Genomic DNA, 111913 nt, shown 5'->3' on the forward strand with positions numbered 1-111913 from the left:
CAGGCCGCATGATCCGCAGCCCACTGGCTGACGGCCCCTTTCATCAGCCCGGCCGGAAACAGCAGAATGATGCTGCAGCAGAGCAACAACCAGACCATCAGCCAATTGAGGCGGTTCAGTTGATAGAAATGTTGGATCCACCGTTTCATTGTTCATCCTTCCCAAACTGTTGTGGATAGTGAACTACCTACAGCAATCGGTGTGCCAACAGCGCAATAGCGGTGGGGGGGAGGGACTGGCGAGGTTACATTCCCTTACAACTTATTGAATGAGTTGTCATTAATTTGCCTTGTGAGGCGGTGGTCGAGTTGCTAAAACGTCTCCTCAGTCATTGGGGAGTAGCAACCCGCCCGCATTCCGGGCCGGGCCCATGTCAACACTCTTGGATCCTCGCATCCATGGCATGGGCGGCGATAGGCACTATCGCTCTGCAAGACCTTTGGCCTCGATATGCACGCCAGCCGGGCGAGCCATGTCGGGTCCATCGGTTATTCTGCTCGCCTGGCGGTATCTATTATGTTGATTACCCTGCTGTTATTTCTCGTCTCTGCGGTCACCATCTACCTTGCCTGCGAATACTTCGTCAACGGCATCGAGTGGACCGGCCACCACTTCAAACTCTCCCAAAGCGCCACCGGTTCGCTGCTGGCGGCACTGGGTACGGCGCTACCCGAGTGTATCGTGACCCTGACCGCTCTGCTGATGGGCAACACAACCGCCCAGCTGGAGATCGGCATTGGCGCCGCCCTTGGCGGGCCGCTGGTGTTGGCGACCATCGGCTATGCGGCAGTCGGCCTCACCCTGCTGCTTTGCATGGGGCGTACCGAACGGGCCATCGATGGCGAGGTGCAGCGCGAGATTGGCCGGGATCAGCGCTGGTTTATGGGCATCTTTCTGGTGGCGACCGCGCTGGGGCTGGTCGCCTTCACCGGCAAGAGCTGGCTGGCCCCGCTCTTCCTGCTGGTCTACCTCGTCTATGTAAGGCGCGAGCTGAAGCAGAGCGACAGCCACGAGGTCGAATTACCGGAGCCCCTCAAGCTGGCTCCAAATGCCGGGATCCCGCCTCTTGGCAAGGTGCTGTTGCAGACGCTGGCTGCGTTAGTGGTGGTGGCGCTGGCGGCACAGCTGTTTGTTCATCAGCTGGAGAGCATGGGCGAACTGTTTGGCCTCTCGCCAGTGCTGGCTGCCCTGCTGTTGAGTCCGGTGGCGACCGAGATGCCGGAGCTGATGAACGTGCTGATCTGGGTGCGGCAGGGCAAGAACCGGCTGGCGCTGGCCAATATCTCCGGGGCCATGATGATCCAGGGCACTATCCCCAAGGCGTTCTGCTTGCTCTTTACCCCCTGGTTGCTGGATGGCGCCATGATGGCCTCCTCGCTGGTGACGCTGTTGGCGGTCGGGTTGCTCTGGTGGGGGTTCAGAAAGGGAACCATGACCGCCGAGCGGCTGGGGCTGGTCGGTCTGCTCTATCTCGGTTTTTGCGGCTGGCTGCTGGTGAGCTGAAGAGGGAAGCGCGGATATGAAAAAGCCCCCTTGGCAGGGGGCTTTGTTGTATCGGTTGGGGCGGTGCTTACAGCGCGGCGATCTCGGCCTGCTGGGCTTCCAGCTTGGTCAGCTGGAGACGGTAATCTTCCAGCTTCTCGCGCTCTTTGGCGATGACCGCTTCCGGCGCCTTGGCGACGAACGCTTCGTTGCCGAGTTTGCCTTCGATACGGCCGCACTCGCCCACCAGACGGGCAACCTCTTTGGCCAGACGGGCCAGTTCGGCATCCTTGTCGATGAGACCGGCCATCGGGATCATCAGTTCGGTAGCGCCGATCAGCTTCTTCACTGACAGCGGGGCGGTTTCACCGTTCGCCAGTACACGGATGGATTCCAGACGGGCCAGCGACTTGAGGAAGGCCTCGTTGTCAGCGGCGCGCTGGGCATCCTTGGCATCGCACTGGAGCAGCACGTTCAGGGGCACGCTCGGTGCCACGTTCATCTCGGCGCGGATGTTGCGGATGCTGACGATGAACTCCTTCACCCACTCCTGATCCGCCATCGCGGCTTCGTCCACCTTGGCGGCGTCGAACTCCGGGAAGGCCTGAATCATGATGGTGTCGGCGTGCACTCCAGCCAGCGGCGCGACCGATTTCCAGATGGTCTCGGTGATGAACGGGATGATCGGGTGTGCCAGACGCAGCAGGGTCTCGAGGACGCTGACGAGGGTGTGGCGGGCAGCGCGCTGCTCGGCCTCGGAACCCTTGGTCAGCACCGGCTTGGTCAGCTCCAGATACCAGTCACAGAACTGGTTCCAGATAAATTCGTACAGCACGCCAGCCGCGATGTCGAAGCGATAGGTATCGAGGGCGGTACGGAAGTCACGGATGGCCACTTGCAGCTGGGACTGGATCCAGCGATCCGCCAGACTGAACTGCATCTCGCCGCCGTTGAAGCCGCAATCCTGATCTTCGGTGTTCATCAGCACATAGCGGGAGGCGTTCCACAGCTTGTTGCAGAAGTTGTTGTAGCCGTCCAGGCGCTTCATGTCCCAGTTGATATCACGACCGGTAGAGGCCAGCGCGGCCAGCGTGAAGCGCAGGGCATCGGTACCGTGGGCATCGATCCCTTCCGGGAACTGCTTGGCGGTACGCTTGGCGATCTTCTCGGCCATCTGCGGCTGCATCATGTTGCCGGTGCGCTTCTCCAGCAGATCTTCCAGCGAGATACCGTCGATCATGTCGAGGGGGTCCAGCACGTTGCCCTTGGACTTGGACATCTTCTGGCCCTCTTCGTCACGGATAAGGCCGGTGATGTAGACGGTCTTGAACGGGACTTGCGGCTGGCCGTTTTCGTCCTTGATGAAGTGCATGGTCATCATGATCATCCGGGCAATCCAGAAGAAGATGATGTCGAAGCCGCTCATCAGCACGTCGGTCGGGTGGAAGGTCTTGAGTGCCTCGGTGTTGTTCGGCCAGCCCAGAGTGGAGAAGGTCCACAGAGCGGAGCTGAACCAGGTGTCGAGCACGTCTTCGTCCTGACGCAGTACGGTTACGGCCGGGATGCTGTGCTTGGCGCGCACTTCGTCTTCGCTGCGGCCAACGTAGACGTTGCCGGCATCGTCATACCATGCCGGGATGCGGTGACCCCACCACAGCTGACGGGAGACGCACCAGTCCTGAATGTCGCGCATCCAGGAGAAGTACATGTTTTCGTACTGTTTGGGCACGAACTGGATGCGGCCATCTTCCACCGCCTCGATGGCGGTCTTGGCCATCGGTGCCACGCGCACGTACCACTGGTCGGTCAGCATCGGCTCGATGGGCACGCCACCGCGATCGCCGTAAGGCTGTTGCAGCACGTGATCCTTGATCTCGTCCAGCAGACCCAGCTCTTCAAGCTTGGCCAGAATCGCTTTACGGGCGGCGAAGCGCTCCAGACCGGCGAACTCGGCCGGCAGGGCGGCGTCGTAGGCAGTGCTCGGGTTGCCGTTGGTGTCGACCACTTCGGCCTCGGCACGCACGTGGGCGTCCAGAGTGAAGATGTTGATCATCGGCAGGCTGTGGCGCTTGCCCACTTCGTTATCGTTGAAGTCGTGGGCCGGGGTGATCTTCACGCAACCGGTGCCCTTCTCCATGTCGGCGTGTTCGTCGGCGACGATGGGGATCAGGCGGTTCACCAGCGGCAGCAGGATGTGCTGGCCGATCAGCGCCTTGTAACGCGGGTCTTCCGGGTTCACGGCCACGGCGGTATCGCCCAGCATGGTCTCCGGACGGGTGGTGGCGACGATCAGGTAATCCTTGCCTTCGGCGGTCTTGGCGCCGTTGGCCAGCGGATAGCGCAGGTGCCACATGTGACCCTTGATCTCGCGGTTCTCCACTTCCAGATCGGAGATGGCGGTGTTGAGTTTCGGATCCCAGTTCACCAGACGCTTGCCGCGGTACATCAGGCCATCTTCGTAGAGACGAACAAACACTTCCTGCACGGCGGCGGAGAGACCCTCATCCATGGTGAAGCGCTCGCGCTCCCAATCTACGGAGTCGCCCAGACGGCGCATCTGGCGGGTGATGGTGCCACCGGACTCTTCCTTCCACTGCCAAATCTTGTCGATGAAGGCATCACGGCCGTAATCGTGGCGAGTTTTGCCCTCTTCTGCGGCGATCTTGCGCTCAACCACCATCTGGGTGGCGATACCGGCGTGGTCGGTACCAGCCTGCCACAGGGTGTTCTTGCCCTGCATGCGGTTGTAGCGGATCAGGGTATCCATCAGGGTTTGCTGGAAGGCGTGACCCATGTGCAGGCTGCCGGTGACGTTCGGCGGCGGGATCATGATGCAGAAGGAGTCTTTGCTGGTGTCGCCGTGGGGCTTGAAGTAACCCTGGGCTTCCCAGTGCTGATAGAGCGCCTGTTCGATGGCGTTGTGATTAAAAGTCTTTTCCATGGTCTCGCCGTAATCTGGATGGATGGAGTCTGGTGTTGATTCTTTATGGATCAATTGGTTGCAGTCAGGGCTGCGCCGGATCCGGTGCGGCAAGGACGGGCTGATCCCTCATTTCGAGGGTATGGCCTGCCTGGCGATAGTGCTTGTAGCGCTCGCGGGCTTGCTGCTTTTGTGTTTCGTCAGTGGGGACAAAATCTACCACTTGAGCGAAGTGTCCTGCAAACAAAGGTGTCGCAGTGGCCAGATTGATGAGGCGGGCGTAGCGCCGTTTCGGTGGCTGATAGCCGATCTCCACTGGGGCCATGCCGCTTTCGCCTTGCAGCTGGTGCGGTACGAAGCGCTCCGGTGGCAGTTGCCACAACAGCTCGTCCAGACGCAGGGCCTGGGCCTCATCGTTGCAGAACAGGTAGATATGGCCCGCCCCCCACGACTCGGCCGCAAGAGTGCAGGCCAGTCGCTCGACCGCAGAAGCCTGCGCGTCATCCTGTTTGCTCATCAGGTAAAAGGTCACTTGGCTCATCAGGTTGATCCCGTTTTGCGGTGACGGACTGTTGACCGCCTCATGAGGCTGACGGGGCGTTTCCCGTCCGCAGCTCACTGATTCAAGAATGAAACAAGGAAGAGGCGGGCCTCTTCCTTGTTGTTCAGGGTAACGCCAACCCTTCCGATGCAGCCATCGGCAGGGGCCGGAGAGTTACTCTTTCTCTTCGATATCCACGCCAGCCCGGTTCAGCAGGAACTGGGTCAGCAGGGGCACCGGACGACCGGTGGAGCCTTTATCCTTGCCACTCTTCCAGGCAGTCCCGGCGATATCCAGGTGGGCCCAGTTGTACTTCTTGGTGAAGCGTGACAAGAAGGCGGCCGCGGTGATGGTACCGGCCGGACGACCACCGATGTTGGCCATGTCGGCGAACGGGCTGTCGATCTGCTCCTGATACTCGTCAAACAGCGGCAGACGCCAGGCGCGATCACCCGCCTGCTCGGAGGCGTTGAGCAGCTCGTGGGCCAGCGGGTTGTGGTTGGCCAGCAGACCCGAGGTGTGGTGGCCCAGCGCGATGACGCAGGCACCGGTCAGGGTCGCCACGTCGATCACGGTTTCCGGATCGAAGCGGTCCACATAGGTCAGTGCATCACATAGCACCAGGCGACCTTCCGCATCGGTGTTGAGCACTTCGATGGTCTGGCCGGACATGGAGGTGAGGATGTCACCCGGACGATAGGCGTTGCCGCCCGGCATGTTCTCGCAGCCTGCCAGCACGCCGATGACGTTGATCGGCAGTTGCAGCTGGGCCAGCGCATGCATGGTACCGAGCACGGAGGCGGCGCCACCCATGTCGTACTTCATCTCGTCCATGCCGTCGGCCGGTTTGATGGAGATGCCGCCGGAGTCAAAGGTCAGACCCTTGCCGACGAGCACGATGGGCTTGGCATCCGGATGACCCTTGTATTCGATGATGGCCATCATGGCTTCGTTGTCGGAGCCGCGGGCCACCGCCAGATAGGAGTTCATGCCGAGCTCGGCCATCTCCTGCTCGCCCACCACCTTGGTGGTGATGTTGTCGTAGGCATCGGCCAGACGACGGGCCTGGGAGGCCAGATAGGCCGGGTTGCAGACGTTGGGCGGCATGTTCGCCACGTCGCGGCAGACCCGCACACCCTTGGCCACGGCCAGACCGTGAGCGATGGCTTTTTCACCAATGGTCAGTTCCCGACGCGTCGGCACGTTGAATACCAGCTTGCGCAGCGGGCGACGTGGCTCGGCCTTGTTGGTCTTGAACTGATCGAAGCTGTAGAGGCCCGCCTTGGTGGTTTCTACCGCCTGGCGCACCTTCCAATAGGTATCCCGACCCTTGACGTGCAGCTCGGTGAGGAAGCAGACCGCTTCCATGGAGCCGGTTTCGTTCAGGGTGGTGATGGTCTTGTTGATGATCTGCTTGTACTGGCGTTCGTCGAGTTCCCGCTCCTTGCCGCATCCGACCAACAGTACGCGCTCGCTGAGCACGCCCGGTACTTGATGCAGCAGCAGCATCTGGCCTGGTTTCCCTTCCAGGTCGCCACGGCGCAGCAGCGAACTGATATAGCCATCGCTGATCTTGTCCAGTTGTTCGGCAACCGGAGAGAGGCGACGAGGCTCAAATACGCCGACTACGACGCAGGCGCTCCGTTGCTTCTCTGGACTGCCACTCTTTACACTGAACTCCATGGAATCTCCTACATCCTAAAGACAAAAGGCACCTTTTATTGAATAATGCGGTGCTTGTTGGGGTATCAGAGGCGGAGCGAACAGCCACAGGCTCCGCAGTTCAAACTGGTAAAAATCCAATATACGGCCCTATTTTTCAGGCATTCGACTAAAAACACAAGTTTACTTGGGAATGACTGTGATCGTTTTCCGATATTTGTTCAGGGAAACCCTGAAAACCCAGCTGGCAGTGTTATTCGTATTGCTGCTTATCTTTGTCAGCCAACAATTTATCAAGATCATCGGTGACGCCGCCGATGGCGAGGTGCCGACACGTCTGGTCTCCACCCTGCTGCTGCTCAACTTGCCCAATATGGCGCTGTTGATGCTGCCTATCAGTCTCTTTTTAGCCATTTTGTTTGCCCATGGTCGCCTCTACGCCGAAAGCGAGATGACGGTGATGCATGCGGTCGGCTTCAGCCACCGTTTTGTGATGCGCAGCGCCATGTTGCTTGCCTTGCTGACGGCGGTGGTTGCGGCGTTCAACACTGGCTGGATCGCCCCGCAGGCCAAGGAGCGCGAGTATCAGGTGATCGACGAGTTCAAGTCGGATCCGGGTATCTCCTTCCTGCAGGCTGGCCGCTTTATGGAGCTCGACAAGGGGCGTCTGGTTGCCTATATCCAGGATTTGAACGACAACGGCTCAAAACTGCAAAAGATCTTCGTGCTGCAGCGGGCGGAGGGGAACAATCCTCCCTCGGTGGTGGTGGCGACCGAAGGGGTGGTGACGGTCGATGAGAACGGCCTGCAGTGGCTGACCCTGATGGATGGCTCCCGCTACGAGGGGAACTTCTCCGGCAAGCAGTTCCAGATCTCCGATTTTCGCGAATATGGTCTGGTTATCCGCCAACAAGAGATGGAGCGTTCCAACCGCAAGGCGGCGGCCAAGCCGACCATGGAACTGTTCGGTACCCAGGACAACGCCATGATGGCGGAATTGCAGTGGCGTATCTCGCTGCCCCTCTCCATTCCGGTGCTCACCCTGCTGGTGGTACCGCTGGCGCGGGTCAACCCCCGTCAGGGGCGCTACGCCAAGCTGCTGCCGGCCATCATGCTCTATCTCTCCTACTTCCTGCTGCTCAGCGCCGCCCGTTCGGCCATCGACAGCGGTCGGCTGACCTACTGGCCGGGGATGTTCCTGGTGCCGCTCGGTTACCTGCTGTTTATCGGCCTGCCCCTCAATCTGCAGGGCACCAGCTGGTGGAACGGGGTGAAAGGGCGCTATTTCAACAGAAAATCAGCATGATGCTGCAACATAGGAACTTCTGCTGATGTTTGGCATTCTCGATAGATATATCGGTAGGGTCATCTTTATGTCGATCCTGCTGTGTGAAATCACGCTGGTTGGTCTGGCGGCGCTCATCAAATATGTGGAGCAGCTCAAGTCGGTCGGTGACGGCAACTACGACATGATCAACGCCCTCTACTATGTGCTGCTCTCCATGCCCAAGGAGGCGGTGCTCTTCTTCCCGCTGGCCGCGCTGCTGGGTGGCCTGATTGGTCTGGGTCAGCTGGCGACCAGCTCCGAGCTGGTGGTGATGCAGGCGGCGGGTCGCTCCAAGATCAGTATCGTGATGGCGGCGCTCAAGACGGCGATCCCGCTGATGATCATGGTGGGGTTGATGGGGGAATATGTGGCCCCCATCGCCAAGCGGATGGCAGATGACATCAAGGCGGGCGCGCTGTCCGAAGGTCGTCTGACGGTTTCCGCCTACGGGGTGTGGGCTCGCGATGGCAACAACTTCGTCAATATCAACGGGGTGCGTAACGATGGCGCCCTCACCGGCATCACCCTCTATCGCTTCACCCCCGAGCGCAAGCTGATCGACGTGGTGCAGGCGCAGGAGGGGGTGTTCGAGCGCCACCACTGGCTGCTCAAGCAGACCCAGGTTACCCGCTTCGACGATCCCGCGCAGATCCGCAGCGAGCAGCATGACAAGATGGAGTGGAGCTCAGAGTTGACGCCCAAGCAGCTGGGGGTGGTAAGTATCGACCCCGAGAACCTCTCGGTCTCCGGTCTGCTCGACTACATCGGCTATCTCGATGCCAACAAGCAGGATGCCGGTCGCTACAAGCTGGAGATGTGGCGCAAACTGCTGTCACCGCTCTCGGTGGTGGCGATGATCCTGCTGGCCTCCTCCTTCATCTTCGGCCCGTTGCGTTCGGTGAGCATGGGGGCACGGATGCTGATGGGGATCATGACCGGCTTCGCCGTCTATGTGAGCGATCGGGTGTTTGGCCCCATCAGTCTGGTCTATGCGGTACCGCCCATTCTGGCGGCTATCGCACCCAGCCTGCTGTTTGGCGGCATCTCCTTCTACATCCTCAGCCGCAAGCAGTAATCCGCATGAGGTTATGAGGAAATGCAAAGAGGGCACCTGTTGGTGCCCTCTTTCGTTGCTGCATTGACCTGGTATTACTTGTTCAGCAATTCCAGATTCTCCTGTGTGCTCAGCACGATCACTTCGCACTCGGCCCAGATATCCTGAAACGCCCGCGGACGCTGGCGGTTGAACAGGCACATCAGGTTGCCCAGACCAAAGGCGGCGGTGGCGAGACGGATCAGCGCCTGGGTAACGCGGATGTGGCTGCCATCCTCGTTCTGAATGCGCAGCCGCCAGGCGCGCATGCCGACGGTCTGGCCAGCGCGGGTCCAGAACCAGGTGTAGAAACCACAGATGACGAAGGCGAGCCACAGGGTGTAGATCAGGCTCAGGTGGTGGCGGGTCAGCAACCAGACGGTATCTTCACCCGCCGGTACGCTTGCCATGCCGGTGATCAGCAACAGCTTGGCGACACCCATGCCGATAAAGCCGGCGATGATCAGCAGCGAAGTCACCACCAGCGCATCATAGATGAGGGCGCCGAGGCGACGCAGCAGACCCGCTGACGGGTATGGCTGAGTGGCGGGAGAGGGGGATTTTTGTTGGACTTTTTTAGGCTTGGCCATCGTTTTTATTCCATTAAGATGATGGCGGCATTCTATGTAACTGGCCCCGCATCGGCAAGGCGTTGAATAAATGAACAAACGGGAGTGTTCAATCGAAAAACACCTTGCATGGCATCGCGCCATTCGTATAATCCCTCGCAGTTGCCCGGGTGGCGAAATCGGTAGACGCAGCGGATTCAAAATCCGCCGGTGAATAACCGTGTCGGTTCGAGTCCGACCCCGGGCACCATCAAATTCATGACAAAAGGCCATCAGCAATTATGGCCTTTTGCTTTTTGGCGTTCCTGCGCATTGGTGCGTTGCTGCTGAGCAGGCAGTACTTCCCGTTACCTCTTGGTATCCCTTCTCTTTTTCCGCTCTCCGTTATTTCCTTTTCTTGATGTGGCCGCTGACGGCATCACCGCCAGCGGCCTGTTTCTATTGCGGTTTTTTCCAAACCTTGCTGCATCAGAACATGGTTGCCGCACTATCCCAGCAGGGCAAACAGCAGGGTACCGAGGGTGCCTGCGAGCGTCAGCGCGATGATGGCTCTGGGTGTGCCGTGCAGCTTGGTCCACATAAACAGGCTGGTGAGGGCGAGCAGCAGCAGGGCCAGGGCGGCGATATCGCCAAACAGCTGCCAGCCGAGGCCGGTGCCCATGCCGCGGTGCAGCCGGTTGAGGCTGGCGGCAAAGTTGGCCAGTTGCAGGTCGGTACGTACCAGCAGGGTACCCTCAACATAGCTGGCAGCCACGCTCTGGCTGAGGGTGACGCCGCGCATTTCCCACTTGGCGGGCAGGATGAGCAGGCCGTTCGGGGTGGGCAGGGTCTGGGCCGGGGTGATCATGGTTCGCCCGTCGGCAAAGGTATCGGGATAGCGCTGTTGCAGCAGGCTTTTCAGCTGCTCCGGGCTGGCGAGTGGCGCCTCCAGCACTATCTTTTCACTCGATTTGTCGGTGTGGGGGCCGGGGATGGGCAACACGGCACGGTGTTGCAGCCAGAGACCGGTGATGCCGTACATCAGCATCAGGGCGAGGGTAAAAAAACCGGCCCAGGCATGGAGGCGGCGTACCCATTTGTTGTTGTGAAGGGGAACTCTTCTGCGTTTCATCGTGGTTGCTTCATAAAAAACTGGCCAGCAAGGGCTGGCCAGTCGGGGTGGTTGTCACAGAGATCAGAAACGGTAGGTTCCGGTCAGACTCAGCTGACGGGGTGTGCCCGGCATGATCTGGTTGGCACTGGTGGCGCTGACGAAGTACTCGTGGTCGGTCAGGTTCTCGGCGCTCAGCTCGGCTTCCCACTGCTGCCAGCGATAACCGGCGCGCGCATCGAAGCGGGCGTAACCGGGCAGTGTGGTGGTGTTGGCGTTGTCGGCGAAGCGATCGCCCACCGCCGTCACGCCGGTTTCACCGAACCAGCCCTGCTCACCACTCTTGTAGCCGAGATAGAACTGGCCATTCTGGCGGGAGACGTTCATCGGGCGCTTGCCCTGCAGATCCGCATCCGCCTTGACCTGCTCCGCATCCTGAATGGCGAAGCCGCCACGCAGGTAGATCTCGTCGGTCAGCTCGGCGCGGGCGCTCAGCTCGATCCCCTCGGTACGCTGCAAGCCGGTGAGGATCACCTTGGTGGGGTCCAGCGGATCCTTGGTGCGCTTGTTGTACATCTCCAGTCGATAGAGGGAGAGAGTGGTCGCCAGCTTGCCGTTCAGCCAGTCACTCTTCACCCCACCTTCGTAGAGGCGGGTGTTCTGGGGTTCCAGCCCGTTGTTTTTGTCGCCCGGGGTGATGCCGATCAGCTCGCCGCCCACCGGAGTGAAGGTCTTGCTGTAGGAGGTGTAGAAGGCGTGATCCTCAAGGGGATTCCACACCAGACCAAGGCGCGGGCTCAGGCTGTTGACCGAGACGCTCTCCTCCTTGTTGAGGTCGTAGCGGCGACTGGTGACGGTGAAGTCGTCACGGCGCAGCCCGCCCACCAGATGCCAGTCACCCAGGCTGAGCTGATCCTGCAGATAGAGGCCATTGCCGCGCACCTTGTGTTTGGCGTCGCTGGAGAGCTTCATGGCGCCATTGTAGGTAGGCAGTGAGCCCGGGTCGTAGAGGTTGCCGGACGGGATGGCGGTGGCGTTCTGGTAGAGCTTGGGTGTGCGCTCCTGCCAGTTCTGCTCGAAGCCGGCCAGCAGGCGATGTTCCACCGGGCCGGTCTGGAACAGACCTTCGGCCTCGGTGTTGCTGATCAGGTTCTTCGCTTTCAGATCCTGCTGCCAGCGGGAGCGGGTCACCTGATCCCCTTTGACGCTGGTGACATAGGTGTTGTCAAACTGGCTGTCGAGGGTGGAGTACCCGAGCTGCTGGCGCAACTGCCACTGATCGTTGATATCCCAGGAGAGGCGGGAGCGGGTGGATTGCGCCACGTCATCGATGAAGTCGCGGCTGGTATCGCTGTAAACATACTCTCGCGGCACATCGGCCGGACGGCCATTGACCCCGGGAATGCCGCGATCCGGGGTGCGGTCATGTTCGTTGCGTTCGTACTGCACCAACCAGTTGAGGTTGTCGCTGATCTCCCAGTTGGCGGAAGGGGCCAGCAGGGTGCGCTTGCTCTTCACGCCGTTGCGGAAGCTATCTTTGTCCTCTTGCGCCATGCTGAGGCGCAGTTGCACCTGCTCACTCGCCTCGCCATTGAGGTCGGCGGCCAGCCGCTGGCTGTCAAAGCTGCCGACCCGGGCGGTGACGCTGGACTCCTGCCCTTTTTGCGGCTTTTTGCTGACCCGGTTGACGATGCCCCCCGTGCTACCGCGGCCGTAGAGCACGGCAGCCGGGCCCTTGAGCACTTCCACCCGCTCGATGTTGCCGAGATCCCGGGTGTACTGCATGTCGTCGCGGAACCCATCGAGATAGAAGTCGTTGCTGGCGCTGAAGCCGCGGATATTGACCCCGTCGAAGCGGGTATCACCGCTGGCATTGACCCCGGGAATGCCGCTCAGGGCTTCACTCAGCGTCGGTTGGCCGAAGGCGGTCAGCTCGCTGACCTTGACGCTGTCGATGGTCTGGGGCACCAGCTTGGCTGGCGTATTGGTACGGGTTGCGGTGGCAACTTCCTGATGCTGGGAGCGTTTGCCAACCACTGTCATGGTTTCATCGGTGGCCTGGGCAGTGAAGCCGGTGCCCAGCAGTGCCAGCGAGACCAGCGTTCTGCGAAAGTGAGGGTGCTGCATATTCAATATTGACTCTTTGGATGTCGACCTGACGGCTCGAACATATTGATTTAATTATAATTAGCCTGACCCGCTTAAGCGGGATGTCAATGATATTGATTTTCATTTGTCTGGCAAGGTGAAAATAGAGGGGGGTTGTGGTGGCAGGTTTTACGGTTGGGGAAGCGCGGCTCAAAAGTAGAACCATTGCAGCAAACTGCGGTAATGAAGCGAGAGCAAAAAGGGTGTAGCGGAAGAGAAAGGGGCTAAACGTGAAGAGGCATCCGGCCCGATAGGACGGGCCGGATATCGGACTCAGTGGGTGCGCAACAGCCGGCGGGTGAGGGGTTGGGCCGCCAGCAGGCGATAGGCAAGCAGAGACGATCCCAGCAGCAGCGGCACCTTGGCGATCTCCCACAGGATGGATGCGCCTTGCGGGCCGAATACGAAGAGCCAGACCACCAGCATCATGTGCAGGCAGTAGATCCCGAGCACTTTGGGGGCCTGACGTTCAAGCCAGCTGCCCTTGCCCCACTCGGGGTTGGCCAGCAGCAGTCCAAACAGGCCGAGAGCCCAGGGAAGGGAGCCGAGCAGGAAGTCGTGGCGGGTGAGCGGCACTGCGGCAAAGTGCTGCAGCGCCCAGGCTTCACAGCCATAGAGCGTCACGCCCGCCAGCAGCAGTTGCCAGCCGGTGCGGGCATCGGGCTGCCACTGACGCTGGCGCAACAGGGCCCCGAGCGCCACAAACAGCAGGGAGAAGAAGGGGCCGTTACGGGTGAGCAGTGGCCACTCGGCGCCCAGCAGCGGCTTGGCATAGGAGCCCCCCAGCAGCGCCAGCAGGTAGAGGCCAAGACCCAGCCAGAGGGCGAGCGCTGGTCTGCCAAGCCGGTAGCAGAGTGCCAGCAGGGTCACCGCCATGATCAGGGCAGGCAGGAACCAGAGGTGGATCATGCCGCCCACCAGCCAGCCATTGAGGGGGTCGCCGAGCTGGAATTGCCACTGCCCGCGCAGGGAGGCCAGATAGCCTTGCTGCACGGCATCAAGCGGATTGAACGGCACCAGCAGGTAGACCAGACTCCACACCAGCCAGAGCAGCAGCAAGGGGCGGCAGTAGCGCCAGGTAACGGTCAGCGGCGCCTCGCGACTCAGTCTCGGCTGCAGAAAGTAACCGGCACAGAGGAAAAACAGCGGCACGGCAAAGCGGCATAACTGGTTGATGGTGCCGCTCAGCCAGAGCCAGGATCCGCTTCCCCACAGGGTGGGATTGAAGGGGTTGGCGAAGGGAGATACGTGAATGGTCATCACGGCCAGAATGGCCAGTACCCGCCCGCACTCGATACTGGAAATACGCATGGTGGCTCGTCGTTACAGGGGTTGTGATGGCACGCTAAAATTCTTACTGCTAGGTTACAACCAATTGATTCTATTAGTGTGAATCACACTGTTGAGTAGTTACGTTTTGTAACGGGATGGCGGAAGGTGTTACCTGTAGCGGGAACTAGATCCCATTTTTTGGGCGCGCTCATGCAGATAAAAAAAGCGAGGCAGGTGCCTCGCTTGGTTGGCGATCTCGAGCTTACTGGTGAGTCAGCATGCTGCTCTGGTTGGCTGCAAGGGTGGTTCTGCCCGAGCTCTCCAGCCAGGTTTTGATCCGCTTGGCATCGGCGACCCGATCGTTGGTGGTCTCGGCATTGAGTAGCACCATGATCACCGGCTCACGATTGACCTTGGTACCCAGCACCAGACAGCGGCCCGCTTCGCGGATATAGCCGGTCTTGGAGAGGGTGAACTCCCATTGCCCTTCGCGGATCAACCGGTTGGAGTTGAGGTAGTGCAGCTGACGCTTGTTGGTACGCACATAGCTCTGCTCGTCGGTGGAATATTGGCGGATCAGCGGATAGGAGGCCGCTGCGGCGGCGAGTTTGGCGAGATCCTGTGCGGTGGAGACATTGCGCGGGTTGAGCCCTGTGCTGTCGGCGTAGCGGGTATTCCACATCCCCAGCATGCGGGCCTTGGCATTCATCGCCTCGACGAAGGCGCGCTGACCGCCGGGATAGTGGCGGGCCAGCGCCGAGGCGGCGCGGTTTTCAGAGGACATGAGGGCGATATGGAGCATTTCGGCGCGACTGAGCCTGGAGCCGATGGCCAGTCGTGAACCGGTTCCCTTGATGCGGTCGATGTCGGCATTGGTCACGGTGAGCATTTCGTTGAGGCGCAGGTTGGCATCCAGCACCACCAGCGCCGTCATCAGCTTGGTGAGGGAAGCGATGGGCATTACCCGGTTGCCGTTGCGCTCGGAGATCACCTCGCCGGTTCTGTGGTTGGCCACCACGAAAGCGGCCGAGCTGAGGTTGGGCACATCCCGTCGCTCGAGAAAGCCGCTGCTGCTCTTGCTGCTGGCGGAAAAGGGGTTGGCATGGGCACTGTCCATAGTGGCCGGCAGCATTACTGCGCCAAGCAACAGGGGAAGGAGGGAACGCATCATCATGATCAGCTCTACCGGACGAAATACAGGGATATCTCGCTAAGTTATATGTCGTGAACTGGCGCTTCACAATCATTCTCACCTTGATATTGATAATTTACGGCGTTGAGCGCGCTCTGACGGCGAGGAGAGCGTAAAATGGGTCTCCATGGAGTCTTTTTTTTACATTGAAACTATGGACTGGCCGTGATGGCGAGCGGAAGCCGGCGCTAAAAAAAATCGGGACCAGAACGGTCCCGATTGGCATGGAGCATTGCCTGCCGTTTAGTGGGCATCTTCCTGCTTGATCTTGAAGCGCATGGCGATCACCACGAACAGCAGCGGGCCAATGATGGTCCAGACGCCGGTGGAGATATCGCCGGAGATAAAGGGGGCCACCACGGTAAAGACGTTGCCGAAGGCGACCAGGATCAGGCTGATGATGGTGGCCAGCAGTACCGAGCCCGCGCTCTTGAAGAAGATCAGGTCCTTGCCCAGCGCCGGGTTGTTGCGATAGCGATACCAGGCGTAGATGAGGAACATGTAGGGCAGGGTCATGCCGACGTTGGTCATGGTGATGATCAGCTCATAGAGGGCGGCGGCCCCTTCCGGGTTGATCAGGGTAAAGATGGACTTGGCGGCAATGAACAGACAGACCACCCAGGCTTGCACCTTGAGGGCTTCAATCCGCACGCCATTCTCGTTCTCGCGCTGGAAACGCTCCAGCCAGAAGTAACTCGGGGTGCCGGTGATGAACTGGCGCAGTGGCGCGTATGAGAGGGCGATAAAGGCACCCAGATAGCTCAGGAACATGCCAAGGCCAGCAAAGCGCATGAATACCTGTCCCAGCCACTCGCCACCGAGATGGCGCCCCAGCTCCAGCATGATGATGAAGAGGGCGGAGAGAGAGGTGATCCCCTCGGCCGGGAAGTCGCTCCAGCGCATGATGGAGCCGACCGCCAGAAAGCCGATGATGTAGCAGAGTACGATGAAGGCGCCGGAGAGGAAGATGCCGCGCTTGAGGTCACGCTCCGGATCTTCCAGCTCGTCAGCCACCCCGGCCATCGCCTCGACCCCGCCGTAGGCGAAGATGGCGAACACCATAAAGCCGAGGAAGGGGATGATGTCGTTGAAAGCGACATTGGGAGACGCCGTCAGCGATGCCTGGGTGAAGGGCTCCTGCAGAGTCATGCCGCTCACCGCGAAGGTGAAGACGCCACCGACCAGCAGCAACACGTTGAGTGCCACCACGGAGAGACCGCCGATGGCCGCCACTTTGGCGAAGCGGGCGCTACCCAGGGTGATGAGCTTGGTGACGGTGGCAACCAGCGCGATGGCGACCACTCCCAGAATAAAGGGGCCGAAGTCGATACCGGTGCCCAGGGTGACCGGGATGACGGTGATGTCGCGGCCAAACAGCATGAAGGAGAGGGGCACCCACATAGAGAGCGCCTTGCCAAACATCCAGATGACGTAGGAAGCGAACCACATGGTCAGACCGATAAAGGCGAATCGGGTCGAGACCGAGTGGCGCATCCAGGTAAAGATGCCGCCCGCCTCTTTGCGAAAGCCGGTGCCGAATTCGATCATCATCAAAATGAACGGGATGAAGAAAAACAGACCGCCAATGACGAACATCGGAATGGCGGCATATCCCATTCGGTAAAAACCGATCCCGATATTAGTGACGCCAAATACCGATGTTAATATCATCAATATAAAGGCGCCCAACTTCAGCTTTTTTGCTGACATATTAAAAACTCCCTGATGGTGCTGGATTTAAAATAATCAAAAATTAAACAGACGAAACCGGACCCATTAATAACGCGGTAGCGCCATGCCATCCTGCTGTGGCGGGCGCGATCGGGTCATCTCTGACCGGGCTGGCTTACCCGTCAGGCGGTCAATGAATGTATGGGCGGAGCGGCATGGTCTGTGCCATGCGCGGTATTGGTCAGCGTTGCCGAAAATTAACTGTGAACGATTTTATCATTAATGCTGCTGGGCAGGTAAGTTTCCCGAATGAAGCTGTGGTTGAAATAAACAGACCTGCCAGTTAATTGATACGTTGCGGATGTAAACATTTACGCCCGGGCCGACACTTATTTCCATTATTCGTATTCGGCATATTTGGCGGAGTGAATTACGCCATCCTGCCTGATAAATACGCACCAATGGCGACAGCGCTTATCCTCCCAGCCGGGTCAGCAGCACGCCGCCAGTGATAATGGCCGCCGCCGTCAGCCGCATGCGCCCGAGCGGCTCTTTCAGTAGCCAGACCGAGAGCAGCATGGCAAACATCACACTGCTTTCGCGCAGAGCCGCGACCACGCCAATGGGGGCTTGGGTCATGGCCCAGATAACAATCCCGTAGGCGAGCAGTGACATAGCACCTCCGGTAGCGCCAACCAGTGCATATTGACGGATCTGGCGCCATGCCTTGCGTTTCTGGTGGACGATCAGCACCAGCAGCATCGCCAGCCCGGTACAGGCAAAGAGCCAGAGGGTGTAGCGTACCGGTTCACCCCCTGCGCGGGCGCCGGCTCCATCCGAGAGGGTATAGGTCGCCGTGAACATGGCCGTGATCAGTGCTGCCCGAACTGCCTTGCTGTCAAGGCGCTGCTGCCCGCCTCGCCAGGCCATCAGCAAGACCCCCATGATCAGCACGCAGGCGCCGATGATGCCGCCGTAACCGGGGTAGTCCCCCAGCAGCAGGGCACTTAACGCCATGGCGAGCAGCGGGGCACTGCCACGGGCCAGCGGATAGATCTGGCCAAAATCGCCCTGATTGTAGGCATGACTGAGAAACAGGCAGTAACCGATATGGAGCAGGACTGAGAGGCCGAGCCAGGGCAGCTCGGCAGCAGAGGGAAGCCCCATGGGCAGCAGCGCCACGGCGGCGATAAGCCCTGAGAAGATCGCCACCAGTGACACGCCCACCAGCCGCTCTTCGCCAATTTTGACCAGCGCATTCCAGCTGGCGTGAAGCAGGGCGGCCAGCAGAACGGCAAAAAAGACGGTGGTGCTCATGGGAAGGGGCTCTCGGGCGATGGGGGTCAACAGCATACCCGCCCGGAGCCTGATTGGCCGAGATCTTTATCAAGGCTTCGGCTTTTCGGGGCTCGCCTCCTGCGTGGTGGCGTTACCCAGTTGCCCCAACACCAGTTTGGGATGGGGATCGGTCTGCAACGGAATATCTTGCAGCCCGGTTCCCTGCTGGTGGTGATGGATGATCCCGGCGGCCATCTTGCCCAGCGCCTCGTAGCTGCTGATGGTGCCAACGCTGCAGCCGTGTTCGACGAACAGCTCTGCACTGCAGATGGTAGGGATGGCGGCCTCGTTCAATGCATTCAGCAAACGGGGGGCGATGGAGAGCAGATAGCTGTCTGCGGCCAGAAAGACGATGTCGTTTTTGGCATCCTGTTGCAGCCGCTTCAGTTCGTTGTCCAGCCGCCGTGGGTCAGGGGCCATTCGCCAGGTGACCATCTGCCACTGGTAGCGTTTCGCTTCATTGAGCAGCATATCTGCCACCAGCAGGGTGTTCTGCTCACGGGGGTTGAAGGGTAGCAGCAGCCGTTTTCCGGTGGCCAGATGCTCGCTGGCGTTGGCCAGTTGCAGTGCCATCGGCACCATGTTGCTCACCCCGGCCACCATGCTGTTCTGGGCTTTGTCTTCCGAGAGGATGTCTGCCCCGATCGGGTCGGATACCACATTGAAAATCAGTGGCTTGCGGTTGGCCACCAGACTCTTGGTCATAGTGGTGGCGGTGGTGCCAAAAGTGTAGATGTAGTCGTATTCGGCCAGTTTCGGCAGCATCTGCTGGCGCAGCATGGTTGCCAGCGCCGTACGATCCTGATCGGCGTTATAGGTGGTGATGGTGGCCTGATAGCCAAGGCGGGTCAGCTCTGCCCGAAAGCCCGCTTCGGCTGCGGTTTCACCGCGCCACAGCACCATGGCGATAGAGAGGGCGTGAGCGGGAAGAGCCAGCAGCAACAGCAGGACGAAAGGCAGCCTGACCATGATCATCTCTCCGGCGATACATCTACTGTTGAGCCTAGGCCACTTTCTCCGGTCGTGAGCGACGCTCAGCAAAAAGCGCGATGGCAAGCCATCGCGCTTTGGGGATCCGCAAAACCTCGATTAGAAGTCGTAGCGGGCAGCCAGCTGGAAGTCATCCTTGACGTTGAGCTTGCCGCTCTCCTTGCTGTCCAGATTGTTGATACGGTACTCGCCAATCACCCGCAGGTTCTTGTTGAATTTGTACTGGGCACCCAGGGTGTAGTAATCCACGTTGTCTTTCTTGATGCCAGCCTTGTCCTGTTCCTGCTTGTTCCACAGGGCCATCAGACCGAAGCCGTTCTCGAAGTTGTAGCCCAGCGCGGCTTCCCAACCGGTGTGATCAGTGCCGGTCGCCAGGAAGTCGCTGCCATCGGCATAGCTCAGGGCGGCGTAGGCGGCCTTGTTGTCGAACTTGGCGGAGATCAGCCACAGCTTGGCATCTTCTTCACCGCTCTTGTCGCGGATACCGACGTTGTACGCGGTACCCAGAGACAGGTTGAACGGGAAGGTATAGGCCACGGCAGCACCGTAGGCGGCGTCGCTATCCTTGCTGGTGGTCTCTTCGGTGTCACCACCGTCGAACTTGTAGCTGGTGTCGAGCTGGAAGCCATTGAACAGGCCGGAGTATTTCAGCACGGAACCGGCGCGGTTGGTGGCGAAGGTGTCGGTCTTGGCGCCCAGCGCGTCGTTGCCGTAGCCGTCGGAGAGGGAGACATCAGTCCAGTCGGCCAGGAAACCCGGGGCCCCCTTCTGGCGACCGAAGGTCACGGTGCCCCAGTCAGCGCCGACACCGGCGAACGCCAGACGGGTGCGCAGGTTGTCGGAGTTCTCGCTGATGGTCTTCTCGCTGTCATTGATATACATCTGTACTTCGTACTGAGCCAGAGCCTTCAGACCGCTCTGGATCTGGGTCTCGGCCTTGGCGCCGAAACGGACAAACTGGTTGGCACCCTGTTTGTCGCTGTATTCGCTTTTCGGTTTGCCGCTGGCATCCAGTTCCTTCTTGTCACCAAAGAAGTGGCCAGCGTAGATACGGCCATAGAGATCCAGCATGGAGGTGTCATTTTTGTACACTTCAACGGCTTGAGCCTGGAAGGCTGCGGTGAGAGCCAGTGCCACTACAGTCAGCTTTTTCATCTTAATCCCTTGTGGTGTTGCAAGCTTTTGTTTTGAAAACGGGGTCATGCTAGGCAGCGGGGATGACAGCGGGGTGACAGTTGGATGAAGAGTCGATGGCAATTGGGTTGCAATTGGATGAATTGGCTACATTCTTGCTCGCAGCGGCTACTTTTGTGCGCAAAGGTTTGCCCTTGTGGTAGAATGCCGCCCGTTTTCGAGCTCCATAGGTTGGATATGCGATGAGACGTGAACTGGCAATCGAGTTTTCCCGAGTGACGGAAGCGGCTGCACTGGCTGGCTACAAGTGGCTCGGACGTGGTGACAAGAATATCGCTGATGGGGCGGCCGTAGCGGCCATGCGCCACATTCTCAACCAGATCGAGATCGATGGTGAGATTGTGATCGGCGAAGGTGAAATTGATGAAGCGCCGATGCTCTATATCGGTGAGAAGGTCGGTACCGGGCATGGCGACGCGGTGGATATCGCGGTCGATCCCATCGAGGGTACCCGCATGACTGCCATGGGTCAGGCCAACGCGCTGGCCGTGCTGGCGGTGGGCGACAAGGGTTCTTTCCTGAAAGCGCCTGACATGTACATGGAAAAGCTGATCGTCGGCCCCAAGGCCAAAGGCGCCATCGACCTGGATCAGGCTCTCGAGCTGAACCTGAAGTCCGTGGCCAAGGCGCTGGGCAAGCCGCTCTCCCGTCTGACCGTCATTACCCTGGCCAAGCCGCGTCATGACAAGGCAATCAAGGAGATGCAGGGTCTGGGCGTGCGGGTGTTCGCCATTCCTGATGGTGACGTTGCCGCCTCCATCCTCACCTGTCTGCCGGACAGCGAAGTCGACATGCTGTATGGCATCGGCGGCGCACCGGAAGGGGTGATCTCCGCGGCGGTGATCCGCGCGCTGGATGGTGACATGCAAGCCCGTTTGGTGCCGCGTCATCGCGTCAAGGGCGACAGCCCGGAAGTGCGTGCGCTGGGCGAGCAGGAAATTGCCCGCTGCGAAGCGCTGGGCATCGATGTCAACAAGGTGCTCAAGCTGGAAGACATGGCGAAGAATGACAACGTCATCTTCTCCGCCACCGGCATCACCAAGGGTGATCTGCTGGATGGCATCACCAGCGATGGCGTGATGGCGACCACCGAGACTCTGTTGATCCGTGGTAAATCCCGTACCATTCGCCGTATCAAGTCGATCCATTACCTGGAACGCAAAGACAGCGTGGTACGCGACATCATCCTGTGATGATGGCTCGCTGAACTTCCCGTGTTGTCTGAAGCCCGATCGCCCGTGCGGTCGGGCTTTTTGTTGTGCGCCAGCTACGTTTGTGCCGCCGCTTCGGCTATGGTGGCTCAGACCGTCCCAAAGGAGTGGAGTCTATGGAGTGTCGTAGCGGCTGTGCTGCCTGTTGCATCGCCCCCAGCATCAGCAGTGCCATTCCCGGTATGCCAGATGGCAAACCGGCTGGCGTCCCCTGTATCCAGCTCGATAGCGCCCTTGGCTGCAAGATCTTCGGTCAACCGGAGCGGCCAGCGGTGTGCGGCGGTTTTCGCCCCATGATGGATGTGTGTGGCAGCCACCGTGCCGAGGCCATCTGGCTGATCGGCGAGCTGGAGCGGCTCACCACCTGACGAGGGCAGGGCGAAGAGATAAAAAAAGAGGCCGCATCATGCGGCCTCTCGCGTTTCTATTTGCCGGGGATCAGATCCCCGCCAGTTCCAGTGCCTGACGATAGTACTCGTTGGCCTTGTTGGTGAGGCGGCGCTTGTCCATCAGCTGGCCGAGGGCGTGGTAGGCGGCGGCGCTCGGCGCCCGCTCCACCTCCTGCTCCAGCAGCTTCTGGGCATCGTCCAGTTGACCTGCCAGCAGATAGAGCTGGGCCAGTGCGGTGTCCACCTCCGGTTGCCCCTGCTGTTTTTGCAGCAGTGTCAGCAGCGGCTGGTAGCTGTCGAGTTTCAGCTTGGGCAGGCGAGCCAGCAGCTGTGGCATCGGCTGTTTGCGCAGCGCCTCCTGCCACAGGGTGGCAGCCTCGCCGTCGGCGCCCAGCTGGCGCAGCAGATCGCCGTAGCAGGCCAGTAGTTCTGGCTCCAGGCGCAGTTTGCGCGGCAGATCCTGCCACACCGCCTTGAGGGTCTCGAGGCTGCCGGCAGCCTGTTGCAGGCGACCAGACCAAGCCTGTTGCAGCAGATCTTCTTCCTGTTTCGGGGTCAGCTTGCCCACCTTGTGCAGGCTGGGAATAAGGTCGCACAGGGCGCTCCAGTCCTGACGGGCCAGATGTACCTGACGCAGCTGATCCAGCACCATGGGGTGGCGCGGGTTGAGGGCGTAGACCGACTCCAGCATCGCCAGCGCGGTATCGTACTGGCCCTGCTCGATCTGCAACTGGGTCTGGGTCAGGGTGAGCGCCAGCTCGGCTTTGGGGTTCTCCTCCTGCGCTTTTTGCAGGTATTGATCCCGGCGGGCGTCGTCACCACGGGCCTGTGCCGCCTTGGCGGCACTCAGGTAGTTGAGCAGCGGGGTGTCGCTGTTGCTGGCCCCCTTGATCATCAGTTTTTCAGCCTGACTGTAGTACCCTTCGGCCATTGCCAGGGTGGCGGCGACGGTCTGTTGATTGGCCTTGCGGCGGCGGCGCGAGCCGTACCAGCCGAGGGTCTTGCGGCGCAGGCCGAATACCCGACCCAGCAGCCACTCGACGATCAGCAGGGCGCCGTAGAACAGCACTGCCAGGATCACCGCGCTGGTGACGGAAGATTCGATGGTGTAATTGCCAAGGGCAATCAGCACATAGCCCTTGTTGCCGGAGGCTTGCGGGCCAAAGATCAGCCCTGCGACCATCACGGCAACCAGAATGATTATACGGATCATGGTGCCCTCCTCAGCTGCTGGCCAGAATGCGTTGCAGGCGTTCGGTCAGCACCTGCTCCAGCATGGCCTGGGTCTTGAACTGGGCCGGATAGTCGATCTGGATCTGCTCACCCTTGAGCTTGTCGATCTCGCCCTGCATGTAGCGGGTGGCGCTGTTGTCTGTGTCGAAATACTGGGTCAGCCAGCGCTGGGCCTTGTCCAGGCTGTCTTCGTAGAGCGCCTGCTGCTCGCGATAGACGGAGAGCTGTGCCTGCAACAGCTTGGTCTTGAGGTTTTCACGCAGGAAGATCTCCTGCTGTGGCGAGAGCAGCGCTTCGACTGCGCCATCGCGGCGACGGATGGTGACGAAGTTCTCGGTGAACTTGACCCAGTTCTTCTTCAGGTTGCTCTCCCACTCGTCGGGATTGGTGCTGACCGCTTGATCCGGCTCGGCCTTGGCTTCCGGCATGCTGACGGTGGAGAGGGGCAGCAGCTCGATCTGGTCGGACAGTGCAGCCAGCTTGAGGGTCAGCCCCTCGCGGTCGATGCGCGGCATCCCCTTGAGCTTGGCGATATCTTCGGCCAGCGCCTTGCGGATCGGCATCAGGCTGGGGTCGTTGAGGGCGGCGATGCGCTCGTCAGCGTTGCCGAGCAGGGTGATGGCGGAGACGAGGTCATGCTCCAGCCACAGTTTGCGGCCTGCCATTCGTACCAGATATTCGGATTCGGCCAGCATCCAGTCGTTGGGGCGCTTGTCATTCAGGTCCAGTACTCGGTTCTGCAGACCCTGCATCTCCCCCTGCAGCCGTTGCTGGGTTTGATCCAGCGCGGCCAGCTGCTCGGCATCCTTGCTGCTGGTCTGGTCGATCTTGCTCAGGGCGCTCGCCAGCTGCTGCTTGAGCTGGGCCAGTTCAGCCTGCTGGGCCACGGCATTCTTGTGACCGTGCAGATAGAGACCGCCGGTCAGGCCAAGGGCCAGCAGGATGGCAACCCCTCCCAGTACGGCACCGGAGCGGCTCTTGCTGCCATTGACCGCAGCGGTCGGCTGGGGTTTGACCTGGGATTCTTGTTGTTCTGTCATTCCATCTTCCTCAGTTCCAGTGCGGCCGTCAGGGCCTGGTTGGATGCACCTTGGGCAATCGTGATATGGATAAAGCCCGCGGAGTGGGCCATCTCGGCCACGCGCGGGCTGGGGACCACCAGCAGGCGGTCAAAAAGCCAGGGCTGCTGGCTGGTGGGAACCAGCTCCAGCAGGCGTTGCAACAGTTCACCACTGGTAATGAGCAGGCTGTCCAGCCCAGCGGCCTGCCAGTGGTGGGTTAATGTGTCCCCGTCCAGCTCGGGGTAGTGGCGCTCATAGGCCGCACAATAGTGCACCAGAGCACCGCGTGAGGCCAGTGTGCTGGCGATGAGATCCCGCCCGCCATTGCCGCGCAGGATCAGTACCCGTTTGTCTGCTACCTGCTGCAGGGTGGGCAGGGCCAGCAGTCCTTCGCTACGCGGGTCATCCGGGCAACTTGCCGTGATGCCGATGGCTGCAAACGCATCTGCGCTGGCCTGACCCACCGCAAAGTACTCAATATGTGGCCAGGTCTGACCAGTTTGCAACAGAAAATCGTGTGCAAAATGAACGGCATGGATGCTGACGGCGATAACCACGTCGGCACTGCGCAACAGGTCGGGCAGGAGAGGGAGTTCGCTGCCCGCCACGGTTTCCAGCAGCGGGCAGCAGAGTGGTGCATGACCTTGCTGGCGCAGCAACTGCACCAGCTCGGCGGCCTGGGCGGCCGGACGCACCACCAGCGGGATCATGTGCGGTAGACCTCGGCCAGGATCTCGTCGGCACCGGCGGCCAGCAGGCGCTGGGCCAGCTGTTCGCCGAGGGCCTCACCATCGGCCAGCGGACCGCGGATCTCGTCACGGATCACCTGGCTGCCATCCGGGCTGCCCACCAGACCGCGCAGCCAGATCTGCTCGCCTTCGACCAGTGCGTAGGCACCGATAGGAACCTGACATCCCCCTTGCAGGGCGCGATTCATGGCGCGCTCGGTCAGCACCCGGGCGCGGGTCTCGGCGTGCTCCAGTGGCGCCAGCAGGGCGTGCAGCTCGTGATCGTCGAGGCGGCATTCGATGCCGACCGCACCTTGGCCGTTGGCAGGCAGACTCTGCTCCGGCTCGATAAAGGCGGTGATGCGGTGCGCCATCTCCAGTCGTTTCAGACCGGCGGCGGCGAGGATGATGGCGTCGTACTCACCCGCATCCAGCTTGGCAAGGCGAGTGTTGACGTTGCCACGCAGGTCGCGGATCACCAGATCCGGGCGGGCTGCGCGCAGCTGGCACTGGCGGCGCAGGCTGGAGGTGCCGACCACGGCCCCTTGCGGCAGTTCGGCAATGGCCTTGAAACGATTGGAGACGAAGGCATCGCGGGGATCTTCCCGCTCGCAGATGGTGTGCAGGCCGAGCCCCTCGGGGAACTCCACCGGCACATCTTTCATGGAGTGAACGGCGATATCGGCCCGCCCTTCCAGCATGGCGGTCTCCAGCTCCTTGACGAACAATCCCTTGCCGCCCACTTTGGCCAGCGGGGTATCGAGGATCTTGTCACCCTGAGTGCTCATGGGCACCAGTTCGACCTGCAACTGCGGGTGCAGGGCTTCGAGCCGGTCTTTGACAAAGTTGGCCTGCCACAGGGCCAGCGGGCTCTTGCGAGTGGCAATTTTCAGGGTTCGGGCTGCCATATCAATCAGTTGTTTCATTTTTAGAAGGAAATCGATATTACCACCCTTTGCCCGGGCTTTCATGGCGGAGCCGGCAAAAGCGGGGCCAAGCTCAAAAATGCATGCTGAAAATGATTTTCATTAAGCAAGGAGTGTTGATTAATTCATTGAATTTATTGTGATTTAATGATTTCCCCTGATACTTGATGTGGTCATACCAGAAATAATCTGACGTTTAGCTGAAGGCTTGTTTACCACCGCTGTTTGCATTGTTAACATGATCACACTTTTTTGACGTATCCCCCTTTTGGTGCGTCATTTTCACTTAGGTGATAGGCAGGGCATTGCAGGAACACATCGATACGCTGGTTGCGCGTTATGACGACATTACCCGTCTCAAGACGCAACGGGCGTTAGGCCTCATGAGTCGCTATGGGCAGCAGGTATTCCAACTGCTGCCTGTCATGCTGCACTTCAATCATCCCCTGCTGCCCGGTTATGTCTCCGGTGATGTCCCTCATGGTATCTGGAGCTTCAGCGCCACCGCCGAGCAGCAAGCCTTTATCGATGACCTCTGCCGCAACGCCAACTGTCAGAGCGGCCTTGCCACCCATGATCGGGCCATTCAGGGGCTCTACTCCATGGGCAGCACCTCCTCCATCGGTCAATGCTGTCACTCCGATCTCGATATCTGGGTCTGCCACGTGGCCGGTTTGTCGCAGGAGCGGCTCGATCTGCTGGAGCTGAAATGCCAGCAACTCTCCAAGTGGGCCGAACAGCGCGGGGTCGATCTCAACTTCTTCCTGATCCCGGAAGACAAGTTCCGCCAGACCAACGATGCCCAGATGCAGGGGGAGAGCTGCGGCAGTGCCCAGCACCTGCTGCTGCTCGACGAGTTCTACCGCAGTGCCATGCGTATAGCGGGCAAACGCTTGATCTGGTATCTGGTGCCCACCGAATGTGATGATCACTACGATGCGTATGTGAACGAGCTGTTCGAGAGCGGCAAGCTCAAGCAGGATGACTGGCTCGATCTCGGCAGTTTTGACCGTATTCCGGCCGAAGAGTATTTCGGCTCCGCCCTGTGGCAGCTCTACAAGGGGATCGACTCCCCCTACAAGGCGGTACTCAAGTCGGTGCTGATGGAGGCCTACTCCCACGAGTATCCCAACACCCGCCTGCTGTCGATGATTGGTCGCGACTGGTTCCAGCACAACGAGGGGATGCACTACCGGCTCGACAACTACTGTCTGATGCTGGACAAGGTGACCAACTACCTCAAGTCCATCGGCGACATGGCGCGGCTCGATCTGGTGCGCCGCTGCTTCTACCTCAAGGTGTGCGACGGTCTCAGCCATCCCAAGGATGATCACTCCCCCGAGTGGCGCCGCGAGCAGATGAGCCAGCTGGTCTCCTACTGGGGCTGGAGTCAGGACAAACTCTATCAGCTCGATCATCGCCACGAGTGGAAGATCGAAGAGGTGAAGATCGCTCACGCCGAGTTGCTGGAAGCCCTGATGCAGAGCTACCGCAATCTGATCCAGTTCGCCCGCCGCAACAACATCAGCGAGTCGATCAACCCGGAAGATATCGGCATTCTGTCGCGCAAACTCTACGCCGCGTTCGAGAGCCTGCCGGGCAAGGTGCAGCGGGTGAACCTCAAGATAGCGCCAGATCTGAGCGAGCCGGATCTCAGCTTCGTGCAGGTGCCCCACGGTCGCCTCAACCGCGCCGGCTGGTATCTCTACAAACATTCGCTGGAGCCGGTGGATATCATTGGCCGCGCGCCGCTGGAGTTCAACGGCTACATCAGCAAGCTGGTCTCCTGGGCCTACTTCAACGATCTGCTGACGCCCCAGTCGCGGGTGCACCTGTTCAATCAGGGCTCGGATCTGCACATCGACAATCTGCACCAGTTCTGCCGCGATCTCTCCGGCTGCTTCCCCGAGAAGTACCCGCTGGCCACCAACCTGGCCCTCAGTCGGCCGTGCGAGATCCGTCAGCTCTCCATCTTCCTCAATCTGGAGATGGACCCGACCAGTCACTGGGTCGGTCAGGTAATCGAGTTCGACGCCAATACCGTGGATGTCTTCTCGTTCGGTCGCAATCAGGAGTGTCTGGTGGGCTCGGTGGATCTGGTCTATCGCAACTCCTGGAGCGAGATCCGCACCCTGCATTTCCAGGGGGATGAAGCCGTGGTCGATGCCCTCACCACCATCCTCGGCAAGATGCATCAGGATGCCGCCGCCCCCGAGATGATCGAGGTGTTCTGCTACAGCCAGCACTTCCGTTCTCTGGTGCGCTCTCGCTTCCAGACCCTGGTGGCGGAGTGTATCGACCTGCGCCTGGCCCGCGACAAACAGCAGCTGGTCAAGACCATGGCCCTTGGCCGCGAGAAGTACGGAATCTTCTTCGAGCGGCGCGGGGTGTCGGTGAAGAAGCTGGAAAACGCCATCGATTTTTACCGTCACATCTCCCACAACAAGCTGGATCACCTGCCGCTGCGGCTCGACAAGACCCACAGCCAGCATCTGCCGAGCATCGTCGATGCCTACGCCAGCGAAGGATTGGTGCAGTTCTTCTTCGATACCCGGGATGCGGGCACCAACATCTATATCCTCGATGAGGCGAACCGGGTGGAGATCTACCAGCACTTTGCCGGCAACAAGGATGAGCTGGTGGCGGGGGTCAACCGCTTCTATACCTCCAATCACGAGCGGTTCAGCGATGATGGGCAGTTCATCAACTTCAACCTGCCGCAGTACTACGAGATAGTACAAGTGAATGGCGAGCTGGATGTGATCCCCTATCGCAGTCAGGGCTCTCTGCGCGAACAGGTGCCGCCCGCTCGGGAAGTGGGTTGATCCGTCAGTTGGAATCGCTATAAAAAACGGCCTGCAGATGCAGGCCGTTTGCTTTGCCGGAAGGGCTCACGCGCCGAGGCGGGCCAGCAGCCAGCTGCGAATGTCGTCGAGCTGAGGGCGGCAGATCTCGTGACGCATCGGGTACTCGTGCCACTCGGGGGCGAGTCCGGCGCTTTCCAGCCGGTTCTTGGCATCCCAACCGAGCGACAGGCTCACCACATCGTCGTAGATGCCGTGCATGTAGCAGATGGGCAGGGCGCGAGCAGCCTCGCTCATCTCGCCGAGCAGCTTGTCGGGGGCGGCCAGATAGGTGGACATGCAGAGCAGGCCCGCCAGCGTTGCCTGGTAGCGCAGCGCGGTGAAGGAGGCAATTACCCCGCCCTGAGAGAAACCTGCCAGCACGATATGCTCGGGGGCAAACCCGTCGGCCACCAGCTGATCGAGCAATGCGGCAATCTGGTCGGCTGATTCACGGACATGGGACTCCACTGCCCGCTCGGCGGGATCCTCGAAGCTCTTGATGTCGTACCAGCCGCGCATCTTGTAGCCCATGTTGATAGTGATGGGGCGCTCGGGGGCATCCGGCAGCAGGTGACGCACCGGTAGCTCGGTGGGCAGATCCAGCGCATCCACCAGCGGGGCGAGACCGGCGCCGGAATCACCCAGCCCGTGTAGCCAGATCACCGCATGACGGGCGCCCTGCGGGTGCAGGTCGATCATGGGAACACCACCTCTTCGCCCGCCTGGGCGGTGCAGGATTGGCTCAGCAGCGCCTTGAGCTCGTGGCCGAAGCGGTTGTCGATCCAGGTGTCACCCTGCAGCTCGAAGTGGAAGCCGTTCTCGCGGGTGGCGACCCAAATCTGGTGCAGTGGCTCCTGCTTGTTGATGATGACCTTGGTCTTGTTCTCGAAAGAGAGGGTCAATACGCCGCCGTTGCGTTCGCAGTCGATATCCGGATACCCCTCGTCGAGCGTGTCTTCCACATATTGGAAAAAGGCGTCTGTCAGGGCGTGATACTCGTGATCCTTCATCGGTTTATCCTGTTGCTTTTAACAATGTGAGTGCGATTATAGAGGGCCAAAAATTTTTTCGCAGCGAACCATTATGATCACTCAGTTCACCAAGTGTCTGCTTGCCACTCTTCTGTCCCTCGGCTTGGCCGCGTGCGGTCTGAAGGGGCCGCTCTATATGCCGCCCCCCGAGCAGCCACAGAGCCAGAGTACACCGCAAGCAGCACCGCCTGCGACCACTGAGGCTGCCACCGAGGCCGCGCCGCACTAATGCCGCACCCATTCTAGGAAGGAACCGCCCCCTTGGATCACTTTAACTACGACGCCGCCGGCCAGCTTCAGGCCGAGCAAACCTCGCTGCAACAGCTTGCCGAGCAGTACGGTACCCCGCTTTACGTCTACTCCCGTGCGACCCTCGAGCGCCACTGGCACGCCTTCGACAAGGCCGCTGGCGATATTCCCCATCTGATCTGCTATGCGGTGAAGGCCAACTCCAATCTGGCGCTGCTCAACCTGCTGGCCCGTCTGGGCTCGGGGTTTGACATCGTCTCCGGTGGCGAGCTGTCGCGTGTACTGGCGGCGGGCGGTGATCCGGCCAAGGTGGTCTTCTCCGGGGTGGCCAAGAGCGAGGCCGAGATGCGCCTGGCGCTGGATAAAGAGATCCTCTGTTTCAATCTGGAGTCGGAAGCCGAGCTGGAGCGCCTCAATCGGGTGGCGGGCAGCATGGGCAAGAAAGCTCGCGTCTCGGTGCGGGTCAATCCGGATATCGATGCCGGTACCCACCCCTATATCTCCACTGGCCTCAAGCAGAACAAGTTCGGCATTCCCATCGAGCTGGCGCCCGCCATCTATCGCAAGGCGGCCGCGATGGCGAACATCGAGATCGTCGGGGTGGATTGCCATATCGGCTCGCAACTCACTGAATTGAATCCCTTTATGGAAGCGGCTGACAAGTTGCTGCGGCTGATCGACGGTCTGGCGGCGGAAGGGATTCATATCCACCATCTGGATGTGGGCGGCGGTCTGGGGGTCAACTATGGTTCCGAGCAGCCACCCCATCCCACCGAATATGCCGAAGCGCTGAAGCAGAAGCTGGCGGGCCGGGATCTGACCCTGCTGTTCGAGCCGGGCCGCGCCATCGTCGCCAATGCCGGCGTGCTGCTGACCCGGGTCGAGTACCTGAAGCCGGGCGAGACCCGCAACTTCGCGCTGATCGATGCCGGCATGAACGACATGCTGCGCCCCTCGCTCTACGGCGCCTGGATGAACATCATCGAGGTGGATAGCCGTGCCGGTCATGCTCCCGCACTCTATGACGTGGTGGGCCCGGTGTGCGAGACCGGCGACTTCCTCGGCAAGGAGCGCACCTTGGCCATTGCCGAGGGTTCCCTGCTGGCAGTGCGCTCGGCCGGTGCCTACGGCTTTACCATGTCATCCAACTACAACACCCGTCCGCGGGCAGCCGAAGTGCTGGTGGATGGTGCCGAAGCACACCTGATCCGCGAGCGTGAGCAGTTGGCCGATCTCTGGCGCGGTGAGCACCTGCTGCCCTGATGCAGTAGATAGAGATGACAGAATTTTACAGCCCTGACAGCACAGGAGTGCGCGATGTGTACAGATTGTTCCAGGATGCATGGGGCTGTGGACAACGACTTCATGGCGCTTGGCGACCCTTGGTTCGGTGAATTTTTACAGCCCTAACAGCACAGGAATGCACGATGTTGATAGATTTTTCCAAGATGCATGGCTTGGGCAACGACTTCATGGTGGTGGATGGCGTCACCCAGAAGGTATTTTTCAGCAATGACGTCATCAAGAAGCTGGCAGATCGCCACTTCGGGATCGGCTTTGACCAGCTGCTGCTGGTGGAGCCGCCCTATGACCCTGAACTCGACTTTCACTATCGCATTTTCAATGCCGATGGCAGCGAGGTGGAGCAGTGCGGCAACGGCGCCCGCTGTTTTGCCCGTTTCGTGCGTCTCAAGGGGCTGATCAACCGGGATCGCATCGCGGTCAGTACCGCCCGGGGTCGCATCGTGTTGCAGCTGGAGGGGGAGAACCAGGTCACGGTCAACATGGGTGTGCCCCAGTTTGAGCCGGGCAAGATCCCGTTCCGGGCCCAGAAGGCAGAGAAAACCTATCTGCTGCGGGCGCAGGAGCATACCGTGATGTGTGGCGTGGTCTCCATGGGCAATCCCCACTGCGTCATCGAGGTGCCTTCGGTCGCCGATGCACCGGTCGAGACGCTCGGTGCCATCATGGAGCGCCACGAGCGTTTTCCCGAGCGGGTCAACGTTGGATTCATGGAGATGGTCAATGCCACCGAGATCAAGCTGCGTGTATTCGAGCGGGGCTGTGGCGAGACCCTGGCCTGCGGCACCGGTGCCTGTGCGGCGGCGGTGATTGGCATCAGTCAGGGCAAGCTCAAGGAGCGGGTCACCGTCAGCCTGCCGGGCGGCAAGCTGACCATCGCCTGGAAGGGGCCGGGCCAGCCGGTCTATATGACAGGTCCCGCCGAGCATGTGTTTGACGGCCAGATAGAGGTTTAGCCGATAAAGGTTCAGGTACGGGGGGCGTTGGCCCCCTTTGCCCATGATGTCGGGGCAGCGAGCCCCATTTCTCTGATGGATCAACCAATTTATGAGCGAACTCAAACGGCAGGAGCAATCGGTGGATGAAGCCACTGTGCTGGAGTACCTGGCCCGTTATCCCGAGTTTTTCCAACGCCATGCCGCCGTGCTGGACCGGATCCGCATTCCCCATGAACGCAAAGGGTCGGTCTCGCTGGTCGAGCGCCAGCTGGAGCGTCAGCGCGAGCGGATCGAACAGCTGGAGCAGGAGATCACCGAATTGATGGGGATCGCCAGCGAGAACGAGCGGATCTTCCGGGTCTATGCCGATCTCTACGGCGAGCTGTACGGCTGCCAGACCCTGTTCGAGGTGAGTGCCGTGATGGGTAAGGCCTTTGTCCAGCGGCTGCGCCTGACCGGGCTGCGGCTCTGGCTCAATCCCAAGAAGTTTGCCCTGAGCGGGCCCGAGCAGCGCTTTCTGGCGCAGGGCAAGCAGCTCGAATCCCTGCTGGGTCAACGTCTGCCGGGGCAGGATTACTACTTTGGCCGCCTGAGCCAGAGCGAGAAGCAGGCACTGTTTGGCCACGATGTGCTGGTCAACTCGGTGGCCCTGATGCGGCTCGGCGATCTCGGTGTGCTGGCCTTCGCCAGCTCGGATCCTGGCCACTTTACTCCCCATAACGACACCCTGCTGCTGGGCCAATTGGGGCGCCTGCTGCAACTGCGTCTGCCCGAGTTGACTCATGGCTAGAACACCGGCCAGGGCGCCCGCCAAAGCTCCCGTCGTCGCACCGCCACTGCCGGCGGTACTGGCGGACGAGCTGGCGGCCTTTATCGAATACCTGAGGGTTGAGCGTCAGCTAAGCCCTCATACCCGCAATAACTATCAAGCCCATCTGGAGGCGATGACCGCCGAGCTGGTGGCCCTCGGGCTCACTGACTGGGGTCGGCTCGAGGCGAGTCAGGTGCGCACTCTGGTGACCCGGATGCACAAGGGGGGGCTTGCTCCTCGTTCCCTTTCCACCAAGGTCTCTGCCCTGCGCAGCTTTTGCGACTGGCAGGTGCGGCAGGGGCGGCTGACCGCCAATCCGGCCCGTGGCATCGTCACCCCCAAACAGGGGCGGCCGCTGCCGAAAAACCTCGATGTGGACGAGATGCACCAGCTGCTCAACATCACCGACGAGCAGGATCCGCTGGCGGTGCGGGATCGCGCCATCATGGAGCTGATGTACTCTTCAGGGCTGCGTCTGGCCGAGCTGGTGGGGATCAATCTGGTGGATCTGAAGCTCGACGACCGCCAGCTCAAGGTGACCGGCAAGGGCTCGCGGGAGCGGGTGCTGCCCATCGGCCGGATGGCGGTCGAGTGGCTGCAGAAGTGGCTCAAGGTGCGCCCGCTGCTGGCCGGGGACGAGAGCGAGGCGCTGTTTGTCTCCAGCCGCAAGCAGCGGCTGTCGGCGCGCTCGGTGCAGGCCCGCCTCGATGGCTGGGGCAACAAGCAGGCGCTCAACGCCCACGTCCATCCCCACAAGCTGCGCCACAGCTTCGCCACCCATATGCTGGAGTCCTCCGGCGATCTGCGGGCGGTGCAGGAGCTGCTGGGACATGCCGACCTCTCCACCACCCAGATCTATACCCACCTCGACTTCCAGCATCTGGCCAAGGTCTACGACAGCGCTCACCCAAGGGCCAAGCGTGACCCGGATGCGCAGGACGATGAATAACGGGCCCTGAGCCCCGTTGCAGAGGAGAGTCCATGCACTTCTATCGCCGCTGGCAGCCGGTTGCTGCCATCTCGTTTGACCTCGATGACACCCTCTATGACAACGGCCCCGCCATCGTGCGGGCCGAGCAGTGGATGCTGAGCCATCTGCGCAGCGAATATCTGGCTACCGCCATGCTCGACAAGCCGCGCTGGCTGGAGCTAAAACGCGCCGTGTTGCTGGCCAGGCCCGAGCTGCGCCACGATGTCAGTCTGGCGCGCCAGCAGACCATCCGCGCCGCTATGGTGGCGGGGGGCATGGCTGACCAGCAGGCCAGTTGCGAGGCGGAGCAGGTGTTTGCTGCGTTTCTGGCAGAGCGCTCGAAGATCGAGGTGAGCGAGTCCACTCATCAGCTGCTGGCCAGACTGGCCGAACGCTATCCGCTGGTGGTCATCACCAACGGCAATCTGGATCTGGCGCAGGCAGGGCTGGATCGCTACTTCACGCTGGTCTGCAAGGCGGGGGCGGGCGCCAGAATGAAACCGGCACCGGATATGTTTGAGCAGACCCGCAGCACCCTCAAGTTGCCAGCGGGGCGGCTCCTCCATGTGGGGGATCATCCCGAGACGGATGTACTGGGGGCCCGATTGCACGGCTTTCGCGCTGCCTGGCTCAACGAGCGGCAACAACCGTGGCAACAGCTGCAACTGTTGCCGGACGTGGAGCTGACGGCACTGGAGGAGCTGGCCGAGCTGCTGCTCTGATGGCGCTGGCGGGTGGCCCGGCTCAGGCGGTAATGGCTGTCAGCGAATAGCGATATATGGCAAGGGGTTACACCCGCTATTTGCGACAAACCAATCCGAGCAGGGTGTAGCGGTCGCGCTGGTTGACGCGGCAGTAACTGATGCCGACGGGCAGCGCCTGCTGCAGGGTGATGGCGCTGTTCTGATAGCGGCAGACCAGATAGAGCGGGCGCAGGCTGCTATCGAGCTGGCTCCAGTAGTGGATCTCGTCGCTGTCGCCATTATCCGGTTTGAGTTGGGCCAGCTCGGCAGGATCTCCGTCGAACAGGGCCAGATTATCGAGCCGGTGGCTGAGGGTTTCGTCCGGTTTGCCATCGTCATTGCGGGTGAACGCCTGCCAGCCCTGCTGCGGGGTCAGCAGCTGCTGGCGAGTCTCGATGGTGGCGGGACAATCAAATTGCAGGCTGGCGGCAAGGGCCAGGGTGGTCAGTAACATGGCTGCGGTTCTCTCTTCATGTCCTCAATACGATGCCATGCTACGTCATCTTCCGCCGAACAGCTTCATCAGTTTATCAAGCAGATCAAGCTGTTGTGGTGGTTGCTTCATGGCTTCCGCCTCCCGCTCCAGCAGCGCCCGCTGCTCCTGCTGGCGGTCGCTCAGCACCCGGTAGAGGGGCTCGACCAGCGCCTCGCGCTGCATCACCAACTCCTGAAACATTGCCTGATTGATGCGATAGGTTTCGACGGTGGCCACCGCCCGTACCGTGAAGGAGCTGGGCTCGCCGGTGAGCAGACTCAGTTCGCCAAAGAAGTCTCCCGCGTTGAGCGTACCAAGCTTAAGCTCTCGCCCTTCGACATTGACCACCATCTCGGCTTCCCCTTTGACCAGCACGAACAGCCAGCTGGAGACATCTCCCTGCTCCAGCATGATGTCGCCGCTGACGAAGGGGGCGAACTTCACCTGATCGGCCAGCTGAAGCAGCTCGTTCTCCTGCAACATGGCAAACAGCGGCAGCTTGCGCAGGGTATCGGTTCGTTCGGCGGTGTGGCGCTTGTGGCGGGCATCCAGATGCTGCTTCTCCTTGGCCATAAAGACGTTGAAGATCGGCGGGGTGAGGCGGCGATCGTTGCGGCGCAGGGCGGCATCGATAAGGCTGCGCACCATGGAGTCGGTCGGATCGTCGCGAGCCAGGTCAGTGAGCCAGTAGCGCACCGCATAGCGGGCAATCCCTCCTTCGACGTTCATCAGCAGGCAGTCCGGTTGCGGATGCTTGGCGACACAGGGGAGCTTGGTCTCCCGCAGGGATTTCTCGATCAGCGCGATGATCTGGGTCGGCAGGGTATCCAGGGTCAGATCGAACCAGACCCAGCGCCGCCACTGCAAGGGTTCGCCACGGCGGCGCCCGAGCACGGTGAATCGCTGTTTGAGCAGGTGGCTGTTGGGGATGACGACTGTCTCCCAGTTGCGGGTCTCGATGGTGGTGGCACGCCAGTTGATCTCCACCACTCGGCCCTGGGTGGTATCCACTTGCAGCCAGTCACCGATGGCGATGGAGTTGTCGAGCTGAATGGAGACCCCGGCCAGCAGGTTGCCCAGGGTGTCCTGCATGGCGAAGGCGATGACCGCGGTGATGACCGCCGAGGTGGTGACTATCTCCCCGAGCGCCATGCCGGAGGCGTAGAGGCGAAACAGACCCCAGCCGATATAGCCGATGGTGATGACGATATCGGCGATGATCCGCGGGATCCGCACATGGCAGAGGGGGAGCAGAAATTCGAACAGCAGGATCCCCCATATCTTGACCAGTATCAGGCCAGCCAGCAGGGTGGAGATCTCGATCAGCAATTGATGGGGCAGCGGCAGTTTGAACCAGCCCCCTTCCAGCTGGATCAGCAGGATCACCACCGCACTAATCATCACGAAACTGAGCTCGGAGAGCAGCTCCCGTCGCTGTCCCGGACGGCGCCAGAAGTGGATCAGCATCAGGGAGAGGGTGAGCAGGGTCCAGAACGGGTGTTCGCCAATCCAGATCAGCGTCGGTAGCGCGGTGAGGTTTTCGCCAGCCATAGCAGCACCTTATTGTGGTTTTATTTCCAGCATAGCTGCTACGGCGCGGGGAAATGGTGCGTTGGGGCGGCAATTTATTTATCCTGTGCAGAACCGGGCAAAGGAGTGCGATTGAGTGAAATTTTCAAAGAAAATCATCTGTTTGATGGCCCTGTTGCCATTGGCTGGCTGCGACCTGCTGGCCGAGAAGTATCGGGTCGAATTCCGGGATGGCTCCTGGCGTGAAATAGCCATTACCCCCTTCTCCAGCGAGGCACGCTGGCGCGAGGGGTGTGCCACCGGCGAGGTGCTGAGCGACATGAAGGTGCCCATCAAGCGGGGTGACACGGTCAATGGCCGCGAGCAGTTGCTGATTGGCGGCGAGAAGTTCGAGCTGGATGACAACAACCTCTACCGCAGCAACGGTATGGTGTTTGGCCATTCGCCTGACCATATCCAGCGCGGGCTCAAGGGGATGGATATCTGCCGCACCTTGCGCCCCGAGCGGGGCGGACTGCCCAAGCTCAAGGCGCGTGGGTTTGGCGACTGAATCGATGAGGGATTAACTAGCCGCCATCAATGCACAACGCTGGCGGCAGGCATCGCCAAAGGCTTGAAAGATCTTGATGGAGTGGGGGTTTTCATTGGCTTTCCACTCCGGATGCCACTGCACTGCCAGCAAAAAGGGTGACAGTGCGGGAGCATGAAGTGCCTCGATCAGCCCATCTTCGGCGTGGGCCAACGGCTCCAGACCCTTCCCCAACCGGTTAATGCCCTGTCCATGCAGGGAGTTGACCGGAATCTGTTCTTCCCCCATCAGTTCGGCAAACCAGCTGCCGGGCAGCAGTTTTATCTGATGGCTCGGCCCATACTGCTCGTCGACCGGATCGTCGGCATCCTCCCGGTGATCGTCATAACCCGGCTCGTTATAGACCTTCTGATGGATGTCTCCCCCCAGCGCCACGTTGATCTCCTGCATTCCGCGGCAGATCCCGAGGATCGGCAAACCACGGGCGAGCGCTCCCTTGATGAGGGGCAGGTCGAACAAATCGCGATCCCTGTCTTGCTGTTTTTCCGGCGTGAGGTTCTCCTGGCCGTAGAGGGCCGGATCGATATTGGAACCTGCACCACTCAGATAGACCCCATCGGCGAGATCCAGATACTGCTCCAGATCGGTGGTGCCGCAGCAGGTGGGCACCAGCAGCGGGACGCAGCCGCTTATCTCCACCAGCGGCATGATGTATTTGTGGGTCATCACCTGATAGGGGTGGCCGTTGCGGGGCTGGGCGCCCATGGTCATCAGCACGACAGGTTTACGGGTGGCGGGAGGCTGGGGATTTGGCATAGGGCACCTTGATTATCCTTGGCGTTGAAGTCTCATCCTGCGCCTTGGGCAGGCCCTTGCAAACCGGCAGGGCAAGGGCATGCCTCAAGGCATGGTCATGGGATCCCGCGTCGGGCCGGGTGACAGAATCGTTGGTCAGCCTGGGCAGCGACAGCCTGGATCCTCTCTTCAGTCTGCCAAGGCCGTTCAATATGTCAAACAAAATGATACCAAATTGTTAACGCGTCTGTTTTGGTCTGCTCTGAAGCGGCGATTTAACGGGGCTGTTGAGATGGGCCGTTATGGCTGGGGTAACAAAATGGTGGATATATTAAACGCGCAGGGCTGGCGGGGGATGTGGAGAGGAAAAGGCATCAATAGAAGCACGCCTCCCCGAGGGGAGGCGTGTTTCGGGGATCACAGCAGGTCTTCGATCTCGCCGCGCAGATACTGGTACATCTCGCGGTAGGCGACCGGCGGCTTGTTCAGCTCCCGCTCCTTGTTGGCGGAGCGGATCAGCTGGCGCAGCTTCTGGCGATCCAGCTCGTGGAACTGGGACATCAGCTCGTTGAGGGCGCTGTCACCTTCGGTGATCAGGCGCTCGCGCCACTGCTCCAGGCGATGCAGGCGCGCATTCACGGTGGAGTGACGGTTCTTGATGATAGAGAGCGCTTCGGCAATCGGCTCGATATCGCGGCTGCGCATCAGGCGGCCGATGAACTGCAGATGGCGACGGAAGGACTCATCCTTCTTCGGCTTGAGTTTGCGACCCAGCTCGACAGCTTCTGCAAGCTCTTCATCCAACGGGATTTTTTCCAGCTCGCTGTGGCTGAGGGAGACGATCTCTTCCCCCATTTTCTGCAATGCTTCGGCATCGCGCTTGAGCTGGCTCTTGCTGGGGCCCCAGTCTTCGAACTCGTTGTCGTCTTGATATTGACTCATCGGTCTCTTGATTCCTGTCATTCACGTTTGGCGGATATGTTACCAGCTTCTCCCGCTGGGCGCAGGGGTCTGATATGCTTACCCCCTTTCCTTCTTTCATACAGATGTGAGTTATGGATCAGCAAGACCAAATCCGCCAGGATCAAGCCCATCTCGAGGCCGTGGTTGCCGAAGCCCTGGAGATAGCCAAAGGACTGGGCGCCTCGCTGGCCGAAGTCTCCATCAGCAAGCAGACCGGGTTGTCGGTGAACACCCGGGGTTGTGAACTGGAAAGCATTGAATTCAATAAGGATGGCGCCCTCGGCATCGCCGTCTATCGCGATGGTTGCAAGGGATCTTCCTCGACCACCGATCTGAGCAAACCCGCCATTCGTGCCGCCGTTGAAGCGGCCATCGAGATTGCTCGCCACACCTCGGCCGATGATTGCGCCGGTCTGGCGGACGCCGAGCTGCTGGCCTGGGATGCCCCCGATCTGCAACTGTGCCACCAAATCGAACTGGATCCCCAGCGCGGCATCGAACTGGCCATCGAGTGCGAGCGGCTGGCGCTTGGTCGCGATGCCCGTATCAAGCACTCCGACGGCGCCGGTTTCTCCAGCCATCTCGGCATCAAGGTCTATGGCAACAGCCACGGCTTCGTCAAAGGTTATGCGGCATCGCGCAACTCTCTGAGCTGCGTGCTGATCGGCGAGCAGGATGGCGACATGCAGCGTGATTACGGCTACTCCTCCAGCCGTACCCTCGACGGGCTCTGGAGCACGCAGCGCATTGCCGACGAAGCCGTTGAGCGTACTGTCTCCCGCCTCGGCGCCCGCAAGATCTCTACCCGTCATGCACCTGTGCTGTTCCACCCAGACACTGCCTCTGGCCTGTGGGGCCACTTGGTGATGGCCATCAGCGGCGGCAACCTCTATCGCAAGTCGAGCTTCCTGCTCGACAAATTGGGCAAGCAGATCCTGCCCGAGTGGCTCACCATTCAGGAGTTCCCCCACCTGCTGGGCGGGCTCGCCAGTACCCCGTTCGATGGGGAAGGGGTGCGTACCCGCGACATGGATATCATCCGAAATGGCGAGCTGATGAGCTGGCTGCTTACCTCCTACTCCGCTCGCAAGCTGGGGCTGACTACTACGGGTCACGCCGGTGGCATCCACAACTGGCAGGTCTCCAATACCGGCCAGGATTTTCAGGGCATGCTCAAAGAGATGGGCACCGGTCTGCTGGTGACCGAGTTGATGGGGCAGGGGGTCAATATCGTCAATGGTGACTACTCCCGCGGCGCTGCCGGTTTCTGGGTCGAGAATGGCGAGATAGCCTATCCGGTCGAGGAGATTACCATCGCCGGCAATCTGGCCGAGATGTTCAGCCATATCGTGGCGGTAGGTCGTGACGAGGATGAGCGCTCCAGTCTCAAGACCGGCTCGGTGCTGGTAGAGAATATGAAGCTGGCGGGTCACTGATCCCGGTTTCAACAGAACCGAAACCATGAAAAAGGCCCCCTCGCCAACGCGAGGGGGCCTTTTTATCGGCCAGTGATCAGGGGGCTATCAGCCCTTGATGCGCTCGATGCGGCCACCCAGACCCTGCAGCTTCTGTTCGATGTCTTCGTAGCCACGGTCGATGTGATAGATACGGTCGACGATGGTGGAGCCTTCGGCCACGAAGCCGGCCAGTACCAGACTGGCGGAGGCGCGCAGATCGGTCGCCATTACCTGGGCACCCTTGAGTTGCTCGGTGTCACGGCAGATGGCTACGTTGCCCTGCAGTTCGATGTCTGCACCCATCCGTACCAGTTCGGGAACGTGCATGAAGCGGTTCTCGAAGATGGTCTCGGTGACCATGCCGGTGCCTTTGGCGACGGCGTTCAGCACGGTGAACTGTGCCTGCATGTCGGTCGGGAAGGCCGGGTAGGGGGCAGTCTTGATGGTGACCGGTTTGAGGGTGCGGCCAGTCATGTCGAGGGTGATCCAGTCTTCACCCTTCTCAATCAGGGCGCCAGCCTCTTCCAGCTTGACCAGTACCGCTTCCAGCAGGGTCGGGTCTGTCTTGCGGCAGGTGATCTTGCCGCCGGTGACCGCTGCACCCACCAGGAAGGTACCGGTTTCGATGCGGTCAGGCTGCACGCTGTAGTTGCCGCCGTGCAGACGCTCGACACCGTCGATGGTCAGGGTATCGGTGCCCGCGCCCTGGATCTTGGCGCCCAGAGTATTGAGGAAGTTGGCCAGATCGACCACTTCCGGCTCGCGCGCGGCGTTTTCGATCACGGTGCGGCCATCAGCCAGGGTCGCGGCCATCATCAGGTTTTCGGTACCGGTCACGGAGACCATATCCATCAGGATGTGGGCGCCTTTCAGGCGGCCATCGACACGGGCCTTGATGTAACCATCTTCGATGGTGATCTTGGCGCCCATCAGCTCCAGGCCGTGGACGTGCAGGTTGACCGGACGGGCACCGATGGCGCAGCCGCCGGGCAGGGAGACGTCAGCCGCGCCGAAACGGGCAGCCAGCGGGCCCAGCGCCAGAATGGAGGCGCGCATGGTCTTCACCAGCTCGTAGGGGGCGACGTGGTTGTTCACCGCACCGGTCAGCACTGTGACGTTGCCGTTGACCTTGGTGGTCGCGCCCAGCATCTCCAGCAGCTTGATGGTGGTGCCCACATCTTTCAGGCGCGGCACGTTGGAGAGGTGAACCTCTTCATCACAGAGCAGGGTTGCGAACAGGATCGGCAGGGCGGCGTTTTTGGCGCCGGAGATGGTCACTTCGCCGTTGAGAGTACAACGACCATCGATTTTGAATTTGTCCATTTTTACTTCGTTACCAAATCAGGAGGGCAATAGGAATTTACGTTCGCGTTTCCACTCGGCGTCGGTGAACGCCTTGATGGAGAGGGCGTGAATGGCGTTGCTGGCGATCTTGTCCATCAGCGGGGCATAGATAGCCTGCTGCTTCTTGACCCGGCTCATGCCGTCAAACATGTCACCGACGGCGATCACTTGGTAGTGACTACCGTCCCCTTTGACATGGACTTCGGACAATGGCAGAGCCTCAAGGAGTATCGCTTCAATTTCAGAGACTTGCATTATGCGTCCTCAGTTGTGAGCGGGGTTGACTGAAACAGCCCGGCCACCCCGTAGAGGTTGGCCAGGGTATAGAAATCACTGGAGGCGCCCACCAGTTGCGGTGTGGCGCCTCGTGCTAATACGGCTTTGGCCCATTTGACCAGCAGGGCCAGTCCGGCGGAGTCGAGAGTGGTGACGCCGCCGAGCTCGAGCTGGTCGTCCTGCCACCATTCGGCGCGGCGTTGCCACAGGTCATTGACCTGTGGCGCCTGCAGCTCACCGCTGAGGGTCATGGTTTGAGTACCAGCGGCTTGGCGTTGTGTTCGCGCAACTGGGCGATCACCGCATCGATGCCGTTCTGGCGGATCAAACCGCCCAGCTCGCTCTGTTTGGCCGAGAGCAGGCTGATCCCCTCTGCCACCATGTCGAAGGCTTTCCACTCGCCGGTCTTGTTGTTCTTGCGCAGCTTGAACTCGAGGAAGATGTCCGGCTTGCCAGCCTCTTTCACGCTGACGTTGACGGCGGTGATGTTGCCGCTGGGAGCTTTGCCCGGCTCGACCTTGACGGTCTGTTTGTCAAAATGGGCCAGCGCATCGGCGTAGGAGCTCACCATGTACTCGGTGAACACCTCGACGAAGGCATTGCGCTGCGCTTCGGTGGTCTCTTTAATCTGGTTGCCAAGCACCTTGTAGGCGGCGAAGCGGTTGTCCACATAGGGCAGCAGCTCTTCGCGGATGATCACCCGCAGGTGATCTGGATTGCTTTTCACCTGGGCCTGATCGGCTTTCAGGCGGGCAAAGGTCTGCTTGGCAGCCTGATCCACCAGCGCGTTGGGGTCGGTGGCATCGACGGCGGCTTGGGCAGACAGGGAAAAGAGCATGCTGGTCATCAGACCCAGCAGCAGGGCGATTTTCTTGAACATGATTACTCCTTCTTGCTGTCTGATTTGCTGTCGGAGGATTGGCTGTAGAGGAACTTGCCAATCAGATCTTCCAGCACGATGGCGGATTTGGTGTCTTCAATCAGGTCGCCATCCTTGAGCATCTCGGTGCCCATCTCCTCATCGCTGAAGCCGGGGGCCAGACCGATGTATTGCTCGCCGAGCAGGCCGGAGGTGAGGATGGAGAGGGAACTGGTATCGGCGAACTCGCCAGCGCTCTTTTGCATCATCAGGGTCACTTCGGGCACCTGGGTTTTCGGGTCCAGTACGATGTCGCTGACCCGACCGACCACCACGCCGCCGACCTTGACCGGCGAACGGACTTTCAGGCCGCCGATATTATCGAAATGCGCGCGCAGGGTATAGGTTTCTCCTTCCGGTTTGAAGCTCAAACCGGCCACTTGCAGGGCCAGTGCCAGAATGGCACCGATGCCAGCCAGCATGAAGGTGCCGACCAGGAATTCTACTTTGCTGAACTTCATCTTTACCTTATCCAAACATGACTGCAGTGAGTATAAAATCCAGGCCGAGCACGGCGAGGGATGAGTGGACTACCGTTCGGGTCGTGGCCTGACTGATCCCGGCCGAGGTCGGCTTGGCGTCATAGCCGTTAAAGAGCGCAATCCAGGTGACCACCAGGGCGAAAATCAGGCTCTTGATGGCACCCTGCATGATGTCTTCATGCCAGTCGACAGAGGCCTGCATGGCAGACCAGAAGCCCCCTTCGTCCACGCCGAGCCAGTCCACACCGACCAGCTTGCCGCCGAAGATGCCGATCAGGCTGAACATAAAGGCCAGCAGCGGCATGCTGATGACGCCAGCCCAGAAGCGGGGAGCAACCACCCGGCGTAGCGGGTCGACCGCCATCATCTCGAGGCTTGAAAGCTGCTCTGTGGCCTTCATCAGGCCGATTTCAGCGGTCAGGGCCGAACCGGCACGGCCGGCAAACAGCAGCGCCGTGACCACAGGGCCCAGCTCCCGCAGCAGGGAGAGGGAAACCAGCTTCCCCAGACTCTGCTCGGCGCCGAAATCCTTCAATACGTTGTAACCCTGCAGCGAGAGCACCATGCCGATGAACAGGCCTGAGACCAGAATGATGGCAACCGACTGTACGCCCACCACATACAACTGTTGGACAAGCAGCGGGAAGTGCTTGCGCGGTTCGGGTTTGCCCGCCAGCGCATGGAACAACATGATGGTGGCGCGACCGACGGAGCTGATAAACTGCACCCCGACCCGCCCCAGTTTGCTTATTTGACTTATCAACATCAGAGATCCTGTAGCAGATCGCCTGCCGGAAAATGAAACGGAACAGGACCATCGGGCAATCCTTTGAGGAACTGCTCGACTTCGGGATTGTGCTCCTCGCGCAGCTGATCCGGCGTGCCGTGTGCCACCACCTTGCGATTGGCAATGATGTAGGCGTAATCGGCGATGCTCAGAACCTCTTTCACATCGTGGGTGACGATGACTGAGGTGATACCGAGGGCATCGTTCAGCTCCTTGATCAGCTTGACCAGCACCGCCATGGTGATGGGGTCCTGCCCGACGAAGGGCTCGTCATACATGATGAGGTCGGGGTCAAGGGCGATGGCCCGAGCCAGCGCTGCCCGGCGCGCCATGCCGCCGGAGAGCTCGGAGGGCATCAGTTTCGCCGCGCCGCGCAACCCCACCGCCTGCAGTTTCATCATGACGATGGTGTGGATCAGCTCCTCCGGCAGGCCGGAGTGCTCCCGCAGCGGGAAGGCCACGTTGTCGTAGACCGTCATGCCGGTAAACAGGGCGCCGCTCTGGAACAGCATGCTCATCCGTTTGCGCACTTCATAGAGGCGCGAACGGGAGAGGGTGGGGATATCTTCCCCGTCAAACAGAATGTGACCGGACTCCGGCTTGAGCTGGCCACCGATCAGCCGCAGCAGGGTGGTTTTACCGATGCCGCTCGGGCCCATGACGGCGGTGACCTTGCCACGAGGAATGGTCAGGTTGATCCCGTCATACAACAGCCGATCTCCGTGACTGAAAGTCAGATCGGAGATGGTGATCAGGTCATTGTTCAAACAATTGTCCATCCGGTGTAAATGAGGTGCGAATTTTATGGGGTAGTCTAGGTCTAAGCAACAGCAAGGAACAACTATTGAACAGGCTGCAAGCCCATTTGCACGACAGTTTTCTGTAACAAAGTGCGTCATTGAGAGCGGGATTTGCCATCCGATTCGCTTATCCGGGCAGACTTTTTTATAATCCCGCAGCTAATTTCGGCCCGGAGCTGTGTCTTTATGTCTGTAAAGCCTGAGAAAGTGTCTGAACTGTTCGATTTTCGTCGCAGTGCCCGCGCGGTGCTGGACACAGAAAAGCAAGCCATTGATGGACTCTATCAGTATCTGAACGACGCCTTCGACAAGGCGTGCGAAATGGTGCTGCGCTGTGGTGGCAAGATAGTGGTCACCGGCATGGGCAAATCGGGCCATATCGGCAGCAAGATCGCCGCCACCCTCGCCAGCACCGGCACACCGGCCTTCTTCCTTCACCCGGGAGAAGCGAGTCACGGCGATCTGGGGATGATCTCCAGCGGCGACCTTATCATCGCCATCTCCAACTCCGGCGAGAGCGACGAAATCCTGGCCCTGCTGCCGGTACTCAAGCGCCGCGGCATTCCGCTCATCTGCATGACCGGCAATCCCGCCTCCACCATGGCCAAAGAGGCCAACGTGCACCTGTGCATCAAGGTGGAGAAAGAGGCCTGCCCGCTGGGTCTGGCACCCACTTCCAGCACCACGGCAACCTTAGTCATGGGCGATGCCCTGGCGGTCGCCCTGCTGGAAGCGCGCGGTTTTACCGCCGATGACTTCGCCCTCTCTCACCCGGGCGGTTCCCTTGGCAAGCGTCTGTTGCTGCGGGTCGGCGACCTGATGCACAGCGGTGAGCTGTTGCCCCGGGTGGGGATAGATGCCACCATCAGCCAGGCGCTGCTGGAAGTGAGCCGCAAGGGGCTCGGTATGACGGCGGTGGTCGATGGCAATGGCCTGCTGGCCGGGCTCTTTACCGATGGCGACCTGCGCCGCATTCTTGACCAGCAGATCGATATCCATCACACCCCCATCAGCCGTGTGATGACGGCCAACTGTGTTACCGTAGGCCCAGAGATGATGGCTGCAGAAGCCGTCAAGCTGATGGAAACGAGAAAAATCAACGGATTACTGGTGGTGGATGGTGACAAGCGCCCGCTCGGCGCCTTCAACATGCACGACCTGCTGAAAGCCGGAGTAATTTGATGCAAAACGTACCGACCCTCTATGGTCCGGTGACGCGCAGCCAGTTTGAGAAGGCGGCGCAAATCCGCCTGCTGGTGTGCGATGTGGACGGGGTGCTCTCCAACGGCCTCATCTACATGGGAAACAACGGCGAAGAGCTGAAAACCTTCTGTACCCGCGATGGCGCGGGCATGCGAGCGCTGCTCAATGCCGGGATCGAGATTGCCATCATCACAGGGCGCAACTCCCGTATCGTCAGCGATCGGATGAAAAGCCTGGGGGTGGCTCATGTGGTGCAGGGGGCTGATAAAAAGCTGCCTCACTTCGAAGCGCTGCTGGCCAAGCTGGGGCTGACTGCTGAACAGGCCGCCTATATGGGCGATGACACCATCGATCTGCCGGTGATGGCCGCCTGCGGCCTAGGTATCGCGGTGGCCGATGCCCATCCGCTGGTGCTGAGTCGTGCCGATATGGTGACCCGGCTTGGCGGTGGCATGGGCGCGGTGCGTGAGGTGTGTGACCTCATTTTGCAGGCGCAGGGCCATGACGATTATCAGCCCGAGGCCTCGGTATGAGCAGACAGACCCTGTTGTTTGCCCTGCTGTTTCTGGTTGCACTGGTTGCCTGGCAGCTGGGCAAGGTTGAGCTGGTGCCGGAGAGCGCTGTCAAAATCGAAAACTATCAGCCGGATTTTGTCGCCAAAGATCTGGTGACCACCCGTTTTGATATCAACGGCAAGCGCACCGAGCGGCTGGAGTCGACCTACGCCGAGTATTATCAAATCCTCGAGCAGGCCACCTTCGACAAGCCGGTGGTCTACATGTATGACGATCAGGGTGCCGCCGAGTGGAAGGTGACTGCCGAAACCGGCGTGCTCAACACCGGCGACAACGTCATCCTGCGGGATAAGGTGCATCTGGATGGTCTGCTGCCCACCTCCTTTATCTCCACACTGGATACCCCCTATCTGGAGCTGGATCTGGTGACACAGGATGTGCGCAGCAACCGGGAAGTGAACATTCTGGGTCGGGATTTCCAGACCCAAGGGGTTGGCCTCAAGGGCCATCTGGACCGCAAATATTTTGAGTTACTGGATCAAGGCCATGCCATCTATTTCAATGAAAAACGCTAATCTGGCCCTCGCAGCCCTATTGTTGTGTGGTGCGGTGACCGCCAAAGAGTCCGACTTTGCCGAGAAGGTCTACGTCGATGCCGTCAAACAGGTGGCCGAGATGCAGGACAACCGCATCACCTTCGAAGAGGATGTGACCATCAATCAGGGCACCATCCGGATCAAGGCTGACAAGGTGGTAGTGACCCGCTCCGGCGAGAAAGGGGCCGAGGTGATGACTGCCTACGGCAAGCCCGCCACCTTCTTCCAGATCCTGGATAACGGCAAGCCGGTCAATGCCCACGGTAACACTATCCGCTACGAGCTGAAGAACCGGCTGGTGACCATCACCGGCAACGGTCAGCTCAAGCAGGAAGATAGCCAGGTCAATGGCGATCTGATCCGCTACGACATCGTCAAACAGAAGATGATTGCCGAGAGCAAGAGCCCGAGCCAGCGGGTCAAAACCGTGTTCCTGCCGGATCAGGTAGAGAATTTCGACAAGCCCGCCGACCAGAAGAAGCAGGGAAAATAAGCCATGGCAGTGTTAAAAGCAGTGGGCCTGCAGAAGAGCTACAAGCGCCGCATGGTGGTGAGTGACGTCAGCCTTGAAGTGGGCACTGGCCAGATTGTCGGCCTGCTCGGCCCCAACGGGGCGGGCAAGACCACCTCCTTCTACATGATCGTGGGGCTGGTGCAGCGCGATGCCGGTCTCATCACCATCGACGATCAGGACATCAGCCTGCAGCCCATGCATGTGCGGGCGCGCAATGGCATCGGTTACCTGCCGCAGGAGGCCTCCATCTTCCGTCGCCTGTCGGTGTTCGACAACCTGATGGGCGTGATGCAGACCCGCAAGGGGTTGAGTCGCGAGGAGCGTGAGGACAAAGTTCAGCAACTGCTGGAAGAGTTCAATATCACCCACATTCGCGACAACCTGGGTCAGAGCCTCTCCGGCGGTGAGCGCCGTCGGGTCGAGATTGCCCGTGCGCTGGCGGCCGAGCCGCGTTTTATTCTGCTGGATGAACCCTTTGCAGGGGTTGACCCGATTTCTGTGATAGACATCAAGAAGATCATTCAGCATCTGAAAGATAGAGGCCTTGGTGTCTTGATTACCGACCACAACGTCAGAGAGACTCTGGACGTATGTGAGAAGGCCTATATCGTCAGCCACGGCAAGATGATTGCCGAAGGTGCACCGGCTGACATCCTTGCCGATGAGCAGGTCAAGCGCGTCTATTTGGGCGATCAATTCAGTCTATAGTAAGGGGGCATGCCTTCATTTCCTTTGACGAGTGCCTCGCTGAACATAAGGATATCCCGACGTAGATGAAGCCGACATTACAGTTGCGTCTCGGTCAGTCCCTGACCATGACGCCGCAATTACAACAAGCGATTCGTCTGCTCCAGCTCTCCACTCTGGAACTTCAGCAGGAAATTCAGCAAGCGCTCGAAAACAACCCTCTGCTGGAGCAGGAAGAGAGCGAGGCGCAAGAGACCAGTCCGGAAGCGCCGGTCGATGCCAGCCAGCTGGATTCCAGCGATGCCATGGCCCAGGAGCAGATGCCGGACGAGTTGCCGGTGGATACCACCTGGGACGAGGTTTACTCTGCCGGCACCGCCCAGAGCGCGGGCCCCATCCATGATGGGGAAGATAGCGTCTATCAGGGGGAAACCACCGAAAACCTGCAGGATTATCTGCTGTGGCAGATGCGGCTCACACCGTTCAGCGATGTGGATGCCGCCATCGCGCTCGCCATCATCGATGCCATCGACGAATCCGGTTATCTGACCGTTGAGCTGGAGGATATCCAGGCTGCCGTCACCAGCGATGATGTAGAGGTGGAGCTCGATGAGGTCGAAGCGGTACTCAAGCGGGTGCAGCACTTCGATCCGGTCGGCATTGCTGCCCGTTCTGTGCAGGAGTGTTTGCTGATCCAGCTGGATCAGTATGACCCGCAGACCCCTTGGCTCAACGAGGCAAAAGAGGTGATCCTCGAGCACATGGAGCTGCTCGGCAACCGGGATTACCGCACCCTCGCCCGCAAGACAAAACTCAAAGAGAGCGACCTCAAGGAGGTGCTGGATCTGATCCAGCTGCTGGAGCCGCGCCCCGGCAATGGCATCATCCAGAGCGACTCCCAGTACGTGATCCCCGACGTCTCAGTGGTCAAGAAGGGTAGCAAGTGGGTGGTCGAGCTCAATCCCGACTCCGCCCCCCGCATTCGGGTCAACGAGACCTACGCCGCCATGGCCCGCAACGCCCGCAGCAGCACCGACACCCAGTTTATTCGCTCCCATTTGCAGGAAGCCAAGTGGTTCATCAAGAGCTTGGAAAGTCGCAATGACACCCTGCTGAAAGTGGCCAGTTGCATTGTCGAGCAGCAACAGGGCTTTTTCGAGTATGGTGAAGAGGCGATGAAGCCGATGGTGCTCAATGACATCGCCGAAGCGGTAGAGATGCATGAGTCGACCATCTCCCGGGTGACGACCCAGAAGTACATGCATACCCCCCGTGGTATCTTCGAATTGAAGTTTTTTTTCTCCAGCCATGTGAACACCGAAGGAGGAGGAGAGTGCTCATCGACCGCAATTCGCGCGCTCATCAAGAAGCTGGTCACGGCAGAGAATCCTGCCAAGCCGTTAAGTGATAGCAAGATCGCGGATTTGCTGGCCGAACAGGGTATTATGGTGGCGAGACGCACGATCGCTAAGTATCGCGAATCCTTGTTTATCCCACCTTCCAATCAGCGCAAACGCCTGGTTTAGGCAAACAAAAGGATGATGTTATGCAAATTAACCTGACCGGACACCATGTCGAGATCACCGAAGCTCTGCGTGATTATGTGAATAACAAATTTGCCAAACTCGAGCGTCACTTCGACCACATCAACAATGTTCATGTGGTGCTTAGCGTGGAAAAACTGAACCAGATAGCGGAAGCCAAATTGCACGTCAGCGGTGGCGAAGTGTTTGCCAACTCTGAACATGCCGATATGTATGCTGCGATAGACACCTTGCTCGACAAGCTGGACAGGCAGATCATCAAGCACAAAGATAAGTTAAATAAAAAATAACCATGCAACTTGAACACATACTGAGTCGGGACTGCACCAAGAGTGCAGTCCCTTGTACCAGCAAGAAACGCGCCCTCGAAATCATCAGCGAGCTGGCCGCCGAACGCCTTGGCACCTCCCGCCAGGCGCTGTTCGAATGCTTGCTGGCCCGCGAAAAAATGGGTAGTACCGGGATCGGTGCCGGTATTGCGATCCCCCACGGTCGCATTGACGATGAGTTCCCGCCAACCGCGATCCTGATGACCTTTGCCGACCCTATTCCTTTCGACTCCATCGACAATCAACCGGTTGACCTGCTGTTTGCCTTGCTGGTGCCGGAAAGCGAGTGCAAGCAGCATCTCAAGACCCTTTCTCTGATGGCTTCCAAGCTGGGTGACAAGGCGGTTTGCCGCCAGTTGCGTCAGGCAACCAGCGACGAAGAGCTCTATCAGATCATGACCTCGGCCTGACAGCAGGCCAAGGATGAGACACCCGTTTTGGCGTGAGGGAACAAGATGCAGTTAATCGTGGTAAGTGGACGTTCGGGCTCCGGTAAAACGGTAGCCCTGCGAGTGCTGGAAGATCTGGGTTACTACTGTGTGGACAACCTGCCGGTCAATCTGCTGCCCCAGCTGATTGTCTCGGTGGAGAGCCAGTATGACAAGCTGGCGGTCAGTATCGATGTGCGCAACCTGCCGAGCGATCCGGAGAAACTGGAAAATCTGCTGGCTCAGGTGCGCAATGAGGGGCGGGTAGAGTTCTCCAGCTTTTTCTTCGATGCCGACAACGGCACCCTGCTCAAGCGCTATGGCGAGAGCCGCCGCCTGCACCCCCTCTCACGCAACAAGCTGTCGCTGGATGAGGCGATTCGGGAGGAGACCCACCTGCTGGCGCCCATCTCCTCGACCGCTGACCTGCGCATCGACACCACTACCCTCAGCATTCACGACCTGAGCGAGCTCATCAAGACCAGGGTGCTTGGGAAGAAAGAGAACGAGCTGGTGCTGGTGTTCGAGTCGTTCGGCTTCAAGTACGGCATTCCCAAGGATGCCGACTTCGTGTTCGATGCCCGCTTCCTGCCCAATCCGCACTGGATCCCCGAGCTCAAACCGTTTACCGGCAAGGATGAGCCGGTCGCCAACTACCTCTCGGCGCAGGCTGACGTGATGCTGTTTACCCAGCAGATCGAGAACATGCTGGTGACCTGGTTGCCCCATCTGGAGCGCAACAATCGCAGCTACCTCACGGTCGGCATCGGTTGCACCGGCGGTCAGCACCGCTCGGTCTTTATTGCAGAACGGCTGGCCAGTGCATTCCGTTTGCTTGGCAAGAACGTGCAGATCCGCCACCGCACTCTCGACAAGAGTGTCCCCCAATCCTGACGGACCAATAGGACGACCCGATGACTGTTTCCGCCTCGGTTGAAGTGAAAAACAAGCTGGGTATTCATGCCAGACCGGCCATGATGCTGTTCGAGCTGGTGCAGGGTTTCGATGCCCACGTGCTGCTGCGCAATGAAGATGGTGTGGAGGCTGATGCTGACAGCATCATCGGCCTGCTGATGCTGGATTCCGCGCAAGGGCGGCAGGTGGAAGTACAGGTTGAGGGCCCCGAAGAGGTCGAGGCCCTGGCCGCCGTGGTGGAGCTGTTCACCTCCGGCTTTAACGAGGAGTAGTCACTCCTCGTTTTATGTTATGAACCGGTGCGCGCCAGCGCTTTGAAGCTGGCAAAATCCCGACAAGCCAGCAGATTCCTGCTGGCTTTTTCGTTCATCAGTGCCAGAAACAGGTCGTAGAGACCCATCGCCTCCTCGTAATCGGCCTTGCTGATGGCCAGCACGAAGATGAGCGTCGCGATTTCTCCGTTGCCCCAGTCGATCCCCTGCGGGGCCAGTACGGTGTACACCAGAGTGCGGCGCGCCAGCAGACCGAGAGAGTGGGGCAGGGCGATCCCTTCTCCCAGCATGGTGGAGACGATCCGCTCCCGCTCCTGCAGTGAGGCTCTGAAGCCGCTCTCCACCAGATCTTCCGCTTCCAGCTGATCACAGATACGGGTAAACAGTTCGGCCTGGGTAAGGGGTTCTTTTACCGACATGAAGTGGTCGGCATCGAAATATTTGTCGAGCATGTAGGGGCGGGTGCGGTCGATCAGCACCAGCTTGCCAAGCTGCTCCAGCTGGTATTGGGTCGGGAAGGGGGCAACGAGTACCACGGGGGCGTTTTTTTCGTTCACCTTGACGGTACTGATGACAAAGTCCTGCGCGATCTGCGCCAGACCTTCGTAATCCCGCACCGATTCAAGTGTGGTCAGCTGCAACTGGGGATACTCCCGCTTGATACGTGCTTCCAGCACTCGGAAGGTGGCGTTGCCTGCATCGCATAGCAGCAGTGCCTGCGGGCGGCGGGTATAGCCGATATCGTAATGGCGCTCCAGCCCGACCCCGATATGGATCACCAGATAGCCGATCTCGTGGTGGGTCAATCGGTAGGGGGTCTGCTTGATCCACTCCGAAATGGCCGCCAGCGTGATGTCGTAGGCGAGGGGGTAGTACTGCTTGATGTGATCGGCCAGCGGGTTGTGGTTGCCAATCTGGTATTTAACCCGTAGCAGCATGGCGCTGATATGGGTTTGCAGGTCGGCCCGCAGCTGTTGGTCGCCTCGCAGGTCGTAAGGGTAGTGTTGATGAATGTAGGTCAGCAGATGCTCCACCAGCTGTTCGCTCTCGGCGGCCATCGCCGGGCTGAGCTGGGGAGTATCGGCAATCAGGCGCGCCTGGATCTGGATAGCGAGACCGGCGATCTCGTCCTCTACGGGGGGCGTCAAGGTGGGCAATACCGCATATATATCGCGAGATACTGCCAGCAGCGGCAGAGTCAGATCCTCGCTGGCGAAGTGGCGCAACTCGTGACCGGATGCCTGACGCAGCAGGGCAACGGCGCAGTAGATGGTGAGCTGCTGCAAGCTCTCGTCAGCGAGACGCAGCTGATGTCGGGCAAGCTGGGCATGGATGTGATTGCCCACTACCTCCATCGTCTTGCTGGGGCAAAGGTTGGGCAACAGGGTTTGCAACTGGTTGTTGTGCAGCAACTCCTGATAGAGCAGTTGGGTCAAACAGGCACGGATCGCCGTCTCCTCCCCCTGAATGCGCATCCCCAGGCGGGGTTTGCTCTCGACGCTGAGCCTGAAGTGGCTGAGTTGCTCACGGACTTCCGCCATATCCCCCTGCAGTGCCGCCCGGCTCAGATACCAGGTATCAGCCAGCTCATCGAGCTTGATCCCCTGCTCTGCCGTCAATAACAGGATCTGCAGGTGCAGCACCCGCTCCCGGCTGGTGCGTGGCAGGCCGCTATCCTGACCCTGGGCCGCCAGCAGAGCCTCGAACAGTCCCTGATTGTAGATTTTCAGCTGGTAGCCGCTACCACGCTGGTGGATCAGGTGAGCGCCGTGTGTGGCAATCAGTTCGTTGAGGGTCGCCACATCGGTGCGCACCGTACGGGTGGAGACATTGAGGCGGCGAGCCAGTTCCTCCTGTGGCAGTGGTTCGGCGTGGAGCTGGATCAGCAGTTGATGGAGCCTGGGGTGTGGCAGCTTGATCATAGGGGGTATGCAAGACTCCTGTTGCGAGATAAAGGGTCGATGTTAACAAGTGGGTCATCAACAAGCCAGGCACCGGTCAGTGATTAAACCGGCGCCCGTGACTGCCATCAGGCCAACAGTCGTTTCACTATGGCCAGCAGAGTGCGCACATCCTCGGGGCGAGTGTGCCCGCTCGCGCTGTCGATGATGGAGCTGTAGACGTGCGGGATCACCTTCTCGACTCCGGCATCCAGCGCAATCCGCACTATCTCCTCGAAGTTCTCCAGATCGATGCCGCCGGTGGGCTCCAGCCAGAAGTTGTTGCGGGCACAAGCCTCGGCCACTGCCTGATACTCATCGCGGCAGGCCAGCCCCCCCATGGGGAAGAATTTGACCGAGCTGCCGCCCATGTCCTTGAGCAAGGCAATGGCGGTATCGATGGGCACGATGCCATCCGACTGCCCGGCGCTTAGTGGACCGGTGGAGATCTTTACCATGCCCGGCATGCCGGTAGGGGAGATCAGCCCGTTGACCAGTGTCTCTGACTGGCCGAGCAGCGCCCGGCTGGCGCCGACACCGGTGAACACCTGGTTGACGTGTTGGGGCTGCAGCTGGCAGGCCAGTTCGGCCACCATGGCGGATTGGCGCGGATCGCCGGCGCCCAGCCCGATGGAGAGGGCGTTGTCGATAAGCTTGGCGTACTCCTTCATATCGGCAACTGCGGAGGGAATATCCGGGTAGTTTTTGGAGAGCACACCGACCAGCACGTGGCCTTCGGCTGCGTCGTACACCTCTACGGCATTCTCTTTGGAACCTGCCAGCACGTTGAGACAGACCCGATCACGGTAGTAGTTGGGGGTAAGGGACATCAGCGATTCTCCTGAACGAGGTTGGCAATGGCGGAGTGGATTTGGTCGAGCTGGGGCACGGTGACGCTGCGCACATCGATCTCGATGTGCCCCTCGTTGGCCTTGTAGCCACGACAGTAGATGGCAGGCGTGCCCTGTTGCAGACGGGTGACGACCTGCACTGTGGTCATGCCGATCTGCTGGTGGTCAAAGGCGATATCGGTGCGGGCAATGTCGCGTCCTGCGCTGTCCCACACCACCTTGGCGGTGACGCCGGGCAGCTGGTTTAGGCGCTCGATGAAGGGGCTCATCTTGGCGACCATGGCGGCGCCGCTCTCTTTCTCTTTGGCCAGATAGCGCTCGATAGCGTGGGTCAGGCCGAGGATCCCCTCCTTGCCCACCTTCATGGCGCGACCGATGCCATTGGCCTGCTGTTTGACCCACTCCACATACTGGCGCTTGCCGAGCACCAGCCCGCTGGTGGGCCCTTCAATGGCCTTGGCGCCGCTGTAGATGACCAGATCCGCCCCCTGGTTGTAGTAGAGGCGCAGATCCTCTTCGGCTGCCGCATCGACGATGAGCGGGAGCCCGTGGGTCTTGGCCACCTCGGCAGCCTCTGCCACCGACAGAATGCTCTTCTGCACGCAGTGGTGGGATTTGATGTAGAGGATGGCTGCTGTGTTGGCATTGATGGCAGCGGCCAGCTGGGAAGGGGAGCACTCGTTGGCGTAACCGGCTTCCACTACTTTGCCGCCACCCAGATTGACCATGGTACCGACCGGGGCGCCGAAGTTGACGTTATGCCCCTTGGGCAGCACGATTTCACTCGGCACGTCATGGGGGTGGGCATGCAGGTGCTCGAGGCGGTAGGGGTCGCCGCGTACGATCACGGCTGCCACCGACTGGGCAATGCCGGCGCTGGCACAGGAGACCACCACCGCATCTTCCACATCCAGCAAGCCAGCCAGATAGGTGCCGGTCTTGTTGACCAGATCCTTGACCTCGAAGTAGTGGCCCAGGCCAAAATTGACCGCATCGACCACCTCCTGCTCGGGGGTGGAGACGCCGAGAATGGTCATGCGCCCGGAGGCGTTGATCACCGGTTTGAGCTGATATTTCTCATAAACAGAAGGCATGGTGTGATTTCCCATAGTGAGTCAGAACCAGTTCGCCACCGACCAGGGCGGCGAGAGGCTGCAGTTGTTGGTCACCGCTGCGGGACTGGGCTTCGGTATCCATAAACAGGGTCGGGCCGCTGGCGACCTCGAACAGGGTCAGATCGGCATCGGCGCCCACCTCGAGCCGCCCCTTGCCGGAAAGGCGCAGGGCATCGGCCGCTTGATGGGTGACGCAGGCGAGCACCTGCTCCAGCGTCATGCCGATGGCGAGAAATTTCGACATCACGTGGGCCAGACTGTAGACCGGCCCCTTGATGCGGTTCTTGCAGTAGATGTCTGAGCTGATGGTGCGGGGCAGGATCCCCTGCCGGATAGCCAGCTCCGCCACCTCGAAGCTGAAGCTGGCGCCGCCGTGGCCAATGTCGAGCAAGAGGCCCCGCTGCATCGCTTCGCGCACCGCCTGACGCAGCTCGCCAGCCGGGGTCAGGATGCGGTTGGGCTTGCCGTTGAAGCAGTGGGTCAGCAGATCGCCATCCCCCAGCAAGGCAACTATCTCGTCCAGATCCGGCGGCGTGTTGCCCACGTGCACCATCAGCGGTAGCTGGTCGTGGGCCTGTTGCAGCACTTTGGCCATGCGCAGCGGTTGCAGGCCGTTTTCACCGACCACGCTGCCGCTCATCCGTGCCTTGATGCCGACAATAAAATCGGGGTGGCGACGAATGGCTGCCGAGGCGAGATCCATATCGAGGTCCCGGCTGTCGGCCAGCTCGTTCTGGCGCAGCAGACCGATGCGGGAGATGTTGAGCAGGGCGTGCACCCGGGTCTTGCAGCCGGCGGCGAGACGCTGGAAGTCATCCACGTCGTCGGCCCCGGTGCTGCCGGCGTCGATGACGGTGGTGACGCCGGACTCCACTCCCACCTTGTCCGGCTCATCGTGATAGATGGGAGAGGCGGGGTAGCAGTGGGTGTGGCCGTCGATCCAGCCTGCGCTGACGTGGATCCTGCCTGCGAGATCCAGGATCTGCCGCGCCGTTGCCGTCTCCGGCAGGGAGCCGATGGCGGCGATTTTGCCCTCCCTGATGGCGATATCGACGAGCTGGCCATCTCCCTGGCGCCCGGCTCTGATGATCATGTCGTACATGCTGATAACCTCTGGCGAGCCACCCCGCAGGGCGGCTGATACTTACACAAGGGCGACCGGGAAGAAGGTACCCAGCAGCATGGCTCCCAGGATGGCACCGCCAGTGATGGGCTTGCCCCACACGTAGAACAGCAGGGCACCCAGCAGGGAACCGATGCCGATGGGGATGGACGCGCCCATGGCGGAGAGGATGATGAGGGGGCCGAGAAAGCGGCCAGAGCTGTTGCCAGCACCCATCATCACGTCAGCACCGTAAGTGGAGTTGCTCTGGTTGATGGTGAACTTGCGCGCCAGAATGATGACGTAGCCGATGGCCAGACCAATCCCCATGCCGGTTGCCAGCGAGGCGCCGAAGTTCTCCACCGGATAGACGATGCCGGCCCCCAGCAGCAGGGCTGGCACTCCGAGGCCGACCCCGGTCTGGATAGCGCCGCCGATATCCAGGATCCCCACCAGGGATCCCTCGATGATGCGGGCGAACAGGAAGCTGGCACCGAACGCGGCTACCGCGCCGTAGGCTCCCGTGTCCATTCCGGCTTTCAGCATGGCGACGAAGGCTACCTCGTTGAAGGCACCAACCCCGTACAGATAGAACATGTGGGTACCAGCAAAGACCCCGGCCGAGAGCAGGCCGACGAAGATGGGGAAGGACCAGTCGGCGTACCAGAAGTTGTTTTTCAGTTTCTCATCCATGGTGTGACCCCTTATTTGCCGCTCAGCAGGTTATGGACGTTTTCCAGCCACAGGGGGACGCCCATATGGAAGGATTCAATCAGTTTCATGTCGAAGCCGCGGAAGAAGCCGCTCAGCACGAACAGCAGGACAATGGCCGCCATCATCACCTTGGTGACATGGTTCCAACCGCTCTCTTCCACACCCTTGCCGATCAGGATGCCGAGCACCAGACCCGGTACCGCGTTGCCCATGATGAGCTGTGCCAGACCGCCGAAGATGGTGGCCCAGAAACCGGATTTCTTGCCCGCCTCGATGGCAGCGAGCCAGAAGATCACCGGCATGACGGTGTTGACCAGCAGGTTGGCGGCCGGTACCAGCACCTTGACCGCAGTGACCTGCAGGGCGGCCGGGACGGCAGCCGCCGTACTGTTGAGGAAGGCGACCACGATGGCACCTATGATGCCGCCAGCGATGGCCATCTTTTTCGGGTCGTGCAGAGTGGTGGCGAGATCCCGATTTTTGAACAGCAGTGCCGCCGTGGCCCAGTGCGGGATGATGCGGTGATCCACATCCTGGGTGAAGGCGCCGGCCGCCACGGTCGAGGCCCAGGCGTTGAAGAAGAAGCCCAGACCAAACGAGAAGTGAGAAGCGGGATCCCCTTCGCAGGAGTTGAGCTCGCCCAGGGTGCGGAAGGCACCCATGCCCTGTACGGTCGGGGCGTGGAACATCCGCGCCGCGCCGGTCCCCACCCCGACGCCAACCAGGCCGCCAATGATGAGTGACTTGATAAAAATGATTAGAAACATCCAACGTATCCTTCTTGTGGGGTTGTGCCTGCGCAGGCATCACACCTGGGTGAACGTCACCTTGGCGACATCCAGACTGGTGACCTGAACCTTGATCTCCAGCTGGACGCGGTATTCGCGGCGCTGGCGCGGCAGGAAGAAGAACAGGAACTTCTCCACCCGGACCGACTCCTCGGCTTTGAGCACCTGTACATCGACCGGCTCAATGCGCAGCAGTACCTGCTGGTTGTCCTTGAGCAGTGTGGGTTGCACCTGGCTGAGGGCGGAGGCAAACGCCTGCTGGCGCGTCGTCCCCTTGCCGTTGACGATGACCTGGGTGGTGAAGTTCTCTTTCATCAGGCGCGTCCGTGCTTCTTGGCGAAGGCTTCGACCAGCTTCTGGCCCAGCTCTTCCTTGTCCATGAAACCGAAGCCCAGCACTACACATCCTTCGTTGATGGCGGTGACGCCCTCTTCAACAGAGCGCATGCCGTAGCGGCACTTGTAGCCGTATTTGGTCTGGGCGGTGATGGCACCGGCGCCGCCGCTGCCGCAGAAGGAGATGCCGAGATCCGCCTGCTCCTTGTTCATCACATCGCCGAGCTTCATGTCCGCGGCCATGCCGGGGATGATGGTCACGTTGGCCCCGGCAGCTTCCGCGCCTGCGCCCACTTTCTGACCCTTGCCGAGACGGTCTCCAATCACGAGTTTGATGGCTGTCATATCGATTTCTCCTTGAGTTAGTGGTTCTGCACCGAGCTGAGTTCGTTTTCTTTGGCTACTTCAAAATGGACGGACAAGAGGTGTGCCTCCTCATAAGCAAGCTGATCCAGCCAGCTGACGACCTGTTCGGCGAGACGCAGTGAGAGGGGGGAGATCTCTTCAAACAGGCTGAGGTCAACTTCTGGCAGGGGCTCGCCGCTGTGGGAGCGCCACACCATGGCTTTGACATGGGAGGCCAGCATCTGCTGTTGCACCTCGTTGGGGATGATGCCCTGTTCGGCCAGCAGGGGATAAATGCGCGCGAGGATATGATCGGTCTGGCGCAGCAACTCCGGGCTGTTCGGGGTCAGGGTCTGGTCGTGAGTCTCTGTTTGCAATGTCTGCTCTCCAAGGCTGGCAGAAGGTATGGTGTTACCCTAAGCCTGCGCGTCGATGTGGAGGAGGCAGCGTTTTTCCGATTTGAAGCGGAAATTCCCGAGGAAATGGCCCCGAAGTGATCGTTTGGATACTGAAAAGGTAAAAAGAGTGCTTATTGAAGCTGGTTTTGTGTGATCGGTAGCGCACAAATCGGGGGGCGGGGGCAGGGCAAGCGTTGCGGGAAACTGTGAGTCATCTCACGGTAAGAGACGTTGCCGAGAGGGCCGATATGGAAAAGGGCGTTTTCCCGCCCTTCTCATTAAAAGGAGTGACGCTAGCTGGCCGATGCTGCGCTCGAGCTGGCCGTTTTCTGCTGATAGCGCAGGTCTTCCTCTATGGTGACCACCACTTCCAGCGGCTTGCCGGAGCGGAATACCGAGATGGTCAGCTTGGTGCCGGGGCGGCTCTCGACAATCTTGTCCATGGCGCTGCGTACGCCACTGATGGCCTCTCCGTTGATCTTGAGCAGCACATCCCCTCGCTGCAGGCCGCCTTTGGCCGCCGGGCCGTTGGGATCCAGACTCTCCACCACCAGACCACGCAGGTCGCCGAGGTTCATCATCCGCGCGACTATGGGGTTGATCTCGACGCTGGAGATCCCGAGGTAGCCGCGGATCACCCGGCCGTTGGCGATCAGCTCATCCATGATCCGTTTGGCCAGCCGGTAGGGGATGGCGAAGCTGATGCCGTAGCTCTCCTGATTGCCGTTGAGGTGATAGGTGGCGGTGTTGATCCCCACCAGATCGCCACGGCCGTTGACCAGCGCGCCACCCGAGTTGCCCTCGTTGATGGCAGCATCGGTCTGCAGCAGATCCTGACGGCCATTGCTGTCGGGCCCCATGCTGGAGAGGCCGGTACGGCCGGTCGCACTGATGATGCCCTGGGTGATGGTTTGGCCGACGTTGTAGGGGTTGCCGATAGCGAGCACCACATCTCCCACTTCTGGCAGTCGCTCGGGATCCTGCGGGATCACCGGCAGGTTGTCTGACTCGATATAGAGCACGGCGAGGTCGGTGAGCTGATCGGTTCCGACCAGCTCGGCACTGAAGACCCGACCATCCTGCAACGCGACGATGATCTGGTCGGCATCGGCGATGACGTGGTAGTTGGTCAGTACATAGCCGCGCTGGTTCATGATGACGCCGGAACCCAGCCCTTGCGGGCGCAGTTCCCCCTGATTGCCCTGATTGGGGGCAAAACTGCGGGTGTAGATGTTGACGACGGCAGGGCCTGCCCGATGGGCGGCATAGGAGAAACTCAGTTCACGGGCATTGGTGATGATGCCGGGCAGTTGGGCACCACCGCGAAAATGGGGAAACAGCAGCAACAGCAGCGCCGCGACGGTCAATCCAAAACCGACAGACTTGCCCAAGTAACTGACTAAAGGGGGGATTTTCATGTCATTCTCATCCGTACAGGCTGCGCGCAGAGAATAACACTATCGATGGATAAAAATCACCCGCGGTGAAGGCCGCGGGTGATGGAGGGGCTGGCGAACAACTTGAGCGTTAGCGGATCACCAGATAGAGCGAGGAGTCGCCACGCTGGATGTTGAGTGCCAGCACGTCAGGTTTGTTCTTGAGCGCCTTGGTCAGCTCGCCCAGGGTGTTGATGCGCAGGCGGTTGACCCCGATGATGATGTCACCCTTCTGCAGGCCGGAAGCGGCTGCCGGAGAGCGAGGATCAATGTCGGCCACCGCGACACCGGAGACCGGGTCGGTAGTGGTGCTCAGCTTAGCCCCTTCCAGTGCCGGATGCAGCGCGCTGGCGCGTACTTCGCTGTCATCGGCCTGCTTCAGGGTCACCTTGGCCGTTTGTGACTTACCATCGCGGATCAGTCCCAGCTCGACCTGCTTGCCAGCGCCCATGGTAGCGATCTTGGCACGCAGCTCGCCGAAGGAGCGAACCGGTTTGCCATCGATGCTTACGATGATATCGCCAGCCTTGATGCCCGCCTTGTCGGCCGCCGAATCAGGCATGACCTGATTGACGAAGGCACCATCCTTCTTGTTGTAACCGAAGGTTTTGGCGATGTCAGAGGTGAGCTCAGTGCCGGTAATCCCCAGCTGGCCGCGACGCACTTCACCGTACTTGACGATCTGCTCGGTCAGATCCCGTACCATATTGGAGGGGATGGCAAAGCCGATGCCGATGTTGCCGCCGTTCGGGCCCAGAATCGCGGTGTTGATACCGATCAGCTCGCCACGCAGGTTAAGCAGAGCGCCGCCGGAGTTACCGGAGTTGATGGCCGCATCGGTCTGGATGAAGTTCTCCAGATTCTCGATGTTGAGGCCGCTGCGACCCAGCGCACTGACAATGCCGGAGGTGACGGTCTGGCCCAGACCAAACGGGTTGCCGATGGCCAGCGCATAGTCACCTACCCGCAGCTCGTCGGAGTCGGCGAACTTGATCTGTACCAGGTCCTCGGCCTTGATTTGCAGCAGGGCGATGTCGGACTGCTTGTCTTCACCAATCTTCTTGGCCGCATATTCACGACCATCCTTCAGGTTGACCTTGATCTCGTCCGCCTCGTGAACCACGTGGGCGTTGGTGATCACGTAACCCTTCTTGGCATCGACGATGACACCGGAGCCGAGCGCCTGGAATGGCTGCTCGCTCACCTGTTCATCGGGCATGTTGGGGCCGAAGAAGAACTTGAACTGTTCCGGCAGACGCTGACGGGTAATTTTTTTGCCAGAAACCGAGATATTGACCACCGCCGGGGTGACCTGTTCGAGAACAGGCGCCAGGCTTGGCATCTCCTGACTTGAACCTAACAGGGAAGGCAGTGCAGCCTGAGCAGGGGCCGCAGACATGGCGATACCGACACTGAGGGCTAGCACACTGAGCATGGAAAGAGGTTTACGCATATGAAAAACAGCTCCCAGAAAAAGTTGCATTGCAATCGTCAAGGTCAGACCACGGTACTGGCCAATTAGTTCCGCGAGGAACTAGTTTGGTTGTTTGAGCAGTCCGGAAGAGGCGCCAGCATAGTCGCGAGGCGGAACGCCCGGCTCTTCTGCCACATTGGCAGGGGCTTCTTCTACCAATGACTCGCGGAACAGCGGTTCCTGCGCCTTGGCCAAGAATTTGCTCTGCTCGGCCATGTGGCGATAGAGGGTCTGATACTGCTCGGCCAGTTGCTCCATCAGGGCGGCACTGTCGGCGAAGTGGGTGTTGATCTGGCCCTGATAACTCTCGAGCTCCTTGTGGGCCTTCTTCAGTTCCTGTTCCAGACGGCCAGCATCGCGGCTACGCACCGAAAAACGGCCGAGAACGATACCGATAATCAAGGCCGCGACAGCCAGCAGGATCCCAGTTAACAGACTCATAGATGCTCCTTGTTACAGCTAAAACAGAGTGGGTTTATGCGGTCGTCATAACCGCCATGCCTTGATGGCACTATACCGTGCGTCCTGAGGCCGTGATACCATTTTGTCCTCTATTCAGGGAGTTGGAGAGGCGCTCAAGGATGACACCGCAGCAAAAATACCAGCAGGATCTGCTACGACCCGGCGTGCATGCCGACCCCGCTCAGGGGATGGCCATCAGCAGGCTGGAGCGACTCTATCAGGATTTGCTGCATCGCCCGACTCCGACCAGATCCCGTGGGCTGTTTGGCTGGTTGCAAAAGCCCAGGGCGCAGGAGCCCATCCTGGGGATCTATATGTGGGGTGGAGTGGGCAGAGGCAAGACCTGGCTGATGGATACTTTTTTCGACAGCCTGCCAGGGACGCGGAAAATGCGCTGCCACTTCCATCGCTTCATGCAACGGATCCACGATGAACTCAAGGCGTTGAGCGGCCAGGCTGACCCGCTCAAGCTGGTAGCTGCCAAGCTGGCCGGCGAGACGGATATCATCTGTTTCGACGAATTTTTCGTCTCGGACATTACAGATGCCATGTTGTTGGGCACGCTGTTTCAGGAGTTGTTCGGTCACGGCGTCGTGCTGGTGGCAACCTCAAACATTCCGCCAAAGGATCTTTACCGCAACGGCTTGCAGCGAGCCCGTTTTCTGCCAGCCATCGAGCTTATCGAGCGCCATTGCGAAATACTTAACGTGGACGGCGGCATCGACTATCGCCTGCGTACGCTGGAGCAGGCCGAGATTTATCACTGCCCGCTGGATCAACAGGCAAAAACGAATCTCGATCGCTATTTTCAGCAATTAACCGGGGGGCACGAGGCCTCCGGGGGGCGTTTCGAGGTCAATCATCGTCAGCTGACGTCGCTGGGGATGGGAGAAGGGGTGCTCTATATGGATTTCGAGCAACTTTGCTGTACTCCCCGCTCCCAGAACGACTATATCGAGTTGGCCCGGCTGTTCCACACCGTGTTGCTGGCCAATGTTCAACCAATGGGCAAAGGCACGGATGACGCGGCCCGCCGCTTCATCGCCATGGTCGACGAGTTCTATGAACGGCATGTCAAACTCATCATGTCGGCCGCCGTGCCCATGACGGAACTCTATGGTGAAGGGCTGCTTAATTTCGAATTCCAGCGCTGTCTTTCACGGCTTCAGGAAATGCAATCGCACGAATACCTTGCCAGAGTGCACCTTCCTTAGTCACAATACCGCGCCTGCCAGTCGGATGGGCATCTGCGGCAGGTAGGGCCGGGCGACATTTGCTGGTTTCATGGCAGTGAAATTAGCAGGTGATATTTAAGGCAACTTCACTTATAATCGCCCGGCCCACGTTACAGCTGTCGATAAGACAGCAACACTTTAAGCTTTACTTGTATTCGAAGGGGTACAGGTAGGCCATCGTTTGTTGTTTGTGGGAGAGCCCCCATAAGCAATTGGGTCTGTAACAGGTAATTGGGTTTAACTTAATGAAAACTTTCGTTGCCAAGCCAGAAACCGTAAAACGTGACTGGTACATTGTGGACGCAGAAGGTAAAACTCTGGGTCGTATCGCAACCGAGATCGCTGCTCGTCTGCGTGGTAAGCACAAAGCTGAGTACACTCCGCACGTTGACACCGGTGATTACATCATCGTTGTAAACGCTGAGAAGGTACACGTAACCGGTAAGAAATTTACCGACAAAATGTACCACGCTCACTCCGGTTTCCCGGGTGGTATCAAGTCAATCAGCTTCGACAAGCTGATTCAGCGTAAACCGGAAATGGTAATCGAAGCAGCCGTCAAAGGCATGCTGCCGAAAGGTCCTCTGGGCCGTGCCATGTTCCGTAAACTGAAAGTTTACGCAGGCGCCGAGCATGCTCATGCTGCTCAGCAACCTCAAGTACTGGATATCTAATCGGGAACTGGCAACATGGCAGAAAATCAATACTACGGTACCGGCCGTCGCAAAAGCTCCACTGCTCGCGTATTTATCAAAGCGGGTAGCGGCAAGATCGTAATCAACCAGCGCTCCCTGGAGCAGTACTTCGGCCGTCCGACTGCCCGCATGGTAGTTCGTCAGCCGCTGGAACTGGTTGAGATGACCGAGAAACTGGACCTGTACATCACCGTTAACGGTGGTGGCATCTCCGGTCAAGCTGGTGCGATCCGCCACGGTATCACTCGTGCTCTGATGCAGTACGACGAAACCCTGCGTTCCGAACTGCGTAAAGCTGGCTTTGTTACTCGTGATGCCCGTAAGGTTGAGCGTAAGAAAGTTGGTCTGCACAAAGCTCGTAAGCGTCCGCAGTACTCCAAGCGTTAATTCGCTTTTGGTACTCACTCTTTCGAGTGTCAAAAAAGCCTGGCAACCGCCAGGCTTTTTTTATTGGTAATATTACAGACATCAATGCTAACCACGCGTCACAAAAGACAAAAAATTGTTTCTTTATTGTTTTCATTGCTCATCGCTCTTTCTTGTCAAGTTGTTATCTTTTCTTTAAAATTTCCCCTGTTTTCTGTGGCAATTGTAAATCCAGCTTCCGCCGCTGTTGTCACGGGAAAAATGGGGAACAGGGACACTATAAGAATGTGCGGAGTCCACATGGGAGAGTTTTTGGATGAGCAATGCGCCAGTTGATACCGGTCGCCGCAGATTTCTTACCTGGTCAACGGTTGCCGTTGGTGGGGTAGGAGCTGCGTTTACCGCAGTGCCGTTTATAAAGTCATGGAATCCGAGCGCCAAGGCCAAAGCAGCCGGTGCGCCGGTTGAAGTCGATATCAGCAAGTTGGAACCGGGTCAGCTCATCCGTGTCGAGTGGCGAGGCAAGCCTGTCTGGGTGGTGAAACGCACCAAACAGACGCTGGATGCCCTAGCCGCGCATGATGACAAGCTGCGGGATCCCTCATCTGAAGAGCCGCAGCAGCCTGACTATGCCCATAACGGGTACAGATCGATCAAGCCCGAAATTTTTGTCGCGGTCGGTATTTGCACCCACTTGGGGTGTTCACCTTCCTATCTGCCTGACAGCTTTGGCGAGCAGGTGCAGGGCGTTACGTCCGGCTTCTTCTGCCCGTGCCATGGCTCCAAGTTCGACATGGCCGGCCGTGTGTTCCAGGGGGTGCCTGCACCGCTGAACCTGGTCATTCCGCCCTATCAATTCATTAATGACACCACCATCCTGGTCGGTGCCGATGGCAAGGAGGCCTGACCATGTTGAGTAAACTGATGGGCTGGATCGATTATCGATTCCCGCTCACGGCCATGTACAACGACCACATGGCCAAGTATCCGGCACCGAAGAACCTGAACTTCTGGTACTTCTTCGGCTCGCTGGCCATGCTGGTGCTGGTCAACCAGATCATCACCGGTATCTGGTTGACCATGAACTACAACCCCTCTGCGGAAGGTGCGTTTGCCTCCGTGGAGTACATCATGCGCGATGTGGAGTACGGCTGGTTGCTGCGTTACATGCACTCAACCGGTGCGTCTGCATTCTTCATCGTGGTCTACATGCACATGTTCCGCGGCATGATCTATGGCTCTTATCAGAAGCCTCGTGAGCTGCTGTGGATCTTCGGCATGCTGATCTTCCTGGTGCTGATGGCGGAAGCCTTCATGGGCTACTTGTTGCCCTGGGGCCAGATGTCATTCTGGGGTGCCCAGGTCATCATCTCGCTGTTTGGCGCCATTCCGGTCATCGGTGACGATTTGACCCTGTGGATCCGCGGTGACTACGTCATCTCCGGTGCGACCCTTAATCGCTTCTTCGCGCTGCACGTCATCGCGTTGCCGCTGGTGCTGGTGATGCTGGTTGCCATGCACATTCTGGCGCTGCACGAAGTGGGCTCCAACAACCCGGACGGTATCGACATCAAGAAGCACAAGGACGAAAACGGCTGGCCGCTGGATGCGGTGGCGTTCCACCCTTACTTCACCGTCAAGGACATGATCGGTGTGGCGGGCTTCCTGTTCTTCTTCTGCGCCATTATCTTCTTCAAGCCGGATATGTGGGGTTACTTCCTCGAGAAGCCGAACTTTGAAGTGGCCAACGGCCTGAAGACTCCTGCTCACATCGCGCCAGTGTGGTACTTCACCCCCTTCTACGCGATTCTGCGTGCGGTACCTGACAAGCTGCTTGGCGTCATCATGATGGGCCTCTCCATCGTGGTACTGTTCCTGCTGCCGTGGCTGGATCGCTGCAAGGTGCGTTCTGTTCGCTATCGCAGCAAGCTGCACAAGCTGAACATTGCCCAGTTCGTGGTCTGCTTTATCATCCTGGGGGTGCTGGGTGTACTGCCGTCGACGCCGACCCTGACGCTGGTTGCCCAGATTTGTACCTTGGGTTATTTCGGTTTCTTCGTGCTGTTGTTCTTCTACAGCAAAAACGAACGCACCAAGCCGCTGCCGGAGAGGGTTACATTTAAATGAAAAAAATAATATTTGCAGTGCTGACCCTGCTGCCATCTTTGGTATTTGCAAGTGGCGGAGCTGTTCATCTGGACAAAGCCAATTACGATCTGAGTGACAAGGCATCGCTGCAACGTGGCGCGGCCACCTTCATGAACTATTGCGCCGGATGCCACTCTACCCAGTATCAGCGTTATAACCGGGTCGCAGAAGATCTCGGGATCCCCGAAGATTTGATGAAAGAGAACCTGATTTTCACCGGCGCAAAGGTCGGTGACCTGATGAAGAGCGCCATGTCAGAGAAGGATGCCGCCAAGTGGTTTGGTGCGCCGCCCCCTGATCTGACTCTGGTTGCCCGGGTGCGCGGTGCAGACTGGATCTACACCTATCTGCGTTCTTTCTACGTGGATGAGACCCGTCCGTTCGGGGTGAACAACGCCGTGTTCCCGTCCGTGGGCATGCCCCATGTGCTGGAGCCGTTGCAGGGAACCCCCCGTGCCGAGTTCGTCACTCACACGGTCGATGGAGTCGAGACCCAGCAGGTTGTCAGCATCAAATCTGACGGTAATGGTGAAATGGATGACGAAGAGTATGATCAGACGGTACTGGATCTGGTAAACTTCTTGGTCTACTCAGCTGAACCGGTACAACAGGAGCGTGAACGCATGGGCTTCTGGGTGCTTGGTTTCATCGTGATCTTCTTCATCTTCACTGTGCTGTTGAAGAAGGAATTCTGGCGCGACGTTCACTAAGCGACCAGATACGGGTAATATAATGCACGGCAATGAAGACCAAGATGCTTCATTGCCGTTTCTGCTTTTTAATGACGGGAGGGTTCAATGGCTGTAGCTGCCAATAAGCGTTCGGTAATGACGCTGTTTTCCGGTGCCAACGATATGTTCAGCCATCAGGTGCGTATTGTCCTGGCGGAGAAGGGTGTTAGCGTGGATATCTGCCAGGTTGATCCAGCCAATCTGCCGGATGAGCTGGCCGAGCTGAACCCGTACAACTCTGTACCGACCCTGGTTGATCGTGAGCTGGCACTCTACACCTCGCGCATCATCATGGAGTATCTGGACGAGCGCTTCCCGCATCCGCCCCTGATGCCTGTTTACCCGGTTGCCCGTGGTAACAGCCGTCTGATGATGCACCGCATCGAGCTGGACTGGTACTCCCTGGCTGACAAGATCATGGCCGGTACCGATGCTGAAGCGGCACGCAACGAACTGCGTGACAACCTGCTGGCCATCGCGCCGATCTTCGGTGAAATGCCCTATTTCATGAGCGAAGAGTTCGGTCTGGTGGATTGCTACATGGCACCGCTGCTGTGGCGTCTGCCAAGCCTTGGCATCGACCTGACCGGTCGTGGCGCCAAAGAGCTGAAGGCCTACATGGTTCGTCTGTTCGAGCGTGAGTCCTTCCAGGCTTCCCTGACCGAAGCCGAACGCGAGATCCGTGCTGGCGTATGAGCATGGAACCGACAATGACACCGAGCCGCCCGTACTTGTTACGGGCGTTCTTTGACTGGTTGCTGGACAACGATCTGACCCCTCATCTGGTGGTCAACGTCAACATTCCCCATGTGATGGTGCCGATGCAGTTTGCTCAGGACGGGCAAATTGTGCTGAATATCGCGCCCCGAGCCGTGATGCAATTTCACATGGATAACGAGGCTATCAGCTTCAGTGCCCGCTTTGGCGGCGTCTCCCAGCAGGTTTATATCCCGATGGCGGCAGTGCTGGCTATCCATGCCCGGGAGAACGGCGTGGGCACCATGTTCCCGCCCGAGCCGGGTTACGATATCTGGCTTGAGCAGGCTGAAGCGCCGGTGGAGCCTGAGCCGGAACCGCCGCGTCCAAGCGGTCGTCCGACCCTGAAGGTGATCAAATAAAAAACGCAGCCGATTGGCTGCGTTTTTTTATGCCGCGTTGGCTTAGTTCTGGGCGAACTCGAAGGCCTTGATCACGCGCTTCACGCCTGTGACATGGCGGGCGATGTTGACTGCCTGCTCTCCCTCCTGGCGAGTCACCAGACCAATCAGGAACACCTCGCCGTTCTCGGTGACCACCTTGACCTTGGTGCTGTCGAAGTTCTTGGTGCCGAACATGTCGGCTTTCACCTTGGAGGTGATCCAGGAGTCATTGCTGCGAGTGGTGAAACTGGCAGGTTGGCCGATGCGCAATTCGTTGTAGACGTGGCGCACCCCTTCGATGCGACTGACAATTTTGCCCGCCTCAATCTTGTAAACGTCAGAAGGTGTCTGTCCGACCAGCAGGACGCGGCCATTGTTGCTGTAGACGCTGATCTTGCTGGCTGCACTGAGGGGTTTGTTGTCGGCCAGCAGATTGGCCGCTTTCAGCTCGATGGTCTGGTCATCCCACTGCGCGCCCAGGGTTCGGCGATCGCCAGAGGCCTTGGCAGTCCCTGCGGCGCCGCCAACAACCAGGGCTGCGCAGCCTTGCAGCAGCAGGGTGCTAACCAGTAGACCGAGCAGGATAGTGTGCTTTTTCATGGTTTCAATCTTCCTGTTGCGGGAAAAGTGTCTGGTCGATGAGATCACACAGGCAGTGCAGGGTCAACAGGTTCACTTCCAGAATGCGAGGGCGACGGGCGGAGGGAACACGGATCTCCACATCGTTCGGGCCGAGCAGACCTGCCATTTCGCCACCGTCACCCCCGCTCAGCACCACTATGGTCATGTCACGGGAGAGGGCGGCTTCGGCGGCCTTGATCAGGCTGCGGCTGTGGCCAGAGGTGGTGATGACCACCAGAATGTCGCCAGGCTGGCCCAGCGCGCGGATCTGCTTGGCGTAGACCTCTTCAAAACCGTGGTCGGTGGCGATGGCGCTGATGGTCGCCATGTCCGGGGTCAGGGCCATGCCGGGCAGGGAGGGGCGCTGGGTCTCGTAGCAGTTGACCAGCTCGGAGATAAACAGTTGCGCCAGTGCGGCAGAAGGACCGTTACCGCATGCCAGCACCTTGTGGCCATTGAGCAGGCAGATGGTGATCATCTGGGCTGCAGTATGGATGGCATCCGGCAGCGCCTCGGCGGCGGCTATCTTGGTCTGGATGCTTTCGGTGTAGTTCTCTTTGATGCGGTCAGTCATAGGGTCCTCTTAAAATGCGTTCTGGATCCAGGCTGGCTGGTCGCCCTCGAACGCAATCACATCGAATCGGCAGGCCTGATGGGCCTCGTTGATGGCATGTTGCTTCAAATAGTGGCGCGCTGCCAGCATGATCTTGTGCTGTTTGCTGCGGGTGACCGAGCTGGCGGCCCCGCCATGGCTGCCGGTGGCCCGGTAGCGCACCTCAACAAACACCAGGGTCTGGCCCTGGTGCATGATGAGATCTATTTCACCGCCACGACAGCGGTAGTTGCGAGCTACCGGTTGCAGGCCCCGGGCCTGCAACCAGCGTTCAGCGACTTGTTCAAAGTGCTGTCCCTTGCTCGTTGGTGAGGGGAGCAGGTTCGGCAACTGCTGGCGTATCCGTTTCCATAGTTCCTTCATTGGAGGGCTCCTCCAGCTGCTGAACGGCGTTCTCGTCGACCAGTTTGCCGTTCTGGTAAGTACCCCAGCTCAGCATCCGCACAATATTACCCTGGGCATCCACGCTCAGCTGACCGCTCATGCCGGCCTGCTGCATGCCACCCACCTTGCGCATCTGCTGCAGGTTCTCAGCCAGGCTGACGGCATCGTAGCCCATGGCAAACAGGCGCAACAGGTCACCTTGGGTCTGCGGCCAGAGCAGGGCGATCTGCTCGCGCTGTTTCTCGTAGCCGCCCAGCAGCAGCGGCATATCGGCGATATGCATGCCGTTGAGCTCGGAGGCGACCTCGGTGGCTGCGCTGTCGTAGCCGCGGGAGCTGGTGTAGATGGGCAGGCTGCCCATCGGATTGACCGAGATATCAACGTAGGGCTTGATCATCCGGGTTTCCAGGCTGTTGGCCACCACATAAACGGCATCGATGCTGCGCGGTGCGGCATCAGAGAGTTGCACCACTTCACCAGCACGGGCGGTAGAGCGGCCGCTCAGAGCATTCTTGACCATCCCTTGCACTTCGTTGCGGGCACCGAAGGTGGCGACGACCGGCTTGTCCTGGCTCAGGGTGGCCCAGCTCTGCTCGAACGCCTTGATACTGCTGTAACCGATCCGTCCCTGGGCGGCGATCAGCAGCGGTTTGCGGTAGCCCTGGGTGTAGAGGTACTGGGCTGCCTGGGCGGCATCTGCGGCGGCAGATAGGGAGAAGTAGTAGGTGGTGTCGTTGACGACCGGCTTGTCCAGCTCGTTGAGCGCCAGTACCGGCACTGTCGGATTGGCCTTGAGCAGCTCCTCGACCCGGTCTTTCAGTAGCGGGCCGATGATCATGTCTGCCCCTTCCTGAATCGCCTGCTTATAAAGGTCGCCGGTTGACTTGCTCTGGGTGTCGTAGAAGTTCAGGGTGAATTGCCCCTGATTTTCCTTATAAGACATCAGCATACCGTTACGGATGGCGGCGCCCTGCGGCTCCAGATTGCCGGAGAGGGGCAGCAGCACAGCGATCTGTTGCACCGAGGTGCTGGCAGTGGCCGCCAGATCGCCCAATCCTGCCGGCATATCCTTCTGGGCTGGATGGTTGGGGAAGTCGCGCTTCCAGCCTGCCAGCTGGCGGGCCAGCAAGCTCGGCTGGGCGCCAAACTCGTTGACCAGTGCCGCCAGTCGTAGCCAGCCGGTGGTCACATCAGGGGCCGGAGCCTCTTCCAGCGCTTGCAGGGTGGAAGGAGTCATGCTCTTGAGCAGCGACCAGATCTGCTGATGGTTGGTCGCCTGCTCGCTCTGATTGAGGTAGGGCTCCAGTGCAATCAACGACTTGGCTGCGCCAAACTTGTTGTTGATGTCGAGCTGCAGCACTACGCGCTGGCGATACCAATCCTTCTGGGTATCGGCATCCAGCACCACCTCAGGTTTGCCTTCCAGCAGGATCAGCGCCTGATTGGCGTGGCCTTGCGCCAGCAACAGATGGGCTTGCAGCAGTTGCAACTGCGCCTTCTGAACGGGATCCTTGGCCTGCTTCTGCAATTGCTGGAACAGTGCCGAGGCCGGTTTGGCCTGGCCCAGCGCCAGATAGCTGCGTGCCGCCAGCATCTGCCAGGTAAAGGCCTCGGCCGGCTTGGCGGGATCCACCTGCTCAAGATACCACTGGGCATTCTTGGTCAGATTGGAGAACGCAGAGGGCATGCCTGACTGCCCTGACGGTTGATTGGGCTCCGACGCACAGGCGGCGAGCAGTACTGCCGCGAGTATGATGCCGAAGAGTCGTGATACACTTAGCTGCTTTGTAACCCGGTTCAAGTTCATTCCCCGACCAGTGTTGAAGTTCCCCATAGTGTAAACGGGCCAATATGGCGACACAATTGTCGGGGCACTCGGAGATCCCATGAGTGACATCCCAACCCTGTATATAGTCCCCACTCCGATCGGCAATCTGGCGGACATCACCCAGCGTTCATTGGACATTTTACGCAGTGTCGATCTGGTGGCCGCCGAAGATACCCGTCATACCGGTATCCTGCTCAGCCACTACCAAATCTCGGTGCCGACCTTCGCCCTGCACGATCACAACGAGCAGCAGAAAGCCGATGTGCTGATCGGCCGGATCAAAGAGGGCAAGAGTGTTGCGCTGGTCTCCGATGCCGGCACCCCGCTTATCAGCGACCCCGGTTATCACTTGGTCACCCGCTGTCGTGAAGCCGGGGTCAAGGTGGTGCCGCTGCCCGGTCCCTGTGCCGCCATCACCGCCCTGAGCGCGGCCGGTCTGCCCACCGATCGCTTTGCCTTTGAGGGCTTCCTGCCCGCCAAGAGCAAGGGACGTGACGATCGCCTGCAAGCCGTTATTGAAGACACCCGCTCGCTGGTGTTCTACGAATCCCCGCGCCGTGTGCAGGATACAGTGGAAGCTATTGCTCGCATTCTCGGCGAGCGTCAGGTGGTGGTGTGCCGCGAGCTGACCAAGACCTTCGAGTCAATCCACGGTCTGCCTGCGTCCGAAATGCTGGTCTGGCTTGGTGAAGATGACAACCGCTGCCGCGGCGAGATCGTGCTGGTCGTGGCTGGCGCCTCCAAAGAGGAAGAGGATCTGCCGGCCGAGGCGATCCGCACTTTGGGACTGCTGGTGGCAGAACTGCCACTGAAAAAAGCGGCCGCCCTGACCGCCGAGATCCACGGCGTGAAGAAGAATGCCCTCTACAAATACGGCCTCGAGCACTATTGAGCCGGTTAATAGGCCGTAAGGCTGTTTTCTGACCTGTGCAATCCCCCGAACCGGCGAGCATTCAGCATGTAAACGGGGGCCAAAGCGCGATAAATGGCTGTAAACGGGAATTGCCGGTTTACCCCGTGCGTATCGCAAGGCTATAATCCGCGCCTCGGAGTTGGCTGGGCAATCGCTGCTTCGTCGTTGTGTCCCTCGGGACAGACGGGCGGAGGGGAGGAAAGTCCGGGCTTCACAGGGCAGGGTGCCAGGTAACGCCTGGGGGGCGTGAGCCTACGACCAGTGCAACAGAGAGCAGACCGCCGATGGCCCGCAAGGGATCAGGTAAGGGTGAAAGGGTGCGGTAAGAGCGCACCGCGCGACTGGCAACAGTTCGTGGCACGGTAAACTCCACCCGAAGCAAGACCAAATAGGCCCCTATTGGCGCGGCCCGCGTTGGGGGCGGGTAGGTTGCTTGAGCCAGCGAGCGATTGCTGGCCTAGAGGAATGATTGCTACCCGGGGCAACCCGGTACAGAACCCGGCTTACAGGCCGACTCCGACCTCATTCCGAAGAGCCCTGCGATTTATCGCGGGGCTCTTTTTTATGCATGAGAAAATATGGCTTCGTTGGCAGGATATTTTCGACCTTGTCATTTTGCATGAAAATATATGTTTTAAATCAATCGAATAGTTTTGTATTTGGCACGATGGCAGCGATAGATGGTGATAGAACCCAGGATGGTTGTTCGCACCCGCATATTGTGTGTGTTCTCAGTTCATTCACTTATTTCAATTAATCACCAGAGTTTAACGCCAAATAACTTGTGGAAAATCAACCCACTCAATCTGCGGTATGCAATTGCTGCGTCAATATGTTCCTTCTGTCCCATCTCCTTGCTTGAAAAGCCCCCTGCACGTCCTTAAACTTCAAGGTGGGGAAAAGTGGATCAAAGTGGTTTTTAGAGGGGCAATCTGCCTGCTCACTCACCTTCAGGGACTGCAATTTGTTGCGTGGCGCTCATGCCATCAGCCTGGACAGTAAAGGGCGGCTGGCAATTCCGACCAAATTCCGTGATTGGCTGCGCGACGAAAGCGACGGCCAGCTGGTCTGCACCATCGATATTGCCCATCCCTGTCTGCTGCTTTATCCCCTGAATGAGTGGGAAGAGGTCGAGCGCAAGCTCAAGACGCTTTCCAGCATGAATCCCGCAGAGCGCCGTTTGCAGCGACTGCTGCTGGGACATGCAACCGAGTGCGAGCTGGATGGCAATGGCCGTCTGCTGCTCAGTCAGCCACTGCGCAACCATGCGGGGCTGGACAAGAAAATCATGCTGGTGGGCCAGCTCAACAAGTTTGAGTTGTGGGATGAAGCCCGCTGGCAACAACAGGTCAATGACGACATCTTGGGTCTGCCCGGGGACGATTGGGCAAGCTCACCACGACTACAGGATTTCTCTTTATAAATGACCCAAGCCGCTGAACACATCACAGTGCTGCTGCACGAAGCCGTCGAAGGTCTGGCCATCAAGCCGGACGGTGTCTACGTCGACGGTACTTTTGGCCGTGGTGGTCATTCTCGTCTGATCCTGCAGCACCTTGGCCCCAATGGCCGCCTGATCGCCATCGACCGCGATCCCCAGGCGATCGCCGAAGCAGCCAAGATCCAGGATCCCCGTTTCGAAATCGTGCACGGCCCCTTCTCCGGCATCGCCTCCTATCTGGATGAGCGCGGTTTGCTGGGCAAGGTGGATGGCTTCCTGCTGGATCTGGGGGTCTCTTCACCCCAGCTGGATGATGCCGAGCGGGGCTTCAGCTTTATGAAAGATGGTCCGCTCGATATGCGGATGGACCCCACCTCCGGCCAGAGCGCCGCCGAGTGGCTGGCCAAGGCCGATGTGGATGACATCGCCTGGGTGCTGAAGACCTTCGGTGAGGAGCGTTTTGCTAAGAAGATCGCCCGTGCCATTGTGCACGACCGCATGACCGAACCTTATGTGCGTACCCGTCAACTGGCGGAGATGATTGCCCGGGTCAATCCGAGCAAGGAGAAGGGCAAGCATGCGGCAACCCGCAGCTTCCAGGCCATTCGCATCTATATCAACAGCGAGCTGGACGAGATCGAGACCGCGCTCAACGGTGCGCTGGAAGTGCTGGCACCACATGGCCGTCTGTCGGTGATCAGCTTCCATTCGCTGGAAGACCGGTTGGTAAAGCATTTCATCCGCAAGCACGAGAAGGGGCCGGAAGTGCCTTACGGCATTCCGTTGACCGAAGCCCAGCTGGCTGGCGGTCGCAAATTGAAGTCGGTCGGCAAGGCACTCAAGCCTTCTGATCATGAAGTATCTGAAAACAGCCGGTCACGCAGCTCGGTGCTGCGGGTTGCCGAACGGCTGGCGGAGTAAGCGATGAGCGAAGTGCGTGTTCATCTGGCCAAGGAGATCGTTGCGGATCTCTGGCGGCACAAGCTGCAGATTTTTCTGTCGGTCGCCGTGCTGGTGACCGCGTTTGCCGTGATCCTGGTGACCAACATGACCCGTGGTCTGACGGCCAAGCAGAACGATCTGATGGCGGAAGAGGATCGCCTCAATATCGAATGGCGCCACCTGCTGCTGGAGCAGGGCACCCTGGCTGAACACTCCCGGGTGGCGAGTCTGGCGATGGACAAGTTGCAGATGGGTCGTCCTCTGGTGACCACCGAGAAGGTAATTACCCAACCATGAAACGCAAGGCTACAGCCAAAGCTGCCAAAGCGAATGTCAAAGCGCCATCGATCTATCCGTGGCGCTTTCGCACGCTTGCGGTGTTTATCGGCATCGCGTTTGTGGGTCTGATCCTGCGTCTGGCCTGGATCCAGGTGATCAATCCGGATCGTCTGCGTCAGGAAGGGGACATGCGCTCCCTGCGTACCACCTCTACCCAGGCGGTGCGCGGCATGATCACCGATCGCAACGGCGAGCAGCTGGCGGTTTCTGTACCGGTCGAGGCGGTCTGGGCCGATCCCAAGACCGTACACGAATCCGGTGCCATCAATAATGAGCGAGCCTGGCTGGCGCTCTCCGCCGTGCTCAAGCTCGACATCAATACCCTCAAACACCGCATCGCCAACCCCAGCAAGCGTTTCGTCTATCTGCAGCGTCAGGTTACTCCTGCGGTGGCGGAATATATCAAGGGGCTCAAGCTGGGTGGCGTCTACCTGCGCCCTGAAGCGCGCCGCTTCTATCCGACCGGCGAGATCAGCGCCCATCTGGTGGGGGTGACCAACATCGATGGCAGCGGTATTGAAGGGATTGAGCGCAGCTACAATGAGTGGCTGACGGCGACACCCGGCGAAATGCGGGTGCGCAAGGATCGTCAAGGTCGCGTCATCGAGCGGCTTGGCATCGTCAAAGAGGGCAAGAACGCCAACGATTTGCAGCTCAGTATCGATCAGCGGGTGCAGGCTCTGGCCTACCGTGCCCTCAAGCGGGCAACCGACGAGAACAAGGCGACCTCCGGCTCCATGGTTATGCTGGATATCAAGACCGGTGAAGTGCTCGCCATGGTCAACACCCCCTCCTATAACCCGAACAACCGCGGCCAGTATCAGAGCTTCCGAGTACGCAACCGGGTGGTGACTGATACCTACGAACCGGGCTCTACCGTCAAGCCATTGATTTTGCTCAGTGCCTTGCAGGCAGGGGTCACCAGCTGGAAAGATTTCATTCCCGGTGGTCCGCTCTTTATCGGTGCCAAGCAGATCAAGGACGTCAGTATCCACAAGGCGACCAACCTCTACGATATCCTGCGCTACTCCTCCAACATCGGTATGTCGCGCATCGCGCTGCGGATGCCGGCGCAGGAGATGATCAACACCCTTAGCATGTTCGGTTTCGGCATGGATACCGGCAGCGGGTTGATGGGCGAGAGCAGCGGCATGCTGCCCCAGCGTCGCCGCTGGTCCGATATCGAGCGGGCAACCCTCTCGTTCGGTTATGGTCTGCGAGTCACCCCGCTGCAACTGGCTTCCGCCTATGCCACCCTGGCCAACAAGGGCAAACGGGTGCCGCTCTCCATCGTCAAGGTGACTACGCCGCCCAAGGGTGAGCAGGTTATCGATCACAACAACGCCGCTGCCATGTTGCAGGCGCTGGAGTACGTGGTCGACAACGCCATTCCCAAAGCCAAGATCCCGGGCTATCGGGTTGGCGGCAAGAGTGGTACCGCCAAGGTCGCCGTTGCCGGTGGCTATGGCAAGGATTACATGGCCTGGTTTGCCGGTTTCGCACCCGCCAGTGATCCCCGTTTCGTCATGGTGGTGGTGATCAACGAGCCAAAAGGCAGCGCCTATTATGGCGGCGCCGTGGCGACCCCACCGTTTGCAGAGGCCATGGGCGGGGTGCTGCAGCTCTTCAATATTCGTCCCGATGCGGTGCCGCCAGCGGTGCCCACCAAACTTGCCCGTACGGAGGCTTCTCTTGTCCCGCGCACTTGATGCATTACTGCGCCCCTTCGGTATCCAGGCGCCGGCGCTCACCCTGACCGATATCCAGCTGGATAGTCGGCGGGTTGGCCCCGGCTCGCTCTTCGTGGCCATTCGTGGTCATCAGGTGGATGGCAGACGGTTTATCGAACAGGCGGTGGCTCAGGGAGCGACCGCTGTTGTGTTTGAGGAGGATGGTGAATTTATCCCACCATCTACTCCGGTTCCCTGTATCGGGATGCGGGATTTGCCCGCTCACCTCTCTGCTCTTGCGGGCTATTTCTACGATCAGCCAGCCCAAAAATTGGATCTGGTCGGGATCACCGGTACCAACGGCAAGAGCACTACGGCACTGCTGGTCGCCAACTGGCGCACCCTGCTGGGTGGCAATGCGGGTGTGATGGGCACCATCGGCAACGGCCTGTTTGGCAATTTGATCGAAGCGGAAAATACCACCGGCAGCGCCGTGCAGGTGCAAGCCAATCTGGCTGCGCTGCAAGCGCAGGGGGCGGATCTGGTGGCGATGGAGGTCTCCAGCCATGGTCTGGTGCAGCATCGTGTTGCCGCACTGCCGTTTGCCGCCGCCGTTTTCACCAACCTGAGCCGGGATCACCTCGACTACCACGGCACCATGGAAGCCTATGGCGCGGCCAAAGAACAGTTGCTGCAGCTGGTCGATGAGTTGAATGCGGTGATCAACCGCGATGACGAGCTGGGTGCCAAGTGGATCGAAAAGTACCCGGCAGCGGTGGCGTTCAGTGTTAATGGCCCGATTGAACACCATTCTGGCCGTCAATTAACGGCGCAGCAGCTCGATTTTCACCAGCAAGGTTTTCGCGCGCAGATTAACTCCAGCTGGGGGAATGGTGTATTATCCGCCCCCTTGCTCGGGCGCTTCAACGTCAGCAATGTGCTGGCCGCGATGGGCGTGATGCTGGTGCTCGGTTACGACTTCAACGAACTGCTGGCGACAGCGCCTCAGTTGCAGCCGGTGACCGGTCGCATGGAGTGCTTTGGCGGTGGCGATACGCCGCTGGCGGTGGTCGATTACGCCCACACCCCGGATGCGCTGGAGAAGGCATTGCAGGCCCTGCGGGTGCACTGCACAGGCCAGCTCTGGTGTCTGGTCGGCTGTGGTGGCGACCGCGATCGCGGCAAGCGCCCCATGATGGCCGCCATGGCCGAGCAGTATGCGGATCGCGTGATCCTGACCGACGACAATCCCCGTACCGAGGAGCCGGCCCGGATCATGGCCGACATGGTGGCGGGTCTTCGCGATCCTGCTGCGGTGCAGGTGGAGCACGACCGGGTCAAGGCGATTGCGCTGGCCATCGGTCAGGCGAGCAAACAGGACATCATCCTGGTGGCCGGTAAGGGTCACGAGGATTATCAGATCATTGGAACCGACAAGCGGCACTACAGCGACCGGGAAACCGTCGCGGCCGCCTTGCATACATTATTGGAGTCATTCAAATGATGACCCTCAGGCTTGCCGAGCTGGCTCAGGTACTCGATGCCCGTCTGATTGGTGACGATGGCGAGATCACCGTCGTCAGTACCGACACCCGCACACTGGGCGCGGGTGCCCTGTTCGTTGCCCTGCGCGGCGAGCGCTTCGATGCCCACGATTTTTGCGAGCAGGCCGTTCAGGCAGGGGCCTCTGCCCTGCTGGTCGAGCGTGAGCTGCCGCTGGCCATTCCCCAACTGGTGGTAGCCGATACCCTCAAGGGGTTGGGCCGCCTTGGCAAACTGGTGCGTGAGCGCATCAACCCGAAAGTGCTGGCCATTACCGGCAGCTGCGGCAAGACCACGGTGAAGGAGATGGCAACCGCCATCCTGCGCAACGAAGGGGAAGTGCTGGCCACCGCTGGCAACTTCAACAATGAGGTGGGCGTGCCGCTCACCCTGCTGCGCCTCGAACCGCAACACAAGTTTGCGGTAATGGAGCTGGGTGCCAACCATCCGGGCGAGATCGCCTGGACTACCTCGCTGGCCAAACCCGATGCCGCCATCATCAACAACGTGGCGGCGGCCCATCTGGAGGGCTTCGGCTCGCTGGAAGGGGTGTTCCACGCCAAGAGCGAAATCTTTGAGGGGCTGAGCGAGGGTGGCACCGCCATCGTCAACGCCGACAACGAATTCTGGCCGAAGTGGCGTGAGCGTGGCATTCAGTGCGCCTTCTCCATCGAAGATCAGAGCCAGCCGTTCCACGCGCGCAACCTTGTACTCAACGAACAAGGTTGTGCCGAGTTCGTGATGGTGACCCCGCAGGGTGAGCTGAGCCTGACTCTGGCGATCCCGGGTCGCCACAACGTGGCCAATGCGTTGGCTGCCGCCGCGGGCTGTCTGGCCCTCGGCGCATCCCTCGGCTCCGTCAAGGCGGGGCTGGAACAGATGGCACCGGTCAAGGGGCGCTTCTGCGTGCAGCGCTGGGGCGGTCTGACCCTGGTGGATGATACCTACAATGCCAGCGTGGAATCCGTGCTGGCGGGCATCGATGCCCTGACCGCCATGGGCGGCTTCAAGGTACTGGTGTTTGGTGATATGCGGGAACTGGGTGAGGAGTCTGCCGAGCAACACGCCCGGGTTGGCCGTCATGCCCGCGAGCGTGGTCTGGATGCCGTGCTGACAGTGGGGGAAGAGAGTCGCCACACCGCAGATGCCGCGGCTGGCCGACATTTCGATAACAAGGCGTCGTTGTTTGAAGTGCTTGCGCAAATGATAAATACACATCAGGAAATTTCGATTCTGGTCAAGGGCGCCCGTGGCTCCCGCATGGAAGATATCGTCGAGATGGTCAAAGGCCATCAGGAGTCAGCCACATGCTAGTCTGGCTGGCCGAACTGCTCACCCCGCACTTCACCTTCTTCAACGTCTTCTCCTACCTGACGTTTCGCGCCATCCTGTCGATCATCACCGGACTGGGGGTTGCCCTCTGGATGGGGCCACGCCTGATCCGCCGTCTGCAGATCCTGAAGTTTGGTCAGGTGATCCGCAACGACGGTCCCGAGTCCCACCTCAGCAAGCGGGGCACCCCGACCATGGGTGGCCTGATGATCATTGCTGCGATTTTCACGTCTGTGCTGCTCTGGTGCCGCCTCGACAACCCCTATGTCTGGTTGGTGCTGTTTGTGCTGGGTGCCTATGGCGCCATCGGCTTTGCCGACGACTACCTCAAGGTGGTGCGCAAGAATACCGACGGCCTGATCGCACGCTGGAAGTATTTCTGGCAATCTGCGGTAGCGCTGGCGGTGGCGGTGTTCCTCTATGCGACCGCAACCCATGAGGGACAGACCCAGCTGGTGGTGCCTTTCCTCAAGGATGTGATGCCGCAGCTTGGCCTGATGTTTATCGTGCTGACCTACTTTGTCATCGTCGGTACCTCCAACGCGGTCAACCTTACCGATGGTTTGGACGGCCTGGCCATCATGCCGACCGTGATGGTGGCGGGCGGCTTTGCTCTGATCGCCTGGGCTACCGGTAACGTCAACTTTGCCAGTTACCTGCACATTCCCTACGTGCCCTATACCTCCGAGCTGGTGATCGTCTGTACCGCCATTGTCGGGGCGGGTCTGGGTTTCCTCTGGTTCAATACCTATCCGGCGCAGGTCTTTATGGGCGACGTTGGCTCTCTGGCCCTCGGTGGCGCGCTCGGCACCATCGCAGTGCTGGTACGTCAGGAGTTCCTGCTGGTGATCATGGGCGGCGTCTTCGTGATGGAGACCGTTTCGGTGATCCTGCAGGTGGGTTCATACAAGCTGCGCGGCGTGCGGATCTTCCGCATGGCGCCGATCCATCATCACTACGAGAAGAAGGGCTGGCCGGAGCCGCGCGTTATCGTGCGCTTCTGGATCATCACCCTCGTGCTGGTGCTGCTGGGTCTTGCCACCCTGAAGGTGAGGTAAGGCCATGGTCATCATCATCGGATTGGGCAAAACCGGGCTCTCCTGTGTCGATTACTTCCTCGGCCGTGGCGTGACGCCACTGGTGATGGATACCCGCGCCAACCCGCCCGGCAAGGATCAACTGCCGCCGGAGGTGGAGCTGATCCACGGGCTCGACGAGGCGCTGCTCAAGCAGGCGCACATGATTGTCGCGAGCCCGGGTATCGCGCTGGCGACCCCCGAACTGAAAGCGGCTGCCGAGTGTGGCGTGCAGATCGTCGGTGATATCGAGCTGTTTGTGCGCGAGACCCAGACCCCGGTCATCGCTATCACCGGCTCGAACGGCAAGAGCACCGTTACCACCTTGGTGGGCGAGATGATTGCCGAAGCCGGTCTCAATGTCGGCGTGGGCGGCAATATCGGCACGCCTGCGCTGGAACTGCTCAAGCAGCCGATGGATCTCTGCGTGCTGGAGCTCTCCAGCTTCCAGTTGGAAACTACTCACAGTTTGCGTGCTGCCGCCTCCGTGGTGCTGAATCTCTCAGAAGATCACATGGATCGTTATCAGGGCATGGCCGACTATCGCGCCGCCAAGATGGAGATCCATCAGCACTCCAAACACATTCTGGTCAATCGTGACGATGCTCAGACCCTGCCCGATGTGGGTCAGGTGTGGCAGAGCTTTGGTCTCGACTGCAATGGCTATGGCCGTTGCCTGCTGGATGGCCGCTACTGGTTGACGTTGCACGGTGAACCACTGCTGGCGGTAGACGAGATGAAGATCGTCGGTGCCCACAATCAGGCCAACGCGCTGGCCGCCATGGCGCTGTGCGATGCGGTCGGCATTCCTCGTTCGGCTCAGCTTACCGTGCTGCGTCGCTTCGAGGGCTTGCCCCATCGCGCCCGCTTCGTGCGCGAGGTAAACGGGGTGCGCTGGATCAACGACTCCAAGGCCACCAACGTGGGAGCCACGCTGGCCGCCGTTGCCGGTGTGCGCGAGTCGGTCAAGGGACGCCTGCTGCTGCTGGCCGGTGGTCAGGGCAAGGGGCAGGATTTTGGCCCGATCCAGGCGCTGCTGGGCAACCAGATCGATCACATGTACTGCTTCGGTCAGGATGCCGAGGTGCTGCTGGCACTGGGCGAGCAGACCGAACGGGTGGCCGACCTGGCCGCTGCGGTTGCCAAAGCGGCTGCCGATGCCAAGCCCGGTGACTGGGTGCTGCTGGCGCCAGCCTGTGCCAGCCTCGATCAGTTCAAGTCGTTCGAGGTGCGCGGCGATCGTTTCACCGAGATGGTGCTGGCACTATGAACGCCCTTCGCGTAGCAGCAGGTCTGTTCCAGCGCTGGTTGTTACCAGCGCGTCCTGCCGGTCTCTACGATCGGCAGCTGGTACTGCTGGCGCTCTCCCTGATGGCGGTCGGGGTGGTCATCGTGGCCTCGGCGTCGATCCCCGAAGGGATTGCGCTGGGGGATGACCCCTTCATGTTTGTGAAACGTCACGCCCTGTTTCTGGTGATGGCGCTCGGTATCTCCTGGTTTGTGTTGCAGGTGCCGATGGCGCGCTGGCAACAGCACAACGGCCCCATGTTGCTGCTGGCGATCTTGATGCTGGTGCTGGTGCTGCTGGTGGGGCGGAACGTCAACGGTGCGGTGCGCTGGTTGCCGCTCGGCCCCTTCAACCTGCAGCCTGCCGAGTTTGGCAAGCTGGCGCTGTTTGTCTATCTGGCCGGCTATCTGGTGCGGCGCCAGAGCGAAGTTCGTGAAGCCTGGATCGGCTTCCTGAAACCGCTGGCGGTGTTCGGGGTGCTGGCGGTCTTGCTGCTGTTGCAGCCGGACCTGGGTTCCACCGTGGTGATGTTCGTTACCTCGTTCGGCATGCTGTTTCTGGCTGGTGCCCGATTGGGACAGTTTTTGACCCTGATCGGCGCGGGCCTCGGCTCTGTGGTGATGCTGATCATCGTCGAGCCCTACCGGATGCGGCGGGTGACCTCCTTTATGGACCCCTGGGCCGATCCGTTTGGTAGTGGCTACCAGTTGACCCAGTCGCTGATGGCGTTTGGTCGTGGCAGCTGGTTTGGCGAAGGGCTTGGCAACTCCATCCAGAAGATGGAGTACTTGCCGGAAGCGCACACCGACTTCGTGTTTGCGATCCTCGGTGAAGAGCTGGGTTACGTCGGGGTGCTGGGCGCCCTGTTCCTGATTTTTGCGCTGGCGGTCAAGGCGCTCAAGCTGGGGCATCGCGCGCTGGTGGCCGAGCGGCTCTATGACGGTTATCTGGCCATCGGTATCGGCATCTGGTTCAGCTTCCAGACCTTCGTCAACGTTGGCGCGGCCAGCGGTATGATGCCGACCAAGGGCTTGACCCTGCCGCTGGTCAGTTACGGTGGTTCCAGTCTCATCATCATGTCGGTGGCGGTGAGCATGTTGATTCGAATCGATTTTGAGTTGCGTCAGGCGACAGCCCAGGCGCGCGTGCGGGAGGTTTAGTGAGCAAGACTCTGTTGGTGATGGCAGGTGGTACCGGTGGGCATGTGTTCCCCGGTCTGGCTGTGGCCGATCGCCTGAAGGCCCAGGGCTGGACTGTCCACTGGCTCGGCACTGCCGACCGGATGGAGGCGGAGCTGGTGCCCGCCCACGGTTATCCCATCTCCTTCATCGATATTCAGGGGGTGCGTGGCAACGGCATCAAGCGACTGCTGGTGGCACCCTATCGCATCGTCAAATCGATCCTGCAGGCGCGTCAGGTGCTCAAGACCGTTCGCCCTGATGTGGTGCTCGGCATGGGCGGTTTTGCTTCCGGCCCGGGTGGCGTGGCGGCCTGGTTCTCCGGCATCCCGTTGCTGCTCCATGAGCAGAATGCTGCTGCCGGCATGACTAACAAGTTGCTGGCCCGTATCGCCAGGCGGGTGCTGATGGCATTTCCAGGTGCCTTCGCGCCGAGCCGTCGCACCGCCGTGGTGGGCAATCCGGTACGTCCCGAAGTGGTTGCCCTGCCGGATCCGCAACTGCGCAGCGGGGATGAACCACTGCATCTGCTGATCGTGGGTGGCAGCCTGGGGGCGCGGGTGCTCAACGAGCAGGTACCTGCTGCGGTGGCGGCATCCGGCGTGCCCATTGAAGTGCGTCACCAGTGTGGCAAGGGCAATGCCGAGGCTGTCTCTGCTGCCTATGCCCAGCACGGCATCAATGCCGAGGTGAGCGAATTTATCAAGGATATGGCCAGCGCCTACGCCTGGGCCGATCTGGTGGTCTGCCGTGCCGGTGCGCTGACTGTTTCCGAAGTGGCTGCCGCCGGTGTGGCCGCCATTTTCGTGCCGCTGCCCCATGCGGTGGATGATCACCAGACCCGTAACGCCCTGATCCTGGTCGACGGCGGTGCCGCCGAGTTTCTGCCCCAGTCCGAGCTGAATACCGCATCGCTGGCGGCGCGTCTGACCTGGCTGGCTGGTCGCAGGGAGACCCTGTTTAACATGGCGAAAGCGGCTCGCCGCGTCGCCATCATCGATGCGGCCGAGCGGGTTGCAGATGAGTGCAAACAGCTCGCAACCGGGCAGCGTGGTAAAGATTGATGAGCAAGGTTGCAGCGGTGACACCGTGCAGCCTTGTACCTGTATGTATTGATGCCGCCGTGCAACTGCGCTTTGACGGCACATGGCCTGCGGCAGACTAAAGAGACGATTATGACCAAGGTTGAACTGGCAAAACTGCGTACTGTGATCCCCGAAATGCGCCGCGTGCGTCGCATCCACTTTATCGGCATCGGTGGTGCCGGTATGGGCGGGATCGCCGAGGTGCTTGCCAACGAAGGGTATCAGGTAACGGGTTCTGATCTGGCTCGCAACGCCGTGACCGAGCGGTTGGCCGGACTGAGTGCTCACATCTTCGTCGGCCACAGTGCCGAACACGTTGAGGGTGCCAGCGTGGTAGTGGTCTCTACCGCCATCAAGCAGGACAACCCGGAGCTGCTGGCTGCCCGCGAACTGCGGATCCCGGTAGTGCGCCGCGCCGAGATGCTGGCCGAGCTGATGCGTTTCCGCCACGGTATCGCCATTGCCGGTACCCACGGCAAGACCACCACCACCAGTCTGGTGGCGAGTATCTATGCCGAAGCCGACCGCGACCCGACCTTCGTCATCGGTGGCCTGCTCAACAGTGCCGGTACCAATGCCCGCCTGGGCAGCAGCCGCTACCTGATTGCCGAAGCGGACGAGAGCGATGCCTCTTTCCTGCATCTGCAGCCGATGGTCTCTATCGTGACCAATATCGAAGCGGATCACATGGATACCTACGGCGGTGATTTCTCCAAGCTGAAGGCCACCTTCATCGAGTTTCTGCACAACCTGCCCTTCTACGGACTGGCGGTGGTCTGCATCGATGATCCGGTGATCCGTGGCATGTTGCCCGAGATTGCCCGTCCGACCTTGACCTACGGTCTCTCTGACGATGCGGATGTGCAGGTGCTGGATTTTGTCCAGACCACCAACCACAGCTGCTTCCGTGTTCGCCGCAGAGAGGCGGGTGAGCTGCTGGTGACCCTCAATTTGCCGGGTATTCACAACGCATTGAACGCCGCAGCGGCGATAGCTGTCGCGACAGAGGACGGTGTTAGCGACGAGGCCATCATCTCTGCTCTGGCCAAATTTGAAGGGGTCGGTCGTCGCTTCCAGCAGTATGGCGAGTTTGAAACCGGTCGCGGCAAGGCGATGCTGGTGGACGATTACGGACACCACCCGAGCGAAGTGAAGGTCACCATCAATGCCGCCCGTGCCGGTTGGCCCGAGAAGCGGCTGGTGATGGTGTTCCAGCCGCACCGTTATACCCGCACCCGCGACCTCTACGAGGACTTCGCCGATGTGCTCTCCAAGGTAGACGTGCTGGTGATGCTGGAGGTTTATGCTGCCGGTGAGGAGCCGATCCCGGGCGCTGATGGACGGGCACTGTGCCGCTCCATTCGCTCGCGCGGCAACCTGGAACCCATCTTCGTCGCTACACCGGATGACGTGCCAGCTGTGCTGGCCGACCTGATCGGCGAGGGGGATTTGGTGCTGACTCAAGGCGCCGGGAACGTCGGGGCGCTGGCCCGTCGTCTCGGAGAGATGAAATTGAGCATAGATAGCATGAAATCTGGCGCCTGAGGGCCCAATGAGTATTTTGACCGCCAAGCCGGGGCCTATATAATGGCGAACCGGTCTGTCAAAGGCCGGTTTAGCGCGTTACACGGGGATCGATCGGGTGGAGGCAAGGGCACAGGGGCGCACCAAGGGTGGCTTCATCGCAGGGGTAGCGTTTTTCCTGCTGGTGATATGGGGCTGCTACCGGACGGCGCTGGATGTTAAAGGTTGGCTGACAGATGCCAACCGGTTGCCCATGAGCGAGCTGTTGCTGCAGGGGCAACACCAGTATTTGCAAACCGAAGAGCTGCGGATGGCCGTGCTGGATGGCGCCGAGCTGCGCAACTTCTTCGAATTGGACGTCAACGAATTGCAGGCAAGGCTTAATGCCTTGCCATGGGTGGCCTCGGTCTCGGTACGAAAGAAGTGGCCGAACAAGATCAAGATCTACCTCACGGAACAAGATGTGGCGGCGCGCTGGAATGGCAACCGCTTCGTCAACACCAAGGGCAAGGTATTCAGTGCCCCGGATCGGGTCAAGACGCCGCTGTTGCAGCTGTCAGGGCCGGATGACCAGGCCGCCCGGGTGTTGAAAGAGAGTCGGCAGTACGAGTCGCAACTGGCTGCCAAGGGATACAAGTTGCTGGGGGTGAATCTGACCCCCCGCCATGCCTGGGAACTGACCCTGGATGGCAATATCAAGCTGTTCCTGGGACGCAATGACATTGCGCTCCGGCTGCAGCGGTTTATCGATGCCTTCCCGGTTATCGAACCCCGTGCGCAAGTCGCTTACGTGGATCTTCGATACGACACCGGAATGGCAGTTGGCTGGAAGAAGAGCGAAGAGAAAGTGCATGACCAACACCGCAGATAGGAATTTGATTGTCGGACTGGATATCGGCACAACCAAGGTGGCGGTTCTGGTCGGGGAAGTATTGCCGGACGGTGAACTGAACGTCATCGGTATGGGCAGTCACGCTTCTCGCGGAATGGAGAAGGGCGGGGTCAATGACCTCGACTCCGTGGTCAAGTCACTGCGCCGCGCGGTGGAAGAGGCCGAGATGATGGCAGATTGCCAGATCAGCTCGGTCTATCTGGGGTTGTCCGGCAAGCATATTGATTGCCGCAACGAGACCGGCATGGTGCCCATCTCCGATGAAGAGGTGACCCAGGAGGATGTGGACAACGTTATCCACACCGCCAAGTCGGTTCGCCTCTCCGACGAGCTGCGCGTGCTGCATGTACTGCCTCAGGAGTTTGCCATCGATTATCAGGAAGGGATCAAGAATCCGGTTGGCCTCTCTGGTGTACGGATGGCTGCCAAGGTTCACCTGATCACCTGCCACAACGACATGGCTCGCAACATTGAGAAATGTGTGGAGAAGGTCGGTTTGCGTGTGGATCAACTGATCTTCTCCGCGCTGGCCTCCAGCTATGCGGTGTTGACCGAAGACGAGAAAGAGCTGGGTGTCTGCGTGGTGGATATCGGTGGCGGCACCATGGATATGTCGCTGTTTACCGGCGGTGCCCTGCGCCACACCAAGGTGATCCCGTACGCTGGCAGCACTGTGACCAGCGACATCGCGTACGCCTTCGGCACGCCGCCGCTCGACGCGGAAGCGATCAAGGTGCGCTACGGTTGCGCCCTCGGCCGTCTGGTCAGCAAGGAAGACAATATTGAAGTACCCAGTGTCGGCGGTCGCCCGGCGCGCAGCCTGCAACGGCAGACACTGGCTGAAGTGATTGAGCCCCGTTACACCGAGTTGCTCTCCATGGTGAATGATGAGCTGGTGCGGGTACAAAGCGAGTTGAAAGCGCAGGGGGTCAAGCATCAGCTGGCAGCCGGTGTGGTCTTGACCGGCGGCGCTGCCCAGATTGAAGGCATTGTGGAGTGTGCAGAGCAGATCTTCCAGAGCCAGGTCCGGGTGGGAGAGCCCATGAACATACGTGGTTTGAGTGATTACGTGCAGGCACCGGTGTACTCGACTGCGGTCGGGTTGCTGCAATATGGCCGCACCCATCAAGCCACAGGTAGCAACAAAGAATATGCCGCCAAGGCAAGCGTCGGTGGCCTGGTCAAACGGGTTAGCAACTGGCTGCGTGGCGAGTTCTAAGAATTTTGCTGAGTCAGGCAAATAAAGCGGAGAGACAACATGTTTGAATTTATGGATAGCCACACTGACGAAGCCGTCATTAAAGTGATCGGTGTAGGTGGCGGCGGCGGTAACGCTGTCGAGCACATGGTTCGTCAAAATATTGAGGGTGTTGAGTTCATTACCGTCAACACCGACGCCCAGGCACTGCGTAACTCCAGCGCCAACACTACCCTGCAGATCGGCGGTGGCATCACCAAGGGGCTGGGTGCCGGAGCCAATCCGGAAGTGGGTCGTGATGCGGCCATGGAAGATCGCGAAGCGCTGCGTGAGCTGCTGACCGGTTCCGACATGGTGTTCATCGCCGCCGGTATGGGCGGTGGTACCGGTACCGGTGCTGCGCCGATCGTGGCCGAAGTGGCACGCGAGATGGGCATCCTGACCGTTGCTGTGGTCACCAAGCCGTTCTCCTTTGAAGGGAAGAAGCGGATGGGTTTCGCCGCCCACGGTATCGAAGAGCTCTCCAAGAACGTCGACTCCCTGATCACCATCCCCAACGACAAGTTGCTGAAGGTGCTGGGTCGCGGTATCTCCCTGCTGGACGCCTTCAAGGCAGCCAACGATGTACTGCTTGGCGCGGTACAGGGCATTGCCGAGCTGATCACCCGCCCGGGCTTGATCAACGTCGACTTCGCGGACGTACGTACCGTAATGCGTGAAATGGGTACTGCCATGATGGGTACCGGTTCCGCCTCTGGTGATGACCGCGCCGAAGAAGCGGCCGAGAAAGCCATCTCCAGCCCGCTGCTGGAAGATGTGGATCTGGCTGGTGCCCGTGGCATCCTGGTCAACATCACCGCCGGTATGGACATGACCATCGAAGAGTTCGAAACCGTGGGTAACGCGGTCAAGGCCTTCGCTTCCGAGAACGCCACTGTAGTAGTGGGTACCGTAATCGATCCGGAAATGCACGACGAACTGCGTGTGACTGTGGTTGCTACCGGTATCGGTGCCGAGCGCAAGCCGGACATCACGCTAGTCAAGAGCAGCCAGGTGCAAGAGCGCCCGGTGCGTCAGCCGCTGGTTAGCGACATGATGCAAGGCCGCGTGATGGACGAAGCCCCGGCCAAGGTGGTCAACGCCGAGCCGCAAGCTCGTCGTGAACCGGATTACCTGGATATTCCGGCGTTCCTGCGCAAGCAAGCTGATTAAGCCTCTTATGGCTCTCGTTTGTTTGTTGTTCAAGGAATGTGCTAAGATGGCCTGCCAACGACCATCTGGTCCGGATTTTAAGCTGTTTAGGGTACACCCATGATTAGACAAAGAACCTTGAAAACGAGTGTACAGGCGACTGGTGTCGGCCTGCATTCGGGCCGGAAAGTCACCATGACGTTCCGTCCGGCGCCTGTGAACACAGGGATCGTTTACTTGCGTACCGACCTGAATCCTGTGGTGGAGCTGCCAGCCAATGCCGATCAGGTGCGCGATACCGTGCTCTGTACCGCTCTGGTCAACGAAGCCGGTGTCCGTGTCTCTACCATTGAGCACCTCTCCGCCGCGCTGGCCGGGATGGGGATCGACAACCTCTACGTTGAGGTTGACGCGCCCGAGATCCCGGTGATGGATGGCAGTGCGCATCCCTTTATCTACCTGCTGCAGGAAGTCGGGATCCGTGAGCAAAATGCTGCCAAGCAGTTTGTGCGGATCAAGAAGAGCATCCGGGTTGAAGACGGCGACAAGTGGGCGGAATTCCACCCTTATCGCAACGGCTTCAAGATGGATCTCGAGATCGATTTCCAGCATCCGGTCTTTGAAGGGCGCAATCAGCGTTGCGTACTGGACTTCTCCGGTGCCTCCTTCGTGAAAGAGATCAGCCGTGCCCGTACCTTCGGGTTCATGCGCGATATCGAGTACCTGCGTTCCCAGAACCTGGCGCTGGGCGGAAGCCTGGAAAACGCCGTGGTACTGGACGATTATCGGGTGCTGAACGAAGACGGTTTGCGTTATGAGGACGAGTTCGTCAAGCACAAGATGCTGGACGCGATCGGTGACCTCTATATGTGTAACCGGAGCATCATCGGTGAGTTCCGTGCCTACAAGACCGGACATGCCCTGAACAACAAGCTGCTGCGTGCCTTGCTGGCCGAGCAGGAGGCTTGGGAACTGGTGACCTTCGAGGGTGAGGGCGACAAAGCGCCTATCGCTTACTACGATAACGGTCTGGTTCTGGCCTGATAGCTGTGCAACGGAACGTCGGTCCTCTCTCCGCACCGACGTTCCGTCATTTGTTTACTCCATCCTTTAATACCGATTATCTCCCGGTTTTATTTCCCGTGCAGGCTCCTGGCCGCACCTGACCGAGCAGACTGATTTCTATGAGCATTACCCTGATCCTCCACGGCAAGCAGCGACGCAAGTTGCACCTGCCCAAACAACGTCTGGCCTGGGTCGGCGGTATTCTCTTCTCCCTGTTGGCCCTTGGTGGTGGTTGGCTCTGGCAGAGCTGGCACCAGAAAATGGAGGCGCTGGAAGTGGCGCTTGCCGTTGCCGAGCAACAGTCCGTCGACCAGAGTGGCGACGAAGCCCGTGAACAGTTGGCAATGCTGGCTGCTCAGGTAGGCACCATGCAGGGCCAGCTTGGCCGTCTCAATGCCCTAGGCGAACGATTGACCGAGCAGGCCGATCTCGATCCCGACGAGTTCAATTTCAAAGAGCTGCCCCCCATGGGCGGCCCTTCTTATGATGAAGAGCTGGAAGTGAGCCTCAACGAGCTGCAAGCCTCGATGAAGCACCTCAGCCAGCAGCTCAGCAGCCGTGAAGAGCAGCTGTCGGTACTTGAATCTTTCATCATGAATCACCATATCACCGATGCCGGTTTTATTTCCGGCACGCCAGTCAAACAGGAGCGAGTTTGGGTCTCGTCCGGGTTTGGTGGACGGGTCGATCCGTTCAACGGGCGTGCCAAGATGCACAAAGGGGTCGATTTCCGTGGCAAACCCGGAACCCCGATTCTGGCCACCGGGCCCGGCATTGTCAGCTGGGCGGGCCGTCATCCGGAATTTGGCAATATGGTGGAGATTAATCACGGCAATGGCCTGGTCACCCGCTATGCCCACAACTCCAAGTTGCTGGTCGAGGTGGGCACCCTGGTTGATCAGGGTCAGAAGATTGCCTTGATGGGACGCACCGGTCGCGCGACTGGGGTCCATTTGCATTACGAAGTGTTGAAAGATGGTCGTCAGGTCAACCCCGCACGCTTTCTCAGTGCCAGACGGGGTTAGGTTTTTTTCTTCAGGTTCCAGTGACGGAACGCTTTTATAACCAGAAATAGTTGGTACCCATGATTAGCACACTGCTTACCAAGATTATCGGCAGCCGGAACGACAGAACGCTCAAGGCTTTGCGCAAAATTGTAAAACAGATCAATGCCATGGAGCCGCAGTTCGAGGCTCTGTCCGATGCCGAGTTGCAGGCCAAAACGGCCGAGTATCGTCAGCGTATCGAGCAGGGTGAGACCCTGGAGCAGTTGCTGCCGGAAGCGTTCGCGACCGTGCGTGAAGCCTCCAAGCGGGTGTTCGGCATGCGTCACTTCGACGTTCAGCTGATCGGCGGCATGGTGCTGAACTCCAACCGCATCGCGGAAATGAAAACCGGTGAAGGTAAGACTCTTACTGCGACTCTGCCAGCTTACCTGAACGCCCTGAGTGGCCGTGGTGTGCACGTGGTGACGGTGAACGACTACCTGGCCAAGCGTGATGCGGAAGCTAACCGTCCGCTGTTCGCCTTCCTCGGCATGACCGTAGACTGCAACGTGCCCGGTATGGATGCGTCCCAGAAGCGTGACGCCTACGCCGCCGACATCACCTACGGTACCAACAACGAATTCGGTTTTGACTACCTGCGCGACAACATGGCGTTCTCGCCGGAGCAGCGGGTACAGCGCCCGCTCAACTACGCGCTGGTGGATGAGGTGGACTCGGTGCTTATCGATGAAGCCCGGACTCCGCTCATCATCTCCGGTCCGGCCGAAGACAGCTCCGAGCTCTATATTCGCGTCAACAAGCTGATCCCGCTGCTGGTCAAGCAGGACAAGGAAGACACCGAAGAGTACACCGGCGACGGTCACTACACGGTGGACGAGAAGAACCGTCAGGCCCTGCTGACCGAAAACGGTCAGATCTTCGTGGAAGAGCTGCTCAAGAAAGAGGGGCTGCTGGACGAGAACGACTCCCTGTTCTCCGCCTCCAACATCAGCCTGCTGCACCACGTCAATGCCGGTCTGCGTGCTCACACCCTGTTCGAGCGCAACGTGGACTACATCGTCCAGAAAGACGAGATCGTCATCGTTGACGAGCACACCGGTCGTACCATGCCGGGTCGTCGCTGGTCAGATGGTCTGCATCAGGCCGTTGAAGCGAAGGAAGGGGTGAAGATCCAGAACGAGAACCAGACGCTGGCATCCATCACCTTCCAGAACTACTTCCGTCTCTACAACAAGCTGGCGGGGATGACCGGTACTGCAGATACCGAAGCCTTTGAATTCCAGCAGATTTATGGCCTGGATACCGTGGTTATCCCGACCAACAAGCCGATGGTGCGCAAGGACATGGGCGATCTGGTCTACCTGACCGCCAATGAGAAGTATGCTGCCATCGTCAAGGATATTCGCGAGTGTGTGGAGCGCGGCCAGCCGGTGCTGGTGGGTACCGTCTCTATCGAGAACTCCGAGCTGCTCTCCGGCATCCTGACCAAAGAGAAGATCCCGCACAAGGTGCTGAACGCCAAGTTCCACGCCATGGAAGCGGAGATCGTCGCCCAGGCCGGTCAGACTGGCGCTGTCACTATCGCGACCAACATGGCCGGTCGTGGTACCGACATCGTGTTGGGCGGTAACTGGCAGGCAGAGATTGCCAAGCTGGAGAACCCGACCAGCGAGCAGATTGCCGAGCTGAAAGCCGCCTGGCAGGTGCGTCACGATGCGGTGCTGGCCGCCGGTGGTCTGCACATTATCGGTACCGAGCGTCACGAATCCCGTCGTATCGACAACCAGCTGCGCGGCCGTTCCGGTCGTCAGGGTGACCCGGGTTCCTCCCGTTTCTACCTCTCCATGGAAGATACCCTGATGCGGATCTTCGCCTCCGATCGCGTGACCGGCATGATGAAGAAGCTGGGCATGGAAGAGGGCGAAGCCATCGAGCACCCGTGGGTCACCAAGGCGATCGAAAACGCCCAGCGCAAGGTGGAAGGTCGCAACTTCGACATCCGCAAGAGCTTGCTGGAGTTTGATGACGTTGCCAACGACCAGCGCAAGGTGGTCTACGAGCAGCGCAACGAGCTGCTGGATACCAACGACATCTCCGAGACCATCCACGTTATCCGTGACGACGTCTACGGTGCGGTCATCGACGAGTACATCCCGCCCCAGTCTCTGGAAGAGATGTGGGACGTGCCGGGCCTGGAAGCACGCCTGAAGGCAGACTTCGCGCTGGATCTGCCGCTGCAGCAGTGGCTGGCGGAAGATGACAAGCTGTATGAAGAGAAGCTGCGCGAGCGCATTCTGGACGAAGCCACCAAGCTCTATGCCCACAAGGAGGAGCTGGTTGGCAAAGAGGTGCTGCGCAACTTCGAGAAGGCAGTGATGCTGCAAACTCTGGATGGTCTCTGGAAAGAGCATCTGGCGGCCATGGATCACCTGCGTCAGGGCATCCATCTGCGCGGTTACGCCCAGAAGAACCCCAAGCAGGAGTACAAGCGCGAGTCCTTCGATCTGTTCACCCAGATGCTGGAAACCCTCAAGCGCGACGTGGTCAGCATCCTGAGTCGTGTTCAGGTTCAGGAGCGCGATGTGGAAGCGATGGAAGAGCAGCAGCGCCAGCAGGCGGAAGCCGCTCCCCGTACCTATACCCACGCCGCTGCAGAGAGCCAGCTGGCCGATGAACAGGCCGCAGGCGAAGAGGGCCACACCACCTTCGTACGTGACGAGCAGAAGGTCGGTCGCAACGATCCCTGCCCGTGTGGTTCCGGCAAGAAGTACAAGCACTGCCACGGTCAGTTGACCTGATCGACGCTATGCCATAACAGGCGGGCCAAGTGCCCGCCTTGTTATTGGTGGCAACAAGCGAACAGAGGTAATTGATGGAACAGAAAAAACGGATCTGGGTGGCGGTTGGCGTCATCGAGAATGAACGGGGCGATATCTTCATCGCCAGACGCTCCTCTGATCGCCATCAGGGGGATCGCTGGGAGTTTCCCGGTGGCAAGGTAGAGTCGGGCGAGGATCTGCTTACCGCGCTGGATCGGGAGCTGTGGGAAGAGATCGGCATCCGGGTATTGGATTGTGCCCCCTTTATGGAGCTGCAGCACGACTACCCCGAGAAGCAGGTGTTGCTGGATATCTGGAAGGTGACCCGTTTCAGCGGCGAGCCGTTCGGCAAGGAGGGGCAGGAGTGTCTGTGGGTGCCGGTGGCCGAGCTGAACAACTACCACTTCCCCGATGCCAATGGCCCGATTGTCGCACGGCTACAGGGTCTGCTGGCGTGAGCCGGTAGCAATCAACAAGCATGAAAAAAGGGCCAATCGGCCCTTTTTCATATTGCAGAGGTGAGTGACCGAAGGCTTATAGCCACTGGTCACCCTCTTCCGGCTCCGGCAGCAGATCCGGGTTGATCTCCCCCGGGATCCGCTTCTCTTCATCGGCCCATTCGCCGAGATCGATCAGCTGGCAGCGCTTGCTGCAGAAGGGGCGGAACGGACTCTGCGGGCCCCATTCCACTTCGCTCTGGCAGGTCGGGCACTTTACCTTGGTGACCATAAGCGCTCCTTAGCAGCAGGCGAGCTGGAACGGCACGTCGCCAATCGGCTGTTCTGCGGTAGGCAGAAAGCGCAGGGCGAAGCGGTTCTTGTGGCCGCTCAGAGTCGGGTAGCAGAACAGATTGCCCGGCAGCTTGATGCGGATCAGCTCGGCGCTCTCGGCGGTGTCCTGGAAGAAACCGTTGCTGGCAACCTGCTCACTGAAGCTACCTGATTCACGCCACAGGCGCAGCAGCAGGGTGATGGCATTCATCAGTAGATTGATATCGCTCAGCCAGCCCTGCATCTGCTGGTGACGGGTGATGGCCGGGGTGCCGAGCCAGTGGTGCAGCTGTGGCACATCGAAGGCACACAGACCACCCGGGATGGAGAAGCGCTGGCGGATGGAGCCGAGCAGACGATCCTCTTTCAGGCGGGCACCCGGGCGTGGTGAATTGAGCAGGTTGCGGGAGAGCTGGCTGCTCTCTTGCTGCATCAGTTTGATCTGCTCCAGATCGACATCGGGCAGGCTGGCCCAGTGGCTCAGACGCTGGCCGAGACGCTCCAGATCCTTGATGAGATCGGCGCGCAGGTCACCACGCTCCAGCAACTCCTGCAGATCGAACAGCCCCTTGAAGAAGGCGATATGTGCCCAGGATTGTTCACTCTCCAGATTGTCGCGGATCTGGGAAAACAGGGACTCCAGACGAAGATAGGTCCGGCTTTTTTCATTGAGGGGGAAATCGTAAATCATGCCTAATCCTGGCCAGCCATAAACCGGCCTAGTGTACTCACACTTGGCGGGCTTGTTGAGAGGCAATTGCCAGATATGTCTCGTGCAGCGCCAAAATCCGCGTTTTAATCGCCATTTCGCTGCCATTGTGGTTTTCGATGACATCATCCGCCGCGGCAAGGCGCTCCGACCGGCTCGCCTGGGCGGCGATAATGGCCTTGGCCTGCTCGGCCGATACCCCATCCCGGCGACAGGTGCGCTCAATCTGGGTGGCTTCATCCACATCGATCACCAGCACCCGGTTGGCGAGGCCGGTGAGTTTGTTCTCCACCAGTAGTGGCACCACCAGCAGGCAGTAAGGTGAACTGGCTGCGGCACATTGGCGCTGCATTTCACTGCGAATCAGCGGGTGGAGCAGGGCATTGAGCCACTCCTTGGCCTGCGGGTCGCTGAAGACCCGCTCACGCAGGGCACGACGGTCGAGTTGACCGCTCGGAGCAATCACATCAGGGCCAAAATGGTCGGCGATGGCAGCAAGGGCTGGGGTGCCCGGCTTGACCACTTCGCGGGCGATCACATCGGCATCCACCACCTCGATACCCAGCGCGGCAAACTGATTGGCGATAGTGGTCTTGCCGCTGCCGATACCACCTGTGATAGCAACTACATACATGGGGGCCTCTTGCTCAAAGCAGGGTAGAGAGATACCAGCGGGTGATGGTATCGCCCCATAGCAGCGCAATCCAGCCCGCGATGGCGAGGTAGGGGCCGAAGGGGATGGGCTTGCCCTGATGATGTTTTTGCAAGGCGATCAGGCTGATGCCGATCACGGCACCGACCAGAGATGAGAGCAGCAGAATTATGGGCAGCGCCTGCCAACCGAGCCAGGCGCCCAGCGCCGCCAGCAGCTTGAAGTCGCCATAGCCCATCCCCTCCTTGCCAGTGAGCAGCTTGAAAGCCCAGTAGAGGCTCCAGAGCACCAGATAGCCCGCCATGGCACCGATCACGGCATCTGCCAGCGGCACGAAGCCGCCTGCCAGGTTGAACAGCAGCCCACCCCACAGCAGGGGCAGGGTGAGCTGGTCGGGCAGCAACATCTTGTCGAGATCGATGAAGGTGAGGGCGACCAGCACCCAGGTCAGCAGCAGGGCGGCCAGCGTGCCCCAGCCCGGGGTTATGACCATTGCTACGGCGAGCGATAGCAGGGCTGTCAGCAGCTCTACCAGTGGATAGCGGGCCGAGATGGGGGCTTGACAGTCGCGGCAACGCCCTTTGAGCCAGAGCCAGCTCAGCAGCGGGATGTTCTCCAGCGCAGTGATGGCGTGACCACAGTGAGGGCATGCGGAGCGCGGCACCATCAGGTTGTAGCGCTCTGGCGCAGTGGCCTCCTCATCGGGGGAAAAGTAGCCGCGATACTCGGCCTGCCACTCCCGCTCCAGCATAATGGGCAAGCGGTGGATGACCACGTTAAGGAAGCTGCCGATCATCAGGGAGAAAAGAAAAACCAGCGAAAAGTAGAGCCAGGGCAAGCTGTGAGCCAGCTCGAGAAGAAGTGTCATAACCAACCGTCAGTCATAAAATGAGGGGGAGGGCATGGTTGTGGAGCCATGCCCTGATAAATCAGCCTACCACGTCGCCCAGCTTGAAGATGGGCAGGTACATGGCAATAACCATACCGCCGACCAGCACCCCGAGCACCACCATGATGAGGGGTTCCAGCAGGCTGGTGAGGCCATCAACCAAGTCATCCACCTCCTGTTCGAAGATGGTGGCGACCTTGGAGAGCATATCATCGATGGCGCCGGACTCCTCACCGATCATCACCATCTGGATCACCATGTCGGGGAAGAGATCGACGGTGCGCATCGCCACGTTGATCTGCATACCGGCCACCACCTCGTTGCGGATCGCCATGACCGCGGTGCGATAGACATAGTTACCCGAGGCCCCAGCCGCCGAAATCAGCGCATCTACCAGCGGGATACCGGCGGAGAAGGTGGTCGACAGGGTGCGGGCAAAGCGAGCCATCGCCGCCTTGTGCAGGATCATCCCGACCACCGGAATGGTGAGGACAAATTTGTCGGTATTGTCTTTTACCTTCTGGGAGGCCCGCCAGGCCCGCACATAGAGGAAGATGCCAAGGGCAGTGCCACCAAAGAAGACATACCACCAGTTCTGCATAAAGCGGGAGATGCCGATGACAAACTGGGTGAACACCGGCAGCTCGGCGCCGAAGCTCTTGAAGATATCCTCGAACTGCGGAATGACGAACAGCAGCAGGATGGAGGTGACCACGATGGCGACCAGAATGACCATGGTGGGGTAGAACATCGCCTTCTTGATCTTCGACTTGAGCGCTTCCGACTTTTCCCGATAAGTGGCGATACGGTCGTAGATGGTCTCCAGCGCACCGGATTGCTCACCGGCTTCCACCAGATCGCAGTAGAGATCGTCAAAGTAGAGGGGATGGCGGCGCAGTGCCTCCGACATGGGGGTACCGGTCTCAACATCGGCGGCAATCTGCCCCATCAGCTCGCGCATCGAGGCTTTCTCGTGACTGCGGGCGATGATCTGCAGGCTCTGCACCAGCGGTACACCGGCGGAAAGCATTGTGGTGATCTGGCGTGAGACGATGGCGATATCCATCGGTTTGATCTTGGCGCCGCCCTTGGAGAAGAGCCCCTGGGACTTCTTGGCCACCTTGGTGACGTTGACCCCTTGCTTGCGCAGTTCGGTCTTGACGGTGTTGATACTGTCGGCCTGCAGCTCGCCGGAGACCTTCTGCCCCTTGCGATTAACCCCGTGCCAGCGGAAGGCGAAGACTTTCTTGGGGGCATTGTTCTTTTTCGTTAGGGTTGCCATCTTTGCATCCTGCAATGGGGTTGGTTGTCAGAGTCGGACGCCGCACGTCACCAACCTGGTCAATGTGCCCGACTGGCTTGATGCCTGCGGGGTACTGATAGGGTGGGTGGTACCTTCTTGGCGCCACCCCGGTCACTTTAATGCCTGATTATTCTGTCGCTCGGGTTACCATCCATACCGAGTTTGTGGGCGAATGATGCGTTCTGCCAACCAAACCGGCGGGTCGTTCCGCTACGCGGATCAGTTGGTGGTGACCCGGTTGACCTCGGCCAGACTGGTGACCCCGAGCCGGGCCTTCTCCAGCCCTGAGGTGCGCAGGGTGCGCATCCCCTCCTTCTGCGCGATAGCGGCAATTTGCAGGGAGTTTGCCCCCTGCATAATCAATTTGGCGATGTTCTCCGACATCAGCATGATTTCGTATATGCCGACCCGCCCCTTGTAGCCGCCGGAACACTCCTTGCAACCGACCGGTTTGAACAGTCGCAGTCCGGCTGCCAGCTGCTGCGGCGTAAAGCCCAGCTCCAGCAGTTCGGCTTCCGGCACCACTTCCGGCGCTTTGCAGTGGTCGCATAGTTTACGGGCCAACCGCTGGGCCATGATCAGGGTCACCGAGGAGGCGATGTTGAAGGCGGGCACCCCCATGTTCATCATCCGGGTCAGGGTCTCGGCGGCGGAGTTGGTATGCAGGGTGGAGAGCACCAGGTGGCCGGTCTGGGCAGCCTTGATGGCGATCTCGGCGGTTTCGAGATCGCGAATTTCCCCCACCATCACCACATCCGGATCTTGCCGCAAGAAGGAGCGCAGGGCGCTGGCGAAGGTGAGCCCCGCCTTGGGGTTAACCTGCACCTGGTTGACGCCGGGCAGGTTGATCTCCACCGGATCTTCGGCGGTAGAGATATTTACCTCGGTGGTGTTGAGAATATTGAGGCCGGTATAGAGCGAGACCGTTTTGCCCGAGCCGGTGGGGCCGGTCACCAGGATCATCCCCTGTGGTTTGGAGAGGGCGCGCAGGTACTGCGCTTTCTGCCGGTCATCAAAACCGAGTTGCTCGATATTGAGGCGTGCCGCCGAGGAGTCGAGCAGACGGATAACGATCTTCTCCCCCCACATGGTGGGCAGGGTATTGACCCGCATATCCATCGACTTGTTGCGCGACAGCTTCAGCTTGATGCGGCCATCCTGTGGCAGCCGCCGTTCGGCAATATCGAGTCGTGCCATGACCTTGAGGCGGGCGGAGAAGCGGTTGGAGAGGTTAACCGGCGGGGTAGCAATTTCATGCAAAATGCCATCGATGCGAAAGCGCACCCGATACTTGAACTCATAGGGCTCGAAGTGCAGGTCGGAGGCACCGCGCTTGATGGCGTCCATCAGGATCTTGTTGATGTACTTGACGATGGGAGCATCGTCATCGGCGGTATTGACGCTTTCGTCCAGCCGACTGTTCTCGTCGGAGACTTCGAGATCCGAAATCTCGGCCTCGTCGATATCCTCCATGCCGAGGGCGTCGTTTTCACTCTCCAGCAGCTTGCCGATGGCGGCGGTGAGCTTGTTCTCCTCCACCAGCAGCGCCTCGGTATGAAGGCCGAAGCTGAAGCCAAAGTCTTCCAATGCCGAGACATTGGTCGGATCCGACATGGCGATATAGAGGGTGTGGCCCTGGGTGTAGATGGGCAGGACGTGGTGTTTCTCAATCAGCTTCTGATTGAGGTATTTCTGCGGGATCTCGGCCAAGTCGAAGGCGGCAAGATCCAGCAGAGGTACCCCATACTCCAGCTCGCAAAAATCGGCGAGCGCTTTGCTGTCGAGGATCTCGTTCTCTATCAGAAATGTCACAAAGGGTTTGCGCTGGGCTTTGGCCTGGCTCAGATAGCGCTGGGAGTCCTCTTCACTGATCAGTGAAGAGGCGGCCAGGCTTAACGCCAGGCCGCTATTAGGGCTAGAGGTCATTTGTTATCAGCAAATGCCGTCAGCAACACAACTACCAACGGCACCACTTGGGTTGGCCTCCCATTTGACTCGCCCATTTTCTTCTGTGCCCTTCAAGATATAATCTTTATTAACAGGATCTTTACCGGTTGCTTTGATTTCATACGTAGCAACACCTTGGTTCCCGCTAGTTGAGATCTCAACCTTATCAACGATAGCGGTTCCAACCGTGCCACTGACAGCAGTTTCGGCGGCGGTTTTACATGCTGATGGTGCACTACCAGATTGACTGCAAATTTCTATAGCGGTTTTAGCTGCACCAGTAGCAGTGATAACCTCTGTAAATTTCGCTTTTTTGGTATAAGTCTGATACGCCGGCAGTGCTACCGCCGCCAGAATGGCCACGATCGCGACTACGATCATCAGTTCAATAAGGGTAAAACCCGATTGTTTCTTCATTTCGCTCTTCATGGAAAATATCCTTTTATCCTTGGTTCCTGGGAAGTGTCGGTAGAAAATCGTCCGAACGTCAGTATCTTATCCGAGCTGTCAGGGGTGGCAACAGAGATTACTGCCTTTGTTAACCACTTTCATGTCATTTACCAAAAACTTGATGCGAGTCATAAAATAAGTGGCTTCTTATGACTCTTTATTACGGGTGAAAGCGGGTCCGTCATTACACTCCTTTGCTGAGGGATCCTGCATAAAGAAAAGGCGCCCATGGCGCCTTTTGCAAGTTGTTTATCCGGTTAGGTCGAGTATTTGCTCAAGCCTGCGGGGTGAATCTCACTGCTGGATAAAGCGCATGGAGAGATCGAGCGCCCGCACATGCTTGGTCAGCGCCCCGACTGAGATAAAATCGACCCCAGTGGCGGCAAACTCGGCCAGAGTATCCAGCGTCACATTACCGGAGACTTCGAGCTTGGCGCGGCCCTGATTGATGGCGACCGCTTCCCGCATCATGGTCACGTCGAAGTTGTCCAGCATCACGATATCGGCCTTTGCCGCCAGCGCCTGTTCCAGCTCTGCCAGTGATTCCACTTCTACCTCTACCGGTTTGCCCGGATTGAGATGACGAGCCTCATTAATCGCCTCGGCAATACCGCCACAGGCGAGGATATGATTCTCCTTGATGAGGTAAGCGTCGTAGAGGCCGATGCGGTGATTCTTGCCGCCGCCACAGGTGACTGCGTACTTCTGGGCGGTGCGCAGCCCAGGGATGGTTTTGCGGGTGTCGAGCAGGCGGCAGTCAGTGCCCTCCAGCTCTGCCACATAGCGCGCGGTGAGGGTGGCGACGCCGGAGAGGGTCTGGACAAAGTTCAGCGCATTGCGCTCGCCGGTCAACAGCAGACGGGCAGGGCCATGGAGGCGGAACAGCTCCTGATTGGGGGAGAGCACCTCCCCATCCTGCACCTTCCACTCCACCTTTACTTCGCCACCGAGCTGGGCCTTCAGTTGCAGGAAGACTTCATCCACCCAGGGCTGGCCGCAGAACACGCCGGCCTCACGGGTGATGACCCGGGCGCTGGCCATCCGATCCGCCGGGATCAGCTGTGCGGTGATATCGGCGCTGGCGTCCGGTTGGTCCAGCGTGGTGAGGGCATCGCCCAGATCTTCGAGTAGTGCGGCGCGCACGGCGCGGCTGACATCCTGTTGAAACATGCCTTATTCCTGCAAGGGTCTGAGCAGCAGTTGCCGCTCTTTTTGAACCAGCTCCAGCCGACCGAGGGCGTTCATGCCAACCAGCACTTCGTCACCGTCTGCCGCCGGATTGATAAAGATGGCCAGATCGTACAAGGTCAATGGCCCCATCGCCAGCGTTTCGATGGTGCCGTTGCCGACCCGGATCTGCCCCGCGGCGGTATTGACCTGGCTGCTGCCATGAGCGGTCAGGCCGAGCCGCTCGGCAACTTGCTGCGGGATGGTGATGCGGGTGGCGCCGGTATCGAGCAGCAGTTGCACCGGCTGGCCGTTGATGGCACCCTCCAGACGATAGTGGCCGCTCTGGTCGGCCCGCAGCAACAGCTCGCCGCTGGCAGTGACGCTTGGTTGGTTGCGGGAGTGAAAATAGAGGGTCAGCAGGCCCATCAAAGAGAGCCAGGCCAGTAACCACATCCAGCGTGCCGTGTGCTGCATACCCCATCCATATCGAGCGGAAGATGACTCAGCCTAACATACCATTTCCCTTGGATTCAGTGAGTTGGTGCCGGATTGCCTATCAGGTATCTTCGTTTTCTCGCCATTTATCAGCCAACTCGAGTAGCCGATGACTCAACTCGCTTCGCAACCTTGTTTCTCTATCGATGCCGCAGGCTGGTGCCAGCAGGCGCGCCGGGTGCCTTCTCCCCATCACAACGAACGGGCAGCTCCGGATGATATCTCCCTGCTGGTGGTGCATGGCATCAGCCTGCCGCCGGGGGAGTTCGGTGGCCCCTTTATCGACGATCTCTTTATGGGGCGACTCGACCCCGAGGCTCACCCCTATTTTGCCGGTATCCATCAGCTGAGGGTCTCGGCCCACTGCCTGATCCGCCGTGATGGCGAGCTGGTGCAGTATGTGCCATTCGGCGCGCGCGCCTGGCACGCTGGTGTCTCGAGCTGGCAGGGGAGGGAGGCATGTAATGACTTCTCCATCGGCATCGAGCTGGAAGGGACCGACGAGACCCCCTATACCGAGGCTCAATACCGGGCGTTGGCGGGGCTCACCCGAGCCATTTCGGAGCGCTATCCGGCCATCACCCACGAAAAAATTGTCGGCCATTGCGACATCGCGCCAGGGCGCAAGACGGATCCCGGAGCCAGTTTCCAGTGGGATTACTACCGGCAACTACTAAACAGCTAAAGTAAATATTCAAATTTAGTTTGGATTTTAAAATCAATGGCTTGCCTATCTGGCAGGCCATTTTTGTCTCTGGTTGCGCAAATGTTATTTGTGAGCGTGGTCAAGAATATTGGTCAGACCATTTTCTATGAGCTAAATCATGTTTCCCCTGCTTTACCCCTTAAGTGGTGGGGGTGATTCTTGACTCAGATCATCTTTTGAGTGGACTTTTCAAAAGGCCTCTGCTAATTTTCGCCCCACCCATAAAATTGGTAATACCAATTTAACAAAGTAGCCTCATGCCCTATCGCAAGATTACGCAACCCAAGTTGGCCGACTCCATTGTCGCCGAGCTGGAACAGATGATTCTGGAAGGCAGCCTGCAACCGGGGCAGAAATTGCCTCCCGAGCGGGAACTCGCCATCCAGTTTCAGGTATCGCGCCCCTCCTTGCGCGAAGCCATCCAGCGACTGGAAGCGCGCGGATTGCTTTATCGCCGTCAGGGCGGCGGCACTTATGTGCAGAATGCCCTGAGCAAGGGGATCGCCGATCCTTTGTTCGAACTGCTCAGTACCCACCCGGAAGCCCAGTATGACCTGCTGGAGTTTCGCCACGCGCTGGAAGGCATCTGTGCCTACTACGCGGCCTTGCGGGGAACCGGGTCTGATTTCGAGCGCATTCGTCAGGTGCAAACCACCATCGAAGAGGCGGGCCAACTCGGTTCGCTGGTGGCCGAGTCGGCAGCCGTCACCCAGTTCTATCTGGCGGTGGCCGAGGCGTCCCACAACGTGGTGCTGCTGCACCTGCTGCGGGCCATGAGCCCGATGCTCGAACAGAACATTCTGCAGAATAACGAGATTTTGAATCGCCGCCCGGGAGTGGTAGCCAAGATACGTCGCCATCGCGCGAATCTGATCGAGGCTATTCTTTCGGGGGCTCCGGAGCGGGCCAGAACAGCTTGTCATGAGCATCTGGCCTTTATCGAGGACACCTTGTTGGATATGCAGAGGGAAGACAGCCGGATCCAGCGATCCATGCGTCGGATCCGTCAGCAGGAAAACTAATCCCACAAGGCTTTATTGTCGAATGCTTGCGCCCTTCGCCGTGCAATGCCGTGCAATCACAACAACATAGGAACCAGCCATGTCTGATATCCTGAAGAACGATGTGGACCCGATAGAAACGCTGGAGTGGCTTGCCTCTCTGGAATCCCTGCTGCGTGAAGAGGGTCCGCAACGCGCTCAGTTCATCCTTGAACAGTTGGCCGAGAAAGCCCGCGTAAGCGGTGTGGACGTGGCTGCCAAGGCAAATCGCGATTACATCAACACCATCCCGTCCAGCGACGAGCCGGACTACCCGGGTGACCTGGAGATGGAACGCCGCATTCGCGCCATCATCCGCTGGAACGCCATGATGATCGTGCTGCGCGCGTCCAAGAAAGACCTGGACCTGGGTGGTCACATGTCTTCCTTCGCTTCTTCTGCGACCATCTATGATGTCTGCTTCAACCACTTCTTCCGTGCTCGCAACGAGAAGGATGGTGGCGATCTGGTTTACTTCCAGGGTCACATCTCCCCGGGCATCTATGCTCGCGCCTTTGCTGAGGGTCGTCTGACCGAAGAGCAGCTGGACAACTTCCGTCAGGAAGTGGACGGCAAGGGTCTGCCTTCCTATCCGCACCCGAAACTGATGCCGGACTTCTGGCAGTTCCCGACCGTCTCCATGGGTCTGGGCCCCATCGCCGCCATCTATCAGGCTCGCTTCCTGAAGTACCTGACCGACCGTGGCATCAAGGATTGCTCCGAGCAGACCGTTTACGCCTTCCTGGGTGACGGCGAGATGGATGAGCCGGAAGCCAAGGGTGCCCTGACCGTTGCCGTGCGTGAAAAGCTCGACAACCTGGTGTTCGTGGTCAACTGCAACCTGCAGCGTCTGGATGGCCCGGTTGTCGGTAACGGCAAGGTCATCAATGAGCTGGAAGGCCTGTTCGCTGGCGCCGGTTGGGATGTCACCAAGGTTATCTGGGGTCGCAAGTGGGATGAGCTGCTGAAGAAAGACACTTCCGGCAAGCTGATCCAGCTGATGAACGAGACTGTGGACGGTGACTACCAGACCATGAAGTCCCGCGACGGTGGCTACATCCGCGAGCACTTCTTCAACCGTTATCCGGAAACCGCTGCGCTGGTCAAAGACATGACCGACGAGGAGATCTTCGCCCTGAACCGCGGTGGTCACGATCCTCGCAAACTGTTCGCTGCATTCAACAAGGCGACCCAGACCAAGGGCAAGCCGACCGTTATTCTGGCCAAGACCATCAAGGGTTACGGCATGGGTGAAGCGGCTGAAGGCAAGAACATCGCTCACCAGGTCAAGAAGATGGAGCTGGACTCCGTGCGTCACCTGCGTGACCGCTTCAACCTGCCGGTGGCCGACGAGCAGCTGGCCGATCTGCCGTACCTGAAGATCGAAGCCGGTTCTGCCGAGCACAAATACCTGCACGACCGTCGCACTGCCCTGAAAGGCTATGTGCCGACCCGTCTGCGCGAGAGCACCACCAAGCTGGAAATCCCGGCGCTGGATGCCTTCGGCCCGCTGCTGGGTGAGCAGGCGCGCGAAATCTCTACCACCATGGCGTTCGTGCGTTCCCTGAACGTGATGCTGAAAGACAAGTCCATCGGCAAGCGCATCGTCCCGATCCTCGCTGACGAAGCCCGTACCTTCGGTATGGAAGGTCTGTTCCGCCAGATCGGTATCTACAGCCCGCACGGTCAGCAGTACACCCCGCAAGATCGCGACATCGTCTCCTACTACAAGGAAGACAAGCAGGGTCAGGTTCTGCAAGACGGTATCAACGAGCTGGGCGCCATGTCCTCCTGGCTGGCTGCTGCGACCTCTTACAGCACCAACGACTGCCCGATGATCCCGTTCTACATCTACTACTCCATGTTCGGCTTCCAGCGGATCGGCGACATGGCGTGGGCAGCCGGTGACCAGCAAGCCCGTGGCTTCCTGCTGGGTGCAACCTCCGGTCGTACTACCCTGAACGGCGAAGGTCTGCAGCACGAAGATGGTCACAGCCACATCCTGGCGAACACCATCCCGAACTGCATCTCCTACGATCCGTCCTACGCCTATGAAGTGGCGGTGATCGTACAGGACGGCCTGCGCCGCATGTACGGTGAGAACCCGGAGAACGTGTTCTACTACATCACCACCCTGAACGAGAACTACGCCATGCCGGCCATGCCGGAAGGCGCCGAGGAAGGCATCCGCAAGGGTATCTACAAGCTGGAATCCGTAGCCGGTGCCAAGGCGAAAGTTCAGCTGCTGGGTTGTGGTTCCATCCTGGGTCACGTGCGCAAGGCTGCCCAGATCCTGGCCAGCGAGTATGGCATCGGTTCCGATGTGTTCAGCGTCACCTCCTTCAACGAGCTGGCCCGTGACGGTCAGGACGCGGATCGCTGGAACATGCTGCACCCGACCAGCGAGGCTCGCGTACCGTACATCGCTCAGGTACTGGGTTCCGAAGCCACCATCGCTGCGACCGACTACATGAAGTCCTTCGCCGATCAGGTTCGCGCCTTCGTTCCGACCGAGAACTACCGCGTGCTGGGTACCGACGGTTACGGCCGTTCCGACAGCCGTGCCAACCTGCGTCGTCACTTCGAAGTGAACGAGTTCTACGTGGTGGTTGCTGCTCTGACCGAACTGGCCAAGCGCGGCGAGGTAGACAAGCAGGTTGTGGCCGACGCCATCGCCAAGTACGGCATCGATGCCGACAAGGTCAACCCGCTGTACGCGTAAGTGGATCAAGGGTCGCGCCGTATGACGGCGCGACCCTGCCAGGATTTAAAACGGTTAACGCGAGATGTGCGTGGCGGCATCAGCCAGTCACGCGGATCGACGCAAGAGGATAAAGCACAATGTCCAAACAGATTATGGTGCCGGATATCGGCGCCGATGAAGTTGAAGTCACCGAGATCATGGTGGCCGTAGGTGACAAGGTCGAGCTGGACCAGTCCATCATCGCGGTAGAAGGCGACAAGGCCTCCATGGAAGTACCGGCCCCGTCCGCCGGTATCGTTAAAGAGATCCTGATCAAGGTGGGCGACAAGGTTGCCACCGGTTCCCAGATCATGATCTTCGAAGCCGAAGGTGCTGCCGCCCCTGCTGAAGTGGCTGCACCGGTTGCTGCTGCTCCGGCTGCCGCACCTGCCGCTGCCGTGCGCAAAGATGTGCACGTACCGGACATCGGTGACGACGAAGTGGACGTGACTGAAATCATGGTTGCCGTGGGCGACATGGTTGAAGCTGACCAGTCCATCATTGCCGTGGAAGGTGACAAGGCCTCCATGGAAGTACCGGCACCGTTCGCAGGCCGCGTAGTCGAGATCAAGGTTGCCGCTGGCGCCAAGGTCTCTACCGGCTCTCTAGTGATGGTATTTGAAGTGGCTGGCGCTGCGCCTGCTGCCGTTGCTGCTCCGGCCCAAGCTGCCGCGCCCGTGGCTGCTGCCCCGGTTGCCGCTGCGGCCAAAGAGGTCAACGTACCGGATATCGGTGGCGACGAAGTGGAAGTCACCGAGATCATGGTTGCTGTGGGTGACAAGGTTGAAGCCGACCAGTCCCTGATCGCCGTGGAAGGTGACAAGGCCTCCATGGAAGTGCCTGCGCCGTTCGCCGGTGTGGTCAAAGAGATCAAGGTGAAGGCGGGTGACAAGGTCTCCACCGGTTCCCTGATCATGGTCTTCGAAGTGGCTGGCGCAGCTCCTGCTGCCGCGCCGGTTGCTCAAGCTGCCGCTCCGGTCGCAACAGCCCCTGTGGCCGCTGCTCCGGCTCCGGTTGCCCAGGCTGCTGCCGCTGCGACCGATTTCGTTGCCAACGACGCCTACGTGCACGCTTCTCCGGCGGTACGCCGTCTGGCGCGCGAGTTCGGCGTCAACCTGGCCAAGGTGAAAGCCTCCGGTCGCAAGGGCCGCATCGTCAAAGAAGACGTGCAAGCCTACGTGAAGGATGCCATCAAGCGTGCCGAGTCCGCTCCTGCCTCTGCCGGCGTAGCCGGTGGCAACGGTCTGGGCGTGCTGCCGTGGCCGAAAGTAGACTTCAGCAAGTTCGGTGATGTGGAAGAGGTCGAGCTGACCCGCATCCAGAAGATCTCCGGTCCGAACCTGCACCGCAACTGGGTCATGATCCCTCATGTCACCCAGTTCGACGAAGCCGATACCACCGAGCTGGAAGCGTTCCGCAAAGAGCAGAACGCGATGCTCGAGAAGCAGAAGGCCGACGTGAAGATCACCCCGCTGGTGTTCATCCTGAAAGCCGCCGCCAAGGCGCTGGAAGCTCACCCGCGCTTCTGCAGCTCCCTGTCCGAAGATGGCAGCAAGCTGATCATGAAGAAGTACATCCACATCGGTGTGGCGGTAGATACCCCCAACGGTCTGGTTGTGCCCGTGGTGCGTGATGTTAACAAGAAGGGCATCATGGAGCTGTCTCGCGATCTGGCCGAGATCTCCAAGAAGGCCCGTGCCGGCAAGCTGACCGCTGCCGACATGCAGGGCGGTTGCTTCACCATCTCCAGCCTGGGTGGCATCGGCGGTACCAGCTTTACCCCGATCGTCAACGCGCCGGAAGTGGCCATCCTCGGTGTCTCCAAGTCCGAGATGAAGCCGAAGTGGAACGGCAAAGAGTTCGCGCCGCGCCTGATGCTGCCGCTGGCTCTGAGCTACGACCACCGCGTGATCGATGGTGCCGATGGGGCTCGCTTCATCACCACCATGAACGGCGTGCTGTCCGACATTCGTCGACTGGTCCTGTAAGTGAGAGGGCGGGCCCAGAGCCTGCCCTTTTTACTTCTCATTTCATTAACATGATCGTAAACTTGCCCCGTTTTTTTCACGGCTGCAGCCACCCGTTTCGGTATAAGACTGCGCTGTCCGGGGATATAAGAACGACAAAGAGGTCATGATGAGTAAAGAAATCAAAACCCAGGTCGTAGTACTGGGTGCTGGCCCTGCCGGTTATTCCGCTGCTTTCCGTGCAGCCGATCTGGGTCTGGATACTATTATCGTCGAGCGTTACTCCACCCTGGGTGGCGTCTGCCTGAACGTGGGCTGCATCCCCTCCAAGGCGCTGCTGCACGTTGCCAAAGTGATTGAAGAAGCCAAGGCGCTGGCCGAGCACGGCATCGTCTTCGGTGCACCGCAGACCGACATCGACAAGATCCGTCTGTGGAAAGAGAAGGTTATCAACCAGCTGACCGGCGGTCTGGCTGGCATGGCCAAGATGCGTAAAGTTCAGGTTGTTAACGGCTTGGGTAAATTTACCGGCCCGAACACCCTTGAAGTGGAAGGTGCAGACGGCAAGACTACCGTGACCTTCGACAACGCCATCATCGCGGCTGGTTCCCGTCCGGTGAAGCTGCCGTTCATCCCCCACGATGACCCGCGCGTATGGGACTCTACCGATGCGCTGGAGCTGAAAACCGTTCCCGGCAAACTGCTGGTTATCGGTGGCGGCATCATCGGTCTGGAGATGGGTACCGTTTACTCCTCTCTGGGTTCCGAGATCGACGTGGTGGAATTTGCCGACCAGCTGGTTCCGGCTGCCGACAAAGACATCGTCAAGATCTATACCAAGCGCGTCGCCAAGAAATTCAACATCATGCTGGAGACCAAGGTCACCGCAGTTGAAGCGCGCGAAGACGGCCTGTACGTCTCCTACGAAGGCAAACACGCCCCGGCCGAGCCGGTTCGTTACGACAACGTGCTGGTTGCCGTAGGCCGTGTGCCGAACGGCAAGATGCTGGATGCCGAGAAAGCTGGCGTTGCCGTGACCGAACGCGGTTTCATCGAGGTGGACAAGCAGCTGCGTACCAACGTGGCTCACATCCACGCCATCGGTGACATCGTGGGCCAGCCGATGCTGGCACACAAAGGTGTTCACGAAGGTCACGTTGCCGCTGAAGTGATCGCCGGCAAGAAGCACTACTTCGACCCGAAAGTGATCCCGTCCATCGCCTACACCGAGCCAGAGATGGCATGGGTTGGTCTGACCGAGAAGGAAGCCAAGCAACAGGGCCTGAACTTCGAAGTCGCCACCTTCCCGTGGGCTGCTTCCGGCCGCGCCATCGCGTCCGACTGTTCCGACGGTATGACCAAGCTGATCTTCGACAAGGAGAGCGGCCGCGTCATCGGTGGTGCCATCGTGGGTACCAACGGTGGTGAACTGCTGGGTGAAATCGGTCTGGCCATCGAGATGGGTGCTGACGCCGAAGATATCGCGCTGACCATCCACGCTCACCCGACTCTGCACGAGTCCGTGGGTCTGGCTGCCGAAGTGTTCGAAGGCTCCATCACCGA

The 111913-nt window shown here is 59.5% G+C and carries 111 protein-coding genes, 1 tRNA gene, 1 other RNA gene and 1 riboswitch (2 of these 114 running past the window's edge); of the genes, 58 read left to right on the forward strand and 55 right to left on the reverse strand.

The genetic code is table 11. From position 1 onward, the window contains the following. Positions 1–149 carry the 5' end (the start) of a superinfection exclusion B family protein gene (locus I6L41_RS17995; RefSeq protein ID WP_005336432.1) on the reverse strand. 439 nt of this gene lie to the left of the window's left edge, so only the first 149 of its 588 coding nucleotides appear in the window; the start codon lies at positions 147–149; its stop codon lies off the left edge, out of view. Between the two features lie 172 nt (positions 150–321). Continuing rightward, a riboswitch (yybP-ykoY riboswitch) is annotated at positions 322–428 on the forward strand. A gap of 88 nt (positions 429–516) precedes the next feature. Between I6L41_RS17995 and I6L41_RS18000 the strand changes: the two genes are divergently transcribed. Further along, on the forward strand, positions 517–1503 hold the full coding sequence (locus I6L41_RS18000) for a sodium:calcium antiporter (RefSeq protein ID WP_216960434.1): 987 nt from the start codon (positions 517–519) through the stop codon (positions 1501–1503). 67 nt (positions 1504–1570) lie between these two features. Here the strand turns inward: I6L41_RS18000 and I6L41_RS18005 are convergent, their stop codons facing one another. The 3 genes from I6L41_RS18005 to pepA all read right to left on the reverse strand — a co-directional run bounded on the left by I6L41_RS18005 (position 1571) and on the right by pepA (position 6626). Beyond that, complete coding sequence (locus I6L41_RS18005) at positions 1571–4423, reverse strand: valine--tRNA ligase (protein ID WP_216960437.1); 2853 nt, start codon at positions 4421–4423, stop codon at positions 1571–1573. A gap of 64 nt (positions 4424–4487) precedes the next feature. Further along, the gene (locus I6L41_RS18010; protein WP_216960441.1) at positions 4488–4943 is read right to left on the reverse strand and encodes a DNA polymerase III subunit chi; all 456 of its coding nucleotides are present in this window, start codon (positions 4941–4943) and stop codon (positions 4488–4490) included. Between the two features lie 174 nt (positions 4944–5117). Beyond that, complete coding sequence (gene pepA / locus I6L41_RS18015; RefSeq protein ID WP_005336423.1) at positions 5118–6626, reverse strand: leucyl aminopeptidase; 1509 nt, start codon at positions 6624–6626, stop codon at positions 5118–5120. A 172-nt stretch (positions 6627–6798) separates the two neighbouring features. Here pepA and lptF point away from each other — a divergent pair, with 172 nt between their 5' ends. Together lptF and lptG are read left to right on the forward strand one after the other, a co-directional pair. Beyond that, positions 6799–7911, forward strand: coding sequence for an LPS export ABC transporter permease LptF (lptF, locus tag I6L41_RS18020; protein WP_216960444.1), 1113 nt, complete (start codon positions 6799–6801; stop codon positions 7909–7911). Between the two features lie 25 nt (positions 7912–7936). Further along, positions 7937–9007, forward strand: a complete 1071-nt coding sequence (gene lptG / locus I6L41_RS18025; RefSeq protein ID WP_021231808.1) for an LPS export ABC transporter permease LptG — start codon at positions 7937–7939, stop codon at positions 9005–9007. A 74-nt stretch (positions 9008–9081) separates the two neighbouring features. On the opposite strand, the gene I6L41_RS18030 is transcribed toward lptG, so the two are convergent. Continuing rightward, positions 9082–9615, reverse strand: a complete 534-nt coding sequence (locus I6L41_RS18030; RefSeq protein WP_216960446.1) for an RDD family protein — start codon at positions 9613–9615, stop codon at positions 9082–9084. A gap of 143 nt (positions 9616–9758) precedes the next feature. Between I6L41_RS18030 and I6L41_RS18035 the strand changes: the two genes are divergently transcribed. Then, positions 9759–9844: transfer RNA gene (locus I6L41_RS18035), tRNA-Leu, on the forward strand. 237 nt (positions 9845–10081) lie between these two features. Here the strand turns inward: I6L41_RS18035 and I6L41_RS18040 are convergent. The 8 genes from I6L41_RS18040 to I6L41_RS18075 form a co-directional block, all read right to left on the reverse strand. After that, positions 10082–10705 carry a PepSY-associated TM helix domain-containing protein gene (locus tag I6L41_RS18040; RefSeq protein WP_216960450.1) on the reverse strand — a complete coding sequence of 208 codons (624 nt, stop codon included), beginning with the start codon at positions 10703–10705 and terminating at the stop codon, positions 10082–10084. A 63-nt stretch (positions 10706–10768) separates the two neighbouring features. Next, the gene (locus I6L41_RS18045; RefSeq protein WP_216960453.1) at positions 10769–12811 is read right to left on the reverse strand and encodes a TonB-dependent siderophore receptor; all 2043 of its coding nucleotides are present in this window, start codon (positions 12809–12811) and stop codon (positions 10769–10771) included. 294 nt (positions 12812–13105) lie between these two features. After that, complete coding sequence (locus tag I6L41_RS18050; RefSeq protein WP_204382478.1) at positions 13106–14143, reverse strand: acyltransferase; 1038 nt, start codon at positions 14141–14143, stop codon at positions 13106–13108. 223 nt (positions 14144–14366) lie between these two features. After that, positions 14367–15278, reverse strand: coding sequence for a D-alanyl-D-alanine endopeptidase (pbpG, locus tag I6L41_RS18055; RefSeq protein WP_005336410.1), 912 nt, complete (start codon positions 15276–15278; stop codon positions 14367–14369). Between the two features lie 261 nt (positions 15279–15539). Then, the gene (yjeM, locus tag I6L41_RS18060; protein ID WP_216960458.1) at positions 15540–17006 is read right to left on the reverse strand and encodes a glutamate/gamma-aminobutyrate family transporter YjeM; all 1467 of its coding nucleotides are present in this window, start codon (positions 17004–17006) and stop codon (positions 15540–15542) included. A 435-nt stretch (positions 17007–17441) separates the two neighbouring features. Beyond that, complete coding sequence (locus tag I6L41_RS18065) at positions 17442–18320, reverse strand: DMT family transporter (protein WP_216960462.1); 879 nt, start codon at positions 18318–18320, stop codon at positions 17442–17444. A gap of 33 nt (positions 18321–18353) precedes the next feature. Further along, entirely contained in the window at positions 18354–19274 is a 921-nt protein-coding gene (locus I6L41_RS18070; RefSeq protein WP_216960465.1) for an ABC transporter substrate-binding protein, read from the reverse strand. A 120-nt stretch (positions 19275–19394) separates the two neighbouring features. Then, positions 19395–20450, reverse strand: a complete 1056-nt coding sequence (locus I6L41_RS18075; RefSeq protein WP_021231817.1) for a porin — start codon at positions 20448–20450, stop codon at positions 19395–19397. Between the two features lie 221 nt (positions 20451–20671). On the opposite strand from I6L41_RS18075, the gene glpX reads away from it, so the two are divergent. Both glpX and I6L41_RS18085 read left to right on the forward strand, forming a co-directional pair. Continuing rightward, on the forward strand, positions 20672–21682 hold the full coding sequence (gene glpX / locus I6L41_RS18080; protein WP_005336386.1) for a class II fructose-bisphosphatase: 1011 nt from the start codon (positions 20672–20674) through the stop codon (positions 21680–21682). Between the two features lie 134 nt (positions 21683–21816). Then, entirely contained in the window at positions 21817–22068 is a 252-nt protein-coding gene (locus I6L41_RS18085; protein WP_005336384.1) for a YkgJ family cysteine cluster protein, read from the forward strand. A 70-nt stretch (positions 22069–22138) separates the two neighbouring features. Here the strand turns inward: I6L41_RS18085 and I6L41_RS18090 are convergent, their stop codons facing one another. The 4 genes from I6L41_RS18090 to hemC are packed head-to-tail and all read right to left on the reverse strand — an operon-like array spanning position 22139 to position 26019. Next, complete coding sequence (locus I6L41_RS18090) at positions 22139–23302, reverse strand: heme biosynthesis HemY N-terminal domain-containing protein (RefSeq protein ID WP_216960468.1); 1164 nt, start codon at positions 23300–23302, stop codon at positions 22139–22141. Positions 23303–23312: 10 nt separating this feature from the next. Further along, the gene (locus I6L41_RS18095) at positions 23313–24362 is read right to left on the reverse strand and encodes a uroporphyrinogen-III C-methyltransferase (RefSeq protein ID WP_005336380.1); all 1050 of its coding nucleotides are present in this window, start codon (positions 24360–24362) and stop codon (positions 23313–23315) included. Beyond that, positions 24359–25093, reverse strand: a complete 735-nt coding sequence (locus I6L41_RS18100; RefSeq protein WP_216960473.1) for a uroporphyrinogen-III synthase — start codon at positions 25091–25093, stop codon at positions 24359–24361. The genes I6L41_RS18095 and I6L41_RS18100 overlap by 4 nt, the downstream gene beginning before the upstream one ends. Next, positions 25090–26019, reverse strand: coding sequence for a hydroxymethylbilane synthase (hemC, locus tag I6L41_RS18105; protein WP_139731431.1), 930 nt, complete (start codon positions 26017–26019; stop codon positions 25090–25092). The genes I6L41_RS18100 and hemC overlap by 4 nt, the downstream gene beginning before the upstream one ends. A gap of 323 nt (positions 26020–26342) precedes the next feature. On the opposite strand from hemC, the gene I6L41_RS18110 reads away from it, so the two are divergent. Beyond that, positions 26343–28862 (forward strand): class I adenylate cyclase, encoded by a 2520-nt coding sequence (locus tag I6L41_RS18110; RefSeq protein WP_216960476.1) that lies wholly within the window; start codon positions 26343–26345, stop codon positions 28860–28862. 66 nt (positions 28863–28928) lie between these two features. Here I6L41_RS18110 and I6L41_RS18115 read toward each other — a convergent pair whose 3' ends face one another. Together I6L41_RS18115 and cyaY are read right to left on the reverse strand one after the other, a co-directional pair. Continuing rightward, positions 28929–29582, reverse strand: a complete 654-nt coding sequence (locus I6L41_RS18115) for an alpha/beta hydrolase (protein WP_216960480.1) — start codon at positions 29580–29582, stop codon at positions 28929–28931. After that, positions 29579–29893 (reverse strand): iron donor protein CyaY, encoded by a 315-nt coding sequence (cyaY, locus tag I6L41_RS18120; protein WP_069554181.1) that lies wholly within the window; start codon positions 29891–29893, stop codon positions 29579–29581. The genes I6L41_RS18115 and cyaY overlap by 4 nt, the downstream gene beginning before the upstream one ends. A 73-nt stretch (positions 29894–29966) precedes the next feature. Between cyaY and I6L41_RS18125 the strand changes: the two genes are divergently transcribed. From I6L41_RS18125 to I6L41_RS18150, 6 genes are all read left to right on the forward strand, one after another. Then, the gene (locus I6L41_RS18125; RefSeq protein WP_019444858.1) at positions 29967–30143 is read left to right on the forward strand and encodes a lipoprotein; all 177 of its coding nucleotides are present in this window, start codon (positions 29967–29969) and stop codon (positions 30141–30143) included. Positions 30144–30175: 32 nt separating this feature from the next. Beyond that, entirely contained in the window at positions 30176–31426 is a 1251-nt protein-coding gene (lysA, locus tag I6L41_RS18130) for a diaminopimelate decarboxylase (RefSeq protein ID WP_075115816.1), read from the forward strand. 164 nt (positions 31427–31590) lie between these two features. Continuing rightward, complete coding sequence (gene dapF, locus I6L41_RS18135; protein WP_005336371.1) at positions 31591–32421, forward strand: diaminopimelate epimerase; 831 nt, start codon at positions 31591–31593, stop codon at positions 32419–32421. Positions 32422–32512: 91 nt separating this feature from the next. Continuing rightward, positions 32513–33193, forward strand: coding sequence for a DUF484 family protein (locus I6L41_RS18140; RefSeq protein WP_005336370.1), 681 nt, complete (start codon positions 32513–32515; stop codon positions 33191–33193). Beyond that, entirely contained in the window at positions 33186–34163 is a 978-nt protein-coding gene (xerC, locus tag I6L41_RS18145) for a tyrosine recombinase XerC (RefSeq protein WP_103251080.1), read from the forward strand. Before I6L41_RS18140 ends, xerC begins: the two co-directional genes overlap by 8 nt. A gap of 32 nt (positions 34164–34195) precedes the next feature. After that, entirely contained in the window at positions 34196–34906 is a 711-nt protein-coding gene (locus tag I6L41_RS18150) for an HAD-IA family hydrolase (protein WP_216960483.1), read from the forward strand. Positions 34907–34982: 76 nt separating this feature from the next. Here the strand turns inward: I6L41_RS18150 and I6L41_RS18155 are convergent, their stop codons facing one another. Both I6L41_RS18155 and I6L41_RS18160 read right to left on the reverse strand, forming a co-directional pair. Beyond that, positions 34983–35381 (reverse strand): STY0301 family protein, encoded by a 399-nt coding sequence (locus I6L41_RS18155; RefSeq protein ID WP_005336367.1) that lies wholly within the window; start codon positions 35379–35381, stop codon positions 34983–34985. 45 nt (positions 35382–35426) lie between these two features. Then, entirely contained in the window at positions 35427–36953 is a 1527-nt protein-coding gene (locus tag I6L41_RS18160; protein ID WP_005356684.1) for a cyclic nucleotide-binding domain-containing protein, read from the reverse strand. 145 nt (positions 36954–37098) lie between these two features. On the opposite strand from I6L41_RS18160, the gene I6L41_RS18165 reads away from it, so the two are divergent. Beyond that, positions 37099–37482 carry a hypothetical protein gene (locus tag I6L41_RS18165; protein WP_040069030.1) on the forward strand — a complete coding sequence of 128 codons (384 nt, stop codon included), beginning with the start codon at positions 37099–37101 and terminating at the stop codon, positions 37480–37482. Between the two features lie 12 nt (positions 37483–37494). On the opposite strand, the gene I6L41_RS18170 is transcribed toward I6L41_RS18165, so the two are convergent. Together I6L41_RS18170 and yjgA are read right to left on the reverse strand one after the other, a co-directional pair. Then, complete coding sequence (locus tag I6L41_RS18170; RefSeq protein WP_216960486.1) at positions 37495–38277, reverse strand: gamma-glutamyl-gamma-aminobutyrate hydrolase family protein; 783 nt, start codon at positions 38275–38277, stop codon at positions 37495–37497. Between the two features lie 396 nt (positions 38278–38673). Then, positions 38674–39198, reverse strand: a complete 525-nt coding sequence (gene yjgA / locus I6L41_RS18175; RefSeq protein WP_005336359.1) for a ribosome biogenesis factor YjgA — start codon at positions 39196–39198, stop codon at positions 38674–38676. A 113-nt stretch (positions 39199–39311) separates the two neighbouring features. On the opposite strand from yjgA, the gene pmbA reads away from it, so the two are divergent. Further along, on the forward strand, positions 39312–40655 hold the full coding sequence (gene pmbA / locus I6L41_RS18180) for a metalloprotease PmbA (protein WP_216950033.1): 1344 nt from the start codon (positions 39312–39314) through the stop codon (positions 40653–40655). 87 nt (positions 40656–40742) lie between these two features. Here the strand turns inward: pmbA and murA are convergent, their stop codons facing one another. The 7 genes from murA to mlaF are packed head-to-tail and all read right to left on the reverse strand — an operon-like array spanning position 40743 to position 45263. Continuing rightward, complete coding sequence (murA, locus tag I6L41_RS18185; RefSeq protein ID WP_005336355.1) at positions 40743–41999, reverse strand: UDP-N-acetylglucosamine 1-carboxyvinyltransferase; 1257 nt, start codon at positions 41997–41999, stop codon at positions 40743–40745. An 18-nt stretch (positions 42000–42017) separates the two neighbouring features. Next, positions 42018–42275, reverse strand: a complete 258-nt coding sequence (gene ibaG, locus I6L41_RS18190; protein ID WP_005306001.1) for a BolA family iron metabolism protein IbaG — start codon at positions 42273–42275, stop codon at positions 42018–42020. After that, complete coding sequence (locus I6L41_RS18195) at positions 42275–42547, reverse strand: lipid asymmetry maintenance protein MlaB (RefSeq protein WP_005336352.1); 273 nt, start codon at positions 42545–42547, stop codon at positions 42275–42277. Before I6L41_RS18195 ends, ibaG begins: the two co-directional genes overlap by 1 nt. Further along, positions 42544–43176 carry a phospholipid-binding protein MlaC gene (locus tag I6L41_RS18200; protein ID WP_005336350.1) on the reverse strand — a complete coding sequence of 211 codons (633 nt, stop codon included), beginning with the start codon at positions 43174–43176 and terminating at the stop codon, positions 42544–42546. Before I6L41_RS18200 ends, I6L41_RS18195 begins: the two co-directional genes overlap by 4 nt. 2 nt (positions 43177–43178) lie before the next feature. Next, complete coding sequence (gene mlaD, locus I6L41_RS18205; protein ID WP_005336348.1) at positions 43179–43676, reverse strand: outer membrane lipid asymmetry maintenance protein MlaD; 498 nt, start codon at positions 43674–43676, stop codon at positions 43179–43181. A gap of 7 nt (positions 43677–43683) precedes the next feature. Continuing rightward, a complete protein-coding gene (gene mlaE / locus I6L41_RS18210) occupies positions 43684–44463 on the reverse strand; it encodes a lipid asymmetry maintenance ABC transporter permease subunit MlaE (protein ID WP_216960491.1) in 780 nt (259 codons plus the stop codon). Continuing rightward, on the reverse strand, positions 44463–45263 hold the full coding sequence (gene mlaF / locus I6L41_RS18215; protein ID WP_005336343.1) for a phospholipid ABC transporter ATP-binding protein MlaF: 801 nt from the start codon (positions 45261–45263) through the stop codon (positions 44463–44465). The genes mlaE and mlaF overlap by 1 nt, the downstream gene beginning before the upstream one ends. Before the next feature lie 207 nt (positions 45264–45470). Between mlaF and I6L41_RS18220 the strand changes: the two genes are divergently transcribed. The 10 genes from I6L41_RS18220 (at position 45471) to npr (ending at position 52287) form a co-directional block, all read left to right on the forward strand. Next, positions 45471–46466, forward strand: a complete 996-nt coding sequence (locus I6L41_RS18220) for a KpsF/GutQ family sugar-phosphate isomerase (protein WP_005356672.1) — start codon at positions 45471–45473, stop codon at positions 46464–46466. Then, a complete protein-coding gene (kdsC, locus tag I6L41_RS18225; RefSeq protein WP_101530526.1) occupies positions 46466–47020 on the forward strand; it encodes a 3-deoxy-manno-octulosonate-8-phosphatase KdsC in 555 nt (184 codons plus the stop codon). The genes I6L41_RS18220 and kdsC overlap by 1 nt, the downstream gene beginning before the upstream one ends. Next, positions 47017–47577 carry an LPS export ABC transporter periplasmic protein LptC gene (lptC, locus tag I6L41_RS18230; protein WP_005336338.1) on the forward strand — a complete coding sequence of 187 codons (561 nt, stop codon included), beginning with the start codon at positions 47017–47019 and terminating at the stop codon, positions 47575–47577. The genes kdsC and lptC overlap by 4 nt, the downstream gene beginning before the upstream one ends. Further along, entirely contained in the window at positions 47564–48091 is a 528-nt protein-coding gene (gene lptA / locus I6L41_RS18235; protein WP_040068817.1) for a lipopolysaccharide transport periplasmic protein LptA, read from the forward strand. The genes lptC and lptA overlap by 14 nt, the downstream gene beginning before the upstream one ends. A gap of 3 nt (positions 48092–48094) precedes the next feature. Beyond that, entirely contained in the window at positions 48095–48820 is a 726-nt protein-coding gene (gene lptB, locus I6L41_RS18240) for an LPS export ABC transporter ATP-binding protein (RefSeq protein ID WP_005336333.1), read from the forward strand. Between the two features lie 65 nt (positions 48821–48885). Continuing rightward, on the forward strand, positions 48886–50325 hold the full coding sequence (locus I6L41_RS18245) for an RNA polymerase factor sigma-54 (RefSeq protein ID WP_005356667.1): 1440 nt from the start codon (positions 48886–48888) through the stop codon (positions 50323–50325). Between the two features lie 20 nt (positions 50326–50345). Then, on the forward strand, positions 50346–50633 hold the full coding sequence (gene hpf / locus I6L41_RS18250; protein WP_005336323.1) for a ribosome hibernation promoting factor: 288 nt from the start codon (positions 50346–50348) through the stop codon (positions 50631–50633). Positions 50634–50635: 2 nt separating this feature from the next. Next, on the forward strand, positions 50636–51082 hold the full coding sequence (gene ptsN / locus I6L41_RS18255; protein ID WP_005336322.1) for a PTS IIA-like nitrogen regulatory protein PtsN: 447 nt from the start codon (positions 50636–50638) through the stop codon (positions 51080–51082). Between the two features lie 45 nt (positions 51083–51127). Then, a complete protein-coding gene (gene rapZ / locus I6L41_RS18260; protein WP_216960494.1) occupies positions 51128–51994 on the forward strand; it encodes an RNase adapter RapZ in 867 nt (288 codons plus the stop codon). Positions 51995–52014: 20 nt separating this feature from the next. Beyond that, positions 52015–52287: a PTS phosphocarrier protein NPr gene (gene npr / locus I6L41_RS18265; protein WP_005336318.1), complete on the forward strand. Its 273-nt coding sequence runs from the start codon at positions 52015–52017 to the stop codon at positions 52285–52287. Between the two features lie 17 nt (positions 52288–52304). On the opposite strand, the gene I6L41_RS18270 is transcribed toward npr, so the two are convergent. The 12 genes from I6L41_RS18270 to I6L41_RS18325 form a co-directional block, all read right to left on the reverse strand. After that, positions 52305–54209 (reverse strand): transcription antiterminator, encoded by a 1905-nt coding sequence (locus I6L41_RS18270; RefSeq protein WP_120416079.1) that lies wholly within the window; start codon positions 54207–54209, stop codon positions 52305–52307. 107 nt (positions 54210–54316) lie between these two features. Continuing rightward, a complete protein-coding gene (locus tag I6L41_RS18275; protein WP_202004325.1) occupies positions 54317–55057 on the reverse strand; it encodes a KDGP aldolase family protein in 741 nt (246 codons plus the stop codon). Continuing rightward, positions 55057–56172: a DgaE family pyridoxal phosphate-dependent ammonia lyase gene (locus tag I6L41_RS18280; RefSeq protein WP_216960497.1), complete on the reverse strand. Its 1116-nt coding sequence runs from the start codon at positions 56170–56172 to the stop codon at positions 55057–55059. Before I6L41_RS18280 ends, I6L41_RS18275 begins: the two co-directional genes overlap by 1 nt. Continuing rightward, the gene (locus tag I6L41_RS18285; protein WP_216960500.1) at positions 56156–57295 is read right to left on the reverse strand and encodes an amidohydrolase/deacetylase family metallohydrolase; all 1140 of its coding nucleotides are present in this window, start codon (positions 57293–57295) and stop codon (positions 56156–56158) included. The genes I6L41_RS18280 and I6L41_RS18285 overlap by 17 nt, the downstream gene beginning before the upstream one ends. 42 nt (positions 57296–57337) lie before the next feature. Next, positions 57338–57988, reverse strand: coding sequence for a DUF4310 family protein (locus tag I6L41_RS18290; protein WP_005355144.1), 651 nt, complete (start codon positions 57986–57988; stop codon positions 57338–57340). Between the two features lie 11 nt (positions 57989–57999). Beyond that, positions 58000–58776, reverse strand: a complete 777-nt coding sequence (locus tag I6L41_RS18295) for a DUF4311 domain-containing protein (RefSeq protein WP_216960503.1) — start codon at positions 58774–58776, stop codon at positions 58000–58002. A gap of 39 nt (positions 58777–58815) precedes the next feature. Then, entirely contained in the window at positions 58816–59112 is a 297-nt protein-coding gene (locus tag I6L41_RS18300; protein ID WP_019444839.1) for a DUF4312 family protein, read from the reverse strand. Further along, positions 59112–59477 carry an SFCGS family glycine-rich protein gene (locus I6L41_RS18305; protein ID WP_005355141.1) on the reverse strand — a complete coding sequence of 122 codons (366 nt, stop codon included), beginning with the start codon at positions 59475–59477 and terminating at the stop codon, positions 59112–59114. Before I6L41_RS18305 ends, I6L41_RS18300 begins: the two co-directional genes overlap by 1 nt. 17 nt (positions 59478–59494) lie before the next feature. Next, positions 59495–59854: a transcriptional regulator gene (locus I6L41_RS18310; protein WP_216960507.1), complete on the reverse strand. Its 360-nt coding sequence runs from the start codon at positions 59852–59854 to the stop codon at positions 59495–59497. A 314-nt stretch (positions 59855–60168) separates the two neighbouring features. Continuing rightward, on the reverse strand, positions 60169–61293 hold the full coding sequence (degS, locus tag I6L41_RS18315) for an outer membrane-stress sensor serine endopeptidase DegS (RefSeq protein ID WP_216960511.1): 1125 nt from the start codon (positions 61291–61293) through the stop codon (positions 60169–60171). 109 nt (positions 61294–61402) lie between these two features. Then, positions 61403–62764 carry a Do family serine endopeptidase gene (locus tag I6L41_RS18320; RefSeq protein WP_216960514.1) on the reverse strand — a complete coding sequence of 454 codons (1362 nt, stop codon included), beginning with the start codon at positions 62762–62764 and terminating at the stop codon, positions 61403–61405. 81 nt (positions 62765–62845) lie between these two features. Beyond that, positions 62846–63226: a YhcB family protein gene (locus tag I6L41_RS18325; RefSeq protein WP_005356646.1), complete on the reverse strand. Its 381-nt coding sequence runs from the start codon at positions 63224–63226 to the stop codon at positions 62846–62848. A 140-nt stretch (positions 63227–63366) separates the two neighbouring features. Here I6L41_RS18325 and zapE point away from each other — a divergent pair, with 140 nt between their 5' ends. From zapE to I6L41_RS18365, 8 genes are all read left to right on the forward strand, one after another. Continuing rightward, positions 63367–64461, forward strand: coding sequence for a cell division protein ZapE (gene zapE, locus I6L41_RS18330; protein WP_216960517.1), 1095 nt, complete (start codon positions 63367–63369; stop codon positions 64459–64461). Between the two features lie 266 nt (positions 64462–64727). Further along, positions 64728–65156: a 50S ribosomal protein L13 gene (gene rplM, locus I6L41_RS18335; protein ID WP_005336289.1), complete on the forward strand. Its 429-nt coding sequence runs from the start codon at positions 64728–64730 to the stop codon at positions 65154–65156. 15 nt (positions 65157–65171) lie between these two features. Beyond that, a complete protein-coding gene (gene rpsI / locus I6L41_RS18340; RefSeq protein ID WP_005336286.1) occupies positions 65172–65564 on the forward strand; it encodes a 30S ribosomal protein S9 in 393 nt (130 codons plus the stop codon). 295 nt (positions 65565–65859) lie between these two features. Beyond that, entirely contained in the window at positions 65860–66450 is a 591-nt protein-coding gene (petA, locus tag I6L41_RS18345; protein WP_040068840.1) for a ubiquinol-cytochrome c reductase iron-sulfur subunit, read from the forward strand. 2 nt (positions 66451–66452) lie between these two features. Then, positions 66453–67670 carry a cytochrome bc complex cytochrome b subunit gene (locus I6L41_RS18350; protein WP_040068842.1) on the forward strand — a complete coding sequence of 406 codons (1218 nt, stop codon included), beginning with the start codon at positions 66453–66455 and terminating at the stop codon, positions 67668–67670. After that, positions 67667–68401: a cytochrome c1 gene (locus tag I6L41_RS18355; RefSeq protein WP_216960520.1), complete on the forward strand. Its 735-nt coding sequence runs from the start codon at positions 67667–67669 to the stop codon at positions 68399–68401. The genes I6L41_RS18350 and I6L41_RS18355 overlap by 4 nt, the downstream gene beginning before the upstream one ends. 87 nt (positions 68402–68488) lie before the next feature. Further along, positions 68489–69118 (forward strand): stringent starvation protein SspA, encoded by a 630-nt coding sequence (gene sspA, locus I6L41_RS18360; RefSeq protein ID WP_005336279.1) that lies wholly within the window; start codon positions 68489–68491, stop codon positions 69116–69118. After that, complete coding sequence (locus I6L41_RS18365; protein WP_005336278.1) at positions 69115–69540, forward strand: ClpXP protease specificity-enhancing factor; 426 nt, start codon at positions 69115–69117, stop codon at positions 69538–69540. The genes sspA and I6L41_RS18365 overlap by 4 nt, the downstream gene beginning before the upstream one ends. Positions 69541–69582: 42 nt before the next feature. Here I6L41_RS18365 and dolP read toward each other — a convergent pair whose 3' ends face one another. From dolP to I6L41_RS18385, 4 genes are read right to left on the reverse strand one after another with little or no spacing between them, the layout of a single operon-like run. Beyond that, on the reverse strand, positions 69583–70161 hold the full coding sequence (gene dolP, locus I6L41_RS18370) for a division/outer membrane stress-associated lipid-binding lipoprotein (RefSeq protein WP_005336277.1): 579 nt from the start codon (positions 70159–70161) through the stop codon (positions 69583–69585). Positions 70162–70165: 4 nt separating this feature from the next. Then, positions 70166–70756 (reverse strand): SIS domain-containing protein, encoded by a 591-nt coding sequence (locus I6L41_RS18375; protein WP_005336275.1) that lies wholly within the window; start codon positions 70754–70756, stop codon positions 70166–70168. 9 nt (positions 70757–70765) lie between these two features. Next, positions 70766–71158: a YraN family protein gene (locus I6L41_RS18380; protein ID WP_216960525.1), complete on the reverse strand. Its 393-nt coding sequence runs from the start codon at positions 71156–71158 to the stop codon at positions 70766–70768. Further along, positions 71079–72866, reverse strand: a complete 1788-nt coding sequence (locus I6L41_RS18385; protein WP_254203336.1) for a penicillin-binding protein activator — start codon at positions 72864–72866, stop codon at positions 71079–71081. Before I6L41_RS18385 ends, I6L41_RS18380 begins: the two co-directional genes overlap by 80 nt. A gap of 199 nt (positions 72867–73065) precedes the next feature. On the opposite strand from I6L41_RS18385, the gene rsmI reads away from it, so the two are divergent. From rsmI to mutT, 20 genes are all read left to right on the forward strand, one after another. After that, complete coding sequence (rsmI, locus tag I6L41_RS18390; protein WP_216960531.1) at positions 73066–73899, forward strand: 16S rRNA (cytidine(1402)-2'-O)-methyltransferase; 834 nt, start codon at positions 73066–73068, stop codon at positions 73897–73899. A 156-nt stretch (positions 73900–74055) separates the two neighbouring features. Further along, positions 74056–74442, forward strand: an RNA gene (gene rnpB / locus I6L41_RS18395) — RNase P RNA component class A. A gap of 442 nt (positions 74443–74884) precedes the next feature. Continuing rightward, positions 74885–75343 carry a division/cell wall cluster transcriptional repressor MraZ gene (gene mraZ / locus I6L41_RS18400; protein ID WP_033115394.1) on the forward strand — a complete coding sequence of 153 codons (459 nt, stop codon included), beginning with the start codon at positions 74885–74887 and terminating at the stop codon, positions 75341–75343. Continuing rightward, positions 75344–76282: a 16S rRNA (cytosine(1402)-N(4))-methyltransferase RsmH gene (rsmH, locus tag I6L41_RS18405; RefSeq protein WP_111899840.1), complete on the forward strand. Its 939-nt coding sequence runs from the start codon at positions 75344–75346 to the stop codon at positions 76280–76282. Between the two features lie 3 nt (positions 76283–76285). Then, the gene (gene ftsL, locus I6L41_RS18410; protein ID WP_005336166.1) at positions 76286–76600 is read left to right on the forward strand and encodes a cell division protein FtsL; all 315 of its coding nucleotides are present in this window, start codon (positions 76286–76288) and stop codon (positions 76598–76600) included. Next, positions 76597–78351: a peptidoglycan glycosyltransferase FtsI gene (locus tag I6L41_RS18415; protein ID WP_005336163.1), complete on the forward strand. Its 1755-nt coding sequence runs from the start codon at positions 76597–76599 to the stop codon at positions 78349–78351. Before ftsL ends, I6L41_RS18415 begins: the two co-directional genes overlap by 4 nt. Beyond that, positions 78284–79816, forward strand: a complete 1533-nt coding sequence (gene murE / locus I6L41_RS18420; RefSeq protein ID WP_216960535.1) for a UDP-N-acetylmuramoyl-L-alanyl-D-glutamate--2,6-diaminopimelate ligase — start codon at positions 78284–78286, stop codon at positions 79814–79816. Before I6L41_RS18415 ends, murE begins: the two co-directional genes overlap by 68 nt. Then, a complete protein-coding gene (gene murF / locus I6L41_RS18425) occupies positions 79813–81168 on the forward strand; it encodes a UDP-N-acetylmuramoyl-tripeptide--D-alanyl-D-alanine ligase (protein ID WP_216960538.1) in 1356 nt (451 codons plus the stop codon). The genes murE and murF overlap by 4 nt, the downstream gene beginning before the upstream one ends. Continuing rightward, positions 81162–82244 (forward strand): phospho-N-acetylmuramoyl-pentapeptide-transferase, encoded by a 1083-nt coding sequence (gene mraY / locus I6L41_RS18430; RefSeq protein ID WP_005356635.1) that lies wholly within the window; start codon positions 81162–81164, stop codon positions 82242–82244. Before murF ends, mraY begins: the two co-directional genes overlap by 7 nt. A gap of 4 nt (positions 82245–82248) precedes the next feature. Further along, on the forward strand, positions 82249–83532 hold the full coding sequence (gene murD, locus I6L41_RS18435; RefSeq protein ID WP_042079680.1) for a UDP-N-acetylmuramoyl-L-alanine--D-glutamate ligase: 1284 nt from the start codon (positions 82249–82251) through the stop codon (positions 83530–83532). After that, complete coding sequence (ftsW, locus tag I6L41_RS18440; RefSeq protein ID WP_107684326.1) at positions 83529–84710, forward strand: cell division protein FtsW; 1182 nt, start codon at positions 83529–83531, stop codon at positions 84708–84710. The genes murD and ftsW overlap by 4 nt, the downstream gene beginning before the upstream one ends. Then, positions 84710–85792, forward strand: a complete 1083-nt coding sequence (gene murG, locus I6L41_RS18445; RefSeq protein WP_202004359.1) for an undecaprenyldiphospho-muramoylpentapeptide beta-N-acetylglucosaminyltransferase — start codon at positions 84710–84712, stop codon at positions 85790–85792. Before ftsW ends, murG begins: the two co-directional genes overlap by 1 nt. 111 nt (positions 85793–85903) lie before the next feature. Next, a complete protein-coding gene (gene murC / locus I6L41_RS18450) occupies positions 85904–87358 on the forward strand; it encodes a UDP-N-acetylmuramate--L-alanine ligase (protein WP_216960541.1) in 1455 nt (484 codons plus the stop codon). Positions 87359–87455: 97 nt separating this feature from the next. Next, complete coding sequence (locus I6L41_RS18455; protein WP_005336149.1) at positions 87456–88208, forward strand: cell division protein FtsQ/DivIB; 753 nt, start codon at positions 87456–87458, stop codon at positions 88206–88208. Beyond that, a complete protein-coding gene (ftsA, locus tag I6L41_RS18460) occupies positions 88189–89448 on the forward strand; it encodes a cell division protein FtsA (protein WP_005336148.1) in 1260 nt (419 codons plus the stop codon). The genes I6L41_RS18455 and ftsA overlap by 20 nt, the downstream gene beginning before the upstream one ends. Positions 89449–89487: 39 nt before the next feature. Next, complete coding sequence (ftsZ, locus tag I6L41_RS18465; protein ID WP_005336147.1) at positions 89488–90639, forward strand: cell division protein FtsZ; 1152 nt, start codon at positions 89488–89490, stop codon at positions 90637–90639. Positions 90640–90738: 99 nt separating this feature from the next. Continuing rightward, positions 90739–91662, forward strand: coding sequence for a UDP-3-O-acyl-N-acetylglucosamine deacetylase (gene lpxC / locus I6L41_RS18470; RefSeq protein WP_005336146.1), 924 nt, complete (start codon positions 90739–90741; stop codon positions 91660–91662). A gap of 140 nt (positions 91663–91802) precedes the next feature. After that, positions 91803–92708 (forward strand): M23 family metallopeptidase, encoded by a 906-nt coding sequence (locus I6L41_RS18475; protein ID WP_005355107.1) that lies wholly within the window; start codon positions 91803–91805, stop codon positions 92706–92708. A 59-nt stretch (positions 92709–92767) separates the two neighbouring features. Continuing rightward, positions 92768–95488, forward strand: coding sequence for a preprotein translocase subunit SecA (secA, locus tag I6L41_RS18480; RefSeq protein ID WP_216960544.1), 2721 nt, complete (start codon positions 92768–92770; stop codon positions 95486–95488). 74 nt (positions 95489–95562) lie between these two features. Further along, positions 95563–95967, forward strand: coding sequence for an 8-oxo-dGTP diphosphatase MutT (gene mutT, locus I6L41_RS18485; RefSeq protein ID WP_042053534.1), 405 nt, complete (start codon positions 95563–95565; stop codon positions 95965–95967). A 76-nt stretch (positions 95968–96043) separates the two neighbouring features. Here the strand turns inward: mutT and yacG are convergent, their stop codons facing one another. From yacG to I6L41_RS18530, 9 genes are all read right to left on the reverse strand, one after another. Beyond that, positions 96044–96238, reverse strand: a complete 195-nt coding sequence (yacG, locus tag I6L41_RS18490) for a DNA gyrase inhibitor YacG (RefSeq protein ID WP_005336142.1) — start codon at positions 96236–96238, stop codon at positions 96044–96046. Positions 96239–96247: 9 nt separating this feature from the next. Beyond that, positions 96248–96970 carry a cell division protein ZapD gene (gene zapD / locus I6L41_RS18495; protein ID WP_005336141.1) on the reverse strand — a complete coding sequence of 241 codons (723 nt, stop codon included), beginning with the start codon at positions 96968–96970 and terminating at the stop codon, positions 96248–96250. 37 nt (positions 96971–97007) lie between these two features. Next, a complete protein-coding gene (gene coaE, locus I6L41_RS18500) occupies positions 97008–97622 on the reverse strand; it encodes a dephospho-CoA kinase (RefSeq protein WP_216960547.1) in 615 nt (204 codons plus the stop codon). Between the two features lie 13 nt (positions 97623–97635). After that, positions 97636–98508 carry an A24 family peptidase gene (locus tag I6L41_RS18505; RefSeq protein WP_216960550.1) on the reverse strand — a complete coding sequence of 291 codons (873 nt, stop codon included), beginning with the start codon at positions 98506–98508 and terminating at the stop codon, positions 97636–97638. A 61-nt stretch (positions 98509–98569) separates the two neighbouring features. Beyond that, positions 98570–99811: a type II secretion system F family protein gene (locus I6L41_RS18510; RefSeq protein ID WP_005336136.1), complete on the reverse strand. Its 1242-nt coding sequence runs from the start codon at positions 99809–99811 to the stop codon at positions 98570–98572. A gap of 240 nt (positions 99812–100051) precedes the next feature. Next, positions 100052–101758, reverse strand: a complete 1707-nt coding sequence (gene tapB, locus I6L41_RS18515) for a PilB family type IVa pilus assembly ATPase TapB (protein ID WP_216960553.1) — start codon at positions 101756–101758, stop codon at positions 100052–100054. 6 nt (positions 101759–101764) lie between these two features. Beyond that, positions 101765–102196, reverse strand: coding sequence for a prepilin-type N-terminal cleavage/methylation domain-containing protein (locus I6L41_RS18520; RefSeq protein ID WP_100652541.1), 432 nt, complete (start codon positions 102194–102196; stop codon positions 101765–101767). A 327-nt stretch (positions 102197–102523) separates the two neighbouring features. After that, a complete protein-coding gene (gene nadC / locus I6L41_RS18525) occupies positions 102524–103399 on the reverse strand; it encodes a carboxylating nicotinate-nucleotide diphosphorylase (RefSeq protein WP_216960555.1) in 876 nt (291 codons plus the stop codon). Positions 103400–103402: 3 nt separating this feature from the next. After that, positions 103403–103873, reverse strand: coding sequence for a TIGR02281 family clan AA aspartic protease (locus tag I6L41_RS18530; RefSeq protein WP_040068932.1), 471 nt, complete (start codon positions 103871–103873; stop codon positions 103403–103405). A gap of 130 nt (positions 103874–104003) precedes the next feature. On the opposite strand from I6L41_RS18530, the gene ampD reads away from it, so the two are divergent. The 5 genes from ampD to lpdA all read left to right on the forward strand — a co-directional run. Continuing rightward, positions 104004–104579 carry a 1,6-anhydro-N-acetylmuramyl-L-alanine amidase AmpD gene (gene ampD, locus I6L41_RS18535; RefSeq protein ID WP_167571392.1) on the forward strand — a complete coding sequence of 192 codons (576 nt, stop codon included), beginning with the start codon at positions 104004–104006 and terminating at the stop codon, positions 104577–104579. Positions 104580–104857: 278 nt separating this feature from the next. After that, on the forward strand, positions 104858–105622 hold the full coding sequence (gene pdhR, locus I6L41_RS18540) for a pyruvate dehydrogenase complex transcriptional repressor PdhR (protein ID WP_005336127.1): 765 nt from the start codon (positions 104858–104860) through the stop codon (positions 105620–105622). Between the two features lie 79 nt (positions 105623–105701). Beyond that, on the forward strand, positions 105702–108362 hold the full coding sequence (aceE, locus tag I6L41_RS18545; protein ID WP_216960559.1) for a pyruvate dehydrogenase (acetyl-transferring), homodimeric type: 2661 nt from the start codon (positions 105702–105704) through the stop codon (positions 108360–108362). A 119-nt stretch (positions 108363–108481) separates the two neighbouring features. Then, a complete protein-coding gene (gene aceF, locus I6L41_RS18550; RefSeq protein WP_216960562.1) occupies positions 108482–110371 on the forward strand; it encodes a pyruvate dehydrogenase complex dihydrolipoyllysine-residue acetyltransferase in 1890 nt (629 codons plus the stop codon). A gap of 148 nt (positions 110372–110519) precedes the next feature. Next, a protein-coding gene (gene lpdA, locus I6L41_RS18555; RefSeq protein ID WP_005336123.1) for a dihydrolipoyl dehydrogenase crosses the window boundary here: on the forward strand, positions 110520–111913 show its 5' portion. Its footprint extends 34 nt past the window's final position; 1394 of the gene's 1428 nt are visible here — the first part of the coding sequence; it begins with the start codon at positions 110520–110522; the stop codon falls past the right edge of the window.

The sequence above is a fragment of the Aeromonas sp. FDAARGOS 1411 genome, assembly GCF_019047125.1.
GTDB classification, from domain to species: domain Bacteria; phylum Pseudomonadota; class Gammaproteobacteria; order Enterobacterales; family Aeromonadaceae; genus Aeromonas; species Aeromonas veronii.

Bases quoted from the DNA above. Each gene is read 5' to 3' on its own strand.
- rapZ (WP_216960494.1), top strand. From the start codon at position 51,128: ATGCAGTTAATCGTGGTAAGTGGACGTTCGGGCTCCGGTAAAACGGTA.
- xerC (WP_103251080.1), top strand. From the start codon at position 33,186: ATGGCTAGAACACCGGCCAGGGCGCCCGCCAAAGCTCCCGTCGTCGCA.
- I6L41_RS18415 (WP_005336163.1), top strand. From the start codon at position 76,597: ATGAAACGCAAGGCTACAGCCAAAGCTGCCAAAGCGAATGTCAAAGCG.
- I6L41_RS18520 (WP_100652541.1), bottom strand. From the start codon at position 102,196: ATGAAGAAACAATCGGGTTTTACCCTTATTGAACTGATGATCGTAGTC.
- mlaE (WP_216960491.1), bottom strand. From the start codon at position 44,463: ATGTTGATAAGTCAAATAAGCAAACTGGGGCGGGTCGGGGTGCAGTTT.
- tapB (WP_216960553.1), bottom strand. From the start codon at position 101,758: ATGACCTCTAGCCCTAATAGCGGCCTGGCGTTAAGCCTGGCCGCCTCT.
- lptF (WP_216960444.1), top strand. From the start codon at position 6,799: ATGACTGTGATCGTTTTCCGATATTTGTTCAGGGAAACCCTGAAAACC.
- I6L41_RS18195 (WP_005336352.1), bottom strand. From the start codon at position 42,547: ATGACCCTCAGCGGTGAGCTGCAGGCGCCACAGGTCAATGACCTGTGG.
- I6L41_RS18005 (WP_216960437.1), bottom strand. From the start codon at position 4,423: ATGGAAAAGACTTTTAATCACAACGCCATCGAACAGGCGCTCTATCAG.
- I6L41_RS18200 (WP_005336350.1), bottom strand. From the start codon at position 43,176: ATGTTCAAGAAAATCGCCCTGCTGCTGGGTCTGATGACCAGCATGCTC.
- zapE (WP_216960517.1), top strand. From the start codon at position 63,367: ATGACACCGCAGCAAAAATACCAGCAGGATCTGCTACGACCCGGCGTG.
- I6L41_RS18380 (WP_216960525.1), bottom strand. From the start codon at position 71,158: ATGAAGGAACTATGGAAACGGATACGCCAGCAGTTGCCGAACCTGCTC.
- ftsL (WP_005336166.1), top strand. From the start codon at position 76,286: ATGAGCGAAGTGCGTGTTCATCTGGCCAAGGAGATCGTTGCGGATCTC.
- pepA (WP_005336423.1), bottom strand. From the start codon at position 6,626: ATGGAGTTCAGTGTAAAGAGTGGCAGTCCAGAGAAGCAACGGAGCGCC.
- dolP (WP_005336277.1), bottom strand. From the start codon at position 70,161: ATGAAAAAGCACACTATCCTGCTCGGTCTACTGGTTAGCACCCTGCTG.
- nadC (WP_216960555.1), bottom strand. From the start codon at position 103,399: ATGTTTCAACAGGATGTCAGCCGCGCCGTGCGCGCCGCACTACTCGAA.
- degS (WP_216960511.1), bottom strand. From the start codon at position 61,293: ATGAAAATCCCCCCTTTAGTCAGTTACTTGGGCAAGTCTGTCGGTTTT.
- I6L41_RS18275 (WP_202004325.1), bottom strand. From the start codon at position 55,057: ATGTCCCTTACCCCCAACTACTACCGTGATCGGGTCTGTCTCAACGTG.
- ibaG (WP_005306001.1), bottom strand. From the start codon at position 42,275: ATGCAAGTCTCTGAAATTGAAGCGATACTCCTTGAGGCTCTGCCATTG.
- rsmI (WP_216960531.1), top strand. From the start codon at position 73,066: ATGAGTGACATCCCAACCCTGTATATAGTCCCCACTCCGATCGGCAAT.
- murE (WP_216960535.1), top strand. From the start codon at position 78,284: ATGCGGTGCCGCCAGCGGTGCCCACCAAACTTGCCCGTACGGAGGCTT.
- yacG (WP_005336142.1), bottom strand. From the start codon at position 96,238: ATGGTCACCAAGGTAAAGTGCCCGACCTGCCAGAGCGAAGTGGAATGG.
- rsmH (WP_111899840.1), top strand. From the start codon at position 75,344: ATGACCCAAGCCGCTGAACACATCACAGTGCTGCTGCACGAAGCCGTC.
- lptC (WP_005336338.1), top strand. From the start codon at position 47,017: ATGAGCAGACAGACCCTGTTGTTTGCCCTGCTGTTTCTGGTTGCACTG.
- I6L41_RS18280 (WP_216960497.1), bottom strand. From the start codon at position 56,172: ATGCCTTCTGTTTATGAGAAATATCAGCTCAAACCGGTGATCAACGCC.
- secA (WP_216960544.1), top strand. From the start codon at position 92,768: ATGATTAGCACACTGCTTACCAAGATTATCGGCAGCCGGAACGACAGA.
- petA (WP_040068840.1), top strand. From the start codon at position 65,860: ATGAGCAATGCGCCAGTTGATACCGGTCGCCGCAGATTTCTTACCTGG.
- pmbA (WP_216950033.1), top strand. From the start codon at position 39,312: ATGGATCAGCAAGACCAAATCCGCCAGGATCAAGCCCATCTCGAGGCC.
- hemC (WP_139731431.1), bottom strand. From the start codon at position 26,019: ATGGCAGCCCGAACCCTGAAAATTGCCACTCGCAAGAGCCCGCTGGCC.
- I6L41_RS18475 (WP_005355107.1), top strand. From the start codon at position 91,803: ATGAGCATTACCCTGATCCTCCACGGCAAGCAGCGACGCAAGTTGCAC.
- I6L41_RS18040 (WP_216960450.1), bottom strand. From the start codon at position 10,705: ATGAAACGCAGAAGAGTTCCCCTTCACAACAACAAATGGGTACGCCGC.
- mlaD (WP_005336348.1), bottom strand. From the start codon at position 43,676: ATGAAGTTCAGCAAAGTAGAATTCCTGGTCGGCACCTTCATGCTGGCT.
- I6L41_RS18245 (WP_005356667.1), top strand. From the start codon at position 48,886: ATGAAGCCGACATTACAGTTGCGTCTCGGTCAGTCCCTGACCATGACG.
- I6L41_RS18170 (WP_216960486.1), bottom strand. From the start codon at position 38,277: ATGCCAAATCCCCAGCCTCCCGCCACCCGTAAACCTGTCGTGCTGATG.
- I6L41_RS18155 (WP_005336367.1), bottom strand. From the start codon at position 35,381: ATGTTACTGACCACCCTGGCCCTTGCCGCCAGCCTGCAATTTGATTGT.
- sspA (WP_005336279.1), top strand. From the start codon at position 68,489: ATGGCTGTAGCTGCCAATAAGCGTTCGGTAATGACGCTGTTTTCCGGT.
- aceE (WP_216960559.1), top strand. From the start codon at position 105,702: ATGTCTGATATCCTGAAGAACGATGTGGACCCGATAGAAACGCTGGAG.
- mutT (WP_042053534.1), top strand. From the start codon at position 95,563: ATGGAACAGAAAAAACGGATCTGGGTGGCGGTTGGCGTCATCGAGAAT.
- lptB (WP_005336333.1), top strand. From the start codon at position 48,095: ATGGCAGTGTTAAAAGCAGTGGGCCTGCAGAAGAGCTACAAGCGCCGC.
- I6L41_RS18115 (WP_216960480.1), bottom strand. From the start codon at position 29,582: ATGATCGACCTGCACCCGCAGGGCGCCCGTCATGCGGTGATCTGGCTA.
- I6L41_RS18355 (WP_216960520.1), top strand. From the start codon at position 67,667: ATGAAAAAAATAATATTTGCAGTGCTGACCCTGCTGCCATCTTTGGTA.
- lptA (WP_040068817.1), top strand. From the start codon at position 47,564: ATGAAAAACGCTAATCTGGCCCTCGCAGCCCTATTGTTGTGTGGTGCG.
- I6L41_RS18125 (WP_019444858.1), top strand. From the start codon at position 29,967: ATGATCACTCAGTTCACCAAGTGTCTGCTTGCCACTCTTCTGTCCCTC.
- I6L41_RS18030 (WP_216960446.1), bottom strand. From the start codon at position 9,615: ATGGCCAAGCCTAAAAAAGTCCAACAAAAATCCCCCTCTCCCGCCACT.
- ftsW (WP_107684326.1), top strand. From the start codon at position 83,529: ATGAACGCCCTTCGCGTAGCAGCAGGTCTGTTCCAGCGCTGGTTGTTA.
- ftsA (WP_005336148.1), top strand. From the start codon at position 88,189: ATGACCAACACCGCAGATAGGAATTTGATTGTCGGACTGGATATCGGC.
- I6L41_RS18045 (WP_216960453.1), bottom strand. From the start codon at position 12,811: ATGCAGCACCCTCACTTTCGCAGAACGCTGGTCTCGCTGGCACTGCTG.
- I6L41_RS18160 (WP_005356684.1), bottom strand. From the start codon at position 36,953: ATGGCTGGCGAAAACCTCACCGCGCTACCGACGCTGATCTGGATTGGC.
- coaE (WP_216960547.1), bottom strand. From the start codon at position 97,622: ATGTATGTAGTTGCTATCACAGGTGGTATCGGCAGCGGCAAGACCACT.
- mlaF (WP_005336343.1), bottom strand. From the start codon at position 45,263: ATGGACAATTGTTTGAACAATGACCTGATCACCATCTCCGATCTGACT.
- I6L41_RS18285 (WP_216960500.1), bottom strand. From the start codon at position 57,295: ATGTACGACATGATCATCAGAGCCGGGCGCCAGGGAGATGGCCAGCTC.
- kdsC (WP_101530526.1), top strand. From the start codon at position 46,466: ATGCAAAACGTACCGACCCTCTATGGTCCGGTGACGCGCAGCCAGTTT.
- aceF (WP_216960562.1), top strand. From the start codon at position 108,482: ATGTCCAAACAGATTATGGTGCCGGATATCGGCGCCGATGAAGTTGAA.
- I6L41_RS18325 (WP_005356646.1), bottom strand. From the start codon at position 63,226: ATGAGTCTGTTAACTGGGATCCTGCTGGCTGTCGCGGCCTTGATTATC.
- yjeM (WP_216960458.1), bottom strand. From the start codon at position 17,006: ATGTCAGCAAAAAAGCTGAAGTTGGGCGCCTTTATATTGATGATATTA.
- I6L41_RS18085 (WP_005336384.1), top strand. From the start codon at position 21,817: ATGGAGTGTCGTAGCGGCTGTGCTGCCTGTTGCATCGCCCCCAGCATC.
- I6L41_RS18385 (WP_254203336.1), bottom strand. From the start codon at position 72,866: ATGCCCTCTGCGTTCTCCAATCTGACCAAGAATGCCCAGTGGTATCTT.
- I6L41_RS18165 (WP_040069030.1), top strand. From the start codon at position 37,099: ATGGCCCTGTTGCCATTGGCTGGCTGCGACCTGCTGGCCGAGAAGTAT.
- I6L41_RS18530 (WP_040068932.1), bottom strand. From the start codon at position 103,873: ATGCAGCACACGGCACGCTGGATGTGGTTACTGGCCTGGCTCTCTTTG.
- I6L41_RS18140 (WP_005336370.1), top strand. From the start codon at position 32,513: ATGAGCGAACTCAAACGGCAGGAGCAATCGGTGGATGAAGCCACTGTG.
- ftsZ (WP_005336147.1), top strand. From the start codon at position 89,488: ATGTTTGAATTTATGGATAGCCACACTGACGAAGCCGTCATTAAAGTG.
- I6L41_RS18270 (WP_120416079.1), bottom strand. From the start codon at position 54,209: ATGATCAAGCTGCCACACCCCAGGCTCCATCAACTGCTGATCCAGCTC.
- lpxC (WP_005336146.1), top strand. From the start codon at position 90,739: ATGATTAGACAAAGAACCTTGAAAACGAGTGTACAGGCGACTGGTGTC.
- yjgA (WP_005336359.1), bottom strand. From the start codon at position 39,198: ATGAGTCAATATCAAGACGACAACGAGTTCGAAGACTGGGGCCCCAGC.
- I6L41_RS18150 (WP_216960483.1), top strand. From the start codon at position 34,196: ATGCACTTCTATCGCCGCTGGCAGCCGGTTGCTGCCATCTCGTTTGAC.
- I6L41_RS18300 (WP_019444839.1), bottom strand. From the start codon at position 59,112: ATGAAAGAGAACTTCACCACCCAGGTCATCGTCAACGGCAAGGGGACG.
- glpX (WP_005336386.1), top strand. From the start codon at position 20,672: ATGAGACGTGAACTGGCAATCGAGTTTTCCCGAGTGACGGAAGCGGCT.
- I6L41_RS18295 (WP_216960503.1), bottom strand. From the start codon at position 58,776: ATGTTTCTAATCATTTTTATCAAGTCACTCATCATTGGCGGCCTGGTT.
- I6L41_RS18095 (WP_005336380.1), bottom strand. From the start codon at position 24,362: ATGACAGAACAACAAGAATCCCAGGTCAAACCCCAGCCGACCGCTGCG.
- npr (WP_005336318.1), top strand. From the start codon at position 52,015: ATGACTGTTTCCGCCTCGGTTGAAGTGAAAAACAAGCTGGGTATTCAT.
- pbpG (WP_005336410.1), bottom strand. From the start codon at position 15,278: ATGATGATGCGTTCCCTCCTTCCCCTGTTGCTTGGCGCAGTAATGCTG.
- I6L41_RS18510 (WP_005336136.1), bottom strand. From the start codon at position 99,811: ATGGCAACCCTAACGAAAAAGAACAATGCCCCCAAGAAAGTCTTCGCC.
- I6L41_RS18065 (WP_216960462.1), bottom strand. From the start codon at position 18,320: ATGCTGTTGACCCCCATCGCCCGAGAGCCCCTTCCCATGAGCACCACC.
- I6L41_RS18050 (WP_204382478.1), bottom strand. From the start codon at position 14,143: ATGCGTATTTCCAGTATCGAGTGCGGGCGGGTACTGGCCATTCTGGCC.
- I6L41_RS18075 (WP_021231817.1), bottom strand. From the start codon at position 20,450: ATGAAAAAGCTGACTGTAGTGGCACTGGCTCTCACCGCAGCCTTCCAG.
- ampD (WP_167571392.1), top strand. From the start codon at position 104,004: ATGACTCAACTCGCTTCGCAACCTTGTTTCTCTATCGATGCCGCAGGC.
- I6L41_RS18000 (WP_216960434.1), top strand. From the start codon at position 517: ATGTTGATTACCCTGCTGTTATTTCTCGTCTCTGCGGTCACCATCTAC.
- mraY (WP_005356635.1), top strand. From the start codon at position 81,162: ATGCTAGTCTGGCTGGCCGAACTGCTCACCCCGCACTTCACCTTCTTC.
- murF (WP_216960538.1), top strand. From the start codon at position 79,813: ATGATGACCCTCAGGCTTGCCGAGCTGGCTCAGGTACTCGATGCCCGT.
- I6L41_RS18505 (WP_216960550.1), bottom strand. From the start codon at position 98,508: ATGACACTTCTTCTCGAGCTGGCTCACAGCTTGCCCTGGCTCTACTTT.
- zapD (WP_005336141.1), bottom strand. From the start codon at position 96,970: ATGATTTACGATTTCCCCCTCAATGAAAAAAGCCGGACCTATCTTCGT.
- I6L41_RS18305 (WP_005355141.1), bottom strand. From the start codon at position 59,477: ATGACAGCCATCAAACTCGTGATTGGAGACCGTCTCGGCAAGGGTCAG.
- I6L41_RS18320 (WP_216960514.1), bottom strand. From the start codon at position 62,764: ATGCGTAAACCTCTTTCCATGCTCAGTGTGCTAGCCCTCAGTGTCGGT.
- I6L41_RS18220 (WP_005356672.1), top strand. From the start codon at position 45,471: ATGTCTGTAAAGCCTGAGAAAGTGTCTGAACTGTTCGATTTTCGTCGC.
- cyaY (WP_069554181.1), bottom strand. From the start codon at position 29,893: ATGAAGGATCACGAGTATCACGCCCTGACAGACGCCTTTTTCCAATAT.
- ptsN (WP_005336322.1), top strand. From the start codon at position 50,636: ATGCAACTTGAACACATACTGAGTCGGGACTGCACCAAGAGTGCAGTC.
- I6L41_RS18090 (WP_216960468.1), bottom strand. From the start codon at position 23,302: ATGATCCGTATAATCATTCTGGTTGCCGTGATGGTCGCAGGGCTGATC.
- I6L41_RS18365 (WP_005336278.1), top strand. From the start codon at position 69,115: ATGAGCATGGAACCGACAATGACACCGAGCCGCCCGTACTTGTTACGG.
- murD (WP_042079680.1), top strand. From the start codon at position 82,249: ATGGTCATCATCATCGGATTGGGCAAAACCGGGCTCTCCTGTGTCGAT.
- I6L41_RS18290 (WP_005355144.1), bottom strand. From the start codon at position 57,988: ATGGATGAGAAACTGAAAAACAACTTCTGGTACGCCGACTGGTCCTTC.
- rplM (WP_005336289.1), top strand. From the start codon at position 64,728: ATGAAAACTTTCGTTGCCAAGCCAGAAACCGTAAAACGTGACTGGTAC.
- I6L41_RS18375 (WP_005336275.1), bottom strand. From the start codon at position 70,756: ATGACTGACCGCATCAAAGAGAACTACACCGAAAGCATCCAGACCAAG.
- hpf (WP_005336323.1), top strand. From the start codon at position 50,346: ATGCAAATTAACCTGACCGGACACCATGTCGAGATCACCGAAGCTCTG.
- rpsI (WP_005336286.1), top strand. From the start codon at position 65,172: ATGGCAGAAAATCAATACTACGGTACCGGCCGTCGCAAAAGCTCCACT.
- pdhR (WP_005336127.1), top strand. From the start codon at position 104,858: ATGCCCTATCGCAAGATTACGCAACCCAAGTTGGCCGACTCCATTGTC.
- murA (WP_005336355.1), bottom strand. From the start codon at position 41,999: ATGGACAAATTCAAAATCGATGGTCGTTGTACTCTCAACGGCGAAGTG.
- I6L41_RS18350 (WP_040068842.1), top strand. From the start codon at position 66,453: ATGTTGAGTAAACTGATGGGCTGGATCGATTATCGATTCCCGCTCACG.
- lptG (WP_021231808.1), top strand. From the start codon at position 7,937: ATGTTTGGCATTCTCGATAGATATATCGGTAGGGTCATCTTTATGTCG.
- I6L41_RS18070 (WP_216960465.1), bottom strand. From the start codon at position 19,274: ATGGTCAGGCTGCCTTTCGTCCTGCTGTTGCTGCTGGCTCTTCCCGCT.
- I6L41_RS18010 (WP_216960441.1), bottom strand. From the start codon at position 4,943: ATGAGCCAAGTGACCTTTTACCTGATGAGCAAACAGGATGACGCGCAG.
- dapF (WP_005336371.1), top strand. From the start codon at position 31,591: ATGTTGATAGATTTTTCCAAGATGCATGGCTTGGGCAACGACTTCATG.
- I6L41_RS18100 (WP_216960473.1), bottom strand. From the start codon at position 25,093: ATGATCCCGCTGGTGGTGCGTCCGGCCGCCCAGGCCGCCGAGCTGGTG.
- murC (WP_216960541.1), top strand. From the start codon at position 85,904: ATGACCAAGGTTGAACTGGCAAAACTGCGTACTGTGATCCCCGAAATG.